We start from the raw sequence: 115,343 nt of genomic DNA, 5'->3' as shown, positions 1-115,343 counted from the left end.
AAGGTATGCCGAGATTGAACTGAAGGCAGGAGACAATCTCATTTTGCTGGAAACGACCGGTGTTGACCATGGCCGAACGCTGCAGTTGGGGATTGATTGCGATGCTTATTTCGAGGTCGTTTCTCCGTTAGGGGAGGCAGCCATTGATACGTCGCCATTTATTTCAATTGGTCCTTTTGCATCTTTTGAATGCATTGATCACCAGGAAAGCAGTGACTCCTTGCACCCATATGAAGGATTTGGGTCTTCTTCAGCGGGTGATCGAAAGGATGAATTGGATGCGGATACCTATCGCGCTTTTAATACGTATGTGGAGATTCGTAGTTTATCTACTGCTAAGGACCTGAGCCGTTATACGGATTGGATTCGCCCTTTCCCACTGGAATTGGTGAGCAGGGATTCTATCTTTGCGCTCAGTGTCTGGAAAAAAGAAGCGCTGGCGCAAGCTGTGCCTTACCCTCTGCAGCAGGTAGTTATCCCAAGTGTGAATCCTGCAATATTGCCGAGATATGAAGGGGCAGATACGGAATTTATCCTTGATTTTGGCCGTGAGTTATCTGGATTTATCCAATTCGAAGTAGATGCTTCTGAAGGAACCATACTTGATTTCTATGGCTATGAATATATGCGTGATGGTTGGCGTCAAGATACGTTTGATTTAGATAATACCCTGCGGTACACGTGTTCGGAAGGACGTCAATCGTATACCTCTTATGTGCGGAGAGGATTCCGATATTTGATGATTACGGCAAGGAATGCTGCAAGAGCAGTCAAAATGTACGGTGTTCAGCTGCAGCAAAGTAATTATCCCATAGCAGAAATTGGCAAGTTTCAAAGCTCTGATGCACTTTTGAACGATATATGGCAGATTAGTAAGCATACAACTAGACTTTGTATGGAAGATACATTCGTTGATTGTCCCGCTTATGAACAGGTTTTCTGGGTTGGGGACAGCCGCAACGAGGCTTTAGTTAATTATTACGTGTTCGGAGCTACGGAGATTGTCGAGCGTTGTTTACGATTAGTGCCTGCTTCCAGAACCCAAACACCGTTATACGTGGATCAGGTTCCTAGTGGTTGGAGCAGCGTTATCCCGAACTGGACGTTTTTTTGGGCGCTGGCCAGCTGTGAATATTACGAGCATACAGGAGACGAGGTTTTTGCGAGAGACTTATGGCCGCATATTCGTTTTACCCTTGAGCATTATGAACAAAAACTTGATGAACGTGGATTATTGTTCATAAAAGGCTGGAACTTGCTGGACTGGGCACCGATTGATCAGCCGAATAATGGGGTGGTGACCCACCAAAATATGATTCTGGTCAAAACGCTGCGAAGCGCGGCACAGTTGGCGAAAGCCGTTGGCGATGTGGGAGAAGCAGCTGAATATGAGGGGAAAGCGCTTCGTCTGAGCCAAGCAATTAACAAGCATTTATGGAATGAGGAGCGCAGTGCATACTTGGATTGTATCCATGCGAATGGCCGTGCTTCGACTGTTTTTAGTATGCAGACGCAGGTTATTGCCTACTTGTGTGGTATCGCTGAAGGAGAACGTGCTGAGCAGATGAAGACATATTTGTTTGCTCCGCCGACGGATTTTGTTCAAATCGGCAGTCCGTTTATGTCCTTCTTTTATTATGAGGCTCTCGCGAAAATGGGCCGTATGGGTATTGATCGCATGATTACAGATATGCGGAAGCATTTTGGGCAAATGATTGAATATGACGCCACGACTTGCTGGGAAATGTACCCGAATTTCGCGGAAAATAGAGCAAACCCTGACATGCTTACGCGCAGTCATTGTCATGCGTGGTCGGCAGCGCCAGGCTATTTCTTAGGCGCGCATGTACTTGGTGTCACTCCCGCCGACAAAGGCTGGCGGAAGGTCGTTGTAGCCCCGCAGCCTGCGGATTTGCAGTGGGCGAGGGGCACTGTTCCGCTGCCGCAGGAGGGACGGATCGATGTCGCTTGGCGACTCGAGGAGGAAGGACGCGTGATGCGGCTGCAGGTTTGGGCGCCGCGCAGCGTGGATGTGGAGATCCGCATCCCAGACGGCATGGACGGGATTGTGGAGCGTCACGAAGTGTGATGCAAAGAGACGCCGGCTGGTGTGGCCGGCGTCTTTGTTTGGATTTTTTATTCTAAAGCTGCTAAAAAGAGCACACATATGCTTTCCACGACTTTTTAAATCCATCTGAGAAGGCCGAAAAAGACGGTTCAGATCGCAGTGAGAGGAGTATTCGCTCGGAAATTGGGCTGAAAGGACCAAAAAAGTCTTCTCAGAGGTGAGTTAACAATTAACTCCAGCCGAGAAGGCCGAAATAGGCGTTTCAGATCCAGTGAGAGGAGTATTCGACTGGAAATTGGGCTGAAAGGACCAAAAAAGTCTTCTCAGAGGAGAGTAAACAGCTAACTCCAGCTGAGAAGACCGAAATAGACGGTTCAGATCCAGTGAGAGGAGTATTGGACCGAAAATTGGTGCTGAAAGGACCCAAAAAGTCTTCTCAGAGGAGAGTAAACAGCTAACTCCAGCGGAGAAGACCGAAAAGGACATTTCGGGTCCTAGATGGGGGGGATTAACCTGCAATTTACTGAGGTTAAACTTAGTTTTCGGCGTAACAGCCAAGGGCTAACACTTATGCATCAAGCCTTTTTCCTCCGGTACACCCGCTCCGGTCGGCCGACCACGCCGTAAGACAGGTCGGCGTATAAATCGCCGGAGCTGACTAAGTGCTCGAGGTAGCGGCGGCCGGTGGAGCGGCTGACACCGATTTCTTTGGCGATTTGATCAGCGGTCAAGCCGCCGGATGCGCTAGATATCGCCTGTACGATTTTTACCAAGGTTAGCTTATCAATCCCTTTGGGTAGGAAAGAGGTGTCCAAATTGGTTTCTTTCTTGGAAGTTCCAGACATAAGGCGATCAACATCACTCTGATTGATCATACCGCTTTGGTTCATCCGCCTCAGTTCACGATGGAAATTCAGATAGCGCACTAGCGTTTCTTGAAGCCGGTTAAAGACGAGCGGTTTGATGATATAATCAAACGCACCGCTGCGAATTGCGTCACGAATGGCGTCTATTTCTTTGGCAGCGGTGATCATAATGACGTCAGTTTCCCGGTAATGCTGCCGAATAAAGGAAAGCATTTCTAAGCCGTTGGCACCAGGCAAGTAAACATCGAGTAGGACGAGATGCGGGGTCAGTATTTCCAACTGTTCCTTGGCTTGACCCAGATCCGTGGCGATACCGACAACATGGAATCCATCTACTTTTTCGATGAATCGTCTGTTAATCTCGGCAATTTTCACATCATCTTCAACAATTAATACTTCAACGGTTTGATTCTGGTGTTCCATAGGACAGACTCCTTTCTTTGAGATCAGGGATCTTGGGAATCGCAACGGTGAAAATTGTGCCGCCTGCGGGGTTTTTATGAAAGGTAATGTACCCACTCAACTTTCCGACGGCATGTTGGACAAGTGCAAGTCCAATGCCGCGATGTTCCCCCTCTTTGGTCGAAAACCCTTTTTCAAATACAGCCATACTCGTCTCCTCAGGAATTCCTACGCCTCGATCCTCGCATTCGATAATAAGATCCTCACCAAGGTCGGTTAGAAATAATTTCACATACGGTTCTGTTTGATCACCACCAGCAAGTACTGCTTCCATGGCATTGTCAACGAGGTTACCAATGATGGTGACGAGCATATTTCGATCAATCTGAGCCGGGATGTCGCTGAATGAGCTTTCGTGATCAATTTCGAAGGTTATCTTTAATTCCTGTGCATGATTAAATTTGCCAATGAGCAGCCCGCCAATCATGGGATCTGGGATTTCCCGCATAATGAACTGTACCCAATTCTGATGCACATCGGCCTCCCGTGAGATAAGTTCGACAGCTTCTTGATACGATTCGAGTTGGATAAGCCCAGAGATGACATACAGCTTGTTCGAAAATTCATGCGTTTGTGCGCGAAGCGCCTCTGCAAAGCGTTTGACCTGAGACAGTTCTTCGGCCAATTGATACAGCTCGGATTTGCTGCGAAAGCTCGAAACTGCACCGGTCACGCCTAATTTTCGTTCAATAATCGGTACCCGATTCACAATGACCTCATGGTCGCCAATGAGCATCTCATGGTCAAATTCGGCTTTACCCGAACGAACGACTTCATACAATCTCGTATTCGGTATAATGTCCTCAATATGTCTTCCAGTAATCTTAGCCGTGACAGGCAGCTGCAGCAGCTGAAGCGCATAGCGGTTTGCCATCGTAATAATACCCTCACGATTAACTGCAATGATGCCTTCGCGAATGGACTCTAGAATTGCCTTCTTTTCGGTATATAATGCGCCGATTTCCTTGGGCTCCAAGCCATGGATGGAACGCCGGACATTATGGGCGATGAGGACAGAGCCAACAAGGCCAATGATGAGAACGATCAAAGAGATCATCTCAATTCGTGTTTGATACGCAGTCGTAATTAGTGCTATGTCCTCTGTCAGGAAGCCAACGGATACGATACCGATCACCTGGCCATTATCGCCAAATACCGGAGCTTTGCCGCGGAGTGAGGGACCCAGCGATCCAATAGCCTTGGAGATGATGGATTGCCCCGCGAGAACGGGACCATTATCTCCCCCAACCATTTCTTTGCCTATTCGGTCAGGCAGGGGATGCGAATAACGGATACCTTCGCGGTTCCCTACAACGATGTATTCCGCATCTATTTTCTCACGTACCGTCTCCGCAATGGGTTGAATCACGGCCGAGGGGTCATTTAATTGAAAGGCATGCCTTATTTCAGGCATACTAGCCACGGTTTCGGCTACCTTCAAGGCGCGTGTACCAATCTGATCTTCAAGGGCGGAAGTCATTAGATAATAGAAAATGCCGCCTAGACTAACGATGATGAAGACAAGCAGTGAACAAATAATCAAGATTAGCTTAGTTTGCAGCCTCATTCCCTAATACCCCCCCTGTTTTTGCTAGTATTGTATCATAAAGCGCTCTCATTTTGAGGGAAAACGCATTGGAGCCGTCGTGAACAATATGAACAAAATGCCCAAAACGATGTTATTATAATTAATCTTGTTAAACTTCTCAATTTTCTATTCAGGTGATATTCTGAAAGCGCTTCAAAGAAAGCGGAATCACGTATAACACCAAAAAGTTGGAGGGGTTTCATTTGATAAAAAATGTTCTAGCAGCATCTTTGAAAGTAACATCGATCAGTTTATTAGCAATCTCCTTGGCAGCATGCGGTAATGGGGCAGCTAAACCAACAGACGCAACAGGTGACAAGGCCAAAGAAACAACAGCACCAGCACAAGCGGCATCCAAATATCCTGAAAAAGCGTTGAGCATCATCGCGCCATCCGGTGCAGGCGGCGGTTGGGATATGACGGCTCGTACGATTGCCAAAGTATTGACGGAAACGAAAGCGCTTAATAAGCCGATTTCGGTTGAAAATAAGCCGGGTGGAGGCGGTGCCGTCTTCATGGCGGAATATGCAACAAAAGATGTGAAAGACAATTACAAATTGTTCGTTAGCTCACCACCGATTCTCATTAACCACCTGAAAAAAGAAGGTAACACGCCATACGGCTATGGAGACACAACACCACTTGCTCAATTGACGAAGGATTATGGCGCGGTTGCGGTTGCGGCAAACTCGAAATATAAAGATTTGAAATCACTGCTGGATGATATGAAAGCTGACCCTACGAAACTGACGGTTGCTGGCGGTTCTGCACCAGGCTCCATGGATCATCTGGTTTCCATTCTTCCAGCTTTTAAATACGGTATCGACCCGAAAAAGGTGAAATACGTATCCTATGATGGCGGCGGGGAAGCGGTAACAGCTTTGCTCGGCGGTAATGCGGATGTGCTTGGTACCGATGCTTCTTCCTTGGACCAATATGTGAAATCAGGCAAGATTAGAGTGCTTGCGGTTGCAGCTCCACAACGGCTTGGAGGCAGCATGAAAGATGTTCCAACGATGAAAGAGCAAGGTGTTGACGCTGAGTTCTTAATCTGGCGCGGCTTCTTCGGACCTAAGAATATGGACGCTGGTGCGAAAAAGTTCTGGGAAGATACGATCAAGAAAATGGTTGATTCCGATTCATGGAAAAAAGAAATGACAGGGAACAACTGGGAAACAGATTATAAAAAAGCGGATGAATTCAAAGCTTTCCTAGTGCAGCAAGAAACGCAATTGAAAGATATGCTGACAGCTTTGGGTATGCAGAAATAAGAGAGCTTAGGGATGCTGGGGGTTAGCGAATTTGCTCTCTCCCCATGCACCAAGGGCAGGAGGTTGAGAAGCAAGATGAATACCATGTTTGACCGTTATGCAGGTATCGTTTTTTTCGCTATCGGCACCGCATTTGTGATCGGCAGCAGGAGCATTTCAACAAGTGCATACGGCAGTAATGTAGGCGCAAATATATTCCCGATGATGCTGGGTTCTTTCTTAGCATTAATGAGCATTCGTCTCATTTATGAGACGTTTCGCAAGCAGCAAACGCAAAAACGTAAAGAAAATTTGGATTACAAAAGATTTGGTATCATTTTCGTTTCAGCGGTCCTGTATGCGTTATTTCTCGAAGATATCGGATTCGTCATCTCCACGTTTCTCTTTTTAATGATCGGGTTTCAATCGATGCAAAAGGGGAGAGTTTGGGTTTCGCTTTTGATCTCGGTTGCATTTTCATATGGGATGTATTCTCTATTCGTGAATGTGATGGATGGGTCACTTCCTGGATTCCCAGCTTGGTTAGGCTTCTAAGATAATGCTTACGTAGTTGAGTTTGCTAAAGCAAACTCTAAGGAGGTAATGAAATGGGCACGATTGATTATGTGCTTCATGGCTTGGGTACTGCCATGCAGTGGCACAATGTCATGTTTGTTTTTCTAGGCGTTTTGATTGGTACAGTGGTAGGTGTCCTACCCGGGATTGGACCTATGAGCGGTGTTGCTCTACTAATTCCGATTACAGCGACAATGACCGCAGGATTAGGTCCTGAAGAAGCCGCGACGAGCTCCATTATTCTACTCGCCGGCGTCTATTATGGAGCGATGTACGGAGGTTCGACGACGTCCATCCTGCTGAATACACCGGGAGAATCTTCTTCCGTCGTAACCACCCTAGACGGTTATCAAATGGCTAAACAAGGCAGAGCCGGGGCTGCGCTTGCGATATCGGCGATCGGTTCCTTTGCTGCTGGCATTATATCTCTAATTGGCCTTATCTTCCTTGCTAGGCCCTTGTCGGCTGTTGCCATCAAGTTTGGTCCTGCCGAATATTTCTCACTCATGGTTCTCGGCTTACTCGCAATCAGCGGTCTAGCTGGTAAATCGATGGTCAAGGCTTTAATGATGACCGCTTTCGGACTGCTGCTCGCAACGATCGGGATTGATAATGTATCCGGCGTTGAACGATTTACATTTAATATTCCTGAGCTCTATCAGGGCTTGGAATTCCTTACAGTGGCCGTAGGTACATTCGCTGTCGGTGAAGTGTTCAAGACCATTCTACAGCGAGAAGGAAACGATGGTGAATTGGCCAAAATCAATCGAATCCTACCGACCAAGCAGGATTTGAAAGATAGCGCGGCACCTATCGCTCGAGGCTCAGTGCTTGGATTTTTCATCGGGCTTCTACCTGGAGCCGGTGCCATTCTTGCCTCCTTTTTCGCTTACATTGTAGAAAAGAAAATCAGTAAAAATCCCGAGAAATTCGGGAAGGGCGCCATTGAGGGTGTAGCTTCTCCGGAAGCTGCGAATAATGCGGCGTCAGGCGGTGCCATGATTCCACTTTTGACACTTGGCATTCCTTCATCCGGGACAACTGCTATTCTGATGGGTGCATTCATTATGTACAATGTTCAGCCGGGTCCTTTGCTATTCCAAGATCACCCGCAGCTCGCATGGGGCGTTATTGCCAGTATGTTCGTGGGTAACTTGATGCTGCTTATTCTGAATATGCCGCTCGTCAAAGTGTTTGCCAAAGTTATTGAAACACCAACGAAATACTTGATTCCATTAATTATCGTGTTTTCCGTATTCGGTGTCTACGCAGTTCAATATTCAACGTTTGATTTGCTCCTAATTATGGGCTGCGGTCTTGTCGGGTACTTCTTATCGAAAAATGATTACCCGTTAGCGCCATTGGTACTTGGTCTTATTCTTGGACCAATGCTGGAAAATAACATGCGCAGAGCATTGACCATTTCGAATGGAGATTTCATGATTTTCTTACAAAAACCTGTCTCCCTCGTTTTCTTGATTATTGGTTTCTTATGGTTAACGATCCCTTTAATCTTGAAGATGAGAGGCAAAAATGTTCTTGTAAACGAAGAAGGATAAGCTGGACGTAAACCCCTATGATGCTGGGTGGAGCTCTGATACCAATCAACCTCTATCGGTAGATTAGGGGTTTCATTTCATGGAGTGAAATTCAGATGGACGTACTATTTCTTATCGTGCTCAATGTCATTGTACCTGTATTTTTATTAATTGGAGCAGGGGCTTTTATGCATTGTGTTTTTCATTTTGATATGCATACCCTGTCTAAGCTCAATGCCTATTTCTTACTTCCAGCCGTCTCTTTTACGAATATTTATCAAAGTAAGCTGGAGTGGAGTACGCTGCTGCAAATCGTTAGTTTTTTGCTTCTGCAAAGTATCACTCTTATCGCGTTAAGCAAAGGAACAGCAAAGCTGGCTAAATTTGATAAAAGCTTGTCCTCCAGCTTTTCGAATAGTGTAGTACTTAGCAATTCGGGTAATTTCGGCTTGCCGGTGTCACAGCTTGTGTTTCAGGGCAATCCGGTCGGCTTGTCTGTTCAAGTTATTGTAACCATCTATCAAAACCTTTTAACCAATACATATGGATTGGTTAATGCTGTTTCCGCGCAAAGCCAAGGACAAAAGATGCTGCGTGAGCTTTTGAAAAACCCCATGATTCTTGCATTTATACTTGGGTTGCTGATGCATATTCTAGCGATTCCAATACCGGCATTCTTATGGCATCCGCTCCAGAATGTATCTAATGCCTTCCTTGCAATAGCACTAGTTACACTAGGTGCACAGAGTGCTTACTTGCAGTTTAAGCAGCTTAGCGGCGCACTTATTTTCAGCCTTATCGGTAGACTTCTTGTCTCGCCGATTCTCGCACTAATCTTGATTTTACTGCTTCATTTAGAGGGGACAACCGCACAAGCCTTGCTTATCGCCAGCTCGTTTCCCACGTCAAGGAACAGTGCGGTATTTGCATTAGAATACGGGAATCACCCGGAATACGCAGCTCAAGTGGTACTGCTCTCTACTTTGTTCAGCAGTTTGACTGTTACCGTAGTCGTGTACGTATCGAAATTATTATTTTAGGCATGATGCCCGTAGAAACGAGGAGTTCACTTTGAAAGATACGATTGGCGGCAAAAGCATTATTCTGCGTGTGGAGCTGCAAACTGAAGCCGTTCATTTTGGACAATTAATCACCGTCATTACAGAAAATGGTGGAGATGTTATTGCTATTGACGTTATTCAATCAGGTCCAAATTGGACGGTTCGAGATATTACCGTTACCTCATCCGAACAGGCTCAATTGGAAGCTGTGGCCGAAGCTATCAAGCTGCTGCAGGGTGTAAAGCTTGTTCATGTATCAGATCGCACCTTTCTGCTCCACCTAGGCGGCAAGATTGAGATGAAGCCTAAGGTACCGATTCAGAATCGAGACGATCTGTCTCGCGTGTATACACCCGATGTTGCGCGAGTTTGCATGGCGATTCATGAGAAGCAGGAGAATGCGTATAAGCTTACGATTAAGCGAAATACGGTTGCTGTTGTTTCGGATGGCAGTGCGGTGCTAGGTTTGGGTAATATCGGACCCTACGCGGCTATGCCAGTCATGGAAGGTAAGGCAATGCTGTTCAAGCAGCTCGCTGATGTTGATGCCTTTCCAATCTGCTTAGACACTCAAAACACAGAAGAAATCATTGCCACGATTAAGAATTTAGCCCCTGCTTTTGGCGGGATCAATTTAGAGGATATCTCTTCGCCGCGTTGTTTTGAGATTGAGGAAAGGCTGCGCGAAGAGCTTGATATTCCTGTATTCCATGATGATCAGCACGGGACGGCAGTCGTTCTGTACGCTGGGCTCATTAATGCATTGAAAGTCGTTGGGAAATCGATTAACGAAGCAAAGGTTGTCATCTGTGGCATTGGAGCGGCCGGCATTGCTTGCTCCAACATACTACTCGCGGCAGGTGTCAAGGAATTGATTGGAGTTGATCGAGAAGGTGCTTTGGTGAGCAGCACTTCGTATAGCAATCCCATGTGGAACTGGTACGCGGAACGAACCAACCCGAATCGACTAACAGGTTCCTTGCACGAAATTATTGAAGGGGCCGATGTATTTATCGGATTATCCTCTGGTGGTGTGTTGAAACGGGTCGATGTTGAACGGATGGCGCCGCATCCCATTGTATTCGTGATGGCGAATCCGACACCGGAGATTCATCCCGATGAAATTGAAGACATTGCAGGCGTAATAGCGACGGGAAGGTCTGATTTCCCGAATCAGATTAATAATGTCCTATGCTTCCCAGGCATATTTCGAGCCGCGTTAGACTGCCAGGCTACGACAATTAATGAGGAAATGAAGCTAGCTGCTTCCGCAGCTATCGCCTCTGTTGTAGCCCCGCAAGAATTGAACAAATTGTACATTATTCCGAGTGTTTTCAATCAAGAGGTAGTTAGACGTATTCGGACAGGGGTCATTGAAGCAGCAATAAGAACCGGAGTGGCTCGAAGAATGCCGCGCGAATTCAGGTCGGGGGGATCTATATGAGTGGATTGGAGACAAGAGCGATTGTTGAAATCAACCAAGTGGCAAATCAATTTCAATCAAGCATTGTTATCAAAGTGGGCAAGCGATTCATCGATGTCAAAAGTATTCTTGGTCTAAGCATTACGCTCTTTAGCAACGAGGTGTACCACTTAGAAATTCATGGCCCCGACGAAGCTAAGGCTAAACTTGCCATGGAACAACTATTTATCAAACATGGGCTTCCGCTAAGCGGAATTTAATAGGAATGAAATGTTGCCACTAAAGGGTAACACCAAGTGATAACAGCTAGGGAACACAAGTGGCAATACCAAGGGCAATCCCCAATGGGCAACACCAATCGAACAATTCTAAAATCTGAACAAAAAACCTTCAACACCACTTTTAAAGTGGAGCTGAAGGTTTTTTTAGTGTTCACAGTAGGGGGGGGAGGTACACAAGTTGTACAGTCTACAACAATTTCCTTGATTTCTTTTTATTAAACGGAAGATGTTGTATGTTGTGCAACAATTTAGCCTTCATTCCTACTTGAGAGCAAATTTGGGCTGAAATTATTGTATTTTTTGCAACAATCGCTAGGAATTAGTGAATTTACTCACCTAATGTTGTATGAAGTACAACATCATAAGTAGCAAAAGGAACTACGATGCGTTATTTATCGAAATAACGCATCGACGTTCCCTTTCACGCAGCTTCTGTTTTGGTGAAAGGAAACCAAATCAAATTCGGCCCAGCGAATGAAGTATGTTCAAAAATTATTTCACCTTAAAATGCACAACTGCGCTGTACAGCATTTTACCAGCGTTCGGGTCGAACACGATGTGATGCTGAATCGCGAACACGTCCAGCAGTAAAGCTTTGTTGTTATCGATTTGCTCGTTGATTTGCCGTTCCAGCGTTTTCATATCATAAGCTTGAAAAAACTCAATTTTATTATCTATGCGATCCAAAAGAAAGTCCATGATCTTACTCCTCCCTAAGCTAAGTTGTAAAGTTAAGACAACTTCTCTTATTATAACGTCAATATCTGATATAGGAAGTACATATGAATAGGCGTATACTGTAAGGGGATACATGACCGCATGTTCAGATGGATCGGGAATCCCTCATTTGCTAGACAAACTTGTAGTAGGAAGTGATGTCGTTTTGAAGTCTACACGGTTATTGGTTGATTTCTTCAAAGAGAAATGGCCGTTGTACGTTGTAGCCGCATTGTCCATTTCTTTAGGTAACATTGTTCACTCGTACTACCCCAAGCTGCTAGGCATGTTTACAGATCAGCTGCAGCAAGGACTTTTGAACAAAACTCTTATTGTTGACTACAGTCTAAAGCTGCTGATGATTGGCGTTACATTCGGTGTTTTAGCAGCCATTGGTCAGTACATGATCATGCGTAACGGAAGACGCTTCGAGTTTGTTTCAAGAAACCGCTTGTTTAACCATTTCACACAACTGGGCGCAACATTTTACTCCAAGAACGGCGTTGGTAAGCTGCTGAGCTACGTGATGAATGACGTAACTGTCATTCGAGAATCGATTTCCATGGGGATTAACCACGTGGTAAACTCAGCCATTTTGATCACGGCTGTCATAGTCATGATGCTGTTCAGTTCGATCCCGCTTTATTTAATTCTCGTCTGTATATTGCCCTTATTGCTAATTCCTGTTCTAACCGTTCGATTTCAACCTATTATTAAAAAGCATTCTTTACAGGTACAAGAAGCATTAGGCAAAATGACGGAATCAGCCGAGGAGCAATTCGGAGGCATACGGGTAGCCAAGAAATTTGCAGTGGAACCGATTATGGTCCATAGGTTTAGTGAAACGGTAGATCGGATTCGGGACAACCAATTGAGGCTGGTTCGGCTATCTTCCTTATTTGAAGCACTTATTCCGTTTCTGGGCGCAATATCGCTGATCATCGCGATTGCTTTTGGGGGCTATTTGACTATTCAAGGTCGGATTACGATTGGCCATTTCGTTGAATTAACGCTATACATACGGATGATGGTAAACCCTTTACAGCAAATTGGCCGCGTCATTAACGCGATGCAGCGCTCTCGAGCTTCGCTTGAACGAATGAATGAGCTGCTCGATTTGAAATCCGAAATTGTGCAAAACGAGCTTGCGCAAATATCCGACCTCGATCATGAAGGAATTCGGATTGAACATTTGTCTTTTGCCTATCCTGATGATGAGGACGAAGTGCTTCATGACATAACGTTAACGATTGAACCTGGTAAATCCATTGGTATTATCGGGAAAACAGGCAGCGGTAAATCGACTTTGGTGAAGCTAATGCTTAGGATATACGACCCACCGGAGGGAACGGTATGGATCGGGGATACGGATATTCGCGATGTGACATTAGAAAGCCTACGTAATCAAATCGCTTACGTTCCGCAAGAGGGGTTCTTGTTTAGCACGACGATCCGCGATAACATCGCCTTTTATAAAAGAGAATCCCCCTTAGAACAGGTTGAGCGTGCTGCCAAGAAAGCACAAATCCTTTCCAGTATTACGTCATTTCCTGAGAAGTTTGAGACGAAGCTGGGTGAGCGCGGTGTCACCTTATCGGGTGGGCAGCGTCAACGAACAAGCTTAGCTAGAGGGATCATAAAGGATTCTCCTTTGATGATTCTAGACGATAGTGTAAGCGCTGTAGACTCTGTGACAGAGAAGCACATCATCGATACGATTCGGAAAGAGCGTTTGAACAAAACGACCATTTGGATCGCACATCGAATCTCTGCATTGAAGCATACGGATGAGATTATTGTACTTCACGAAGGCAGGATTGTGCAGCGCGGCACGCACCAAGAGCTAATTGCGCAGGAAGGCTTGTACGCCGAGCTTCATGCGATACAAGAGGGAGGTAGCGACGATGCCAAAAGAGAATAACAAAAGCAATGAGGAGCGGCAGAAGACGCGATCTTCCTTTCGTTCTTTATCCGTTTATGCCAAACCGCATAAGTTAACCTTTGTAGCTGTTTTATTTTGCGCGTTACTTGGGATAGCAGCCGATTTATTTCAGCCGTATCTGGTTAAGATCGCGATTGATGATAATTTGATGATCGGGAAAAATGACTATCGCTCGCTGCTGCTTATTTGTTTGTTTTATGTGGGTCTGTCCATCAGTAGTTTATTTTTCAGTTATCTGCAGAACAATTTATTGCAGTTTGCAGGTCAAAGCATCGTCGCCAAAATACGGAAGGATTTGTTCGAGCACATCTTTAAGCAGTCGATGTCTTATTACGATCGGACGCCAAGCGGCAGCCTGATTACACATGTTTCCAGTGACACTGAAACGCTGAATCAGTTTTTTACGCAGGTTCTTCTTAGTTTGGTACGCGATGGCATGACACTCGTATTCATCATTGTGTTGATGTATCATCTGGACCCACAGCTAACGCTGTACAGCATGATTGTGATTCCCATCATTGTCCTCATAGCGGTTAGCTTTCGCAGATATATGCGCAAAACCTATCAGCTCTCGAGGACGCAGCTGTCTCAAATGGTGGCGTTTGCCGCTGAGAATTTATCAGGAATGCATCTCATTCAAGCTTTTCATCAAGAGAAGGAACAGATGAATCGCTTCACTGAGCGGAATCTTGGGTATTTCCGTGCTAATTTGAGAGAAATACGTACCAATGTTTTGTTCAATCGTTCCTTTGATATTTTGGGTAATTTATCGGTAGCCTTTATTACTTGGATTGGCGGTATTGCTGTTTTCGATAAAACCATTGAATTCGGTGTTTTGTATGCTTTCATTACGTATATCCGACAGTTTTTTCAACCGATTAATAACATTACTCAGCAGTGGAATACCCTTCAATCTACGACGGTGTCTGTCAATCGAATTTGGAATATCTTCTCCATTCAACCGGAAGTAAGGGATAAGGAAGGCGTGTCGCCGCCCTCGTTGCCCGACGTGAAAGGGGACATTCATTTCAACCATGTGCATTTTGGTTATTTGAAGGATACAACTGTTATTGAGGATCTAGAGCTTCATATTGAACCCGGCGAATTGATTGGTATTGTGGGGACGACGGGTGCTGGTAAGAGCTCGCTGATTAGTCTGCTTTGCCGCTTTTATGATGTGCAGGAGGGAAGTATCCGCATTGATGGCACGGATCTTCGTGATATCCCGCAGGCCGTACTCCATCGTATGGTTGGACTTGTGCAGCAGGAACCGTACTTATACGCAGGCAGTATTCTGGACAATGTCCGGATGTTCGATGAAACCATAACGCGTGAGGAAGTTATAGAGGCATGCCGGATGGTTGGGGCAGACATTCTCATTTCACGAATGAAGGATGGTTATGAGACACGCATATCCGAGAGAGGAAGCGGGCTTTCCGCAGGAGAGAGACAGCTGATCTCGTTCGCGCGAATTATCGTATTCCAGCCGAAAGTACTAATTCTAGATGAAGCTACAGCGAATTTGGATTCACAAACGGAGCAGTTGATTCAATCCGCGCTGCAGGTCGTTGCTGAGGGAAGAACGACACTTGTTATCGCGCATCGCATCTCGACCATTATGCATGCTAACCGCATCATTGTAATGAGTCAGGGGAAAATTGTTGAAGAAGGGAACCATGCTCAATTACTTGCGCTTCGTGGCTATTACGAGCAATTATATCTGCATTCACAGGGGAATATGGATGCTGCGCAAACGATTTCATAGCAGACATGCACCGCAACTGAGGTGTGAAAATAAGCTTTGTCCGACTCCTTGTTAGGAAATCGTGACGAAGCTTTTCTTCATTTTATATGCGTGATAAAAGTCCTAGAAAGACTCTAAAAGTTTCTATCGTTGTATTGCATAAATGGATTGGTATATCTGTCTTGAGAGAGAGTTTTGATCCTATTTTACCTTTGGTTAGGGAAAATGTTAAAAAAGCAATATAGTTACAATATACTATCTTTACAAACAATACTGGAAAATTGTGTTGTTTTATTTATATTACTATACTATACTAATGTATAAAATTGTAAAGTTTTGTTGTCGATTATTGTCGAAGATGGGAATTTTCACCTACAACTTTATAATGGCAAACCTATTGAAAAATAGGGACGCAAAGCTAGAGGGACTACTGGCGGAGCAATCCACGAAAGCCGCAAGCTCAATCACCGAGCTCGTTTCCAGTACCCAAAATGACAGCATTCTTGTCATGGAGAGCATTGTTCAAGGAAATCAAGCCGTTGAACAAGGTCAAAGCTGGATTAACGATACGTATGAAAGTTTTAAAGTTATTTTTAATGGAATTTCTGTTTTCTCCAATCGGACAGACCACTTGATCCATACATTAGAGAGAGCGGAAAGATCCTTTGAGACTATTTCTAACGCCATGCAGAAAATCTCTGGAATTACTGAGGAACAATCTGCAGGCTACGAGGAAGTGGCGGCGGCGGCTCAAGAGCAAAGTGCTTCCATTCAGGAAATAACCTCAGCGATTCGCCAACTATCTGATATGGCTGTTGTACTGCAAAGTTCTGTTCAAAAGTTTAAGAATACAGATTGAATATAACGGCTTTCTTCATTCGATACTTGCCAGCCTAGTGCTGGCTTTTTTGTTATTTTAAAGTCTTGTCATCCATAGGCTAATGATCTGGTACTAGGAATAGATAGTACTTCTCAAACTGAACATCTCTAGTACAATAAGAAGTAAGCGAGAGGAGGAATATCATCATGAAATCTAAATTTGTTACGATTCAACTAGGCTATGTATTGGGAGCTAGTGCTCTACTAACCGCCATTGTATATTTTTTTGCTACGAATTGGGAGAAATTAAACCGCTGGGAGAAATTCATTCCTATCTTTGTGCTCATTATGGGCTTTTACGGCTTATCAGTATGGCTTTCTCGCCAAAATGGCAGGCAGTTTCTAAGTAAACTTAGCCTGTTTGCGAGCTGTATATCCTTCGGTGTAGGTGTTGGGCTCATTGGGCAAACCTACAATTCTCATGCTGACAGTTACAGCTTGTTCGCCGTATGGTTCATTCCGGCATTTTTACTTGCCCTATTAACTAGATGGCAGCCCTACTATGCACTGGCCTATATTTTGGGCCATCTCGCTTATGGGATTTATTTCTTTGGACGTTGGGGAGGGAGTTCAGATGCGGAAATCATCCAAATTGCCATCTGGCTCGGAATCTCCATTGCGAATGGCATCTTGTATGTTCTGACCGAGCAGGGGCTTTTGCAATCGTCTTTTCTCAAATGGATCTCTTTTCAAGTTGGGATGGCTGTTTTAGTCGTGGCTTCCAATTCACAAGAGTACGAAAAGTACGGTGTCTTTATGAACTTACCTCTCGTCCTAGTACTTGCGATAGCGATTTACTATACACACAAGACGAGGAACAAAGCTTATCTATTGTTTGCGGGTTTGTGGGTATCGATCTCGGTGACCGTCAAATATATCGAGCTTATTATCCAGCATTATAACGAGTTGTTTTTCATTGCCAGCTTGTTGTTTATTATCTTGTTCATCTTTGCGAATGTAAATTTCATGAACTTTATTCGTTCTTGGAATCCTGCATCCAAGCATTTGGATCCGGAAAATCACTCAGATCTAGAAGCTTCGGATCAAGCAAAGCCGGATGGCGATTTTACCAAATGGGTCGTCCGTGTTCTCACTGTATCAGTCATCATTATTGGTTCGATTCTGGGAAGCTTGACGATCATTGGGATCGTTACAGTTGTACTAGGATTTGATGAACCGGAGAATGTATTGATAGGTTTTGGTTTTGTCACTGTCATTGCGATGATCATAGCGAAAAAACTAAATGCATTAGTGCGATACACGATTCTCATTAGTGGACTGCTGCTTGGCGCGGGAGCGGCTGTTTTTACGGAAAATGTTCCTATTCTCTTGGTTTTCCTTGCTCTTACGGTTGCAGCTTTTATCTACATTACTGGTTTGGTACATCGCATATTCTTCTTTCTTGCTGCCGTCATAATTGCTGCGTTCGTACTAATCAATTGGATCGATAGCGGCATTATAGTCCTTACAGTGCTTACCAGCTTATTATTCCTTATGTTTGCCTTTGGTCAGGTTATAGCAAATGCGGGAGTCAGACAGCCTATTCTTTACAGCAGTTTTCCTTCATTTCTGTTAACTTTATTCGCCTTAACCTTTATAGCGGAGTCATCTTGGTATTATATAGCCAATGTGCTGTTCTTTATCGTCGTTGTTCTCGCTTTGGTCATTAGTAGACAACTGAATATCAAATGGATTTATACTTGGTCAATGGGCTTCTGGATTGCTTTCCTGGTATACAAATATTACGATCTGGCCTGGAAGCTTCTGCATAAATCGATTAGCTTCGCCATTATCGGGATTCTGATCCTTGCCTTTACGGTTTGGTATGAAAAAAGACATCGCTTGGAAGCAAGTGAACAACCAGATGTTACTTCTACTTATGCGATGAATCGCTGGATTATTGCACTTCTTGTTCTGCTGCAAGTCATGGCAATGTCCTTACAAATTGGTAAAAGTGAGTGGCTGCTCGCTCACGGACAGCTGATTAAGCTGCAGCTTGAACCGCTTGATCCACGTTCTCTTATTCAGGGTGATTATGTGCGTTTACGCTATACGATATCTGAGCCGCCTCTATTTGCAGATAAAAATGATGATGCAAATTCTAAGGGGAAAATGACAGTCGTTCTCGCTCCGAACCTGGCGACAGGTGTTTACGAATACCGCCGCGTGTATACCAAAGGGGAAACATTAGCTCCGGGAGAGGTTCGCTTGAATGGAAAGAAAAACGGTTATGAAGGTATGGAGTTCGGCATTGAGACTTATTTCATTCCGGAAGGAACAGGTCGTATTTATGAACGGGATGCCAAATTTGCTGAAGTAAAAGTTTCTGCTGGCGGCGATGCGATCCTTGTTCGATTATTGTTACAACCAAGTGTTGTCCAATAAAGATTATTGTGGTAAAATTACCCGATCTTTGCTTAAAAGAAAGGGGTACCCTGTTCTCATGTGGCTTATATTTTCAGTACTTGCAGCTGTCAGTTTCGGGCTGCGTGGTATTCTATATCATTGGACCAGTCAACAATCGCTGAATCGGAATGTGCTGCTCTGCGGCACATTTTTTATGGGGGCGCTCGTCAGCATTTGCTGCGCCCTTATTACCCAGCAAGAGTGGACGGTGTCTGCTCTGATTGGTGTTCAAATGGGATTGTTCTCCTTTGGAGCCAATGCCAGTATGTTTAAAGGCTTTGCGGTTGGCAAAGCCTCATTAGTTGCCATCCTCACCGGATTACCATCGGTCGTTGTGGTCTTCGTCGCATTTCTACTTTGGGATGAACGACTCAATTTATGGCAATTCTTTGCCTTCATTGTGATCGTTGTAGGTATCTTATTCGTCCGTTACTCGAATGATATCACATTAAAGAATCTGCAAGGAGCCGGATGGGGAGTGCTTGCTTTGTTTCTTTTTGCCGGGAATGATTTGTCTAGCAAATGGACAACCATCGTTTCTGCGCCGTTGTTTCCAACGCTATTTTTTATGTTTGTGACTGGGACATGCTGTTTCGGATTATGGTGGTTGAAGGACAGGTCAAAGGATAAAGGAAAAGAAGCTGCACCAGCCAGTTGGACCGAACGTAGAACTTTCCTGATTGGAATGGTCATCGGGATTACAAATGTCATTGGTATGGTCTTTATTATTCATGCGTTCGATCAGGGGAAAACAGGGTTAGTTTCCGCGGTCGTTGCACTTAATGTATTGATAGTCTTATTGTATACACGGTTTGTTCTGAGGGACAAATTCTCAAAAATGGAGCAATCCGGCTTAGCTTTAGCATTCATTGGCATTATGATGATGAAATTAGTTGGATCTTGACAACACATTATTATTGCTGTAATATTCAGTAAATTCTTAATTTCATAAGCAACATTGGTGAACAGGACAGTAATTCTTGTCGGACAGTCGCAGCGAGCCGGAGAAGGTGGGAACCGGTACGAATGTCAAGAGTGAAGCGGGCCTGGGAAATGGTCTTCCGATAGTACGATGTAGGGAGATTCGGCATAAGCCGTTATCGTTGGAGTGGTTAAACCAGTGGTTTAACACTTAGAGTGGTACCGCGGGAATGAACAGCTCTCGTCTCTTATTGTAGAGACGGGGGCTTTTTTGCATTTTCCTGCCAAAACATTCGCAGTTACGCACTAACCTATTAGGAGGAATATTCCATGATTCAACAGCTTCTAACGAATGAAATCAAGCTTCATGTAGATGTTTTATTTCAAGAGTACGGAATTGAACAGCCTGCGACTCTGAAAATCTTGACGGAGCACCCCGCTCATCCTGAGCACGGGGATTACAGCACGAATGTAGCTATGCTTTTAGCAAAAATAGTTCGTAAAGCTCCTTTGCAAATCGCGCAAGAGCTTCAACAGCGCATAGAAAAGAGCGGGTGTGTTCAAAGCTTATTCGCCAAAGTGGCTGCGGTGCCGCCAGGGTTTCTGAACTTTTATGTTAATTGGGACACCTGGTCTTCTGGTCATTATGGTGCTGCCAAAGGGCTTGTTGACCAAAGAAACAAAACAAAAGTTTTGATCGAGCATACGTCAATCAACCCCAATAAAGCTGCTCATGTTGGCCATTTGAGAAATTCATGTATCGGTGATTCGTTGTCACGCATGCTCTCGCAAGCAGGCTATCAGGTGGAGGTGCATAACTATATCGATGATCTGGGGAATCAATTAGCGGATACCGTGGTGGGCATTCTTCATACACAAACAGAAGAGACTTTTCATCGATTTGGCGATTTTTGTTGGGAGACCTACGCGAAGGTGAATCAGGCTTACAAAGTGCAGCCGGAGCTTGTAGAGCAGCGTTCTACAGTTCTTCATGCGCTAGAGAGCGGGCATTCTAATCTTGCATGGATGGGTGCTTTGGTGGCGGAAAGGATCGTTCGCGAGCAGTTGGATGAAATGAAGCAATTCGGCATTCACTACGATGTGCTGGTTTGGGAAAGCAGTATTGTGAGAGCGGGATTTTGGGATACAACCTTCGAGTTGTTGAGCCAAACGGATATGTTTCATAAGGTGACGGATGGGAAATTAGCAGGCTGCTGGGTACTGAAGAATCTAGAAGAAGGGGTTGTTGCAGCTGGAGAAAGCACGGATTATCAAGGGGATAAAGTGCTCGTTCGTTCCAATGGTATATTAACGTATACAGCGAAGGATATAGCCTATCATCTATGGAAATTCGGTGTGCTGTCGAATGATTTTGTATATAAAAAATGGGAGGATGGACTATGGTCCACAGCTTCCCAGGGCAGAAAGAAATCGATAGGGCAAGCAGATGTCGTCATTAATGTCATTGATTATCGTCAGCAATACCCGCAAGAGATGGTTAAGCTAGCTCTAGAAGTACTGGGCTATGAGCAGCAGGCGAGTCAGCTTAAGCACGTGAGCTATGGGGTTGTTTCCTTAAGCCCGGAAACTGCAGCAGGACTAGGTATTGATATTTCGGATGGCAAAAGCTCCTATGCGATGTCTGGGCGCCAAGGGATTGGAATTAAAGTCGCGGACCTGTTAGATCACATGGAGAGAGTCATTGACGCTAAACGTACAAGAAAAGCGGGGATTTCCAGCAGATCAATAGCTGCGGCTGCGATCCGTTATTATTTGTTGAAATATCAGCTGCAAACGGAAGTTATTTTTGACTTGGAACATGCGACGGAAATTACCGGGAACACGGGCGTCTACTTGCTTTATGCCTACACAAGAGCAAACAGTATTTTGGACAAAGCGAAGAAAGATACTCGACTGCAAAGGATGGAAGCAAAGTTCGATGGGAATCTTTTGGAAGAACAGGAATACCACCTATTGAGGCACGCTGCCTATTGGCCCGAAACACTGGAAACGGCCACTAAGCAATTGGCGCCGAGCATACTCTGTCATTATGCTTTTGAGCTAGCTTCGCTTTTTAACCATTTCTACAGTGTTTGTCCGGTTTTAAAAGGTAGTGAAGAACGCATTGCCCATCGCCTTTGGATCACGCAAGCGTATAAACAGACCATGCATCAGGTACTGGAAGTACTTGGTATGCCGACGCCAAAACGATTGTAACCGGAAAAGCGATCGCATTTACCCTATGCACTCGCCGAGACACTGTCACTCTTGCGCATACCTCGGAAGTCGGCGTTGTTCGCATTCGTCCTTAAAAATGCAACATAAGCTTTCTGATCTTGATCAAATGCGGTACAATAGGGATATTCGTGCCAATTTGAATGATTCAGGAGGCTTTAACCACAATGACAGAAAAAGATATCGACACACAAGCTCCAGTAGATAACGAACAAGATCAAGAACGCGAACAGGCTCAGATCATTATGACTTGGTTTCAGCACATTCAAGAAGTAATGAAAGAACAATTTCCCGAATATGAAGTAGATGGACAAATCGGCAATAATCCGACTTATGGTCCAATGTTTGCTTTCACACTTAAAAATGATGAAAAGTCCACATCATGCGGATTTTTCTTAAATGAAATTATGAGAAACTTCCAAACGAATCCGAATGCGGGGCTGTGGTTATCGTCCTTCTTCGTAGACTTGCTGAGAAGCCCGGAAAATCATCCGCTGCCGAATCCTCCACAATCGGAAGATGAAGCCAAAGAACTGCTGGATAAACACATTGTTCCTTATTGTGCGGCTACCGTGCGAGAAGAATTCCCTGATCAAAAGATCTATGTGGACTTGGAGCTTCATGAGGAGCATGGTCCAGTCCTAGAGGCTGGATTCGTAGCTGTTGAAGACGGCAATAATACGTGTGCGCTTCCGCTGCAATATTTAATGACGTTATATTTATTGAATCGTGACCCGGCAGAGCCTTTAATTCAAGCGATGTATCGGTTGTATGAAGAAAATAATTTAGGTCAATAAAATTTAGAACTAAACAGCCAGGAGGGCTTCCTCCTGGCTGTTTAGTTTGATTTTAGGGAGCTTATAGCGGAATAGTTACCTATCTACAAACGGCGATAATCCTCATAGCTTCTAATAATAGGAAGTGCAGAGATGGAACCAAACTTCACATATTTCATCGCGTGCGACGTGTTAAAAAGCACAACGGAATCGCTCGGACGCAGCCATCCGCTATCGCAGAGGGCGAGCAGACCTGCCCAAGTTGCCGAGCCTTCGGGGGAGGAGGAGATGCCCAATGAGCCCAAGGTATGCGTGGCTTCGGCAATTTGGCTCTTGGAGAGAGCGATGGCTGTGCCGCCGCTTTGTTCCACAATCGACAGGATGAACGCCAAGTCTGGCGGATTCGGTACGCGCATACCTGTCGGACTAGCTTCTACTCCGGCAGCTTGGGCACTTTTAGCTTGGCTGCAGGCTATGCCATCTACAATTGGCTGGCATCCCTCTTCCTGCACGCAGACGAATCTTGGCATGGGACCGTCAATCCAGTGGAGGGCTTTGAGCTCCTGGTAGGCTTTCCACATGCCAATAATACCGGAGCCGCCGCCGGTTGGATAGATGATGACGTCGGGGAACGTCCAACCAAGTTGTTCGGCGAGTTCAAGTCCCATTGTTTTCTTGCCTTCTACACGTCCGGGCTCCTTCAATGTGCCGACGTTTACCCAGCCCTGATCTTGTTTACCCGCTTCAATGATTGCTGCTGCATCATGAATGAAGCCGTCGACGAGGAAGGTGGCAGCTCCATATAACGGACATTCGTCCACGATTAATGGCGGGCAATCCATAGGGATAAAGACAGATGCCTCGATCCCCGCACGCCCTGCATAGGCGGCTAATGCGCCCGCGGCATTTCCATTGGATGGAACGGCCGCCTTAGTCGCTCCCGCTTCCTTGAGCAAGGAAACAGCGACGGAGAAGCCCCTCGACTTAAAGCTCCCCGTAGGGTTCTGCTCTTCTCTCTTGATCCATAGCCGTTTAATAGGCAGCTTCTGCTCCCATTCCTGCATGCGCAAGAGTGGCGTCCAGCCTTCGCCTAAGGTGACGATACAATCAGGGTTACTCACTGGAAGCAATTCTTTATATCTCCACATTGATGGGTAGCGTGTTTGTAATGCTTCCTTCGTTAATGTTCTAGCTATGTGCTCCAAGTCGTAATCGACCAATAAAGTACCACCGCAGTCGCATTTCATTTCTTGATAGCGGAAAGGGAGCCTTGCAGAACATCGTGAGCAATAAAGCCCCAATCGGTTCATCTCCGGGCCTCCTCAAAGTTTTCAATAGGAAAACTATCGTAGTTTTAATTTGAGTTTTGCTAATGCAAACTCTTATTTAGACTATTACCAAGAGGAGAAGAAGGAAACGGCTTGTGTCTTTTGATTTATTTTATTTTCGAACTTATTTTTCCGATTCATTTATTTGGTTTGTTTTTGTGAAATGACTTTATCTTGTGGAACATCGACTTATCCTTCAGTTTCAAAAATAGCTCAAGCATAGGAGCAAAATTAACCTCAATAATCCAAACATTTCCCTCTTTGTCAAAAGCCATATCAATCCCCATCGTACGCACCCAAGGATAGAAAGGTCCTAATTTCTGAGCGGCTTGTAAAGCAACTTTATCGAGCTGTGAGAGGAGGTCGGCAGCCGGCATCGTTTTGAGTACCGAATTTTTGAGCGCATGCTCCACCGATACAACCTTGCCGCTGCTCATACGAATATTCGTTACGATAAAGCCCTTTCCGGCCACTTTGGCTAGTTTACCGGTCACTTCCCAAGGCGAATTTAGGCGGCGCTGCACCATGACTCTGAGATCAAAGGGCCGGTCATTCACCGTGGCAAGCGGAATTCGCTCCTGAATGATGTTATTCTTGCCCGCTTTCTTTTTGATATAGGCATTTAATTGGGTATGCTCTGTAAAATTTTTCTTTGTAGCGCCATCCTGTACCTCATATGTGGAAGAATCCATCTTTTTGATCCGAATGACACCATTGCCCCCATAGCTCCCAGTCGGTTTAATGATGACCTCACCGTATTTTTTTATCATGCGCCAGAAAGAGCTCTCTCTCAGCCAGGCTGTTTCTGGAAGATTCACATGAAGTTTAGACGATTTCCGCAGCAGCTTATATTTGGTCCATTTGCTTGTGTTTAGTTTATTCATTGAATTTTGCTTCTTGCTTGAGAATAACTAGATCATGTTCTTCAACCCGGAGCAGTTGATTGCGTTCATCAACGAAAACCACTTGAGGTTTGAGGTTGTTAATTTCTGTTTCATTCATAAGTCCCATACTAAGAATAATTACGAGATCGCCTGGAGCAAAAAGATGGGCAGGGGGACCATTCAAACCGATCTTACCGCAGCCTTCCGGCGCAGGTATCGCATATGTTTTCCACCTGGTGGCGTTTCGCAGGCTTGTAACTTGAACCATTTCATAGGGTAAAATATTCGCTTTGCGCATCAATAAACCGTCTATGGTAATGCTTCCCACATAATCCAAATCGGCTTCCGTTACCGTCGCACGGTGGATCTTCCCTTTACACATTAGTCGCTGCATATGCAGTAGCTCCTTTATCATCACATAAGGTATTCATCACAAAGTATGACTAAGGTCGGCATCCTGGTGTAGGTTAAAGCCTATTTCCAACGAAAAATGGGTAAATGCCACGTTGAATTATGGCTTTGATATACTAATTAAACGATTATATGTAAACCTTGGGTAGATGGGAGTGAAAAGTTCTGCAGCCTATTCTGGTTATGAGGACAGAAGCAGAGGGTTCAACTAGTGCGGTCAATGCTGCTAGGAGCGGATATTTCCCGGGGAACCGCACAAAACGACAGGATATGAGTACAACAAGAAGCATCCGATTAAGCTTACTCGGATGCTTCTTTGTATGGATGACCGGTTCAATGGAAAATAAAAACAGAGCCTCAGCTGCGCTTCATCCTATTAATTTAATGCCGCTAATTAATATCAGACTTGCAATAATTGTGCGCAGAATATTGGTCGGTGCCTTGGTGGATAGCATGCTGCCGATAATGACGCCGGGAATGGAACCGATGAGAAGATTGAGGACGAGTGTATAATTCACATTCCCCATACTTGCGTGCAGAATACCTGCTGTTGTCGCAAGGAAGAAAGCGTGAGCGATGTCTGTTCCTACGAGCTGAGCAGGGATCATACGGAAAAAGTAAAGCATCGCAATGGCATACAGGGAGCCAGATCCAATGGATGTAAGCCCGACAACGAAACCCAGTACAGCACCAATTGTGATGGTTAGTCCTCGTTTCTCCTCCAAAGATTTGAGCTGCCAGCGATTTTCTTTGATCTTGTGGCCGAAGAAAACCTTAAACAAGGTTGCAATCGCTACTAGAATCAAGACATAACCAAGGGCATGCTTAATAATGATCTCCTGATTATGAAAGAACGAATTGAATAATTTCAAAACAATAACGGCTGCGATTACACCTGGAATACTACCCATAGCGAGCATTTTAACCAGCTTGAAATCAATCGTTTTCTGCCGCCAATGCTGAATCGTGCCAAAAAGCTTTGTAATCGAATTATAAAGTAGGTCTGTTCCAACGGCAATTGAAGGATGAATACCAATCAGGATCAAAATAGGGGTGAGCAGCGAAGCTCCGCCTACACCAGTCAATCCGACCATAAAACCAACCAATACACCCATAAATAAAACTGTTAAAGTCATGTTGTCATGTCCCCAATCGAATTACCCACTAACCTTATTGGATTAATTTTATTACATAGAAAAGCATTATGTAAAGGGAAATTTTTTAACGTGCTTTTTATTTGACTTCATCATGCTCTGAACATGCTATTCATCCATTCTTGAATCAGTTACAATATATGGATGTGAAAAAGATCAGCAGTTAGGAGGGGACATCCTTGAGAAATCGAACAACGGTTATGGTGAGTATTGTTTTGGCGGTATTAGTGTCGTCTATCGATACCACGATTGCGAATACCACCATGCCGATTATAGTGAAAGAAATTGGTGGCAATGACCTGTATGCATGGGCATTTACCTCTTATATGGTCCTTTCTACTGTACTAGCTCCACTAGCAGGCAGACTTTCTGACCTATTTGGGCGGAAACGGATCTTTGCAGCAGGTATACTTCTGTTTCTTTTCGGATCTGTTCTTTGCGGTTTATCTCAGAGCATGCTGCAGCTGATCCTGTTCAGAGCCATTCAAGGGATTGGTGCAGGGGTGATGATGCCTTTTCCTGCCATCATTGCGGGAGATATTTATCCAGTGGAGCAGCGAGGTAAAGTTCAAGCGTATTTTACCGGGATGTGGGGGTTATCTGCGATTTTAGCGCCTCTACTGGGCACGTTCTTCGTTACCTACCTGAGCTGGCGGTGGATTTTTTTCGTCAATATACCGGTATGTATCATTGCACTTCTTGCCTTGCAGCCGTATAAGGAAGTGTATCAACCGAAGAAAGCAGTGGTCGATTATGGCGGAGCTATTTTGTTTGCCTGTGGAATATCCTTATTGCTGCTTACAACAGCAGTTGAGCATTATAGCTACATCTATGGTGCGCTAGGGGGGATATTTATGATTGCTTTCTTTTTTTATGAGAAAAGACATCCTGCGCCAATTGTTCCGTTAAACCTACTTCGCAATCGTCCGGTGGCCATAATGATTGCAAGCTCCTTTCTCAGCTGCGCGGCTCTCTTTGGGACTTCTAGCTTCATTCCTCTCTTCTTGCAAAATCAAGGCTACTCGTTGTTTGTCAGTGGTATTGCTCTTCTGAGTACATCCATTGGGTGGATGGCCGTTGCTGTGCCTGGTGGAAATTGGGTGCTTCGCTATGGATATAAACGGCTTTTAGTTATAGGTAATATGATACTCGTTATTACAGCAGCCTTATTTTATTTCATACACGAAGGTACTCCATTCTGGTACACGTTTACCGCACTAACGACGCTTGGTCTTGCTTATGGAATAATTTTCACCATTACTACAATCGGTTCACAGCAGCTTGTAGAAGCGAACCAGAAGGGGATTTCCACCTCGCTTCAGCTCTTTGCACGGAATATTGGAACAGCGGTCAGCGTAACCATCATGGGGGCAATCCTTACTAAATCCAGCGTCTTTTATACGGGTATTCACGGCATGTTCGTATTTGGACTTTTGGCAAGCTTACTTTCATTGGCCATGCCGTTTGCTATTCGCTCGGTGTCCAATCTGAAAAGCCAGAAGACGGAGTAACATCCGCATTCTGGCTTTTTTCATAAAGCATTTGGACTAGCATTATCATCATGGATCATATAACTCTTTTCAAATAGCTCGGCTGTAAGTGGAACAGATAATAAGTATCCTTGTATATGTTGACAACCAACTCTCTCTAAAAAAGTGAGCTGTTCATGAGTTTCTACACCTACAGCAATGACACTCAATTTTAAACTATATGACATGGCCATAATAGCTTCAATGATAGAAGAATCAGAAATAAAGGTAGAGATGTCTTTAATGATCGATTTATCAATTTTCAAAGTATCGACTGGATACTTATGTAAATAACTTAAAGAAGAATAACCAGTTCCGAAATCATCGATGGAGATTTTAACTCCCTCACGCTTTAAAGCATAAAGCTTTTCCATACAGCTGAGGCTGTTATTCATCAATGCACTTTCGGTAATTTCAAGTTCTAAGTACTTTGCTTCCAGCTCATTTTGATGCAGAATATCAAGAATCATTGTCACCAAATCTTCTTGATGAAACTGAACAGCGGATATATTGATTGCAATAGGAACAGGCTCCATACCTGCAGCTTGCCATTTATTCATTTGTACGCAGGCCGTTTGTAATACCCATTTTCCAATTGCAATAATTTGTCCGGATTCTTCTGCAATAGGAATAAATTCCTTCGGCGAGACGCTTCCTAACTCATGGCTATCCCACCTAAGTAAAGCTTCAACGCCGATGATTGTGCCGGTAGGAATATGGAATTTGGGTTGGTACATCAGGTAAAGCTCATTTTGTTCTCTGGCTGTCCGAAGGGATTGTTCACAGGCACTTCTCCTCGAATGAATGACACTCAGTTCCTGTTCATAAAAATGATAATGGTTTCCTCCACGTTCTTTGGCCCGATACATCGCTTGATCGGCATTTTTCAGTAAAACCTCCGGATCTTCTCCATCGATAGGATACAAAGAGATACCAATACTGGTGGAAACAAAAATATTTCGCCCATCGATTTGGAAAGGAGCTTCCAATTGTTGAATGATTTTCTCCGCTTGCACAGCTGCTGACTTCCGATTTCCGAAAGGGAACAAAATCACAAATTCATCGCCACTTAGTCTGGAGACAATGCTTTGTGCAAACAAGCTTTCTGAGAGCAATGCGGAGAACTTTTGCAAAACAAGATCTCCTAAGTGATGGCCTAAGGTATCGTTGATGTGCTTAAACCGATTTACATCAAGGAAAAGTAGCGCTAAGCTTTGCTTATGTTGTTTGGCGTTGTTTAACGCATCATGGAAAAGCTGATTGAACTGGTTGCGATTCGGCAAACCTGTCAGAAGATCAAAGTAAGCTAGCTGCTGTATCATTACTTCAGATTTCTTTTTTTCAGTCAGATCGCGAAGATAAGCTGTATAGACAAGCTTTCCTTTATACGGAGTGCTCGTAATCGTTATTTCTGCCGGAAATACGCTGCCATCCGATCGAAATGCTTTCAATTCGATTCGCTTACCGATAATCGTCTCGTCTTTAGCCGTGAACAGCAGATTTAAGAAGGTTGTCTCCTGGCCATCTTTTTCAAAAAGAAAATCAATTAACGTAAGCCCTAGAGCTTCTTTGCGTTCGTATCCAAAAATGGCTTCTGCCGCAGGATTAAACGCAATGATCTTCCCACTTGAATTAAGCAACATGATACAATCGATAGCAGACTCTAAAAGGGAAGCTTTGAGTGCTGTTTGGTTAGTAAAGGATATGTAAAGAGCAGTTATTGAAATAATGAACGTTAGCAGTATGAGGTAAATAGGATAACTATCTATTAGCGTAAGATGCATGAATCAACCTCATTTCGTATAAATAAAAAAGTCCATCCCGAATGAAAGGATGAACTCCTTGACTCGGTAACCTGTCGTCCATAGCATCCAATTAGGGGTGCCTTAGGTCATGGCTTTGCGTCGCATTGTTTCCAATGGTTTGCTTTTGACGATTCTATATATGTAGTTCAAAAGGCACTAGTTAATGATGTAAAAAGCTTATATACCAGTTAATACGCCTCATTATAATTAGTTAAAAATGACGTGTCTATAGCGGTATTTACATATAATTAGCGAAAAATGTCGAATTCAACTAAAAAAAATTAATAATGCTAATTTCTTAAAATTTCTATAGTTCTAGAGATGGATAGGTGAGGTTTAATGAGTACATCAAGTCAAGTTCGAGGCATTATTTTTGATATGGATAATACACTGCTGAGGTCTAGCATTAATTTCCAAATGATGAAAAAGCAAGTGGCGGACTACCTTACAGAGAATGATTTACTGCCAGTTGGTTTCCCGATTCAAGAGCATACCACATCAACCATGATTGAGCATGTGAAAGCGAATGGGATACCTGAAGAGTCCTATAATGAAGTAATGAATATGGTCGTTCAACATGAACTAATAGGCATGGAGGGTGCAGGACTGGAATCCCATGTTTCCGAGCTTCTAAATGTTTTAATGACGGGCTATGTCCTGGTTATTGTTACAAATAATTCATACAAGGCCGCAGTACATGCGTTGGAAACGACTGGAATTCATCCATACTTTGATTTGATCATCGGAAGAGAGCAGATGAATGCCATGAAACCATCTCCCTCCGGGTACTTAGCTGCTAAGCAGCATTTTCCACAAATTCTTGAGAACGAATGGATATCGATCGGTGATTCGTGGATAGATGGCAGAGCATCCGTTGATGCAGGAGTTCCCTTTATCAGCTATGGGCCAAACGGACATCTGATGAAGGAGAAGGGAATCACCCCTATAGCGCATATTGACAGCTTGCTTAAGTTGTTAGATTATGTGTAGATAATGTAAAACGAAAGTAGTGAATAAAGATGTTAGTGAATGTGAAATCCCGACTTTACGAAATTGAAATACAAGAACTGCTGAGTTACAGCGTTTTCCCCGATCAGGAGGCGCTGCAACCTGTCATTGAGCGTTATGAAAATGATGCTAATCTATGGTTGTTTGGATATGAATCCGAAGGTATCTTGGTGGGCATCATCGGCTTTAAGCTCAGTGATAATCAGGAGATGACGATCACTCATCTGGCCGTTGAACCGGAGAGCAGAGGGGTAGGCTTTGGACGGGGAATTATCCTTGAAATTATTGAAGATATGCACCCTGTTCGAATCGTGGCTGAAACGGATGAAGAGTCAGTCCAATTTTATCGGAATATTGGGTTCGTTATTCGCAGCCTTGGGGAGAAGTATCCAGGTGTTGAGCGTTTCCTATGTACCTATGAGGTAGAAGAAGCGGAAGAGGATTAAAGCGGCAGGTATGGATAAAATTATTGCTGAGAAGCAAAGACAATTAGACGAATGGGCGAAAACGAACAAAAAATAATCATTAAATAAGGAGAGAGCTGCATTCCACGCTTTGGCGTAGGTTGCGGCTTTTTCATTCTCCGAGCAACATCGGTAAGATTACTTTTGGGCCTTGGACTAAAGTAAGTGTCATGTTAGGAGGCTTTTCGCATATATTGTGTTAGATTATTAACTTAAAAAAAAGACTGAAAGCGATTTCGTTTCGTCATTTTAAGTGACAAAATTCACAATGCTGACAAGCTCAGATCCGTTTGCTGTCGAATGTGCAAGCAAGTTTCCTAAGAAATAGGAGGGTGCAGAGATGCTGCATATAGTCGTTTGTATTAAGCAGGTACCTGACTCTAGAGAAATTCGCATTGACCCCAAAAATAATACGTTAATTCGCCAAGGTGTCCCAAGTATCGTGAACTTCTATGATATGCATGGGCTGGAAGAGGCGCTCCGTATTAAGGATGAACAGGGGGCAAGGATTACAGTAGTCACAATGGGACCTCCGCCAGCGGAGAAAGGATTAAAGGAATGCATCTCCCTCGGGGCAGACGATGCTGTGTTGGTGACGGATCGCGGCTTCGCGGGAGCGGACACGCTGGCGACATCGTACGTTGTTGCCCGAACCATCCGTAAAATTGCTGAAACGTGGGGACCGGTGGATATCGTTTTTTGCGGCAAACAAACGCTGGACGGCGACACGGGGCAAGTTGGGCCAGGCGTCGCATGCCGATTGGATTTGGAACAGCTTACTTATGTAAACAAAGTTGTTGATGTGGATGAAAAGCGGCGAAAAGTTCGTGTGCATCGGCTCTTGGAAGATGGCATAGAAGTCGTTGAGACAAGCATGCCGGTGCTGATCACGGCGCTGAAGGAACTGAATAAGGTGAGACGAGCATCGCTGCCCGGTATGATTCGGGCTGCGCGTTATAAGCCGACTGTTTGGACGACAGCTGATTTTCCGGATCTTGAAAGAGCGAAAATCGGGCTAAAAGGCTCACCAACGATCGTAGCCAAAACATGGGTGCCCGAGATAAAAGCGGTTAAAACGCACATGATCGCGTTTGATTCACCAGAAGAAGCCGCTGCTCAGCTAGCCGATCAGCTCATGACGAAAGAGATGCAGACTTTGTTAGACTGGTCTTCGTGAAAGAAAAGCAGGGGTACTACCTAAACTCTGAATCACCGTTATGGGAATGGAGGAAGATACGATGACAAATGAACAAACACACGACCAGCCTGAAGCGTCGATGCCCGATTGGTCGGCATATCGGGGGGTATTAATCGTTGTAGAGCAGCGAGATGGAGCTGCGAAGAAGGTTTCCTGGCAGCTGCTGGGCGAAGGCAAGAAGCTGGCCACGAAGCTTGACGCGCCGCTCATGGCGCTTGTGATCGGTGAGAATGTGGCTCACCTCGCCGATGAAGCCGTGCATTACGGCGCGGATAAGGTGTTCCTATGCGAAGCACCTGAGCTTCGCACCTACCGGACTCGGCCATACAGCCGTGTCTGCTTGAAACTGATCGAGGAAGCGAAGCCCGAGATCGTGCTGTTCGGCGCGACAGCGACGGGCCGCGACTTGGCAGGTGCGATAGCGACACACCTGCCGACGGGGCTGACTGCCGACACGACGCAGCTAGACGTGGAGCCGCCGCCGTCAAGGCTGCTGCTGGCCAGCCGGCCGGCTTTTTCCGAGAAGATGATGGCCACCATCCTCTGTAAGCAGTACCGGCCGCAGATGGCGACGGCGCGCGCCGGGGTGTTTCAGGCGCTGCCGAAGGACGCGACGCGCCAAGGCGAAATCATTCGCATCGAGGCGACGATGCGAGAGGAAGAGATTGCCGCGCAGGTGCTCGACTTCCTGCGCGAAACAGGCAAGCTCAATCTCGAGGATGCCGAGATTATCGTGGCAGGGGGCCGCGGACTTGGCGGGCCTGATGCTTTCGGGCTGCTCGCCGAGCTAGCGGATGCGCTCGGCGGCGTCGTTGGCGCATCGCGTGCCGCGGTCGATGCGGGCTGGATCGGGCATGAGCACCAGGTTGGTCAAACCGGTGCCACGGTCAGGCCAAAGCTATACTTCGCCATCGGCATTTCCGGTGCAGTTCAGCATACCGTAGGTATGAGCCATGCGGACGTCGTCGTCGCGATTAACAAAGACGACAAAGCGCCAATCTTCCAATTTGCACATTACGGCATAGTAGGCGATATGTTCAAAATTGTTCCTGCCATTACGAATGAGATAAGGAAGCGTCGAACTTTATTTGGCATCCAACTAGCAAGTACTGAAAGCTCCTTGCCGTCCTACGATTTGAAGACAGGGGTTAACGTGGCTCTTGAAAGGAGTGAAGCCAAGTGAACGAGAAATTTGACGCGATTGTTGTTGGCGGTGGTCCGGCGGGTGCAGCAGCCGCTTTGACGATGGCACGTGCAGGATTATCCGTTGTGTTGTTGGAGAGGGGCGAGTTCCCCGGAGCCAAAAACATTTTCGGAGGTGTCCTATACCGTAAGCAAATCGAAGAGCTTGTACCCGAATTTTGGAAAGAAAAAAACTTTCCCATGGAGCGTTACATTGTGGAGCAGCGCATCTGGATGATGGGCAAAGAATCCATGGTCACCTTCGGGCACCGCAATGAAGCTTACAAGGAGCCTTACAATTGCTTTACGGGACTGCGGGTTAAGTTCGATCAGTGGTTCGCGGACAAAGCCGTTGCTGCTGGGGCCATCCCTATTTACGAAACCGTTGCACTCGATGTAATTCGCGAAGGTAATAAGGTCGTTGGTGTTCGTACCGATCGAGATGACGGCGATTTGTACGCCGATGTTGTCGTCATTGCCGATGGGGTAAACTCCTTGCTCGGGAAGGCGATGGGCATTCACAAAGAATGGATGCCGGACGAAGTTTCATTGGCTGTGAAAGAAGTAATTGCCCTTCCTAGGGAGAAAATCGAAGATCGATTCGGACTCGAAGGTGACGAAGGCGTTACGATTGAGTTTATGGGGGAGACCACGCTAGGTATGGCGGGCATGGGTTTTCTATACACAAATAAAGAAACCATTTCACTTGGCGTAGGCGTTATGGTCAATCATTTAAGGGACAAAAAGGTGAAGCCTTATGCGGTCCTCGATGCGGTTAAGCAGCACCCTATGATTCGGAAATTGATTCAAGGGGGAGAAACGAAGGAGTACTCCGGGCACTTGATTCCCGAGGGAGGCTTTCACTCGATCCCGTCGTTGTCGGGAGATGGCTGGTGCGTCTGTGGGGATGCCGCGCAGTTAATCAACTTTGTGCACCGCGAAGGAACGAATTTAGCCATGACCTCTGGTCGACTGGCCGGCGAGGCGATTGTTGAGGCCAAAGCACAAAGTGATTTTTCAGCTGCTTCACTCAAAGCCTACGACCAAAAAATTCGCGAATCCTTTGTTCATAAAGACTTACAGAAATACAAAGGCATGCATCAATTCCTCAAAGAGCAGGACCCAGAGTTATTGTTCGACAAGCTGCCCAGAGCGCTGAATGAAGCGGCTTACAACATGTTCCTCGTGGATGGGATTACCAAAGCGGATAAGCAAAAAATGGCCATGAAGCTCATCAAAAATGCCGCAGGCGGTACGGTAAACCTGATGAAACTAGGCTACAAAGGATGGAGGGCGATGAACGGATGAGCCAAAGTGACATTTCAGATAAGCTATTTACCATTCGTTATAAATGCGATGATAAGTCGCACCTCGTAATCAAGGATACGCAGACCTGTTTAAATTGTGTAACGAAGGATTGCAATTATTTCTGTCCCTCGGACGTCTATGAATGGGAAAAGAAACTTAAAATTACAACTGTTGCGTTTGAGAATTGTATCGAATGCGGAACCTGCCGAATTGCGTGTCCATCCTACAACATTGATTGGGTCTACCCCAAAGGCGGCTATGGCATGACTTATAAATTTGGCTAAAAATGATAAATACGAAAACGGAGCTAGGGCTATTTCGAGCCTTGGCTCCTATTTCTATGCATCTAAAACTACATTCCTCCATATGTAGGTGGTAATCCTCCATAGTTTTGTTCGCGAAGGGATATGATAATAGGAGGTAGGAGGGATATCATGCGAATTACATTTGAACCAACTCAAGGATTATTTCATTTACAAAACAAGCAAATGAGCTATGTTATTCAACTAATCAATTCCGCTTACCCAGCCCATGTTTACTGGGGACGCCCCATCCGATCAGGTCAATTGGCTTCGATCCTCCAATTTCAGGAGAGATGTTCGTTCTCACCAAATCCTGTACCCGAGGATCGCAGCATTTCTTTCGATACATTACCTCAAGAGTACCCGGCATACGGTACAAGTGATTATCGGGAGCCTGCTTATCAAGTTGCTCTTCCTGATGGATCTACAATTTCTGAGCTCATCTATGACAAGCATCGAATCTACCAAGGAAAACCGGGGCTCGAGGAGCTTCCTGCGACATATGTAGAGCAAGAAGATGAAGCGGAAACCTTAGAGCTTGAACTCGTTGATTCTGTCATTGGCCTTCGGGTCATTCTTACCTATACGATATTTGAGCAGCATGCAGCGATGACTAGATCGGTACGATTCGTAAATGAAGGATCCGGAGATCTAAAGCTGCTTCGAGCGCTTAGTATGAGCCTTGATTATCAGCATAGCGATTTTGATCTTCTTCAGCTTTCAGGTAGTTGGGTTAGAGAACGACATATCGAGAGAAGACCCTTAGCGCCAGGTAAATTGACTGTAGAAAGTCGCCGCGGATCGAGTAGTCATCAGCACAATCCTTTTGTTGCACTGCTTTCCAAGGATGCTAATGAAGATCATGGCGATGTGTATGGTTTCAGCCTTGTTTATAGTGGCAATTTCGCTGCCCATGCAGAGGTTGAGCCGTATGGTTCAGCACGTGTATCCATGGGTATTAATCCATTTGATTTTGGCTGGTTGCTTGAGCCGGGACAACATTTTCAAACGCCTGAAGCTGTAATGGTTTATTCAAACGCTGGTCTAGGGGACATGTCAAGAACGTATCACAAGCTTTACCGTACTCGGCTTTGCCGCGGTGAATTCCGTGATCGGACAAGACCTGTGCTCGTGAATAACTGGGAAGCAACCTATTTTCAATTTAATGCGGATAAAATCGAAAGCATCGCCAGTGCCGGCAAAGAGCTTGGCATCGAGCTATTCGTTCTTGACGATGGTTGGTTCGGCAAAAGAGACAGCGATAACAGCTCCTTGGGAGACTGGGTCGTTGATAAAGCCAAACTGCCGGGTGGACTAGAGGACCTCGTCTCTAGAGTCAATGGGATGGGACTTGAGTTTGGGCTGTGGTTTGAACCAGAAATGGTTTCTCCAGACAGTGACTTATACCGAAAACACCCAGACTGGTGCCTACATGTACCGAACCGCAGACGCACAGAAGGTCGTCAGCAATTAATATTGGATTTTTCACGTGCAGATGTTTGTGTTGCGATCACGAGAATGATTAGTGATATCCTAAGCAGCGCGCCGATCACTTACGTCAAATGGGATATGAACCGTAATATGACCGAAATTGGCTCCGCTGCGCTGCCTCCGGAAAGACAACGAGAAACCGCTCATCGCTACATTCTTGGGTTGTACAGCGTTCTTGAAACATTAACGACCAAGTTCCCGCATATTTTGTTCGAGAGCTGCTCCGGTGGCGGTGGCCGGTTTGACCCAGGCATGCTGTATTATATGCCGCAAACGTGGACAAGCGATAACACAGATGCCATTTCCCGTTTGAAAATCCAGTATGGGACGAGCATCGTTTATCCTGTTAGTACAATGGGAGCGCACGTATCCGCCGTACCTAATCATCAAGTTCACCGTGAGACATCTCTGGAAATGCGCGGCGATGTTGCGATGTCCGGCAACTTTGGTTACGAACTCGACCTAACCAAGTTTAGCGACGAGGAAAAAGAAATCGTTAAAAAGCAAATTGCCGATTATAAACATATCCGCCCGCTCGTCCAATTCGGCGACATGTACCGCTTACTCAGTCCATTCGAAGGCAACGAAACTGCTTGGATGATCGTTTCTGAAGACAAGACTCAAGCTATGGTCGCTTACTTCCGCGTGCTCGCTGAGCCCAATGCACCTCTCAAAAGGCTGCGGCTCAAAGGACTTAACCCATCCTTCGATTACCAAATCGCAGGCTTGCAAGGTGAGTACCCTGGCGATCATCTTCTCTACGCCGGACTGCCAGTCTCTGGTCTCCATGGAGACTTCCAAAGTAAAATTTGGCTGCTCGAACACAAGCCATTATAAACCAGTAAAAAAACACTGACTTCTTAACTGAGGTCAGCGTTTTTTCGTTTCACGGAATATGGATAGATGCACATTTGGTCGGAGTTGGAGATAACTATGTACACTATCCCTTTAGCTCAGATAGCTGGAACTCTGGGGTGGTCCTGAACCACTATCCCCTTGACTCAGTTAGAAGTGAATCCAGGTTTTCCAAGACTATACTATAGGAGCGCATAGGGAACGCTCTGACCACACAATCACTTGGACTACCTACATGCTTTTTAAGCAAAATTGTAGATATCACAGAATGACATAGCTGAAAAAGTAGAAAAGGGTTGTATACCACTGAAAACTATCAGAGGTATGTCTAGCGTTTGTAGATACCACAGAAACTATGAATAGCAAAGCGTATAGTTCAATTGCGCTTTTCATTTTAAACGCTGAGCTGGCTTCTTATTTGTTTTAGTTTACGATATGATAAGGATATACATAAATTCTATTTTTTTATCACGAAGGGAGATTCATTCGATATGCTGCAGAGACCTGGTAGTGAGGAATACTCACCCTATTTTACTGGTTATATTAGTCAAGTTCCGGAAGGCGATTATTTGTCCTTCTTACACAGTCAATTAGACGCTGTTGTCGCTTTGTTTTCACCGATTAGTGATGAGCAAGGGCTTTATCGATATGAGCCGGGGAAGTGGAGCTTGAAGGAAGTTTTGGGGCATATGACAGATACGGAGCGGATTATGAGTTATCGGATGCTGCGTATTGCTCGTGGAGATACAACGAATTTACCAGGATTTGATCAGGATTTATTCATCACAAATACTAACTTCGACGAACTATCGATCGAGGATTTGGTAAACGACTTTAAAGCCGTTCGTCAAGCTACATTTTCTCTGCTAAAAACAATCTCAGAAGCAGCCTGGTCTCGTAAAGGGGTAGCTAGTAACAAGGAAATCTCTGCCCGCGCGCTTGCCTATGTGATAGCTGGTCATGCTCAGCATCATCTTGGCGTCGTCCAACAAAAATACAATTACTAAAAAAAACGAGAAGTCCTGAGGACTTCTCGTTTTTTTTAGTAAAGGGATAATGCAAGGGAGTCACGCTCATTAAAAGAATGGAGAATCGCTTCACAACCTACGATCTCAATACTAATGATAGAGTCCAAACATTTCTTAATCGTTGCTCTTCCTTTGGTCACTTTCGCTTCGAGTGCGGATTTCAACAAATTGAATTTCTTTTTATTTTTCTCATCTGAGTAGACTGGCACTGGTTTGTTGTGAATTGTAATAAACATTTTCATCATTTTTCACCATCCTAGGAATTGGATATAGGTCTAGCATATATGAATATTATTAAATTAACCTTAAAATAGTTTTACAATTTTGAAACAAAACCATATATTTCAATGTATTTTTACTTCTCATAAGCTTATACGGGTGAGAAAGAAGAAATGTTTCACTCTTAGATAGCATTTCTTGAAATATTTGTGAATTCGATCATTTTTTAATTTTGCTGAGCGTTTTGGCGAAAAAGCTTGGGGGATATCCCAAATCTATGTTTAAATGCTCGGTGAAAGTAGGGGTAGCTGCCGAAACCGCAGCTTAGGGCGATTTGTTCCAGGGACATGGAACTATCATGCATGCGTTCCACAGCACTGGATAAGCGCACTTCAAGGGCATATTGGATCATGGTTTTGCCAAAGCATTCTTTGAACAAATGAACCGCGCGGGAGACGCTGAGTCCAACATGGTTGGCAACATCATCTACTTTAAAAGTAGCAGTAGCTTGTGCTTCAATGAACCTTTTCATACGTGTCCCGGTAAATGGGCGGCCTTGTAAAGAGACGGTTTCCGTTGCTGCACGCTCTACATATAGGCAAAGTGCTTGCAGCAAATAGCCGCTAAGCTCGTGGTTCTCTTCTTCCATTCTTCGCTTCTCGAGAATAAGCTGCCGCCATAGCGAAATTAACCGAGCATCTAAGTCGATGCGCGTACAAGTTTGTTTGAGGCTGCGCTTCCACCATGCATCGATCCAAGGGCCTTTACAGAATACGTAGTAGTCTCCACTGGCGATTTTACTGCTAGGTTGATCCAACGTGTGTTCGATACGAAGTTCATAAGGTTCTCCCGGTTGAAAAAGGAGTAAATGACCAGCTTCCACTCGCTGCATATGGCCATCCACTAGAACCTCGGAAGTGCCTTCTGTTTGTAAACGGAAAAGATAAGAATTGAGACCTGATTTGGTACTCACATTAAACGGTTCCATATGAAAAGAATAGCCGCAGGTTAAGACCTCAGTTTCCATTGTTTTCACCTTTCATAGCCAAATAAGAGATGTTTTGATTATATCGTGAATGGTCATATAAGGCTATGATCCATTATACTAATTCTATCGTGTTCGATTTATCAAAATATGGATGATAAGAAAAGAGGAGAACAAATGGGACGTTTAGGAATTGGCCTGCAATTGTATACATTAAGAGATGATATGGAGAAAGATCTGGAAGGCACACTTCGTCATGTAGCGAAGTTAGGATATGAAGGCGTAGAATTTGCTGGGTATTATGGTAAGCCTGCTGCAGAGCTCAAACAGCTGCTGGATGAGCTGGGTTTGAAAGCATTCGGTAGTCACGTAAGTTTAGAGAGATTTCGTAAAGATCTGCAAGGGGAACTTGACTACTTGAAAACAATCGGTGCAAAATACGCAATCTGCCCGTATGTTGGTGCTGAGGAACGCGAGTCAGCAGATCAATGGAAAGCACTAATTGCTGAATGCCAGGCGATTGCCGTAGAAACGAATAAACAAGGTTTGCAATTCCTTTACCACAATCATGATTTCGAATTTCATTATAAAGTGAATGACGAGTTCGTCTTTGATGCGATGTTTGCCAAAACAGGTGAAGATGCAATTAACGTAGAGATGGACGTTTGTTGGGTTCAATTCGCTGGTCAAGATCCACTTGCCTACATAGCAAAATATGCAGGCCGATTACCGCTGCTTCATTTCAAAGATTTCACGAAAGATGCAGAAGGTAAATTAGTAACCCTAGAGCTGGGCTTAGGCGATGTTCCTTTGGAAAAAGTGATTAAAGCAGCTGAGCAAGCAGGCGTGGAATGGCTTGTTGTTGAGCAGGATCACTGCCAGAAGCCACCACTTACAAGTGTTGAGAATAGCTTGAACTGGGTCAAAGAGCATTACACGAATGTTCATAACTAACAATTAAAAGGAGAATTAATAAATATGAGTAAAATTAAGGTAGCCGTAGTAGGTTGCGGTTCTATAGCTAAACATAGACACATTCCGGAATATGCTTGGAATTCGAATGTTGAACTCGTTGCTTTCGTTGATCCTGTTCTGGAGAGAGCGGAGCACTTTGCACAGCTGCACGGCGGCAAAGCATACAGCAGTTATACCGAAATGTTGAAGCAGGAGAAAGTGGATGCAGTTAGTGTATGTACACCGAACTTTCTCCATGCGGAAGTATCCATTGCCGCTGCAAATGCAGGCGCTCATGTATTGGTTGAGAAGCCAATGGCGTCAACGGCAGAAGAAGCAGAGGCAATGATTGAAGCGGCAAAGAAAAATGGCGTGTTTTTGATGGTTGGTCACAACCAACGCCTGATGCCTCCACATGTCAAAGCCAAAGAAATTCTGAACTCCGGCAAATTGGGTAAAGTGCTGACATTCCGTACATCGTTCGGACATCCAGGTCCGGAAGGATGGAGCGTGGACGGACGCGAAAGCTGGTTCTTTCGTAAAGAGGAAGCAACGATGGGTGCGATGGGCGATCTTGGCGTACACAAGTCAGATTTAATTCGTTGGTTACTTGCTGATGAGGTTGCACAAGTAGCTGCTTTCGTCGGTACCCTGCATAAAGAAGGTACAGATGTTGACGATAACGCGACTTGCTTGCTACGCATGAAAAGCGGCGCAACTGGTTCACTAGTCGCTAGCTGGACTTATTATAAAGGTCAAGACAACTCAACCGTGTTATGGTGCGAGAATGGTGTCATCAAAATTGATACCGATCCGAATGACCAAGTCATCGTTGAGCTTCGTGATGGTACGGTTGAACGTTATAAAGTCGGACAAATCGCAACGAACGAGAAACAAACGCATAGTGGCGTTATTGATGAGTTCGTAACGAGCATTCTGGAAGGTCAAAAGCCGCGTATTTCCGGCGAAGAGGGACTTCGTTCCTTACAAGTCATCCTTGCAGCCTTCGAATCCGAAGCAACAGGGAAAGTTATCTCTCTGTAATAAAGGTCATAGGATAAAAGAAAGCTCATCCATTCGTGGATTGAGCTTTCTTTTATCCTTGGAGTTTGAATTCCTCATTCATATCGCTTCCTAAATTAGAAAAACCCCTTGTTCTCTTATTAGAGAAAAGGGGTCTTTGCGTCCAATTTTGCTTAACGCCCACCAATTTCGATAGGCAATGTGTTTGATTTACCAACGATAGTTTCCTTTGAATCTTTCACATTTACTTGAATGTCCCAGATTCCAGCCTTGAGTAAATGGCCTTCAACCTTGGCAGTCAGTGTATGTTCATCTTGCCATGTGCTTGGAACAGCTTTGCCATTTAAGGTAACATAGCCAAGGGCTGGGATATTGCTTCCCCTCACCGTTAGGGTTACACTTGAACGTCCAGATAGATCCTGGGTATCTGATTCGACTTTATCAAGAAGGATCGGTCCAAATCCGAGCATATACTTGGAATCTATAATGGGAATTTTATAATCCTTGTAAGCATGTCGATCGCCGAAAATGATATCATACTGCAAAGTCTCGTAATCCTTGAGGTCCTGTTCATTAATATTCATTGCCTCATAATGATCTTTCGGTGGTATGACAGGAATTTTTTTTGAAAGTTGACTTAAATAATCGGTATAAAAGCTGCCTTGTTGATTGGATAATTCAATGAGATAAGGGCCTAAGAAAGAAGGGCTAATATTTAATGTATCTTTGCGCCCTTGGTCAAAATTGTTCCATACGACGAGCGGAACGCTGTACATCTTTTTCAGGAAATCAGGATCGTCTTTGCCGCTAATATACTTAGTGTCAATGTAAGTAGCATAATCATCACCGAGTGCTGGCAAGTGGTCTCCCCAGAAAGCGATAATTGTTGGTTCACCTTTTTTCTCGTAGTATTCAACTAATTCCTTCAACATGTTATCCGCGGAATTGATACCTTGGGCAAGTGTCTCGAGCATACCTTGAGAAGAAGGGGATATATGGCCAGTAACATCAATTGTATTCTTTGGAAACTTTCCAGGGAAAAAATGGAAATGATTTTCCATTGTATTTGCAAATACAAAATCAGGTCCGTCGCTTTGGTTGGTTGCATGTATAATATTGGAAGCAACTTCGCTGTCTGCGATATAAGGACCAGAATAGTTAGGCTTGAAGTATTCGATTGGAATAAACTTGGAGAAGCCAAAGTACTTATATATTTTATTGCTGTTAAAATACCAATTGTAGAATGGACTTATCGCTGTTGATGTGTAGCCTTGTCGGGCATAAATACTCGCCAAGGAATCTACTTCATTCGTAAGGAATTGATTGTAGGCGATAGAACCTTGCGGCAGAAAACGCATGGAGTTACCTGTCAAAACCTCAAACTCGACATTGGCTGTACCCCCGCCATACTGCGGTGAAAGCATCGTGCCGCTTGTCCCCGTCTGCTGCAGCTTATGGAAGAATGGAATTGGATCACGGCTGAATTCCACACCTTTGATAACGGTTGGATCCCAGAAAGCCTCACTTAACACGACAATAACGTTTGGTTTTACAGGGTTGTTTGGATCCCCAGCTTTAATCGGCTTAGGTGAATTACTGACAATAGCTTCAACAGCTTTATCATCGTAACCTTCATGTTTATCGGTAAACATCGACTTGGTATTCAGAAACGTTGCTAATGCGTAGCCGTTCTTTTTGGTGTTCTCAACTTGGTTCCATACGGATGCTTTGATACCGCACCATTTCTGAATCGGAAGAGGTAGATCCGTGTAAACCGCAGACAACATAACAATCGCAATGACAGCTAGGATTCCTCGTTCTTTTAGTGCAACCTTTTTCGAGAATAAGGTCGTGCGGTATAATAAAAAATAACTGGCTGTGAGGAAAAGAAGAAGGATTACCAATATTTTAAAGCTTAGAATATTCTGGATATATTTCACCATATCTGACGCTTCGCCGGCCAAGACGATATCCCATGGTGTTAAAGGGACACCTAATATTTTCAATTTTACGCCGCTTATGAGTGCCAAGGTAAGAAGTATACCTGAGATGACCCAATATGCAACTCTTGTTCGGCCAATCATGGCGATGAACAACAATAACAAGCTGATGACGATCCATTCATTGAATAGCAGTTCAAGCAGATGCTTATAACTCCAAGTAATCATTTCTATATAATGCCCGCGGCTCAAAATTTCCATGATCACTACTGGAATTAAGGCAATTAATAATAGTGGCAATCGTTGCCGGGTCAGAAGCAATAAGCGATTAATGTGCTGGTTCATATATTCTCCTATGTCTTTCAAATTAAGAAATTGTAAATGACAACAGCCATCATTATACCATGGCTGAAGGTAATATTCGATGGTATTATATCTAACATTTTTTATAATAAAGTAACAAAGAAAAGTTTTAATAGGCAGGAAAAAGATGGTTTTGTCGAGAAATGTAAGAATAGAAGATAGAGAAATGGAGGGGATTGCATGGCGGAGGGACAAGTTCAATATGTGAAAAAAGCAATGCAAATGCAGCATCGAAGAATGACAAAAAGAGCTTTTCTTCGACGTAGCGTGTTTTTATTTTTAGGTGCTGTGCTTATGTCAATTGGATTGGAGATTTTCTTAGTCCCTAACAAAATTATTGATGGGGGCATCACGGGGATATCCATCATTTTATCTTATCTAACCAATATTCAAGTCGGGATATTTTTGACCTTATTAAATCTTCCATTCCTGTTTATCGGATATAAATTAATAGGAAAAACGTTTGCATTATCTACGTTTTTCGCAATTCTGGTCATGTCCACAGGAACGTATCTGCTACACCCAGTGAAAGAGCTAACCAATGATCCTTTGCTTGCAGCTGTATTCGGCGGCATTATTCTCGGTATTGGAGTAGGTATGGTGATTCGTTTCGGGGGTTCACTCGATGGTACAGAAATTGTTGCGATACTCGTTTCCAAAAAGATACCGTTCTCCGTTGGCGAGATTGTGATGTTTTTCAACCTATTCATTCTAGGCAGCGCAGGCTTTGTATACAGTTGGGATCGTGCGATGTATTCTCTTATAGCTTATTTTATTGCTTATAAATTGATTGATGTGACCATTGAAGGGTTTGATGAGTCGAAGTCCGTGTGGATCATTAGTGACAGCTTCAGACAAATAGGTGAAGCTATTCTGGACCGCTTAGGGCGCGGTGTCACTTATTTGGAAGGGGAAGGCGGCTTCACGGGAGATAACAAGAAGGTCATCTTCTGTGTAATTACACGGCTGGAGGAAGCGAAGTTGAAATCCATCGTGGATGAGCTCGATCCTGCAGCGTTTCTCGCAGTTGGCAATATCCACGATGTCAAGGGCGGACGTTTCAAGAAGCGGGACATCCATTAGTCCCCTTTGCCGTCTTCGCCCGTTTTATTTCCTCGTTCAAACAATCCTAAGTCTCTGATTTTCTTTGCGGCATCTTTGCTGCTCGGACTACCTAGTTTCTTCAAGATATGCCCCACATGAATTTTGACGGTTCGCAAAGATATGAAAAAGCGGCTTGCAATTTCCGTTTGCGTATGTCCTTGATCAATCATTTCCAGAACCTGAAGCTCTGTAGGCGTGATTAGATCGCTGACTTCTTTGACTTTGAATTGGTGCTCTAACCGTTTGAGCCTGCGGAATTCCTCTCGCATCTGTTCAGCTACTGCCGCGTTAATCGAAGATTGACGTGCATGTACGGCTCGAATGATGGTGGGAAGCTCTTCGAATCGGGATTTGATCTGGTAGTCAATAGCGCCGGCTTGAAAGGAACGGAAGATGAAATCTTTCTCCTCCATCGAGGTAAGCATAATCACTTTGACTCCCCATGATAAGAGCGCTTGTTCAGCAAGTCCAATGCCCGCGGGCTCATCTTGCAGCATGATATCCATAAGAACGACATCGGCTCCTGGTTCCGCATTAGCAAATAGTTCCCTTGCTTCTTCTGCTGTTGATACGGTGGCCACCACTCTCAAATCTGGCTGACGATTCAAATAGGCTTTGAGGCCGCGAAGCCAGTCAAGGTCATCCTCAACAATCAAAATACGAATTGGTTCCAAGTAGGAATCCCCCTTTATTTCTTTAGTCGGTTGCCGGGGAATGTTAGAAATACACTCGTGCCTTTCCCTGGCGAACTGCTTAATTCCAAGGCCCCCCCATGTTTCTTCATAACACTATAGCAGTAGGCGAGTCCGAGTCCAAAGTTGCTATGACTGCCACTTTTGGTCGTATAAAACGGTTCTAATACTTGTTTCAGTACGGATTTCTCCATACCTATTCCGTTATCTCTTATTTCCAAAAATAATGTTCTTTTTAGCATGAAACGATTTAATTATAAGCTCGCCGCCTTTGGGCATAGCTTCTACCGCATTCATGAGTACATTAGTTAACGTTTCACTAATTTGCATGGGATCAATTTGAAGAATTAAGTTTTCAGGGATGCTCTGGTTCACCTGAACTTTACTTAGGTAAGGTCCAAGAGGAAGAAGGACTTCATTAATAAGCTCCGCTAAATCGACTGCAGATACCCGAAGAGGGAGCTCCTGTGTTTGTTCGTGTACGCGGCTAATCATGTCACGGATATGCATGGAAGCCCCCATAACGACATCGATGTCCAGCATAAGTTCTGGCTGATTCGTTTCCTCGGCATGTTGTTTCATTTTCTCGAGGAACAAACGCATTTTCCCAACATCATTCTTAATCGAATGGTTTAAAATCGCGGTTCCTGATGTGATGGCGCGGAGTGTCGAGTCCAGCTTGCGACGTTCGATGAGCAGACGCATTCCGAGAAAACCGTATTTGAAAAAGGTGAACACGAAAAAAGGCACAACGAAAGCAAGAATCCATACGTGATAGACCCACATACGGTAAAAACCGAAGCTTGGCATAACGTAATTAAGTATGCCTACACAAAGAATAGGCGGAAGGAGGGCTAAGCAGGTGAACAAATGCGTTCGCTTCATAGCCGGAAGCCGTTCTGTTTTGATTACAATGAGTACAGCACCAATGAAAATATAAGGAACAGCCCAGGAGGCTACGATGGGGAAGGTAATGGGCATTTCCTCCGTATAACTGGGTGTGAAAAGTATACAGGCAATAGGAGGAATGAGTAGGCCAATTGGCAGCCACGTCTGAATGGTTGGTTTCTGCCAGGACGCGTTATAACGCAAAGAAAGCATGGCAAATGAATATGGCAAGCCATAGTAAGATATCAGTGAGCTAATGCCCATGATGCGATAAAGTAGAGCACTAATGGATGGGTTGGGTACTGTTTGCTGGACATAGGGGATAAAGGTTTCAGACAAAACAGCAGCAAGACCGCCAAAGCCACCGGTAAAAGCAATAGCGCTCATCCAACGCATTGTACTGGATCGTGGATCAACCATGACAAGCCCCAACGCGATGATCCAGAGTGCAAATAGAACAAAAAGCATGTTTCCTCCGTCAAATGAATCAGATGTTTCTTCTATTGTGGCATGGAGCCAACATTTGCACAAGAGCATCCTTTCCTTCGTGAGTTGGCAGGAAATAGGCGATTATTCTCGAATAAGTGGTTTAGAAGGGAGTGGAACCTTATCGAGGTAAAGAAGCGAAAGTCCTTATCCATTCTGACGATTGTGGGTAAAGTACTATTGACCCTCGTTTTCATTGTTGTGATTACCGTGCTATTATCAATTACAGCCGCGGTTGTAGCGATTCTGAGGCATCCTGCTCTTGATATTAGTATGGCAGGAGTTGCTGGGGATCCATTCTTTATAAAGGCAGCTTTATGGGCGCAAATTATCGGTTTTATTAGCGGGGTTGTTCTTTCGTATGCCATTTTCGAAAGACGTAAAGGTTGGGCACTTGGACTTCACTCTCACTTGCTTGGCAGAAGATTCGGAGAAGGCTTCGCTGCAGGCGCTTTACTTATTACGATCAGCAGTGCAGGGATTTGGCTGCTGGGTGGGATTAAAATCGTGTCGTTTCAATGGACTGGAACGCTCGGGTTCGAACTGGCGTGGGGTTTTTTACTTTTCGTAGGGGTTGCTGTTAATGAAGAGTTATTCGCACGCGGCTATTTACAAGGGCTGGTGAAGGAACGGTTTGGCGCCATTTCTGGTATAACGGTTTCAACAGTTGTATTTGCCTTTTTGCATACATTTAATCCTGGTATGTGGAGTTCGCCGCTTCCAATCCTAAATTTACTGCTTGCAGGTTTATTGTTCGCCATAAGTCGAGAGTACTCGGGCGGTTTGTGGATGCCGATAGGAATGCACTTGTCTTGGAATTTTTTTCAGGGCTGTATCCTCGGATTTGAAGTATCTGGTACACCGATGTCGTCGCTTATTAAGACCGAGATACAGGGAGCTTCACTTATTTCAGGAGGGGATTTTGGAGCTGAAGGCAGCTTGGTCACCACCTTAATCCTTATACTTGGAATTGTTTTGATATCTACATACTATCAAAGACGTGCTAGGCAAATGCAAATGAATTAAGTAATGCTTAAGAAAACAAGAACGTTATGCTTATGCTTCTGAAGCGAGAATTGCTAATGTAAGACACTAAGGAGGATTCATTATGAGTCAGTACGAGATTATTAACAGCGAGTGGGACGGGGAGTCGACCCTTCGCCTAGTCGACCATCATGCCCAGGCCGAGGCCGAAATCATCCCGGCCGTCGGATTGCATTTGTTCCGCTTCGATGTGCGGAACCATGCCTACATCGCGAAGCCAGGCAGCTTGGCTGAGCTTCGCGTCAAGTCTTCTCGCTACGGCGTGCCCATTCTGTTCCCGCCGGGGCGCGTCAAGCTTGCGGCGCTTCTCCTTTGAAGGCCGCGAGTATAGGCTCCCCGCGAATAGGGAGCCGGACCACGCCCACGGCGAGCTGCGCGAGCGGCCGTGGAAGGTCATTGCCAGCGGCGCGGATGCCGCTGGCGGGGCTTATGTCTCCGCGGAGTTCAACTTCGCGGAGCATCCGGACATGCTGGCGTATTTTCCACACACCGCATGCTTTCGCTTCACGTACCGTCTGAAGGACGGTACGCTGTCGCTCAGCGGTGAAATCGCCAACCATAGCGGCCAAACGATGCCGCTATCTCTTGGCTTTCACCCGTACTTCGCGTTCGCGAAGGGCGAAGCCAGCCGCGTGCGGGTCGTGATCCCCGCGGCAGCGGAGTGGCCGCTCAGCGCGGATGGCTACGCGGCGGCGGAGCCCGCGCCTTCGCCGCTCACTGCGGCGCTGCAGGAAGGCACGCTCGTCACGGAGCTGCCGAATTACCCAGGCGGCTCGCAGATGCTAAGCATCGAGCCGGGCCCGCAAACCTGCGAGCTTCAGTATGAAGCTCGGGGGACTAAGCTCGTGTATGATATGGGAGACAAGTTTCCCATTCATGTGTTATTCACAGCGCCGTGGGCCGAAGCTGTATCGCTTGAACCTTATACAAGTATCATGAACGTGTTCAACGAGCCCTTTTCACCAGAAATTTCAGGTGCCCAAGGCTTAGCAGCCGGAGAATCATTCAAATTCAATTGGTCTATCCATATTGAACCATTGCAGTAACACTCAAAAAAGAGTCAAGGGAAGGCGCTTCAGCCTTTATACTTGACTCTTTTACTTTTCCATTTCAAGATGACTCACCAAGGCTCATAGCTCATACCAACAGATGAATAACCAGTGTAACTGTGCTGGTGCAGCTCCTGAATAAGACCTTCAATTTGCTTAGATTTGACCAGTGCACCTCCACGCGAGGTGTTGTAAGCGTTCAGCTCAACAGTGCCATCAAGTAAATGAAAGTGAGTTCCATCCTGGAGTGGAATGGCAGGCCCTGTCGTACCATAATAGGCATGATAATGGCCATATCGGATGCCGGAAATGCCTTGGTATTGATGTACGTGATTGTCGTAAGCCGTACCGTTTACATTAAACGTATATAGTCGCAATAAATGATGATGTTTTAATTCTTCTGAAGTTATTATTTCGAAGAAATGAACATGAGCAGGTGGGATACGTGGGTGCATGAAAAACCCCCTCGGCTACAGGATATGCTTCATCCTATTCGAGGGGGGCTAGAGTCATGACTAGGGGAGCGGATAAAGGTTAGATTGGCCGATCTTCATCTTTTTATCATCATGAATACGCACTTCAACTTTATGAGATTTTCCGGCCTCTAAAGGTGGGTTCTCCGACAGATCGACATAAAGCGTATCATCACCATCAAAATTGGATTTAAACATTACTCCATCAATATAAACATTACAGGAAGAATAAAATGGCTTACCAACTACCTGAAGTTTGTTTTCACTTCGATTCACTTTTGTTATAACGGGATCGCCGTACCCCAAAGTATATCCAGGTTGTACAATCGTGTTTTTAATGCCCTTGGCTTCGTACCCATAACGGCCTCCGAATAAGTTGTCGTATTGGAGCTTCATGTAGCCAGAGAGATCACTTTCTTTGATTTGATACTTGTCCCACATCTCATTTGGCGGAATGACTGGCATTTTTTGTGACAAATCGTAGAGATAGTCTGTGTAGTAACTGCCCTGAACACCAGCCATTTGAAGAACCTTAGGGCCTAGAAAGGAAGGGCTCATTTTTAGATCCGTTTTTTCTTGATCTGCAGGCAGGAAATTGTTCCAAATCAAGAAAGGCGTGTAGTGTGTCTTCGTATACAAATCTGGATCATCAGGAAGGACATATTTAGCATCACGGTAAACCTTATAATTTTCCTCGAAAAAAGGTAAATGATCTCCGAAAAAGAGAATGATCGTCGGCTCTGATTTTTTTGAGTAATAGTCCACTAGTGACTGAAGCGCTCTGTCAGTACCCGAAATACCCTGGGCGTATGTTTCCAAAATACCTTTGGATTCAGGTGTAATATCTCCTTTAACCTCAATCGTGTTTTTGATGAATTTCCCTGGTTTGAAGGGATGATGATTCTCCATCGTGTTCGCAAAAATGAAATCAGGCCCTTGGCTTTTCTCCGTTTCCTCAATAATCTTCTTTACAACAGCTCGGTCCGCATAGTTCGGTCCTTCAAAATCATTTGGAAAAAACTCACTAGCTATGAAACGTGAAAACCCAAAATGCTTATACACCTTCCTGCTATCGAAGAAATAGCTGAAGAACGGGTTAATTGAGGTGGCCGTATAGCCCTGCCTCGTTGTTATACTGGCTAAAGAGTCAACGCCATGATTCATATACTGGATGTAAGGTAATATTTTATCCGGTGATTTCCCAAAGAATCGCATGGAATTACCCGATAAAACTTCAAATTCAACATTTGCAGTGCTGCCTCCGAATTGTGGAGATAACATCCAACCACTGGTGAATGTTTTTTGCAGCTGATGCAAATTGGGTATAGGATCTCGACTAAATGTGATATTCTTCATGATTGTGGGATCCCAAAAAGCTTCTCCAAGTACCACAATGATGTTTGGCTTTTTGTCACTTGCTGGTTTTTTCTCAGGAATCTGCTCCATTATGGATGTGATTGCTTTTTTACTGTATCCTTCTGGTTTAGCGACCTTCAGAAAACCTAACATTTGTACAGAGGAATACAAGTATCCATTCTCGTCGTAGGTGATTGTTTGATCCCATGGCACCGTGTAAATGCCATATAATTTCATGAAAGGAATAGGCTTGTCCGAATAAAGACTAGTCGCCATGATGATGGCAATAACGGCATAAATACTACGTTCAATCCAAGTGAATTGGATACGTCGATGCAGGAAAACCAAATGAAATAATAAAGCAATTATCACGAGGGAGATCACAACTGTGCCCAATATTCTAACATTAAGATACCCTTGCAAAAATGCCTTGTACGCAACGATTTGATTTTTAAATACGAGGTCCCATGGATAATAAGGGGCTCCAATGGCTTTTAATTTACTGCCGCTAATTGCTCCTAGAGGAAGCAAAATTGCACAAAGCATCCAAAAGGATAACCGGCTTCGACCCGTTAATGCAATAAGGAACAAATACATCGTACCAACAACAAAGTAGGCAAGAACCATGGTAAGTGGGTGAGACATGACCCATTTATGAAGTTCTTCATAGGAGCCTCTTTCCAAGTATTCAACCATGCCCATCAGTAGAAAAGGTAATACAATAATCAAAATGCGAGAGGGTACATGCTTAAGTGTTTGAAGTAAATTAGTCATTCGTTGAACTCCTGTTCTAATTGAGCCAGTTACATTCGTCCATTATCTTATATTTTCGAAAAAGATGAAAGATAACCCTTGACAGACCTAACTATAATATTTATCATTACAGTTAATTGTTATTAAAAATATTACAGTTAGTTGATTGTAATTGTTTTTTTCAGTCAATATAAGAAACCCTTATAATAAGATGGCTGGAGACATAGAAAATGGAGGTGGAAACCATGCAGCATGTTGCTACAGCAACAGACATGACACAAGAAAAGGTTATAGATGCCAAGAAGGCTGTGCCATGGATTATTTTTCTTATTTTTTTCGCGGTGTTGAACGAAACCGTTTTTAACGTTTCCACGCCAGCGATCGCCAAGCAATACGCGATTACCCCGACAGGTGTGAGTTGGGTACTCACCACATTTATTATTTTCTTTGGGATAGGCTCGGTTATTTATGGCCGGTTATCCGATATTTTTAGCTTGAAAAAGCTAATTGTTGCAGGAATCGTCATCTATAGTGTAGGTTCCGCTCTGGGCTTTCTTCTTCAAGCTTGGTATCCAGCCGTCATTTTTGCCCGCGCGGTTCAGGGTGCAGGCGCATCGGCTATTCCGGCATTAATCATGGTCGTGGTTGCTCGATACTTTTCTCCTACGGATCGTGGGAAAATATTCGGAATTTTAACATCTACCGTATCATTTGCTATTGCAGTAGGCCCTGTTATTGGCGGATTTGTCTCATCAACCTTGCATTGGACTTATCTATTTATCATTCCACTATTTACACTGATTTCAATTCCTTTCTTCAGACAGATATTACCTGAGGAGAAGCGAAAAGAAGGAAGTGTCGACATTCTTGGTGCGGTCCTCGTTGCCTTTTCCGTTGCGGGTATCACGGTATATTTGTCATTCCCTCATTGGTACTACTTGGCCGCGAGTGTGGTTTTATTCATTTGGTTTGTTACACATATTCGCCGAGCTAAAGAGCCTTTCATAGAGCCTGCCTTGTTCCGTAACAAACTGCTTCGTGGCGGTTTGATCGTTGGCTTTCTCATTTTCTGTACAGTGATGGGCATTATGTTTGTTATTCCATTGATGCTGGCGACAGTAAATGACTTGAGTACAAGTATGATCGGTCTCATTCTGTTCCCTGGTGCCATTTGCGCTGTTGTGTTTGGAACAATAGGCGGTAATTTAGCAGACAAGAAAGGAAATAACTTCGTTGTGTACATTGGAATGGGGCTTCTATTTGTAAGTCTCGCGGCTATTGCCCTCACGATAGGTCATTCACCTTGGCTCATTTCAGCAGCACTGCTTCCTACTTATGTTGGTTTTTCCTTTATTCAGACTGCTTTAGCTAATCGTGTTTCCTTGACGTTGGAGGTGCATGAGACGGGGGTAGGGATGGGATTGTTCAACCTCATTACGTTTATCTCAGGCGCGGTAGGAACGGCACTTGTTGCCAAACTGTTAGATGGCGGCATGATGGAGTTTTACAAGAATCCGATTTTGAATACAATGAAAGCTGTGCCGTACAGCAATCTTCTCCTTATATTTGCTGCTGTAGTGATTATAAGTGCACTGTTCTATAAGCAAATATTTGGGAAAAAGCTATACACAGCTTAATCCCTTCGTGTTATCAAACAAAAACCGACTACTTCTCAATAATGAGAGAGTCGGTTTTTGTTTTGTTTTAAACGTCTTCTTCCGTTTGCTACTCACTAATTTGCTGCAGGGCTTGCAGGAAGGTGGCCGAAGGCTGAGCGCCAGTAAGTGCATATTTACGATTGATGACGAAAAAGGGAACCCCCGAAACGCCAGCTTGTCTGGCAAAATCAAGATCAACTTCGACCTGCTCTAACCCTTCTTTTGCACTTAAACGAGTGGAGGTTTGTTCCCGATCCATGCCGATTTTCTCAGCAAAATCAAGCAAAACATCCGCATTCCCAATATCTTTTCCATCTTCAAAGTAAGCTTTAAACAAATCGTCAACCAGATCTTTTTTATGATCTTCCGGTGCGATAGCGATGAGCTGATGCGCCTTTAATGTATTAGGCATCTTCTCAACTTTGGAGAAATCGAAATGTAATCCCGATGCTTGACCAGCCTGTGTAACCTGCTGCACCATGCCGTTCAGCTTAGATTCATCCGCCTGGACCTTTTGGAGCATAGTAGCACGGAACGGTGAACCCTCCGTAGGTGTTGAAGGGTCGAGCTGGTAAGCACGATAGTGGATTTCAACAGGCTCTGATGTAAAATTGGCTAACGCATCAGTTAAATTCTTTTTGCCGATACGGCACCATGGACAAACAATATCTTGAAATATTTCAATAATCATAGATTAGACTCCTTTGATGAATAAATAGTTACTATATTTTTATTATAGCACACTAATTCATTTGCCTGAAACGCTCGGGTGTGAGTCCGACATGCTTGCGAAAACTCGCGACAAAGTGACTTGTATCTCGGAAACCTACTTGCGCAGCCACATCCTTGACAGTCTGATTCTGCTGTTTCAATAGCATCTCTTTGGATTTGCGAAGACGCAGCATAATTAAATAGGAATAAGGGGATAGCCCGAAGGCATGCTGAAACAATGTATTCATGTGTCTAGGTGTAATCACTAGGATGCCAGCCATTTCTTCAAGTCCGATATCAGGGTTATCGTAGTGACTTTCAAGCCAATTCAATAATGGCTGTAGTTGGACCATCTGATTGCGAATAGAGGCGCGGTTATTGATTTGTCCATGCTTTTTTAGCTGCATTAGAAAATGATATAAATCCGCAGAGGCTTCATACCCCGAGTATTCAAGAGCTGCATCCATATTAGCTAAAATTCGTCCTATTTCCACTTGCAATGGACCTTCCTCATCCCACCGAAAAATAGCAGACTCCATCAAATCAAAAGAACGAAGAATGGCATCTGCACAAGTCCCTCCGAATGTGACATATTGCGTGCACCATTGTTCAGTCACAGCCCAATAAGAATGAGGTACATCTGGAAGCAACAATACCCCAGAACCTTTTGTTAAGCGGAATTTTTTCCCATCCATAGTGAATTCCCCTTCACCTGAATAAGTTTGCAGCCAATGGTAACTAGGAAACCCCTCAGGTCTTAATAACTTTTCTTGATCCTCATGGTGACCAATGCTTTCAATAAATAATGGAAACGGTTGCGCAGTTGAAGGCATTAACTCATATCTTTTATGCATTTTTCACGGTCCTGTTCCATTTTATTATATAAGTGCGTAAGAATATTATATTTTAAGCCTGATAATAATCCAATACAATGTATTTATTCTTATACTAATAATCAAAATAAAAAGAGGTGCAGAACTTGATAAACAAGAAACTTCCCAAAATTTGGTATGGCGGAGACTACAACCCAGAACAATGGGACAAAGAGATTATGAATGAAGATTTACGGATGTTTAATCTTTCAGGGATTGATGTTGCGACCTTAAATGTTTTTTCGTGGGCGCTCTCACAGCCTAATGAAGATACCTACGATTTTGCATGGCTGGATGAAATTATCGACCGTCTTTATGAGAATGGAACCTATGTATGTTTAGCAACAAGTACAGGAGCTCATCCTGCATGGATGGCACGTAAATACCCAGATGTATTACGAGTTGATTTCGAGGGGCGGAAACGAAAATTTGGAGGACGACATAATTCTTGTCCAAACAGCCCAACCTACCGAAAATATTCAGAGCGGATTGCAGAAAAGCTTGCTGAACATTACAAGGAACACCCAGCAGTACTAATCTGGCATGTTTCTAATGAATACGGAGGATATTGTTACTGTGACCATTGCGCGGACGGCTTTCGAAATTGGCTCCAAGAGCGATATACAACACTAGAAACCTTGAATAAAGCGTGGAATACAGGTTTCTGGGGTCATACCTTCTATGAATGGGAAGAGATTGTTCCACCAAATGCCCTTTCCGAAGAATGGGGAGTGGATAATACCAACTTCCAAGGAATTTCACTCGATTACCGCCGTTTTATGTCAGATAGTTTGCTAGAGTGTTACAAGCTAGAATATAATGCCATCAAAAAAAACACACCTGACCTACCCGTAACAACGAATTTAATGGGTCTTTATAAACAATTGGACTATTTCAAATGGGCTAAGCATTTAGATGTTGTCTCTTGGGATAATTATCCTTCCCTAGATACACCTATTAGTTTGACTGCGATGACCCATGACCTCATGCGCGGCTTGAAGCAAGGACAGCCATTCATGCTTATGGAACAAACCCCAAGCCAACAAAATTGGCAGCCCTACAATTCACTCAAACGGCCTGGTGTTATGAAGCTTTGGAGCTATCAGGCTGTGGCTCATGGAGCGGATACCGTGATGTTTTTCCAGCTTCGACGATCCGTAGGTGCATGCGAAAAATATCACGGAGCTGTCATCGAGCACGTTGGTCATGAACATACACGAGTGTTCCGCGAATGCGCGGAGTTAGGTTCTGAATTGCAAAAACTCTCCGACAGTCTACTGGACACTAGAATCAACGCTCGGGTCGCCATCGTTTTCGATTGGGAGAATCGCTGGGCCATTGAGCTGTCCAGTGGCCCAACCGTTGCACTCAAATATGTGGATGAAGTCCACAAATATTATGACGCTCTATTTCAACAAAATATCCAAGCCGATCTAATAGGTACAGACACAGATCTATCAGACTATGATATCGTTATTGCGCCTGTACTTTACATGGTGAAGGAAGGCTACGCGAAGCGGGTGGAGGACTTCGTCCGTTCAGGAGGAACCTTTCTGACGACATTCTTTAGCGGAATAGTAAATGAGAACGATATCGTCTCACTTGGCGGTTACCCCGGTGAATTGCGCGAGGTGCTCGGAATATGGGCAGAAGAAATCGATGCGCTTTTCCCTGATCAAAGCAACCAAATCGTGCTAAATGAACAATGGGGAGCACTCAGCGGTGAGTACCAATGTGGACTTCTATGTGACTTAATCCATTCTGAAGGAGCCGAGATAAAAGCGGTCTATGGCAGCGATTTCTATCAGGGAATGCCAGCACTAACCGTAAATAAATTCGGGGCAGGTCAAGCTTGGTATGTAGCCACTAGTCCTGAGCCATCCTTTTTGCAGGGGTTTCTAGCTAATTTATGCAAAGAAAAAGGAATAACAGCACCTATCCCCCCAGTTTCTGGTGTTGAGATTTCACAAAGAACCAATGAGAGTGAAACATACCTGTTTATCCTGAATCACAATGATCAACCCGTTAACGTAGATTTAGGAACCGTAAAGGGAATGGATTTAATAGCAGGTCAACCAGTAACCAATACCGCTACACTTTCTGCAAAAGGTGTTCTTATTCTTTCAATATATTGATCATATGCTTATATAAGTTTTCGGAAAATAACCTCCGTCTCATGACAGAGGTTATTTTCATTTATGTAAAAATTCAAATATTGCAGTAAAACGCAACATCGATCTCGTCATGAACGTGATCAATACTATTAAAATCGCCTTGAAATGGTAAATCAACAAATTTTTATTATATTTTGATAGTAGTTATGACACTTTCAGTTACCGTGAGGAAAAGTCAGTCCCAGACTACTTGTCAACAAAACGTATATTCTGTGGTATCTACAATGAGTGAAAACGAGGAAACTTTAAATTAACTAGAAGTCAACAGCCAACAGCCAACAGTCAACAGCCAACAGCCAACAGCCAACAGCCAACAGTCAACAGCCAACAGCCAACAGTCAACAGCCAACAGCCAACAGCCAACAGCCAACAGCCAACACCTAACACCTAACACCCAATACCCAATACCCAATTCCCAATACCCAATACCCAATACCCAATACTAAACAACTAATAACCAATAATAACTGCTAACAATTGCTGACTACAAATTCAAATTTAAAGTAATTCCACCTATCTGAAATATTTGATGTTGCCTAGGAAAGAAAATCCACGAGACTTACCAAACAACTGCCACCGAAGAGCTTTCATACTAAACAGAATTAAACCAACAAGAACTAATCGAACCAAGTAAGATTGTCAAAAACTCCAACAAATATTAAATTCGTTTCAAGTTAATCTATGAAATATTTCTAATTTTGAAAATGTGTTTAAATGGCATTTTTGTATATAACTCAGAATTTCATTTCTACCAAATATATAAGCTAACTCATATAGCTTGAAAACACGAGTGTGTAGATATAACAGAATTCCTCACTTTATAATGAGAGTTCTTTTAATAAAAACACTTCACATGGGAACGTTTGTTTGGTATAATGTTAATGAGAACAAGTGTTTGAAAATGAAGAGGGTGAGGATATGGAACTACAATTTACCGATGTGCAATCTCATACGTTTCTTACAGAAGAAGAATGTGAGAATTTCTTAATGAAGATACGCTGGTCTAATGGGTTTTGTTGTCCTCGCTGTGATTATCATGAAGCTTTTAACATTCACGCACGAAGATTATTAGAGTGCAAGGAATGCAGAATGCAGGTCTCCATAACTGCTGGGACGATTATGCATAAATCTAAGCTTTCATTACTTCATTGGTTCCGTGCCATCCAACTGTTATTGCAAGAAGGCAAAGAGTATACTGCGAGTTCTTTATCACATATCCTTGAAATTAATTATAGAAGTGCTCAATTGATGCTTCAGAAAATTCATTATGCAAATTTGATTAAGGAAAATAGGCTTAATTTGTTTCAGAAATTAAGAAAACCAGCCTCTGATGCTCCAATATATAATGATCAGGAATATTATGAAGAAACGCCTCAAACCGATTTAAACCAAAACTTCCCTAACGAGTTGAATTTGCGCTCATACTTAGAATCCAAAATAAATAGACTCAATTCCAAATTGAGGATACGGAATATTTTGCCTAAAGATCACCAAGGATATTTGCATAATAAGAATAGATCGGGGTTTACGTTTATTAATTGGATCAAGACGTTTATTTCTGTCTATTTATATCCTACTTTTCTTAAATGTTTTCAACTCTCTGCTTAGCAATAAGGCTTGAATTGACTCTGTCCTTTTTTTCAGGCATGATGGATGAGCAGCATGTTTTGAAAAACAATGGAGTAGGGGGAGAGGCTCGGTTGAAAAAGACGTTACAGGTGCCTATTCATTTCTACCGGAAGTTTATTTCTCCGTTGAAACCGCCTACTTGCCGATTCTATCCCACTTGTTCGCAATATGCATTAGAAGCAATTGAAGTTCACGGTGCGTTGAAGGGATCATGGTTGTCGGTGAAACGAATTTGTAAATGCCATCCTTTTCATCCGGGTGGTATTGATCATGTACCGGCACGAGTGGAAAATTTATCTCATAATGATCAGTCTGCTTGACAGGCAGCTCATTTTTTCGATATATTTGCCTTAAGTTGTATATATCGTTTCGATGAACGGATAAGTACAGACGGATGCCTATAAACAGAGAGCCGGGTTAGGTGAAAGCCGGTATAGGAGTAAGTTTGGAATATGGTCCCGGAGAATAGGCTTTCGAGCTGCCCAGATTTCATTTGTGAAGCAAATGGCAAAATGGGAGTAAGCTGGCCTCGTGTCCCAGCGTTAATGGGCAAGTCGTAATCGACTTACTGAGCCCCGAGCTTGTGAAAGGCGGGGGAACCTGGGTGGTACCGCGTGAGTTCAACTCTCGTCCCAAGATGGATGAGGGTTTTTTGTGTTTTCTACTATTTGCTAGGAGGAACGAATGATGTCAACGGAATCGAAAACATTTTACATTACAACACCAATTTATTACCCGAGTGATAAGCTGCACATTGGTCACGCTTATTCTACGGTAGCCGGTGACGCTATGGCACGTTACAAGAGACTGCGCGGCTATGATGTCAGGTATTTGACAGGTACCGATGAACATGGTCAGAAGATCGAGCGCAAGGCTCAGGAGAAAGGGACGACGCCTCAGCAATTTGTAGATCATATTGTTTCAGGAATCAAAGAGCTTTGGGCAAAGCTAGATATTTCATATGATGATTTTATTCGAACAACCGAAGATCGTCATAAAGATGCCGTTGGTAAGATTTTTCAAAGATTACTGGATCAAGGGGATATTTATTTAGGTGAGTATGAGGGCTGGTACTGTATTCCCGATGAATCTTTTTTCCCGGAGAGCAAGCTGGTAGATGGGAAATGTCCAGATTGTGGGCGACCTGTGGAGAAAATGAAGGAGCAAACTTATTTCTTCCGGATGAGCAAGTACGCTGATCGCTTAGTGCAGTATTATGAGGATAATCCAGATTTCATCCACCCCGAATCTCGTAAAAATGAAATGCTGAATAACTTCATTAATCCAGGTCTTGAGGATTTGGCTGTGTCCAGAACGACGTTTGACTGGGGGATTAAAGTTCCAGGGGATCCGAAGCATGTCATTTATGTCTGGATCGATGCGCTTTCCAACTACATTACTGCGCTGGGCTATGGTTCAGAAGATGAAAGTAACTTCAAGAAATATTGGCCTGCGGATGTTCATTTAATGAGCAAGGAGATAGTCCGATTCCACACGATTTATTGGCCGATTATGTTGATGGCACTTGACTTACCTTTGCCGAAAAAGGTGTTTGCGCACGGCTGGCTGCTCATGAAGGACGGCAAAATGTCAAAGTCCAAAGGGAATGTTGTCGATCCGGTTACGTTGATCGACCGTTATGGATTAGATGCGCTGCGTTACTATCTCATGCGCGAAGTGCCTTTTGGGGCGGATGGAACATTTACGCCGGAAAGTTTTGTTGAGCGAGTCAATCATGACCTCGCCAATGATCTCGGGAATCTTTTGAACCGTACGATCGTGATGATCGATAAGTACTTTGCCGGCAAGATTCCCGCCTATGTTGCGGGGGCTACCGAATTTGACGAAAGTCTCTTGGAGACTGTTCGTTCTACGGTAGCGAAGTACGAGGAAGCGATGGAAAAGATGGAATTTTCCATTGCGCTTTCAGCTGTGTGGCAACTTATCAGCCGCACGAATAAATATATCGACGAGACGCAGCCGTGGTCGATGGTGAAGGATGAAGCCAAACGCGAGATACTTGGCTCCGTGATGTATGTGCTGGCAGAATCCCAGCGCATTTCATCTGTGTTGTTGCGTCCGTTTTTGACCAAGACGCCGCAACTGATTTGGCAGCAGCTCGGCTTGGCTGCCGAGGACCTACCACGTTTGACGGCGTGGGAGAGCGTGCAGACCTTCGGGCATCTCCCTGCTGGCACAAAAGTGCAGAAGGGAGAGCCTATGTTCCCTCGACTGGATGTGGAGGCAGAAGTCGCCTACATCGTCGAGGCCATGGGAGGCGGCGCTGCATCTGTCGCCGGCGAATCTACCGCGGCAGCACCTGCGGCTGCTGCCAACGCAAAGCCCGCGCCAGAGACAAAGGACGAAATCGCGATTGATGATTTCGCCAAAGTGGAGCTGCGCGTAGCACAGGTGTTATCGGCGGAGCCTGTAAAAGGCGCCGATAAGCTTCTCAAGCTGCAGCTCGACCTTGGATACGAGCAGCGCCAGGTTGTTTCGGGCATCGCGAAGTTTTACTCGCCCGAAGAGCTTGCTGGACGCAAAGTGATTTGCGTCACGAATTTAAAGCCCGTCAAGCTGCGCGGCGAGCTGTCACAAGGGATGATTCTCGCCGCTTCACATGGCGACCAGCTGACACTTGCTACAGTCCCTGATTCGATGCCTAATGGAGCAATTGTGAAATAATAGGAACTCAACGAATAAACACCTCATCCCTTATTTTTCAGGGGTGGGGTGTTTGTGTTAGTATGGGTGTTTTTAATGTGAGTGGGGCATGATAAAGGAAACTAACCACGGAGTGAGGCATATGAGCATTCGGTTTCTTGTGAAATTAATGGGTATAACAGGGATGGTCATTCTTGTATCGGCTTGTACGATTTTCGGTGGCGACTCGGATAATAAGAAGGATGATGCCAAAAAGGATCAATCGAAATCTAAAACACAGAGTACAAAGGGGAAAGAAAGTATTATTGATCAAGAGTTGAAAAAGCAATACGAGATGTATAATGAGATTATTCAATATAAGATTGATCAGGATAAAAAGCTTATTAAACAATCAGAAGAACGTTATAAAAAGTTAAAAGAGGAAAGTGAAAAACCATCCGATTCAAAGGAAAGTGAAGATAAAAGTAAAAAGGATTCAGGTGGGTCAGAGGCAGGTAATTCGAAATCAGAAGGTGGTGGAGGTCAATCTAAATAACCACCACGAAACCAATAACTTACTATAGATGGGGCCATGCTGTGAACTCGACAGCTGGCTTTTTTGGTTTTTACTCTTCGATGTATTGACTTCAATTAAGGGGACTCGTATAATCAATTCGTTAATAAAAATTATTACGATTTAGAAATGGGTGGTTAATTATGATGGTAAGAAATAAGAGAGTTCTTTACATAGTCTTGTTGGCTATTTTAACTGTTGTCATGGCTGGTTGTGGAAGTACGGCTAGTTCGAAAGCTAAGATGGTCCAAGGCAAAGTCAATGTAGTGACCAGTTTTTATCCCCTTTATGAATTTACCCGCAATATTGGCGGGGAGTATGTGAATGCGATCAATTTGGTCCCAGCTGGCGTAGAACCGCATGATTGGTCGCCAAAGAGCAGAGATATCAAAAATATGACCCAAGCCCAGATTTTTGTGTATCAAGGAGCAGGATTTGAAGGTTGGGTAGAGGACTTCCTCGGTAGTTTGTCAGCAGACTCGACTTTAAAGGTAGTTGAGGCTAGTAAAGGGGCAGATTTAATAAAAACGACGGAAAATAAAGAGGAATTTGACCCTCATGCTTGGTTAAGCCCGTTAAACGCTATGAAAATGGCTAATAATATTAAAATAGCTCTGATTGAAGCGGATCCTGCACACAAGGATGTTTTTGAGCAGAATTATACGAAATATGCAGCGAAATTGACCGATCTGGATGCGCGATACAAAAAGGAAATTGCTCGAACTTCGAAGAGAGAAATTGCGGTTTCTCATCAAGCTTTTGCTTATTTATGTAGGGATTATGGTTTGACACAAATGTCCATAATGGGATTATCACCGGATGCGGAGCCGACTGCTCAGGATTTGAAAAAAATGAATGAGTTTTTGAAAGAGCATGGTTTGAAATATATTTTCTTTGAAGAACTGGTATCAGATAAATTAGCCAAAACGTTAGCGAAAGATGCTAAAGTGGACACAATGGTACTTAACCCGATTGAGGGATTAACGGATGAACAAATGAAAGCAGGCAAAGATTATATCTCGGTCATGGACGAAAATTTGAAAAACCTAGTAATTGCCTTACAATAAGGTAAGAGTAGTTCCATTCTTAATTGAGTCAGGAGTAAGAAGATGGAGAATAACAGTAAAAACTTTTGCCATCGGAGCATAGTATCTATTGATAACCTTTCATTCTCCTATGATAATAAGAAAGTGATAGAGAAGCTTCATTTTGATGTTCTTGAACGTGATTTTGTGGGTGTCATTGGTTCCAATGGTGCAGGGAAAACCACACTGCTTAAAATGCTTGTAGGTCTGTTAAAACCAACAGTTGGGGAGATCAGGCTGTTTGATCGCCCGCTGAGCCAATTCAAAGATTGGGAACGTATCGGTTATGTTCCTCAAAAAAATGCGTTCAACCCCTTATTCCCAGCTACAGTCAGGGAAATTGTTTTATCTGGCATGTATAGCAAGAAGCGGGTCTATCGCCGGTTGACCAAAGCCGACCTTCAGAAGGCCGAAGACGCGATGCTTGCTATGCGCATCGAGGATTTGGCTGACCGGCGCATCGGTCAGCTTTCAGGCGGACAGCAGCAGCGTGCTTTCCTCGCACGCGCGATCGTAAACAACCCTGAGCTGCTCATTCTCGATGAGCCGACGGTTGGCATTGATGCTGAAACGCAGGTCGGATTTTTTCGAATGATCCGCCATATGCACCAGCATCATCATATGACCTTCATTATGGTATCCCATGATATGGACATGATGCAGTCATATCTAGGTACAGAGCCGCAGAAAGTAAGTGGCGGCATCAAGTTTTATGTAAAGCATACCCATGATCCGGAGGATTGCCGTGAGACGAATTTGACACACTCAATCGGCCAGATTCGTGAGATGATCGGAGTTCAATAAAGAGGAGAGACTTTGTTCTCTGAGCAAAGATCCCTATATTAGGAGCGGGCATTTTGGACATATTTACGGAATACTTTTTTCAACGTGCATTAATTGGTGGCATTCTGATTGGGCTTGCAGCGCCTTTAATGGGCGTTTTTCTTGTCCTTCGAAGGTTGTCAATGATTGGGGATACACTTGCGCATGTTTCAATTGCAGGTGTTGCTCTTGGTTTTCTCATTAACGTGTACCCTTTGGGTGTTGGCCTCGTGTTCGCTTTGCTTGCATCGTTTGCCATTGAACGTTTGCGCAAAGCCTACAAGACTTACGCTGAGCTTTCCATAGCCATTATTATGTCAGGCGGGGTTGCACTGGCGACTCTCCTTTTTACCATTGGCAAAGGCTTTAATATGAACGTCATGAGTTATTTGTTCGGCAGTATTTACACATTGGATTCAACCGATTTATGGGTTGTTTTTGGTGTTTGTGTACTCGTTGTTGGCGTAATTGCGGCCCATTTCAAAGAGTTCTTTCTTATGTTCTTTGATGAAGATGCAGCGAGTGTAAGTGGACTTCCGCTTAAATATTATAATATGATGATTACAATGCTAACCGCTCTTGTGATCTCAGTCGCTATCAAAATTGTCGGCGCACTGCTAGTTTCCTCGTTATTAACGATACCGGTAGCGTGCAGTTTATTAATCGCTCGGAGCTTTAAGCACTCGGTCTTTTTAGCGATACTATTTTCTGAAATTGCTGTTGTTACTGGACTTGTCGTTGCGGGTGTATGGGATCTTGCTCCGGGTGGGACGGTTGTACTTACTCTCATAGCTATACTGATCGGGATCATTTTGAAAAGAGGATTGAGGATTTAATATGGATTCTGTAAATTTGTGGATTGCTTTATGGGCGGGAATTGCTTCCTTTATCTCACCTTGTTGTTTGCCATTATATCCTTCTTACTTATCGTACATAACGGGAATTTCAGTTAGTGAATTGAAATCAGGGGAATCTTCTTCCGCAGTTCGGCGTCAAACGATGCTTCATACATTAAGTTTTATCGTTGGGTTTTCGATCATTTTTTATGCGTTAGGCTTAACAGCGGGTTTCCTAGGCAATTTTTTTATTGATTATCGTGATTTGCTACGACAAATAGCCGCATTATTAATTTTCATCATGGGATTGTTCCTGCTTGGCATTTTCCAACCTCAATGGTTAATGAAGGAACGTAAATTACAAATCAAATTTCGTCCTGCCGGTTATATTGGTTCTGTTCTTGTTGGAATGGGGTTTGCAGCAGGGTGGTCCCCTTGTGTTGGACCGATTCTGTCCGCCATCCTTGCGCTGGCTACAACCGAACCTGGTACATGGTTTCAATTAACGACCGCCTATTCCCTAGGCTTTGCGATTCCGTTTTTTGTACTATCTTTTTTTATTGGATCTACGAAATGGATACTGCGCTATTCAAACCTGATCATGAAAATAGGAGGGGGCTTGATGATCGTCATTGCGGTTTTGCTCTATACAGGCAAAATGACGCAAATCACGCTTTGGTTAAACTCCATAACCCCCGATTGGTTAAAGTTTTAGTTACGTGAAATATTCGATCTTCGCATCAGGGAATTTAGCAAAGATTTGCTCTGTGATAAATTCCCTAAGTGCGTTTGCTTGTTCATCTTTGTAGACGTATTTCCCTTTTCCATATTTTCCCCACTTGTACTTTCGTTTTTCTTCGTCCATTTCTAGTTTCGTTTTTGGATATCTTTTTTCGATAATATTCTTTGCTGTTCTCGTGAAACGATGCTGTATCATTTCAAAGGTTAAATCTTTTGTTGCCTCAACAGGTAGTTCTTTATAAAGACGTTCAAGCAAAGTAGCATAGCCTTCTTCCCATCCTTCATGCCAAATGATTGGCGCAATAATAAAGCCTAGCGGATAGCCTGCATGGGCTACTTTTCCTGCGGCTTCGATTCGTTCTTGGAACTTGGAAGTCCCAGGTTCGAAGTTTTTAATGACATAGTCTGCATTCACACTAAAACGAAACCGGGTATGTTTGTTATGTTTGGCATCTAACAAAGGTTCTACATGATGATATTTGGTTACAAAACGTAGACGACCGTTCTTCTGCTGCCCCATAAACTCAATTAATTGCTTTAATGAGCCTGAGATATGCTCCAGTCCGACGGGGTCAGACGTACAAGCGGCTTCAAAGCGGGTGATTTCCGGTTCTCTCTCCTCGATATACTGTTTAGCGGCACCTAGGATATCGTCCATATTCACATAGATACGTAAATAAGGCTTTGCTCCCATTGTCGTTTGGAGATAACAGTAGTGGCAATGTCCCATGCAGCCTGTAGCAATGGGAATTGCATACTCCGCAGATGGTTTGGAAGTTTCGAACTTGAGTGTTTTTCGAATACCAACGACAAGTGTACGTTTCGCAATTCGATACTTATCGAGTTCCGAATCACCTGGCAAATCACGAATTTGATTATGAGAGGTCGTCATATGAATGTCCAATCCTTGTTGTTTGGCCCATTCATATATACGTTGTCCTTTAGGATAATTCATTGCATCAGGTTCAAAATAAACAAGTTCCGGCACGAAAACAGCTGAGCTTGGCACGGGTCTGGTGAGCAATTTAGTAGACATGCTATGCTCCTTTCACTAATATTTACTCGATTCTTTGTTGTACATTAGTGTGCCAACGCTATAACTTAATGAACCATGGGATATTTGACCGCATCTGGGTTGATGCATTATGATAGTTAAGCAGCAGGCAGGAAATAAAGGAAAAGCAGGGGGAAATAAAGCAATGGCAACGCCAAGCATGGAAGACTATTTGGAGAGAATATACAAGCTTATCGACGAGAAAGGTTACGCTCGTGTCTCCGACATTGCTGAAGGGCTTGAGGTGCACCCCTCTTCTGTAACTAAAATGATTCAAAAGCTGGATAAAGATAATTACTTGATCTATGAAAAATATCGCGGACTCATGTTAACTCCCAAAGGGAAGAAAATGGGGAAGCGTTTAGTGGAGCGTCATCAACTTCTTGAAAATTTCTTAACGACTATTGGTGTCCAAGAGGACAATATATATAAGGATGTAGAAGGAATTGAGCATCATTTAAGCTGGGATTCCATTACTTGTATTGAAACGTTATTAGAATATTTTCGAAGAGAACCGAATCGAATGGATGATCTAATGAATGTTCGTAAAGAATTAGAAGCTGAAAGCTAAGCAGAGACCGCTATTCGCGGTGCTCTGTCTTTTTTTTGGGTATATAAACATACTGCCTCCGCATACATAACTATGGAAGCCCTATAGTCGATATACTAGGAGGGGTGTCGATTTGAAGATCAATGGAGTGTTTGAAGGCGGAGGCGTAAAGGGGATAGCACTGGCTGGTGGTGTAAGCGCGGCGATGAAGCAGGGGCATGTCTTCAATGAAGTCGCAGGTACAAGCTCAGGGGCTATTGTAGCGGCTCTTTTGGCTGCAGGTTATACAGGAGAAGACATGAAAGAAATGATCCTGAGAGCACCTTTCAGATCGTTTATGCAGCGATCTCCCATTTTTAATACTAAAATTATTGGTCCAGCCGCGCGGCTGGTTCTCAAAAAAGGATTGTATTCTGGAGCAGCGTTAGAGGATTGGGTTAGTCAACAATTGGCAGCCAAAGGAATCTGTACATTTGGTGACTTGAGACACAATCAGCTGCGCGTTATTGCATCCGATATTACACAAGGTAAGCTCTTGATATTACCTGATGATATTGCGCAATATGGGATCGATCCACGCAAATTTTCTATCGCCAAAGCCGTTCGGATGAGCACAAGCATTCCTTATTTCTTCGATCCTGTCATGATTCGGCGCAAATTAAAAAGCTCTGCAAAGGCAGCGCCTTTCGCAGAGCAATTTTATTATATTGTAGATGGTGGCTTGTTAAGCAACTATCCACTTTGGGTCTTCGACCAAGAAACGGATCGTGAGGATATCATACCTGTTATTGGTTTCCAATTGGTCGGTAAAAGCGATATGCCCAGACATAAAATTAAAGGACCGATAACGATGTTGGAAGCGTTATTTGGAACAATGCTAAGCGCTCATGATGAGCGTTATATTGAGCAAAAGAACCGGTTCCGTACGGTCAAAATCCCTACGTTAGGTGTGGGAAATACACAGTTTGATTTATCGAAGGAGCTTAGTATGTCTTTATACGACTCAGGATTTAAAGCTTCCAATGATTACTTCAACAATTGGTCCGCTGAAACATATGAGCAGAATTACGAAAAGTTAGTATTGCGACGCCAATAACGCTTAGTGGTATTAATGATGCTTGGGTAAATCATCCGAATCAGAATCTTTACTTCCATTGATTACACGGAACTTGGCGTTTTTTCTTTTCCCTTTGGCTGGCCCCCGACCCAACGAATTCTTTCTCCAACGAGAAGGTGGGAATTTGTATAGAAGAAAAATAATCCCTAACACGAGAATAGGAATGAATAAAGTTCGCAAACTTACCAGCAAACCAATCGCAATCAAAATCGCAATGGCGACCTCGATCGGGGAAAATTTTCTTCTCATGCCCGTCCCTCCAAAATTCGTTGTTCTGCTTCACGCATGCGGTTGAAAGAAGCAATCGACACCTCAACTTGACTGTCTTCAGGTTCCTTGGTCGTAAGCAGTTGAAGCCATAGTCCAGGATAGCCTAAGTAACGAAGGACAGGAACTTCACGAAGCGAATTGGTGAATCGTAACACCTCGTAAGAAACACCGATGACTACAGGCAGCAATATTAAACGCTGCACGATGCGTTCGACATATCCGTCATAGTGGAGAAATGAGTAAATAACGACCCCGATCAATACGGTGAAAACGATGAAGCTGCTGCCACAACGATAATGAAGCGTGTTGAATTTCTGTACGTTACTTACCGTAAGCTCTACGCCAGCCTCATATGCACTAATAACCTTGTGCTCAGCACCATGATATTGAAACAATCTGCGGATCATAGGTGTCAAAGAGATGAAGTAAATATATCCGACAAGTAAAATAATCTTAATAACACCTTCTATAAGATTATGAAGAAATTGATTGCTAAATACATTTTGAAACAAAAACTGTTCAATGACAGCTGGAACCAGGGTGAATACAAATTTCCCAAAAAGAAATGAAATCACACCCACAACGGCTACGCCAAGAATCATCGAAATATTAGAAAAGAAGCCTGGTTTTTCTTCTTTCTTGGCAATTTCAGCATCCTCGCCTTCTTGTTCAGCGAAGGATTCAGCTGAGAAATTCAAATGTTGCGCGCCTTTAGCGCTTGATTCAATGATTCCTACAATACCGCGTATAAACGGAATTTTCTTGAGTGCTTGGACCCAAGGGATCACTTTCTTCGGTACTTCTAAGTAATCAAGGGAACCGTCTTTTTTGCGCACAGCGGTTACATGCACATTTTTTCCTGCGAACATGACGCCTTCAATGACGGCCTGTCCTCCGTATATACTGTTTTGTTCTGCCACAAGATCCACCTTCTTATCTTTCTCAAATTCAGTTATTTGTACTTTCTTATTGTAACGGATTCGTAGATTGAATGCTACCGATAGCGGTAGAACATACTATTCTTACCTAAGGAGAGACAAGTAACATTTGTAGAGAAAGGAAGACAATGGATGACAAGTGATAAAAAGGAAGAAAAAATACTGACGAATCGTTGGGTATTTGCCCTTTACATCGGTTTTTTCGCCGGATTCATATGGGGAGCAATCAAAATTGTTGAGCATTATTTAAAGTTCACCAAGATTGTAATCGGTTTTCTTGTGGAGCCTTTTTTCAAGCATGATTTTCTGCATACTTGGCAGGGAACGCTCGTTGGTTGGGGTTTCTTCACCTTATTTTCAATCGTTGCTGCGTTCATTTATATGGTCACGATGTGGAAGCTTCAGGGGCCTTGGTGGGGGCTAGGGTATGGTGCTCTATGGTGGGCAGCCATATATTTACTCATAGGCCCCTTATCAGGGATGACCTATTGGATTCAGGATCTGGATATAGATACCGTTCTTAGTGATTTTTGTTTGTTCCTGCTATGGGGAATGTTTATTGGTTATTCCATTTCTATTGAATACACCGATGTAAGAACAATACGACCTATACACAAGACATGAAAGTTATGGTAAAATATCAAGGTTAAATAGGCTTGTAGAGCCCATTTTTCAATGAAAAATGCTTGGGAGTGATTTCCTGTTGAAAAAGGTTCTAGTCATTAATGGTCCGAACTTAAATATGCTCGGCGTACGTGAACCTGGCGTGTACGGAACGGTTTCGCTTTCAACGATTATTCAAGGTTTGAATGAATTAGCTGAGACGCTGTCCATTGAGCTCGAGAGCTTTCAATCGAATCATGAGGGCGATATTATTGATAAAATTCATGAAGCGTTCGGCACAAAAGATGGTATTGTGATCAACCCAGGAGCATTCACGCATTATAGTTACGCCATTCGTGATGCACTTTCCACAGTTCAATTGCCAACTGTAGAAGTTCACATTTCGAATATTCATAAGCGCGAGGAGTTTCGTCATCATTCGGTTACTGCGCCTGTCGTTATCGGTCAAATCAGTGGATTCGGTGCACAAAGCTATGAACTTGGTTTAAGAGCATTAGTACCCCATATGCAAGGTTAAACAACTCCATCATTCCTCAGGGTCGAGTGCGTTTGTCAATTGATGCGAAGCGAAAGTATAAAAACTTATACTTTCTTTATCAATTAAGAAAGATTGGTGATCTCAATGCAGGAGAAACGTATTGAACGTCTTCGCAAGGTTATGCAGCAGCAAGATTTACCGGCAATACTCATCACGAACGCATATAACCGTACATATGTATCTGGTTTCACTGGTTCTTCTGGCTATGTCCTTATAACGCTAGACCGTGCTTTATTGTTAACTGATTTTCGTTATATGACGCAAGCTCCTCAGCAAGCTAAACGATTTGAAGTTGTTGAGCATAAAGCTAAAGCAATCGAAACAGTGAAAGAACTCTTGCAGCAGCAAGGGATCACGAAGCTTGGCTTCGAGCAAGTGGATGTATCCTACGGTGATTTCTTAAGCTACCAAGAAGGATTAGCGGGAATTGAATTGGTGCCTACATCGCGCGTTGTTGAGTTGATTCGAATGGTTAAAGATGAAGCGGAATTACAGATTATGCAAGAAGCCGCTGATCTAGCTGATCAAACTTTCTCACACATTCTGTCTTTCATCAAGCCAGGTGTGCAGGAGAAGGACATTGCCCTTGAGATCGAGATGTTTATCCGCAAAAATGGGGGGACTTCTACATCGTTTGAAACGATTGTAGCCTCTGGAGAACGATCTGCGCTTCCTCATGGCAAAGCAAGTGATCGCGTGCTCCAAATAAACGAATTTGTCAAATTGGATTTTGGAGCGTATTATAAAGGGTATTGCTCAGATATCACAAGAACGGTTATGCTAGGTAAGCCGACAGACAAACATAAAGAAATTTATGACATTGTACTGGAAGCCCAATTAAACTGTTTAGCCAATCTCAAACCAGGTATCACTGGCAGAGAGGGCGATGCTTTTGCGCGTGATGTTATCGTAAAGCATGGCTATGGCGATTACTTCGGTCATGGTACTGGACATGGTTTAGGCATGGAGGTTCATGAATCTCCACGTTTGTCGAAAACCGAAGATATGATTTTAACACCTGGTATGGTGGTTACGGTTGAACCCGGCATTTATCTCCCCAACTTTGGCGGAGTTCGAATTGAGGATGATGCAGTAATTACTGACACCGGCATTAAAATACTTACACATTCTACCAAAGATTTTCTTATTATTGACTAGCGGAGGGATTTACAAGTGATATCAGTTAACGATTTCAAAACAGGTCTTACGATTGTAGTTGAGCATGATATTTTCACCGTTCTGGATTTCCAACACGTTAAACCAGGTAAAGGCGCGGCATTCGTGCGCTCCAAACTTAAGAATCTACGTAACGGCAATACCGTTGAACGTACATTCCGTGCGGGTGAGAACGTTGGACGAGCGCACATCGAAAACCGTGAAATGCAATACTTGTACGCAGCTGGCGACGAGTACACATTCATGGATACAGAGACGTATGATCAGATTTCCCTTTCCCACGAACAATTGAAATGGGAATTGAACTTTCTGAAAGAAAACATGAACATCAAAATCATGAGCTATCAAGGTGAAATTCTTGGGATTAACCTTCCGAAGAGCGTTGACTTGAAAGTTATCGAAACCGATGCAAGCGTTAAAGGAAACACAGCTCAAGGTGCTTTGAAAAATGCGAAAGTGGAAACAGGTCTTAATGTGATGGTGCCACTTTTCATCAACGAAGGCGATATTCTTTCCGTTGATACAGATGATGGAAAATACCTTTCACGCGCGAGCAACTAATGACTAAAGCCTTTCAGACTCTTTGGAGTCCAAAAGGCTTTTTTCATTTCATGTGGATTTCTTACCACAGCAAGGTGTTTATATGCTATAATATTGAATTGTTATGCACTAGTATGCGTTGGGAGTGGGTCAGCTTTGTCTCTTATAGTGATGAAATTTGGCGGAAGCTCTGTCGGTGATGCAGAGCGAATGAAGCGTGTTGCAAAAAGAATCGTTGAACGAAAACAAGCAGGACATAGCTGCGTTGTTGTCGTATCGGCGATGGGAGATACAACGGATGATTTGATCGACCTGTCTAAGCAAATTTACGATGGAGCCCCTCCGGCTCGTGAAATGGATATGCTGTTAACGACAGGAGAGCAGGTATCGGTAGCTCTCTTATCGATGGCGATACATAATTTGGGTGAGCAGGCGGTTTCTTATACCGGTTGGCAAAGTGGTATTTATACCGAACCGGTTCATGGGAAGGCAAGAATTACGGATATTCAGCCACATCGTGTACAGAAAGCTCTCGAACAAGGCAATGTCGTCATCGTAGCCGGCTTCCAAGGGATGACCGAAGCGGGTGAGATTACAACACTAGGCCGCGGCGGGTCAGATACAACGGCTGTAGCGCTTGCTGCTGCTATTAAAGCAGATCTATGTGAGATTTATACCGATGTAGATGGTATTTATTCGACAGATCCGCGCATCGTGAAAGTAGCGAGAAAGTTAAATGAGATTTCCTATGATGAGATGCTGGAGCTTGCTAATTTAGGGGCTGCTGTTCTGCATCCAAGAGCTGTAGAATATGCCAAAAATTATAACGTTACCTTAGTGGTACGTTCCAGCTTTACTTACAATGAAGGTACCAACGTGAAGGAGGAAGCAGTGATGGAGCAAGGAATCGTCGTTCGAGGCATCGCTTACGATAAGAATGTGGCAAGAATTAGTATTCTGGGTGTACCCGAGAAACCGGGACAGCTGGCGAAAGTATTTATTGCGCTTGCCGAAGAGCAAATTGATGTCGACATCATCGTACAAAGCGGTGTGATCAGCGGTTCGGCTGATTTCTCTTTCACAACGACCCTAGCAGATCGTGAAAAAGCATTGACCGTCATTGAACAAATTCGTGGTGACATCGGATACCGTGAAGTCACTTCGGAAGTGAACCTTGTGAAAGTGTCCATTGTTGGCGCTGGTATGGTAAGTACACCAGGCGTTGCTGCAACGATGTTCAAAGTGATCTCTGATCTTGGTATCTCTATTTCATTAGTTAGTACATCCGAGATTAAAATGTCGTGCGTTGTTGACAACACGAACCTAACCGAAGTTATCCGTGCTCTGCATACTGCATACGGCTTGGACACTACGGAGCATGCGTTTGTTGGTGGACCAGAAGATCGCAGATAATCGAATTTTCAAGGCATTTTATCCGAAATAAAATAAGCTAGCTTTAATAAAAAAGCCGTTATTCCGGCTGCCATTAAAGGGCCAACCGGAATGCCGCGCATAAATATAATGCCAAATATAGAACCAATCACAAGACCCACAATTAATTGTGGGTCTATTTTTAGCAGTTCCAACCCTTTTCCATTCATATAAGTAGCAATAGCTCCGCCAAGTAGTGCGATGATTCCAGGCCAAGTGGTGAATACCGATAGGATATCCTTCATAGAAATGCGCTCGCTGGCAAAGGGGACCAGGACCCCTATCGTCAAGAACAGCAACCCAAGTTCCAATCCTCTGCGCTCCATCGTGGGGAAAAAACGATCTAAACCAATAAGTTTAATCGCAAGTAAAATGCAAGCCGCGGTCGTAATGATGGGTGATCGTCCAATGAGTCCAATAATAATGAGAATAACTAAGAGCAAATCGCCATTCATAATCAAAACCCCTCGTCCTCATAACTTCAATCTTAGTTTATGAGAAGGGCTTGTATTTAGAACGCAGGCGTGTCTGTCAAAGATGCATCAGTACCATCTGATCTCGTTCCAATATGGGAACTTGATCTGTGGTATTCGGTTTGGCGCACACAATCAAATCTGCCCGGAAACCAGACTTATTCATTTTCTTTCCATTACTGCAGGCTAATATGGTCTCAAACAACGTATCCTTTGATTGCAAATAACATCCCCGCATAGCCATGCCGAAATCATTGACTGCCATATTTTTGTCACCGAGCAGAAAGGATAATTCCTCAAGGATAAGACCTGCGCAAAGCCCATCTTCCAATGAAAAAACATCTTGGGTTCCTGCACACAAAATAACGGTGTCCCGTTTGAAATCGACCGCGGCCCTTGCACAGGCTCTGCTATTTAATAGGGCTCCCGCTAACACGTGATCGGCTTTCATCGCTTTCTGAATACCTCTTGTTCCATTTGTGGTTGTAAGAATAATTCGCTTGCCTTGGATAGCTGCTTTTGTGTATTCCAGTGGCGAATTACCGAAATCGAAACCAGGAATCTTTTTGCAAAAACGCTCACCTCCAAGCAAGTCACCCTCACGAAATAACTCTTTGGCTTTCAGAACTGTTTCCACAGGAACAATGGCTTTGCAACCGTTAATCAGTGCGGTGATGATCGTGCTAGTTGCACGTAAAACATCAACGACAATGACGGTTTTGTGAAGAAATTCGTCACTTCTAGCTTCGCCAATGTTGGCGACAACCTCGATATGCATCTTTTAATCCTTTCTGGTACCTAAAGACAGCGTATCAGAACGGAGTCCTCTCCGTAACGCTTCTAACGCCATCAACTCATCCGGTGAAATATTACCCAAGTGGATGTCTGGGCCTAGCATGCTAATTAAATGCACCTGCTGACTTTTGAGCGGTGCTTCCCATAAGAGCTGCTGCCCAGGAATTGCGGAAAGTACTCGTTGCAGTTCGTCGTCCTTACATTTTCCGTTATTATCAAAGATCCCAACGCCCATGCCCGATTCTCGAGCTTCTATGGTTACCAATTTAGCCCCGAGTTCCGTGTCGATTAAGACCGTTTCAATTAATTCCTCCAACTCAATAGAGGAACCCCAGCCTTTCTTACCATATTCGGTAATGACCTCGAAACCTTCTTCCAATCCTCTGGCAATAAGCTCATTTCGAAGTTTGCGCTCCATCTCAATCGTCCCGTCGGAAATTTCAACACCATTAAAACCAAGTGCGATGAGCATGTCAAAAAAAGAGCTTACTGCATTCTGTCTGATGGCAACCTCCAGAAAGGTACCACCCGGGTAAATACATATACCGCTTTCTTTTGCTGAGTTTATCTTACTTTTAAGCACGTGCTGAGGATAAAGCGGCGAGGTACCGAAGCCAATTTTGATCATATCCAGATGGCTGCTTGACGTGCTGAGTAAATCTTGGAAGGCGTTCAAGCCTAATCCTTTATCCATCACCATCGTTTTACCCAGCGTCCTTGGTTTAGCCTGCCTTTGTCCTGTGGGGTCGGCTAGAACGGGGTTCCATTTCAAATGAGAGGTCACTTCCATCTGTAATTCTCCTCACTGTCCTTTGAAGGTTCAATTCTGTGTTCAGCATATGCATCTTCACAAATGGTGGTGCCCAGCATGCCTAAAATCAGACGAGCTTGCATAAGGTAGGGTAAAAAGCTTTGACCCTACCTTATGCGTTCTGTCGAATAACGGTCGCTCCGCGAATTTATAAAAACCTCCAGGACTCCATTGTAAAGCTGTTCCTTTAAATGGATGGAGTTGGTAGGAACAGCTTTACAAAAGTCGCTCTTCCGGCCTTTTATAAATCCGCTCCGCTAAATATTCGACGACACATAAAACTCAAACATTTTTACGAGGAGGAGTAGAAAGAAATGAACAAAATTGTCCTAACGATGGCTTCGCTGAGGATGATGTCAGGGAGTATTGAGATTATTGCAGCCATCGTGATGCTGAGGTTGGCGACGGTGGAGAAAGCGCTGCTGGTGAACTCAGGACTGGCTCTAGTAGGTCCTCTAGTACTTCTAGCAACAACGACGATTGGATTAGTAGGTATAGCAGAGAAACTATCATATGGCAAAATGCTCTGGGTGATTGCGGGAGTAAGTTGTCTCTTTATTGGTATTTTAAAAAAGTAATCGGTCATATTTCTTTCTATTAAGCATAGAAATGAGTATAGAAGACTGGACAACTTGGAGGGATGTCTCCCTATGCTCGATTCGATTGCGTACTTACTGCCTCAAACTTTCCGATTTCTCTTAGCAGGACTGCCGCCGGACGTACAAGCTAGTGTTGAAGAAATAAGGGTGAGAGAGTCACGGCCCCTTGAGATTATCTGGGGTGATCGTTATACCTTTGTGGGAGAACGGGGGGGAATGGTGACTCAGGAAACGAAGGCATACAAGCCAACACAGCAGGACTGTCTTACGTTGCTAGAGATGCTCACGAATCATTCCTTGTATACCTTCGAGGAAGAACTGCGTAGAGGCTATATCACGATTGCTGGTGGTCATCGAGTAGGACTAGCAGGGCGAACTGTTTTGGACCAGGGACATGTCAAGCAAATACGTGATGTGAGTTCATTCAACATAAGGATTGCCCGAGAGATCAAGGGTGTCGGCCAAGAGGTTTTACCACAGCTATTCGATCCTTTACTAAGAAGCATCCATCATACGCTCATTATTTCACCTCCACAGCACGGAAAAACAACACTGATCCGTGATCTGGCAAGATTGATTAGTCGGGGAGAGTGGGGGGCGAATAACGTATCGACGGCTGGTAAGAAAGTGGGAGTCGTGGATGAACGATCAGAATTGGCTGCTTGTGTCAAAGGGGTGCCTAGATTCGATCTGGGGCCACGAACAGACGTTATGGATGGTTGTCCGAAGGCGGAAGGCATGATGATGATGATTCGCTCGTTATCACCAGATGTTCTGATTGTGGATGAGATTGGGCGTCCAGAAGATGCGAACGCCATCCATGAGGCTGTTCACACCGGGATTCGCGTCGTAGCCACTGCGCATGGTGCTGATTATGAGGATGTACGCAGGAGGCCGGTTCTGAAGCAGCTGTTGGACGAGGGGGTATTCACGAGGTATGTCATCCTGCATAGAAGAAAAGGAGCATCGGCTTCTTACCGCATCTTGGATTGTCAGGGCAAGCCCTTGGAACTCTACCCTGTGCGTAAAGGATGATGTTAGATGCTGAAATTTGTCGGTGGGGTTCTTATTATCGGTGCTGCTACATTGTTTGGTTTCCTAAAGGCTGCGCACTATGTAAGGCGTCCCAAACAAATCCGTGTCCTTATCAGTGCATTAGGGAGAATGGAGACGGAAATCATGTACGCACTCACACCGCTGCCTGAAGCCTTCGCCTCACTTAGCAAGCAGGTCGCAGAACCGCTTTCTTCCTTATTTCGAATAACTTCAGAGCGTTTATTGAAAAGTGACGGTAAATCCACCCGCGAGATTTGGCAATGGAGTGTCAATGATGTATGGACAAGAACTTCGATGAAGCAAGCGGAACAAGAAGTGGTGCTGCAGCTGGGAACCGTTCTTGGACTCACAGATCGAAGTGATCAAATCAAACATTTACGGCTCGCTATTAGCCAACTTCAAACGGAAGAAACCGATTCTAGGGAAGAGCAGAGGCGCTACGAGAAAATGTGGAAAAGCCTCGGTGTCTTAATCGGAGCATTGATCGTGATATTGATGTATTAATGGAAGCAAGGGATACTTGGCCGTACAAGTGAGTTCCTTGTCAACAGAGTGAGGTGCCTGGAATGAACGTAGATGTGAATGCCATTTTCCAGATCGCCGGCATCGGCATCATCATCGCGATGATCCATTCGGTGCTCAAACAGATGGGCAAAGAGGATATGGCACACTGGGTCACGGTCATTGGCTTCGTGGTCGTGCTCTTTATGGTCGTCAGTATGCTCGATCATTTATTTAAAGAAATCAAAACGATCTTCCTATTCCAATGAGGTGGGCCTGATGGAAATCATCCAGATCGTAGGTTTAGGACTCATCGTTACGATATTAACACTCATCATCAAAGAGCAGAAGCCAATGTTCGCTTTCTTGTTGGCAGCATTTACAGGCATCATGATTTTCTTGTTCCTGATCGGTAAAATTTCTTCTGTTATCCAGGTGCTCGAGGACTTAGCTCAAAAATCAAGTATCAATATGGTTTTTCTCAAAACGATTCTGAAAATCATTGGTGTTGCTTACATCGCTGAATTCGGTGCTCAAATCGTGCGAGATGCCGGTCAAGAATCCATTGCCTCCAAGATCGAGCTTTCTGGGAAAGTGCTCATTATGGTGATGGCTATTCCAATTATTAGCGTCATCATAGAGACCGTCGTTAAACTGCTCCCTGCTTAGATGATCCATGAGGAGTGACCTATATGAATCTACTTTATTCGCACCAGAAGCTGAACAACCGCTGGATCATTTTGTTCATAATGACAATGGGCTTATGGCTTGGATTGACGGGCACTATGGCCGCTGAATCGCCTACGGATGTCATTATCAAGGAGCAGGCCAACCATCTGAATACGGAACCTGTTGAGCAATATTGGGATAAGCTCATGAAGGATTACGGCGGTTACTTCCCCGAAAGTAAGACACCAACCTTCATGGAATTGCTGCTTGGGACCAAAGGCATTAGCATGAAGAGCATTTTCAAAGGGCTGCTAAGCTATGTGTTCCACGAAATCATCATTAATGGAAAGCTGCTTGCTTCGATCGTTATACTGACGATTTTCAGTATGATTCTCGAAACGCTGCAAAGCTCCTTTGAAAGAAACACGGTCAGCAAGCTAGGTTATTCAATTACCTATATGGTTCTGATTATTATAGCTATCAACAGCTTCAGCATAGCAATCGGTTATGCCAAAACAGCCATCTCTTCCATGATGCAATTCATGATTGCCATTGTTCCTTTGATGTTAACGCTTCTAGCTTCCATGGGCAATGTCACATCTGTGGCGATATTACACCCTCTGATTGTGTTCATGATCCATTCAGTTGGCACAGCGATATATGTGTTTGTATTCCCGTTGTTGTTCTTTTCGGCTGTTCTGCACATCGTAAGCTCCCTTAGCGAGAAATACAAAGTCACCCAGCTAGCGAACCTGCTGCGCACAATAAGTTTAGGTATGCTCGGGGTATTCGTCACTGTTTTCCTTGGTGTTATATCGATTCAAGGGACTGCGGGAGCGGTTAGAGATGGCGTTGGGATTCGAACGGTAAAATACATTACCGGAAACTTTGTCCCCGTTGTAGGACGGTTATTCTCGGATGCAACTGAGACAGTGATTGGAGCATCGCTGCTTGTAAAAAATGCAATCGGACTCGTTGGGGTTGTCATTCTAATCTTGTTGTGTGCGTTTCCGGCAATCAAAATTTTAACGCTAGCTTTCATCTATAACTTATCCGCAGCGATCATGCAGCCCTTGGGAGATAGTCCGATTATAGCTTGCTTACAAACGATAGGTAAGAGCTTGATTTATGTGTTTGCGGCACTGGCAGCAGTCAGCTTAATGTTCTTTCTGGCACTAACGATCATGATTACAATCAGTAATGTCTCCGTGATGATGCGGTGAAAGGAGGCAGCTATGGATTGGTTAGCGGGATGGCTAAAAAGCGTCATTATGGTCATTATGTTGGCTACATTTGTTGATCTATTACTTCCCAGCAATACGATGCAGCGATATGTCAAAACGGTTATGAGTTTGTTCATCTTGCTCACGCTGTTATCTCCAGTACTTCAATTGTTTCAAAAGGATTGGGATATCGATCAATTGATCGGTCAAGCGGAACAGCGGCAAAACGAGAAAACAATGCTTGCGAGCAGCGGCGGCGGAAATCCATATATGAAATCGCTCGATGTGATTACGAAGGATGCCCAAAAGCTTCAAGAAGCAGGACAAAAACAATCACAGCAAATGATTCAAAATCAACTGGCTGAGCTGATGAAAGAGGATTTACAGAAGCAAACAGAGCTGATCATCCAAGACGTTCAGGTGCTGGCGCAAATCGACAATAACGGGAAACCTGCTATAACGAAAGTCAGGGTAACCCTTGATGATATAGAAACGACGAAACAGGTTAAATCAACATCAGCCTCCAGAAGCATAGCTGTCATGGAGCCAGTCAAGCCAATTGATCCGATACGGATCGAACCAACAACGAAGCTGCAGGGAAGTAACCTAAGTGACAAAGAAGCAGCTGCTCTGCCTAAGTTATCGTCACGAATGGAGCAAGAGGTTGACCATCTCAAGCAAAAAATCGTGCGTGATTGGATCGTGGAGCCTGCACAGATTGATATCCAATTGAAACAACGGAATGAAAGGATTGCGAGGTGAATGGATGGGAACATTGCTGCAATGGATGGAGCACAAATTCGGCGGAGGTCCGGGAGGACCCAAACGCAAGAACACGCTCTTGTGGGTCGTTATGATTGGACTCTTGGGAGCTGCGCTGATGATTATGAATGCATTTATGACTGTAAAAGATGTTGATCCCATCAATACGGGCAGGGCCTCTCCGCAACCCAGCAAAGAAACATTTCTCAACAGTACATCCAAAGAAAATTCTGCCTTTCATGATTATGAAGCGGCCTATCAAACACAGTTAAAGGAGATTCTGCAAAAAATTGTTGGTGTTGGCGATGTTGAAGTGCTCGTTACAATTGAGTCGACGGAAGAAATGACGGTCGACAAAAATTACAATGACAATCAGCAAATGACGACAGAACGCGACAATGGTGGAGCGACACGGAATATATCCCAGGTAACGCGGAGTGGTGAAGTGGTTGTCTATCAAGTTTCCGGTGACCAGAAACCGCTTGTGCTCAAATACATTAAACCGAAAATCAGAGGCGTCATCGTTGTCGCCAAAGGCGCTGAGAATCTCACAGTGAAAAAAATGATTACTGAAGCTGTAGAGCGAGGACTTGATGTGCAAGCGAGTAGGATCTCTATTTTACCCCGCAAAACAGGGGGATGAATGTAGGTAGCAAATCAAAATTGAGGAGGAATTTCAATGAATGCGAAAAGACAAACAATTTGGCTCGTTTCTATGCTTAGTTTAATGGTGGTGCTTTCCGCCTATTATCTGTTCACAGAGGATGTCAATAAGCTTGATTTAGCCACAACGGAAACGATCAATAAAACACAAGAAGTGAAGATTGATATGAGTCAGGTTGACCCTGCGAATGCTGCGAAAACTGATGTGAAAGCGACAACTGGTGGAGATGCGAAAGTCGACACGAAAGCTGTAACACCGCAAAATTCAACAAAAACAGACGCGAAAACAGATGTTAAAACCGATGCTAAAACAACGACGACACAAGATGCTTCCAATGCGACTAAACCAGATACGGCCAAAACGGATGATCAAGTTCTGAAGATTGTTGAAGAGCAAGCGAGAACGACATCAGCTAGCGATTATTTCACGAATGAGCAAATGAAACAAAGAGATTATTTCAGCAAAACATCCTCTGATTTAATGGAAATCATTATCGATTCGAAAAAGACACCTGAAGCTGTAGCCAAAGCGACAAATGACTTAGCGAAACTGACAGATATTCAAGAAAAAGTAGAAAATTTACAAGATGTACTTATGAAAGACTTCCCGCAAGCCATCATTAATCAAGATGGAAACAAGTGGAAAGTGACAGTTCAAAGCGATAAATTGGAGAAAAGCCAAGGTGTAACAATCGTTGATATGGTGATGAAAGAGCTTGGTACAGGTCCGGAAAATATTAAGATTCAATATGTTCGTCCTTAGTAAAAAGAGATGAGATTAGCCTATTAGGGATGGCAATGGAAAGGGTCCGGACAAACTGGACTCTTTCCATTTCTTGCGTTTATGGGTATAATACATACGTTGCGGCTATGAAACCGCATTTTTTACTGGTTCACCAACCTTGAAGGAGTGACATGAATGTTCAAATTGAGTGAAATCAAAGAGTTGATCAAACTCGTCGATCAATCCTCTTTACAAGAGCTTGAAATCGAAAATGAAGGTGCACGCCTTTCTATTCGCAAGCCGAATAAAACGGAGTCTGTCTATGTAACGGCCCCCGTTCAACACACGTATGCTCCGATCGGTCAAGCAAACATGGGTAACACAGCACCTGCTGCCGCTCTCGAAGCTTCTATCCCTGCGACTACTGGACATGCTAAGCAAGAGGACTCATCTTTACATAAGATAGTTTCACCGATGGTAGGAACCTTCTATCAATCTGCTTCTCCTGGCTCTGCTCCTTTCGTAAGTGTTGGCTCCAAAGTAGGTGACAAAAACGTTGTCTGTATTGTGGAAGCTATGAAATTGATGAATGAAATCGAAGCTGAAATTAAAGGTGAAATCGTTGAAGTGCTCGTAGATAACGGTCAGCTTGTAGAGTACGGACAACCTTTATTTTTAGTTAGACCAGAGTAAGCGATTAGTAAGCTTAGGCTTATGGCGCAGTTTTGCTTGAGCAAAACGCAGTACACGCTTATGATGCAAGTTTTCCTAACGGAAAACTCTTAGGAGGAAAAATAATGAAATTTCATAAAATCCTAATAGCGAACCGCGGAGAAATTGCTGTTCGTATTATCCGAGCTTGTCGTGAGCTTGGCATTTATACAGTGGCTGTTTATTCGGAAGCTGATCGTGATGCGCTTCATGTGCGTCTAGCCGACGAAGCCTATTGTATTGGGCCGACTGCCTCCAAGGACAGCTATTTGAACTTCACCAACTTGATGAGTGTTGCTACGCTAACAGAATGTGATGCGATCCATCCAGGATATGGCTTCTTAGCAGAAAATGCGGACTTCGCAGAAATTTGCGAGAGCTGCAATATTACATTTATCGGTCCTTCCCCAGATGCGATAAGCCGAATGGGTGATAAAGCGGTTGCCAAGCAAACGATGAAAGAAGCGAGAGTACCGATCATTCCAGGTTCAGACGGTTTGGTTGAGAACATTGACGACGCGATCGTCATTGCTCGAGATATCGGTTACCCGATCATCATTAAAGCGACAGCAGGCGGCGGCGGTAAAGGTATACGTATTGCCGAGAACGAGGAAACACTCGTACAGCAGATTACGGCAGCGCAGCAAGAAGCACAAAATGCTTTTGGCAACGCAGGTATATATTTGGAGAAATACTTGACAGGCATGAAGCATGTTGAGATTCAAATTTTAGCTGATAAACACGGTAATGTTGTTCACTTAGGTGAGCGTGACTGTTCCGTACAGCGCCGTAGACAGAAGCTTGTTGAGGAAGCTCCTTGCCCGATTCTGACAGCTGAAACACGCACAGCGATGGGGCAAGCGGCCGTTCGTGCAGCGAAAGCCGTTAATTATTCCGGTGCAGGAACCCTTGAGTTCCTACTCGGTCCCGATGGTAATTTCTACTTCATGGAAATGAACACGAGAATCCAGGTTGAGCATCCCGTAACCGAAATGATTACAGGAATCGATATCATCCAAGAGATGATTCATGTAGCAGAAGGCAATCCATTATCTTTTGCACAAGAAGATGTCCGCATCAATGGATGGGCTATCGAGTGTCGTGTGAATGCGGAGGATCCGAATCGGAACTTCATGCCTTCACCGGGCCAAGTGAAGTTTTACTTGCCGCCAGGTGGTTTTGGTGTTCGTGTTGACAGTGCGGTATATCCGGGCTACACAATCCCGCCACACTATGATTCTATGATCGCTAAGCTTATTGTTTGGGGAAATACGCGAGAAGAAGCGATTGCCCGCATGAAAAGAGCACTCACTGAGTTTGCGGTGGAAGGTGTGAACACAACGATTCCCTTCCATTTGAAGCTGCTTGAGCACAAGAAATTTATCAAGGGTGACCATGATATTAAGTTCTTGGAAGAGCATGATGTCAATGATCCAGAATCGTAGACAAACATTTGTCATATTTTTGACGAAATGGTATACTAATAAATTAAGATGGCTTATCCAAACAATGGATCAAGCAAAGAAATTCACATGAAACAAGTTTGTTTCACAAATACAGTTATGCTTACGACGCCAGTTTTGCTGGCGCAAAACTCTAAGGAGGTGCCACAATGAGCACAATCGCTCCGGATTACGTCAAAACAGACATGGGCAGCATCCAAATTGCCCCCGAGGTTATCGAAATCATTGCCGGTTTGGCAACGGTGGAAGTGCAAGGAGTAGCGGGGATGAGTGGCGGATTAGCTGGCGGCATTGCTGAATTGCTTGGACGTAAGAATTTGTCCAAAGGCGTAAAGGTAGAAGTCGGACAACGTGAAGCAGCCATTGACGTCTCCATCATTATTGAATATGGCAATCGAATTCCTGAAGTTGCAAGCGACATTCAACAAAATGTGAAGCAGGCAATTGAATCGATGACAGGCTTAAATGTTGTTGAAGTCAACGTGCATATTCATGATGTTCATTTTAAATTGGCAGATAAACCGGTTGAAGAAGAAACAGCAGCTGCCCATCGTGTGAAATAGGCGGAATTGCTGCATCCATATGGATCAATTGAAACCCCCTACAGGTTGCAGGGGGTTTCCTCTAACTATAGGAAGGGGACAAGCTTACGTGGCTAAAATTGTGGACAGGCTCTTGCTACTTCTCTATAGCCTAATTATTCTAATTGCTTCTATCGTTGTTTTGTTCACAGCTTCGAGTTGGATCCCGTTAGAACAAGCAGGTCAAATGTTAAGTAATTTTTATTTCGAAAAAAGCTTTGCATACCCAGCGATTATCATCAGCTTGGTCATGCTGTTGATCTCTGTTCGTTTCCTCATTTTAACGCTGCGCCGCGGTCGTTCTCAAGCGCCATCCATCGACCAACGAACGGATTTCGGAGATATTCGCATCTCGATAGAAACGGTTGAGAATTTATCTTTGAAAGCCGCTGGTCGTACCAAAGGTGCCAAAGATTTACGTGCCCGTGTAAGGGTGAATCAATCAGGTCTAGAAATTACGATCAGAACCATTGTGGATGGGGAAAGTTCGATTCCTGAACTTACAGAAGAGATGCAAAGTACTGTGAAAAGTTACATCGAGGATATTACTGGCATTCCTGTAGCTTCCGTAACCGTATTCGTAGCGAACATCGTGCAATCAGCCCCAACTTTTAAAAGCCGAGTCGAATAGAGGTGAACCCACTCATGTGGAATGAACTGTGGGAGTCCCATAGGGGCAAAGTAATCGGAGTGGCAGCAGGCATTTTCTTCGGCTTCATTTATTTGTTTTTTGGTTTTTGGGATATGTTGATCTTTGGATTCATTGTTCTGCTCGGTTTTTATGTCGGGAACAAACTGGATCGGAAAGAAAGTTTCGTCATTCTTGAAGACATTTGGCGCTATCTCACGCAAAAATGGAGAATGTTTCGCTAAAATCCCTGGTTCTACCATGGATTTTTTTGTTTGGATTCATTCCAATATGACGTATACTAGTAAAAAGAGTTTTTTAGGACGAGTTACATCCATGATTGCTTAAGAAGTCAGTTTTCTGGCGAAAACTTTTAGGAGGACCATAATGAAACGCAGAGTTGCACGAGAAATTGCCGTACAAAGCCTTTACCAAATCCAGATGAATGAGGCTACACCTCAGGAAGCTGTCCAAATTGCGATTCATGAAGCAGAGCATGACAATGAAACAGAGTTGAATTTTTCTGGAGATAAAATTGACCCTCTATACATTATTGAACTTGTTGAGGGTACATACAGTAACAAAGTTAGAATTGATGAACTGCTTGAAGAGTATTTAAAAGGTTGGGCGATGGACAGGCTCTCACGGATTGATCGTGAAGTGTTGCGTTTGGCTGTATATGAAATGCTGTACAGAGATGATGTTCCACCTAAAGTTGTCGTCAATGAGGCGATTGATTTGGCCAAGCATTATGGCACGGAGGAGTCAGGTAAGTTCGTTAACGGTGTACTTGGTAAAATGATTAAAGAAGTTGAAGATTTAAAGGGCAAAGTAACTCCGTCCTAATTAACAATGATTATTCAACCATTTATATATAGCCATTGCAAACACGAAGCTAATGCTTACGAAGCAAGTTTTCTAAGAAAACTCTAAGCTGCTGCTTACGAAGAACGTTTTTCACAAAACTCTTAGGGGGAAATAACATGTCTGCACAAGTTATTAATGGGAAAGAACTCGTGAGTTCCATCCGTGAGGAGATCAGGTCGGATGCTGCCGCGCTTACTGCGCAAGGCAACCAGCCTGGTCTTGTCGTTGTTATTGTGGGAGAAGATGCGGCTTCACAGGTTTATGTAAGAAACAAAGCGAAAGCCTGTGATGATGTAGGGATTTATTCCGAAGTACATCGTTTACCGGAAAATACAACGCAACAAGAGTTAATTGCACTTATTCATAAATTTAATAGCGATAGCCGAATTAACGGTATTCTTGTTCAATCACCGCTGCCTAAGCATATAAATGAAGAAGCAGTTGTTGATGAAATTGATCCGCTTAAGGACGTGGATTGCTTCCACCCCATGAATGTCGGTAACTTGATGATTGGCAAAGATGGTATGAAGCCATGTACACCGCATGGTGTTATCGAAATTCTAAAACGCACAGGAGTCGATATAGCTGGTAAGCACGCTGTTGTTGTAGGAAGAAGCAACATCGTAGGCAAACCAATGGCTATGCTGCTTCTGCGCGAGCACGCCACGGTATCCGTCGTTCACTCTCGTACTCCGAATATGGAGGAAATTACAAAACAAGCGGATATTCTTGTTGTTGCTGTTGGTAAAGCAAATTTGATTAAAGCACATCACGTGAAGCCTGGTGCTGTCGTTATCGATGTGGGGATGAATCGTCCTGCAGACGGTAAACTGACAGGGGATGTTGATTTCGAAGCGGTTAAAGAGGTTGCAAGTGCAATCACACCCGTACCCGGTTGCGTAGGTCCAATGACGATTACCATGCTGCTTCGCAACACCGTTGATGCAGCAAGTCGCGCAGCTAAAGCGAATGTGAGCGTTTAATAAGCAGTATGGCGAGAAACGAGACGAAGATCTTATCTGTCAAGGATTTGAACCGGTATATTAAACTCATGCTAGAGGGCGATTCCCGTCTGCAGGATGTTTGGGTTCGTGGGGAAATCTCTAATTTCACTCACCATTCCAGCGGCCATATGTATTTTACGATTAAAGATGCGGATGGCAGGCTAAAAAGCATCATGTTTGCTTCGCATAACCAGAAGCTCGGTTTTATTCCGAAAGAAGGAACGAAAGTGATCGCTCGCGGTAATATTTCCGTATATGAAAGAGACGGAGCGTATCAGTTCTATGTCACGGCGATGCAGCCGGATGGCATCGGCAGTTTGTATATGGCCTTCGAGCAGCTTAAGAAGAAGCTCGAAGGGGAAGGACTGTTCGCGGCGGAGCGCAAGAAACCGATTCCTCGGTTTCCGCGCGCAATCGGCGTGATCACGTCTCCGACAGGAGCCGCTGTGCGTGATGTCATCATCACACTGCAGCGCCGCTATCCGTCGGTCCAGATTCTTCTGTACCCGGTACTGGTACAGGGAGCGCAAGCAGGCCCTTCGATCGTCAAGGCGATCGAAGCGATGAACCGGCTCGGTGAAGCCGACGTGCTCATCGTGGGCCGCGGCGGCGGCTCGCTCGAAGAGCTCTGGGCATTCAACGAGGAAGCCGTTGCGCGGAGCATTGCAGCTTCCGCGATTCCCGTCATCTCGGCCGTCGGTCACGAGACGGACTTCACGATCGCGGACTTCGTCGCCGATCTAAGAGCGCCGACGCCTACGGCGGCGGCCGAGCTCGCGGTGCCGAATCACCTCGAGCTGAAGCAGCAGCTGTCGCAGCAAGCGCAGCGGCTGCACTACGGGCTGCTCCAGCAGCTGCGCCGCAAGCAGGAACGGCTGGAGCGCGCGAAGCGCTCTCCGTTCCTAACGAACCCCCGCAGGCAGCTGCTGATGCAGCCTGCGGAGCGACTCGACCGGCTGGCGGAGCAGCTCGGTTACCGCATGCGCCAGCGCCTAACGCTGTTGGCGGAACGGCGATTGAAGCTGGAGCGCCGCTTATCCAGCTTCAATCCCAAAGAGCAGGCCGTGTCCGCAAGGCGGCGCTTGGATACTTCCAAGCGGCAGATGCTCACGGCCATGCAGACCCTCCTGCGTACGAAGAAGCAGGAGTGGCAGTCTGGCGTCCGTCATTTGGACGCCCTCAGCCCGCTGAAGGTCATGCAGCGGGGCTACAGCTTGGCGTACGACGAACAAGAGCATGAGCTCATTCGTTCAGTCTCCCAAGTGAAGGTTGGAGATTTCGTTAAGATTCGTCTCAAGGACGGAAGGTTGAATTGTCAGGTATCGGGGATGGAGGAGAACAAAGATGTCTACGAGTGAAACGGAAGTTAGCTTTGAACTGGCCATTGAACAGTTGGAGCGCATAGTTGCCCAATTGGAAAGCGGCGATGTTCCTTTGGAGAAAGCGATTGAGCTATATCAGGAAGGCGTTCGGCTCTCCCATCTGTGCGGTGTGAAGCTTGAACAAGTGGAGAAGAAAATTGAGATGTTGGTTGAAGGTGAATCGGGCACTGTGAGCAGGAAGCCCTTCCAACCTGTCTTGGAAGATAAGGGGAATTAGGTTGAATAAGACGTCTACCATTCATGAATATATAGCTTCCCATGCAGACATGGTCGAAGCGGCTTTAATCCAAGCGCTGCCTGCAGCATGGGACGTTCCTGGTTCTCTACGTGAGTCCATGAACTACTCCTTAATGGCTGGTGGCAAGCGCTTGCGCCCCATTCTGGTGCTAGCAGCAGCTGAAGTACTAGGGGGTTCCCTAGAGGCAGCAATGCCTGTAGCTTTAGCCATTGAGATGGTTCATACTTACTCCCTGGTTCATGACGATTTGCCAGCAATGGATAATGATGATTATCGCCGAGGCAAGTTGACGAATCATAAGGTATACGGTGAGGCCATGGCCATACTAGCTGGCGATGCATTGCTGACGCAAGCATTCTTCAGCATTACGCAGGCACATAAAGGACATGGCATTCCAGCAGAACGTGTGTTGGCCATCACAGAAGAACTTGCCATTTATGCAGGAGCGAGAGGAATGGTTGGCGGTCAAGCCGCTGATATGCTCGGAGAGCAAGGCATTACAAAGCTTGAAGAATTAGCTTTCATTCATACCCATAAGACGAGTGATCTCATTGTTTTCTCCTTACGTGCAGGCGGTCATATTGCCGGCGCAACGGAAGCGCAACTTCGTGCCCTTAGTGAATTCGGCAATGCCATTGGTCTTGCTTTTCAAATTCAGGATGATATTTTGGATATCATCGGTGATGAGAAGAAGTTAGGTAAGCCTGTGAAGAGCGATGAGAAGCAGCAGAAGGTAACGTATCCCTTTTTTATCGGGATCGAAGCTTCGGAGCAGAAGGTCAAGGATTTAACGAGTCAAGCCAAAGAAGCACTGCTTCGTGCACAGATTGCGCACCCTGAGAGGCTTCTCCAACTGGCGGATTACTTAATGAAGAGGGATCATTAATCCTTTATTGCGTGTATGATTCCCCCTGCTTTTATGTGGTTTTACACGAAATACCCAATTTATGATATAATGATGAAATCGATCTCAGTATTTTCACATTGAAAGTGAGGAAACAAGCGTGCTGCTCGAACAAATCAATCGGCCTGAGGACTTAAAGCGTTTATCCTTGACGGAGCTTGAGACATTGGCTGGTGAAATCCGTCAATTTCTGATTGAGAAGCTGTCTGTTACAGGTGGACACTTGTCCTCCAATTTAGGTGTGGTTGAGCTCACCATTGCTTTACATACCTTGTTCCACAGCCCGTATGATAAATTTATTTTTGATGTGGGTCATCAAGCTTACGTACACAAAATTTTAACCGGTCGCAAAGATAAATTCGATACCCTGCGCAAGTACAAGGGACTTTGTGGATTCGTGAAACGTTCTGAAAGTGAACATGACGTCTGGGAAGCCGGGCATAGCAGTACTTCGCTGTCAGCCGCAATGGGAATGGCGATGGCCCGTGATCTAAAAGGTGAACATAATAAAGTTGTTGCCGTTATTGGTGATGGGGCGATTACCGGTGGTATGGCGTTAGAAGCAATGAACCACATTGGTCATGAGAAGAAAAATATTATGGTCATTCTGAATGACAATGAAATGTCGATTGCGCCCAATGTCGGGGCTATTCATAATTATTTGAGCAAAATTCGTTCGGATCGTCATTATTTGAAGGCCAAAGAAGAAGTTGAACATTTACTTAAGAAAATTCCTGCCATCGGCGGCACCTTGGCCAAAACCGCGGAAAAGCTGAAGGACAGTCTCAAATATTTTGTGTTAAACGGTGTTTGGTTTGAGGAATTAGGGTTCACTTATATTGGGCCTGTAGACGGACATAATTTACCGGTATTACTCGATACGCTTAAACAGGCAGAGAAGATCAATGGTCCTGTGCTCGTTCATGTCGTAACGACCAAAGGTAAAGGGTATACACCAGCTGAGCAGGATTCGCACAGTTGGCATGGTCCAGGACCTTACAAGATCGAATCAGGACAGGTGCTTAAATCCGTAGGGCCTCCCATGTATACAGAAATTTTTGGAAATACGTTAATCGAGCTCGCTGAGAAGGATTCCAGAATTGTTGCTGTTACTCCAGCTATGCCTGGAGGCTCTGGGTTACTGAAGTTCGCGAAGCAGTTCCCCAATCGGATGATTGACGTTGGGATTGCGGAGCAGCATGCGGCAACACTATGTGCAGGTCTTGCAAGTGAAGGCTTGAAACCCGTATTTGCGGTATATTCCACTTTTCTACAGCGAGCTTACGATCAAGTCGTTCATGATATTTGCCGTCCCAAGCTGAATGTTACGTTTGCTATTGACCGTGCAGGGTTTGTGGGTCCAGATGGCGAGACCCATCATGGTGCTTACGATATTTCGTTTCTACGTTCGCTGCCGAACATGGTGCTTATGATGCCTAAGGACGAACGTGAATTAAGAGATATGATGCAGACTGCTCTTGAGTACAATGATGGACCTATCGCATACCGCTATCCAAGAAACAGCGGAACGGGATCCAGTATCGTTGAAGCGCCAAAAGCGATTCCAATCGGTACATGGGAGACATTGCGTGACGGAGATTATGCTGCTGTACTTGCAGTCGGACCAATGGTGCAGATTGCCGAAGAGGCAGCCGAACAATTAGCTAAAGAAGGCTTCAACCTTCGCGTTGTCAATGCACGTTTCATTAAACCGCTTGATGAAGCTTACTTACTCCAGCTAGCAAGTGAGTCCATTCCAATCATTACGATGGAAGAAGGTTCTATCCAAGGCGGACTTGGCAGCAGTGTAGTAGAATTCTACGCAGCCAAAGGTGTCGTAGGATTACACGTGCAAATAATGGGTATCCCGGATTACTTCGTTGAGCATGGAAGCGTGAAGGAACAGCGAGAAGAAGTTGGACTTACCACACAAAACTTAATCACTGAAGTGAAGAAGCTAGTGCCACGTAAACGACAACGAGCTTAGGCTATGGATGATAAGAATAGGAGTAACATAAACACAATGTCATCAGATAAAGAACGATTGGATCTATTGCTTCTTGAACAAGGCTATTTTGAAAGCAGAGAAAAGGCAAAGGCCGCCATTATGGCAGGCCTTGTTTTTGCTGATGAAGAACCTGTAGATAAAGCGGGTATGAAGATCAGCAGGAAGGCTGTTTTGAAAGTGAAAGGTGCGCTTCATCCTTATGTGAGTAGAGGCGGTCTTAAGCTAGAGAAGGCATTGAAGCAATTTGATATCGATTTAAATGGAGCAGTTATGCTTGATATTGGAGCCTCGACAGGCGGATTTACAGACTGTGCTCTGCAAAATGGCGCCTCTTCTGTGTACGCTGTCGATGTTGGCTATAATCAATTGGACTGGTCGCTTCGTAATGACGAACGTGTTCATGTTATGGAGAGAACGAATTTTCGCTATACAAAAATGGAGGATTTGAACGGACCACGTCCTACATTTGCAAGCATTGATGTTTCTTTCATTTCGCTGCGTATTATTTTACCGCCACTGAAAGAGATCTTGTTAGATCAGGGACGAGTGGTTGCCCTCATTAAACCTCAGTTCGAGGCGGGTAGAGAGAAAGTTGGCAAATCCGGTGTTGTTCGCGACCCTGATGTGCATGTGGATGTGTTGACCATTGTGTTAACTTTTGCAGAAGAGTTAGGGTTTCGCTTGAAAGGGCTGACCTACTCACCAATCACAGGAGGGGAAGGGAATATTGAATTCCTTGCCTATTGGTCTAGTGATGCGGCTGAGGATACCTCTCTTGCTGAAGCTTCTTCTCTGAAAGATTTGATTGCAGTGACAGTCAAAGAAGCACAAAAATTGCATGGCAAATAAACTCATCTTTGAGAACGCCTTTTTGCGGCCCAGAGATGGGTTTTTTCAGTAGATAGGAAAGTATCAGGTTCATACTTTTGCTTTGCATCTACCTTGACAAACGCACTCGTCCCTAAGGGACGATGGAATCGTTTATCCTTACTTCATAAAAAAGGATTTTCCAGGTAAATCCGCGAATACTATGGCGAGGTGAAGGACATGGAACAAGGCGATGTTAAAGTCATTTTGTTAATCCTGATCATAGTTGTAGGCATTATCTTTTGGCGATTCAAAAGGTGGCTAGACGGACCGAATAAGAAGCGAAGAAGGATTCCTAGACACTCCGAAATACCACAGGATGAAGTCGTGGAGCTGCTTGAAGGAGCTGGCTTCGATGTGCTTGCCGGTAAAACCAGAATTCCCATCAGCATGATGATTAATGAAAGAGAACAGCTGGAAAGCCGATTATTCATCGACTATTTTGCCCAGAAAGATGAACAAATTTACCTCGTGAAAGTAGCGAAGGAACGTAAACCGCTAGAAATGACAGGAAGCGCTGTTCGCGATATGCTGCTAGCCTATAGTCTGATATATCCAGAAGCTGACGGCGTGCTATATGTGGATATGGCTCTAAACAAAATTAAAAAAATCACATTTCATATAGAGGTGTAAGGATGAAAGGTCAAAGGCATGTAAAAATCAGAGAGATTATCACGAACCACGAGATTGAGACACAGGATGAATTGGTGGAGACTCTTCGGGCTGCTGGCTTTCATGTGACACAGGCTACAGTCTCACGCGATATCAAAGAGCTTCATCTGATTAAGGTTCCCTTGGATGATGGCCGATATAAGTACTCCATGCCGGCCGATCAGCGATTTAATCCGATGCAAAGACTGCGTAGAGCATTGAGTGACCATTTTGTTAGCATTGACCATACCGACAATCTTGTCGTGATGAAATGTTTGCCAGGTACGGCAAACACGATTTGCGCACTTATTGATAATCTAGAATGGAGCGGTGTCATGGGGACGATTTGCGGAGATGATACCATTCTTGTGATTTGCCGCGGCAAAGAGAACAGCCTTACTTTTGTAAATGAAGTCATGTCATTACTATCTTAATTTCAGGAGGAGCACATGCTTACAGAACTTTCGATTCGTAATTTGGCTGTTATTGAACATGTACATATTCGTTTCAAAGCTGGTTTTCATGTCCTAACAGGCGAAACAGGTGCAGGTAAATCGATCATCATCGATGCTTTAACTCTCATTGTTGGCGGCAGAGGATCTTCGGAGTTTGGTACGTTACGGTGCAGACAAAGCAGAGATAGAAGCAATGTTTGAATTACCATCCTCGCATCCGGTTTGGCATACGCTTACAGAACTCGGTATAAGTGCAGATGCCAGTGAGCATTTGCTCATTCGTAGAGAAATCACCGCAACGGGTAAAAGCTCCAGCCGAATTAATGGTCAGCTTGTCAACTTGACAATGCTTCGTAAAACGGGAGAGTGGCTGGTTAATATTCATGGTCAGCATGAGCATCAATCCCTGCTGAATGTAGATGAACATATTCATTCTCTTGATTTATTCGGTGATTCTGAAGTTGAGGCTGCGAAAAAAAACTATCAAGCTAGCTATGATCAATATATAAAGCTGCAAAAAGAGCTGCGAGAGCTTCAAGAAACAAGCAAACAGGCGCTTCAAATGCTAGATTTATATCGTTTTCAAATCGATGAAATTTCGGCTGCAAAGCTCAAAATGGGGGAAGATGAGACCTTAATCGAAGAGAAGAGAAAATTGGCTAACGCGGAAAAATTATTTCAAAGCTCTTCCGAGGCTTATGATTTCCTCTATGCCACGAACCGTGGCTTAGATGCGGCCGGAAAGGCAGTTTCCAGACTTCAGGATATCGTTCAACTCGATCCAACGAAGCTAAGTCCTCTTCTTGAGCAGGCGCAATCCGCTTATTATCAGATGGAAGACGCAGCTTATCAACTGCGCGACTATCGAGATGGCATCGAGTTTAACCCTTCACGTTTGGATTTTATTGAACAAAGATTAGATATGATCACGTCTCTTAGGCGAAAATATGGAGAGAATATTAAAGAAATACTCGTTTATTTGGATAAAATAAAAAGCGAAGTCGATACCATTGAAAATAAAGATGAGCATATTCGCAAATTAGAGGACAAGCTTGCGGCCGAAGAAAAGCAGTTGGGCGTGGCGGCTTTGGATCTTTCCAATTTGCGCAAAGGAATTGCTGAACAGCTTGCAGGTCAAATTGAGCATGAACTTCGTGATCTACAGATGGAACGCACGCAGTTCCGTGTACAAGTGGAACAAACACTTGACGAACGAGGCATTCTTGTTGAAGGTAACAAAGTACGGTACTCACGGCAAGGAATCGATCAAATTGAGTTTCTCATGGCACCCAATCCTGGAGAGCCTTTACGCGGTCTTAGTAAAATTGCTTCTGGCGGGGAGCTCTCTCGTATTATGCTCGCGATGAAAACAATATTTGCACGTATTGATCAAATTCCTGTACTTGTTTTCGACGAAGTGGATACAGGTGTAAGTGGCCGCGCGGCGCAAGCTATTGCAGAAAAAATATCTACTTTGTCGACAAACTGCCAAGTTTTCTCGATTACACATTTACCACAAGTGGCTAGTTTCGCTGATGTTCATTTCTATATTCGGAAAGAAGTGGATCAAGAACGAACGTTTACACGTGTTCAAGATATGCCTGATTCTGGACGAATTGAGGAATTAGCGAGAATGCTTGGCGGTGTCGAAGTGACGGAAACCACACTGCATCATGCAGGGGAAATGCTTGCCATGGCAAGAAATAAGAAAGCAAGGGCATGAAAGTATAGATAGTCAGCATTTTCAGTTATAAAACGGGGAGAGTGGGGTTAACTTAAAGGTACGCATTTGACGACGACAATCGTCAGGGCTCAAGGAAGTGTGAAGGAGCGTGAAGATATTGCAATCCAGCAAAAGAAAAAGATTGTTCGGACTCCTGCTCGTCTTCTTCGTTTGTATGGTAAGTTTGTCTCCGCCTTTTCAAAGCTTTGCCTCCTTCCCTCAGGAACTTCGCTTATTCAGCGGTCAGGGGAAGCAGCTCCAATTAACAATGCCGGTCAACGCCCAAGTCACGGTAAAAGATACGGATATTGTAAAGGTAAACGGCAATGCCAAGCACTCATTTCAAGTTAATTTGAAAGAACCCATCTCGTTGCAATCCGATCACTCTGGGCAAACAGAAATGAAGCTCAAGCTATTCGGTGCAATCCCCATCAAGACAGTTAAGGTCAATGTAGTGCCGGATTTGAAAGTCATCCCAGGTGGTCAAACGATCGGTGTGAAAATTAAGTCTGCCGGTATTTTGGTCGTAGGTCATCATTTAGTAACTGTTGCCCAAGACCAAAAAGTTTCACCTGGTGAAGAAGCGAAAATTCAAGTAGGTGATTTAATTACTAAGATCAATGGCAAAGATTCCAAGGATGTTAGTAAAGTTGCTGATCTTGTTGCCAAATCCGGAGAAAACAAAACACCGCTGGAGCTAAAAATCCTTCGTAACAATGAAGAAATTATTGTGAAGCTGCAGCCCGTCTATGACGTCGTAGATAAGTCCTATCGCTTAGGTCTGTACATTCGGGATTCAGCTGCGGGTGTTGGTACTCTAACCTTCTACGCACCAGATCAAGGCGTATACGGGGCATTGGGACATGTTATCACGGATATGGATACCCAAACGCCAATCATCGTTGGTGACGGCGATATTGTGTATTCTAATGTCACCTCTATTTCTAAGAGTCATAACGGAGATCCAGGTGAGAAACATGCTACCTTGTACAAAGATAGTAAAGTGATTGGTAATATCGAAAGAAACACGGCATTTGGTATTTTTGGAAAAATGTATGCTGCTCCTGACCATAGTTTGGATAAAGAAGCCATACCTGTTGCTTTCGCTGAAGAAGTGAAAGAAGGCCCTGCTCAAATTTATACGGTTGTGGAAGGACAGAAGGTCGAGAAATTTGACATTCAAGTTGTCCATGTATCCAAACAAGACATACCAGGGACAAAAGGTATGGTGATTAAAATCACGGATCCGCGATTATTAGATAAAACAGGCGGTATTGTTCAAGGGATGAGTGGCAGCCCTATTATCCAGAATGGCAAGTTAATCGGAGCCGTTACACATGTATTTGTAAATGATCCTACAAGTGGTTACGGTTGTTTCATAGAATGGATGCTTCAGGACTCAGGTATTATCCTTAGACCTTCTTCAGGAGCCTCTCACAAAGAATCAAAGGCGAGCTAGAAGCCTTTGATTCTTTATGTTATTTTAACCTCATTCTACAAGGAAAAACACGACTTTATGTGAATATGTCGAAAAATGTTGGAAACAGAAGATAAATATATTATTATATAAGAAAGTGAATTAAAAGAAAAGAAAAATAATATTCGACAGAAGGAATTTAAGTTGGGGTGTCGAATACCTTTACTTAAGAGAGAAATACCAACTTGTATGAGTAGCTAAAGGAGGATTTTAAGTTGCAAAAAATTCAAGTGTTACTAGCAGATGACAATCGTGAGTTTACCCATTTATTATCAGAGTTCATTGGTGAGCAAGAGGATATGGAAATTGTAGGAGTGGCGTACAACGGTAACGAGGTTCTTCGTTTTCTTGAACAACAACGTGATTTGCCGGATGTACTCATTTTAGATATTATTATGCCTCACTTGGATGGTCTGGGTGTACTTGAGAAAATGCGTGAGATGAATCTTCCCACACAACCGAAAATCATCATGCTAACCGCTTTTGGACAAGAAAATATCACTCAAAAAGCTGTGCAACTTGGAGCCTCTTACTACATTCTCAAGCCTTTTGATATGGATACGCTAACGAACCGAATTCGCCAGCTTGTTGGTAACAATCAAGCTTCCGCAACGACTTCAACAACACGAGCAAATATTGTACATATGCCTAAAGGTAAAAACTTAGATGCTAATATCACCAGCATCATACATGAAATTGGCGTTCCTGCGCATATTAAAGGATATCAATATCTTCGCGAAGCGATCACGATGGTATACAACAATATCGAAATCCTTGGTGCGATCACCAAAACTTTGTACCCAGCTATTGCTGAGAAGTACAAGACTACACCAAGCCGCGTTGAGCGCGCCATTCGTCATGCGATTGAAGTTGCTTGGACGCGCGGCAACATCGATTCCATCTCGTTTATTTTCGGATATACGATTAACATCTCGAAGTCCAAACCGACAAATTCGGAGTTCATCGCGATGGTGGCAGATAAGCTTCGCATCGAGCATAAGGTTTCTTGAGAGGGTTAGAATCTTTGTAGTGTCTTGGAGGTCATCAGAATGAAATATGAGCTCGGTCGTTGCCTGCTTAGTGAGCGATTAATTGAATCCAACATGACTGCCTTTGAACTCGCTCGAACTTTGCTATACAAGCCAGAGCGGATTACCGACTTTGTTGAAAACAAAAGAATCATGCCGCTTAAGTCTGCTATATCTATCGCTGACACCTTGGGGTGTGACGTGAATGATTTGTATGAATTGGTCACGATTGAGTCTAACGTTTTGAATGGATGACCGTACTACTATATATCAAAAAGGGGCGCTCTTATCCAGAGCGTTCTTTTTAGTTTATTAAAAACTTACAATGAACAATTCTTTGATATCATTGACATTGACGGAAGAGGGGAATGTCAGAAGGACTACCTATGATGATTGGTAGTCCTTCTGTATTTGCTTTCTAAATTACCAAACAAAAGCGCTAGTGATGATAACCAGTAAAATGAATAGTACCAAGATTGCTGCTGAAGAAGTATAACCTACGCCAGTTCCACAACTCATCCGAATCAACCTCCAACTGAAAGTGGTTTGTGTTTCGAGATAGCTTATGACTATTTTTGAGGAATGTTTGGGCGAATCGACTGATTGTGCTATTGTCCCTAATCTTGAAAAAAAATGTGACTTTCTAGCCGATTAAGGAGCATTGCCCATGCTTGGAATTAGGGTTGTTAATCAAATCTTGGAACCATACGATGTGGATTTACGTTAATACATCTAGTCATAAAAGACTATTCCAATACGTTTAAGCATGGAGGCAGAGAAGTTGTTACTTATATTGACGAGTATCGTAGTGGGAATTATGTGCGTTATTGTACTTTTTATGAATGTTTATCCTGTTTTTGGTCGGAAACCATCGAAGGAGAAGGCTCGCGTATTCTCTCGATCCTCTCAGTATTTGAATGGGAAATTCGAAAACCCTGTTCCTACCATGATGAATATGGGCTTCAGGAATACGGTGGGGATCTTGCTTGATTTTTCGAAAAGCAGTCCTAATCGACGTCCAAAGACGCAATTTGCGATGGAAAACCCTAATTTGACCAAGGATCTGGAAACAAAAGTGACTTGGTTTGGTCATTCGGCTTCCTTGTTAACGATTGATGGCAAAGCCCTATTATTAGATCCCATGTTCGGGAAAGCTCCTTCGCCGTTTCCATGGTTCGGGAAGGGAAGATATAGCGGTGGATTGCCTTTTGAAATAGCGCAGCTGCCCGTGATTGATGCTGTTATTTTGTCACACGATCATTATGATCATTTGGATTATGGAACGATAATGAAAATAAAGCATAAAGTGAACAAGTTTTTTGTCCCGCTTGGGGTTGCCGATCATCTGATCAGATGGGGGGTGCTGCCTGAGAAGATCGAAGAGTATGATTGGTGGGAAGAGTTTACGTTTGAAGGTCTAACGTTGGCCTGTACGCCAGCTATACACTTTTCGGGGAGAAGTATGACGGATCGCGGTGCTACCTTATGGTGCTCGTGGGTGATCAAAGGAAAGCAGGCGGGCATCTTCTTCAGTGGCGATAGTGGGTATTCCCCTCATTTCAAAGAAATTGGGCTTAAGTATGGTCCGTTCGATCTTACTCTGATGGAGTGCGGTCAATACGATGATCGCTGGTCTGATATTCATATGATGCCGGAAGAAACGGTTCAAGCCCATATGGATGTGAAAGGGAAGCTGATGATACCGATACATTGGGGAGCATTCACGCTGGCCTTACATGACTGGACAGATCCGGTAGAGCGTGCTACAAGGGCAGCGCATGCTAGTAAAGTGTCAATTGTCACACCGAAAATAGGTCAAACTGTTATTGTGAATGCCGCGGATTATCCGATAGAAACTTGGTGGAAGTAGAGGATTCAATGCCAACAATACGACAGGAGTTACTTATTCATGCACCTATTGAAGTGTGTTTTGATTTGGCAAGGAGTATAGATATCCATGCAGAATCAACCTCTCATACGAAGGAACGAGCGATAGCAGGCAGGATACAGGGGTTGATTGAGCATGGAGAAACAGTGACTTGGGAAGCTTATCATTTAGGTATTAAGCAGCAATTGACTGCCCAGATTACAGAGATGGTGAAGCCGTATTACTTTGTAGATGAAATGGTTAGAGGGGCGTTCAAGCGATTTCGTCATACACATGAATTTGTACCTGTAGAGCAAGGCACTTTGATGGTGGATACGTTTGATTACACTTCACCTCTTGGAGGATTGGGGAGGCTTGCCGATCACTTGTTTTTAGCAAAATATATGACTCGATTTCTTGAAAAGCGCAATAACTACGTGAAGAAGATTGCCGAAGAGACTGCGAACTCTGCAAGCTCTGCAAGGTAAGAACTGGATACTAAAGCGGCCACATGGTATTATGGATAAGGCTGGTAGATCGAAGTGATCAGGAGAGAAGAAGAATCTATGGTTGAACAAAAAAGTGAACGGAAATTTCATTTTCTGGGTGTACTGCTTGGTATAGCGGTTGATAACTTGGGGACTTTAATATCGACTGCGTTAATTGGCGGTATATATTTTGCTAATCGCCCGGTGGATGAGCAGAATGTAAGTGTTATATATTCGAATGTAGGCCTATTACTTTTGCTTTTGGTAGTTGGTTTGTTCTGGTCGTTTCTTGGCGGATACATCGCCGCAAAGGTTGCGAAGCGCGCCGAATATTTCAATGCAGCCATTATTGGTGTCATCGGCGCTGCAATCGGATTTGATTCCATGTTAACCAATGATAGCATTCCGTTATGGTACGAATTGATTGGTTTTGTCGTCATCGTACCGGTTTCACTATTCGGCGGTTTCGTGGCCTTGAAGAGGAAAAAAGCCCCATTAAAATGAATGTTGGATCGTAAAAAAAGAGACTCGGTGATGTTGATCACCGGGTCTCTTGGCGTTATAAGCACACTTAACTTGTTGTAGTTTGCATGTGAGCGAGCATGGTTGCCTTCACCTTGTCGATCGATTCTTGTAAATTCATATTCTCAAAAACATACTCACAATCCTTGCGGTAGGAGACTTCCTCTATGTAGTGGTTCATGTAGTGGTCAATGACGTCAGTAGGCGTATTTCGAGCAAGCATGCGTTCCATGATCGTTTGTTTGTTGACATAGATGAACAAGCGGATAGCTCTATCTCCAAATGTATACTTGAAACGATTAGCTGCATAACGATTCACAATGACATAGATAAGTCCGTCTTTGCGAAGCGCTTCATCGATGTCCGCTTTCTTGATCCCATAGAAATTCCCGTCAATTTCAACAGTTTGAAAAAATTCACCTGCAATGTCACTATCGATGAACACTTTGCGTGAGATGAAATTATAATCCTTCCCGTTGATTTCTTTGGGTCTAGGTATTCGAGTTGTGTAGGAGACGACAGATGAGAAACCAAGCTCTTTGGCAATGTGATGGGCAATTGTTTTACGACCAGAACCGCTAGTGCCAGTAAAGACAAACACCAATCCATTCGTTTCATGACTGCTCATATCAATTCCTCCTTCATAGAATGAAAGCGATATCTTGATAGATTCATTATAGTACGAAAATTCTGAAAATTAAAGAAATACTTTCTCGTTTTGATAGGAATCAAAGGGTTAAAATACGCTATAATAGATAGCATCACATCGTTTAAATGGAAAGGGATCTAACTATGCCTAAATATGCGAGTTTGAGTGCGGAAGCAACGGAATTTTTACGTCAAAAAACCGGAACCAATCACTTAGAGTGCTATACCTATATTGACCCGGAGCGTGGGGAGGATAGTTTTTTTATTGTTAAAACGATCAACAAGGTCATTCATGTTTCTTTTGCCGAGATGACCTTTGAACCAAGCAGTTACCAGAGTTTGATGGAAGGACTCTACCAGGCCATCTATGAATAAATACGTGACAACCCAATCGATAGATGGTTAGGATGATCGTAATTGCATATCAAAGGAATTAGGTGCCATAGATCCATTCGGGTGTATGGTTAAAAGGGAAGACCGGTGAAATACCGGCACGGACCCGCCACTGTAAAAATCGCCGTTTATTACGGAAACTGCTTGCAACATGCCACTGGGTAACAACCTGGGAAGGTGCAAGGGGATGATTAAGTCAGGAGACCTGCCTAATTCAACAACACAATTACCCTACGTGGAATTAGGGAGTGTTAGAGAGCGGTTACTTCTGGTTTTATTAACTGTAGTAATTTACCAAGCGTTTCTAACATGACTTATGTTAGGGATGCTTTTTTTGTTTGTGTAATTACGGGGAAGGGTGATGCAAATTGTCAGGAAAATTGCTCATTATTGGCTTTGGGCCGGGGAGTTTTGAACATATTACGAAGCGTGCAAGGGAAGCGATTCAGGAAAGTGAAGTTATCATCGGATATAACACCTATGTGGATCTTATCTCAGGTCTGTTAACCGAACAGCAAGTAGTTCGAACAGGCATGACGGAAGAAGTGAGTCGTGCGCAAGAGGCTGTGCGGCAAGCCAAGCAGGGGAAGAAGGTTGCCGTTATTTCCAGTGGAGATGCCGGGGTATATGGGATGGCCGGTCTTGTCTATGAGGTATTGATGGAACAAGGCTGGACCCGTGAGGATGGCGTTCAAGTAGAAGTGATTCCTGGCATTTCAGCTGTTCATTCGGCTGGATCTCTGCTAGGCGCTCCAATTATGCATGATTCTTGCACGATTAGCTTAAGTGATCATCTTACACCATGGGAGCTGATAGCGAAGCGGGTTGATGCAGCAGGGATGGCTGATTTCGTTATTGCCCTCTATAACCCGCGAAGCGGTAGACGGACCAGACAAATCGTTGAGACTCAGCGCATTCTCCTTAAGTATCGTTCTCCTTTAACACCTGTTGGGATTGTCAAAAGCGCGTATCGAGATCGCGAGCATGTTGTTGTGACGACATTGGCTGATATGCTGAATCATGATATTGGCATGTTAACGACCATTATTATTGGTAATTCCGCAACCAAGCTGTATGACGGTCTCATGATTACACCGCGCGGTTATCAGCGGAAATACACATTAGGGGCCGAAACACAGCCGCTTAAACCACATCAAAGGTTGAAATCCGAGGCTGAGCCTTGGGCTTTGGAACAATTGGATGAGCAGGATTGGGATGAATCCATGGGGGAGTTCGACGATGAAGATGAACTCTTGGATGATAAGATTACTGAAAATAGAGATCTTTCACAGCTGAAGTCATCACCGATTTTGTCACCTAGTAATTCCTTACAGCTTGCAATAGAAGCCTTGCAGCTAGTATCCAAAGGGAATGAAGAGTTGCCTTTTGAATTTGACAATAAGCTGAATGCGACCCAATCTATCTTTGAGTTTGCAGTAAGCCCCGGAATCGCGAATAAAAAGTTAACAGCAGCCCAACTGTGTGCGTTAGGCGAGATTGTTGGGGATCGTGGAGATATTGAATACTCACCGCATCATCAACTGATTGTTCGTGTGCAAACCGATAACCCTAAGCAGATTACATCCGAGCTAAGTGCACTTGGTTTATTGTTGTCTCCGATTGGCGATGTTGCGCAAATCAAAGCATGCGACTTTTGTAATTTGGAAAAAGGTGAATCTATTCCTTATGCGGAAGCCATCCATCACCGAATTGGCCATCTAGAAGTACCTAAAGAGTTGAAAATTGGGTTCAATGGGTGTGGAATGGCTTGTTATGGGGCTGTTCAGCAAGATATCGGCATCGTCTACCGTAAAGAGAAATTTGATCTATTTCTTGGCGGAAAAACGGTAGGTCGAAATGCGCATGCGGCTCAGCCCGTTGCAGAAGGAATTGACCCTGGGGAGCTTGTCGAATTAGTTGGCAGGATTGTAGAACGTTACCAAAAAGAAGGACATCCGAATGAACGGTTTCATAAATTTTTCAAGCGTGTTAAAGAAATTGAAGGCTACCGCCATCAAGAAATGGTAGGTTTCGTTATCGAAAATGCCATTTGCGGCGATTAGAATTAGGGGGAAATAAAGGATGAATGCTGTTTTATTTGTGGGTCATGGGAGTCGGGAAGAAGGCGGGAACGAGGAAGTTCGCCTCTTTGTTTCGGAAATAGCGAGTAAGATGAAAGAGCAAATTGTAGAGACCTGTTTCCTAGAATTTGTTCAACCAACGATCATGCAAGGAATTGATCGCTGTGTAGAAATAGGGGCTACTCATATCGTGGTCATTCCGATTATCTTATTTGCGGCCGGGCATGCGAAAATTCATATCCCATCTTCTATTGATGATGCGAAATTAAAATATCCTTTTGTGAAATTTACATACGGCAGACCTATTGGGGTACACGAACAAATTCTCGATATTTTATCCTCCAGGGTAGAAGATCTCGGAGTTCAAGTGAAAGAGGACTTAGGTGAAACAGCTTTACTTATTGTTGGGCGTGGAAGCAGTGATGCAGACGCGAATAGCGATCTGTTTAAAATCTCTCGCTTATTCTGGGAGAAGCTTCAGGTAAAATGGGTGGAAACAGCCTTTATTGGAGTTACAGCACCTCTGATGGATGATGGGATTGAGCGCTGTTTGCTGCTCGGTGCGAAGAAGGTAATCATTTTGCCTTATTTCCTGTTCACAGGCGTTTTGATTCAACGTATGGATCAAATGGTTCAAGGATATCGGGAGACATATCCAGATAAACAATTCCAGATGGCTCCTTATTTTGGCTTCCATCCACTGCTGCAAGAGATTCTGATTGGACGAGCGCAGGAAGCGCTTCAGGATGAAGTGAAGATGAACTGCGACATGTGCCAATATCGTCTAGAGGCGATGAAGCATATCGATCATCATCACCATCATGACGATCATCACCATCACGACCATCACGACCATGATCACAAACACGAGCATGACCACGATCACGATCATCATGACCATGTTCATGCTCATTCAAGAGGTGACAGACGATGATTCTCGTTCTTGCAGGTACGAGTGACGCTAGGGAGCTGGCGTTAGGAATTCGCGCAGAAGGATATGCTGTTCTCACAACAGTTGTGACCGAAAGCGCAGCGAAGAGCATGGAGGCGGAAGGGCTTCCAGTACTCACAGGTCGCCTGACCGCGGAAGATATGAACCAGCTAATTCAAGATAAAGGCTTACGCGTGGTTGTTGATGCGACCCATCCGTTTGCTGAGGAAGCGTCGAAGAATGCGATGGCGGCTGCTAAACTGGCTGCTGTACCTTATGTGCGTTTCGAACGTCAAAGCTTGTCCATCGAGCAGGGAACGCTCATCACGACGGTTGATGATTATAAACAGGCTGCAGAGTTAGCGGCTGAAAAGCGCGGCAGCATTATGCTGACTACCGGCAGCAAAACGTTGAAGATTTTTGCTGATCGTCTGATTGGGCTTCCCGATACGAAGCTCATTGCGCGGATGCTTCCTCGCCAAGATAATATGGAGAAATGTGAAGAACTGGGTATTGAGCAGAAAAATATTGTGGCTATGCAAGGCCCTTTTTCCAAAGAGTTAAATAAAGCTCTTTATGACCATTACAAAGTTACCTTGATGATAACGAAAGAAAGCGGGAAAGTCGGAGCGGTGGATGAGAAGCTTGAAGCAGCGCTGGAAATGGGTATTCCGAGTATTGTGATAGGCAGACCTGAACTTGAATATGGGACGCTCTATTCTGACTTTCAAGGCGTTATACAATTTATAAACGATAGCATTCATAAGGAGGGCTAAATAGGATGGATTTTCATACGGATTTTAAACCATTAACGGTACAACCACAAGAAATTGAAGAGAAAAGCTTTGAGATGATTACAGAAGAATTAGGCGAGCATACGTTTACTCCGGAGCAATATCCAGTTGTACAGCGTGTGATTCATGCTTCAGCGGATTTTGAATTAGGACGCAGTCTTGTTTTTCACCCGAGAGCAATCGAAGCAGGTATTGCAGCCATTCGGGCTGGTAAAATCGTTGTGGCTGACGTTCAGATGGTACAAGTCGGCATTAGTAAGCCGCGTATTGAGCAATTCGGCGGCGATGTCAGAGTGTATATCTCGGATAAGGATGTCATGGAGGAAGCCAAGCGTCTGAACACGACACGGGCGATTATTTCAATTCGCAAAGCGATTAAGGAAGCAGATGGAGCTATTTATGCCATCGGGAACGCACCGACAGCCCTGCTGGAGCTGATTCGACTCGTCAAAGAAGGAATTGCGAAGCCGGGGCTCATCGTCGGTGTGCCTGTTGGATTCGTTTCCGCAGCGGAATCGAAGGATGAACTAGCCAAGCTGGACATTCCGTTCATCACGAACGTTGGCCGTAAAGGCGGCAGTCCCGTTGCCGTTGCAGCAGTCAACGCGCTGTCGATTATGGCGACGCGTAAGGAGTAGCGCCGATGGTGGAAGAACCGGGCAAGCCCCTGCGCCACGGCTACACCACCGGCTCCTGCGCAACCGCAGGAGCCAAAGCAGCACTAGTGGCGCTCATCGAGCAAGCGCCACAAACGCACGTGCATATCCGTATCCCGATCGGGGAGACGGTTGAATTTGCCCTGCACAGCTGCACGTTCACACAGCTGTGGGGCGAAGCCGCCGTCATTAAGGACGGCGGCGATGATCCCGATGCGACGCACGGTGCGGAGATCATCGTGCGCGTAAGCTTCCGTGCCGAGCCTGGCGTCGGCATCGATGGCGGCATTGGCGTCGGGCGCGTGACGAAGCCCGGCCTGCCGGTTGAGATCGGTCAAGCGGCGATCAACCCGGTCCCGCGGAAAATGATCCGCGAAACCGTGCAGGAAGTGCTTGACCATTACGAGATCGCGCACGGTGTAGACGTGCTCGTATCTGTGCCCGCCGGCGAAGAAATCGCCAAGAAGACGCTGAACGGGCGTCTTGGCATCCTCGGCGGCATCTCGATTCTCGGTACCCGTGGCACGGTGGTGCCATTCTCGAGTGCGGCCTACAAGGCCAGTGTTGCACAGGCGATTCGCGTAGCCGTGAAATGCGGCTGCAAGCATCTCGTGCTCTCGACCGGCGGCCGGACGGAAGTATTCGGGATTAGCATGTATCCCGAGCTTCCGGAGGAGGCATTTATCGAGATGGGCGATTTCGTGGGGTTTGCTCTGATACAAGCCCAAAGACAAGGCATTCGTAAGGTGACGTTGGTGGGCATGATGGGCAAGTTCTCTAAGGTGGCACAAGGTGTGATGATGGTGCATTCGAAGAGCGCTCCGGTTGATTTTGGGTTTCTTGCGCAGGTCGCGATCGAATCGGAAGCGTCCGATGCGCTTGTTGAAGAAATCAGAGGTGCCAACACAGCTTCACAGGTTGGAGATTTAATGGCTTCTACGGGGAAATTGCGATATTTTGAGCGGCTATGTGAGCGCTGCAACTTAGCTGGACTAGAAGAGGTTGCGAGAGACGGGTTTGATTTCATAGAAACAGTGATCATTTCGATGAAAGCCGAACTCTTAGGGAAATCGGCGATGGTGAAGCGAAGCGAGAATGGAGAGTTGACATACGAATGAGTAGAAGCGTGAAAGTGATAGGTATCGGCGATAACGGACAAGGGAGCCTGCTCCCTTTATATATCAACTGGATTAATGAAAGTGAATTGCTTGTTGGCGGAGAGCGGAATCTTGCCTTTTTTCCTGAATATAAAGGCGAGAAGATCGTCATAAAAGGCAGCTTGCCAGAGCTCATGAGAAAACTTCAGAAAGAAGAATGTTCCGTTGTCATCTTGGCTTCGGGCGACCCGCTTTTTTATGGGATTGGCGGTTATATAGAGAAGAAGCTGGAAGGTGTGCACATTTATCCGGCTGTTAGCTCGATTCAACTGGCTTTTGCCCGGATGGGGGAAAGCTGGCACGATGCTTATATCACAAGCGTTCATGGACGGAGTATCAAGGGCTTGGCGCAGCGAATAGACGGGAAGGAAAAAGTGGCCCTGCTCACGGATGAATCGAATTCACCGAGTGCGATTGCGGCTTATTTGCTTTCTTTTGGCATGACCGAGTATCGTGCCTTTGTGGCAGAGAATTTGGACGGAGCCGAAGAACGCTATGGTTGGTACGATTTGGACCAGCTGGCCACGGAAACATTTGCACCGCTCAATGTGGTTATTTTGAAAAAACAAGGCCCAGGTCCTGTTTGGCCGCTTGGCATTGAAGATGATCAGTTCGCCCAACGCAAACCGGATAAAGGACTAATAACCAAAAAAGAAATTCGCGTATTAAGTATCAGTCAATTAGCTCTACAAGTGGATAGTGTCGTATGGGATATTGGAACTTGTACAGGATCAATAGCCATTGAGGCGGCACGCATAGCTCGTGAGGGTGCCGTATTTGCCATTGAGAAAAACGAAGACGATCTCCAAAATTGCCTGGAAAACAGCGCCAAGTTTCGTGTTGATCTTACGGCTGTCCATGGCAGAGCACCAAAGGGTCTCGATACCTTTGCAGATCCGGATGCCATCTTTATTGGCGGAAGCGGTGGAGAGATGCAAGAGCTGCTAGAAATTTGTGCTGCTAGACTGAAACCGAATGGCAGGATTGTGTTGAATGCAGCGACGATAGAGACGCTATACGAGGCCGATAAGACGTTTGCGAAAGTCGGTTTCATTACGCAGATATCGCTTGTACAAGTATCGCGCAGCAAGCCTATCCTTCATATGAAACGATTCGACGCACTGAATCCGATCTACATTATCACAGCGCAGCGCAAGCAGACAGATATTGAGGGAGGAACAGGCGATGAATAATCTCGGCACGCTGTATGGTTTGGGTGTTGGCCCAGGTGATCCGGAATTAATTACGGTCAAGGCTTTTCGATTGTTAAAAGAATGTCCGGTCATTGCTTATCCAAGAAAGAAGCGTGGAGCGAAGAGCTATGCGCTAGCGATTACGGAGCTGTATGTGAATACGGAGCAAAAAGAAATGATGGGGCTCACTTTTCCCATGACAAGGGATAAAGAAGCGCTTGAAATGCAGTGGACGAAGACTGTTGAAAGTGTTTGGGCACATTTGGTGCAAGGGAAAGATGTTGCCTTCGTGACGGAGGGCGACCCGATGATTTACAGCACCTATATTCACTTGATGCGGCTTATGAACGAACGGCATCCTGAAGTAAAGGCTGTCTCCATTCCAGGGATTTCTTCCATTAACGCGTCTGCTTCCCGTTTGGGCATCCCCTTAGCGGATGGTGATGAGCAAATTGCCATCGTCCCGGCTATGGACGACTACGACAAGATGCGCAAAGCCATCGAAGAACATGATTGTGTCGTGTTCATCAAGGTTGCTAAAGTGATAGATTTGATGTTATCCGTACTTCACGATCTCGGACTCGTGAATAAAGCATCCGTTTTAACCAAAGTCACTTCCTCAGAGGAAGAAATTTGGCGTAATGTGGAAGAGCTGCAAGGACGAGAATTAGAATATTTAACCTTGATGGTGGTGAGAAAAATAGATGAAACTCTATATTATTGGTGCGGGACCGGGAGATCCGGATTTGATCACTGTGAAAGGCCTAAAACTTCTTCAACAAGCAGATGTTGTGATGTATACAGACTCTCTTGTGAATGAAGAGTTGATCGCTAAGGCGAAGCCTGAAGCTGAAGTGCTGAAAAGCTCCGGCATGGAATTGGTGGAAATGGTTGGCATCATAGTCGACCGCCTTAAACAGGGGAAGATGGTCGTGCGCGTGCATACCGGAGATCCGGCTATGTTCGGTGCAACGATGGAACAAATCGCTTTGCTGCGTAAAGAAAACATTGGCTATGAAATTGTTCCAGGCGTAAGCTCTGTTTTTGCTTCAGCCGCGGCTGTTGGCGCAGAGCTCACGATTCCAGATCTTACCCAAACGGTTATTCTAACTCGAGCAGAAGGTAGAACGCCAGTGCCGGAGCTTGAGAAATTGCGCGATCTTGCCGCACATCATTGTACAATCGCTTTGTTCCTGAGTGCAACTTTAATCAAGAAAGTTGTTAGCGAGTTTATAGAGGCGGGGTGGAGCGAGGAGACACCTGTTGCGGTCGTTCAGCGTGCTACTTGGCCAGATCAGTTAATAGTTCGTACAACAGTAGGAAAGCTTGAAGAGGATATGCGGAGCCTTGGTATCCGTTCGCATGCGATGATTCTGGCAGGCTGGGCGCTGGATCCGGAAATTCATGGCAAAGAGGAGTATCGCTCCAAGTTATACGATAAATCATTTACACACCGCTTCCGCAGAGGTATTAAGCCATGACGATTAGTCTTCAAGAGGGAGTCATTCCTGTTATACGACAGCAAAATGACTATGCAATCGTAGCTATTACGAAGCATGGTGTCGAGATTGCACGTAAGCTGAATGAGCAAATGAGCGGCACGGATGTCTATTACATGAGCAAGTTCGTCAAAGGTGATGAAGAGCAGCGCTCGATACAAATGTTCGAGGGTAGTGTTCGTTTATTATTTCCTGCACTTTTTCCCGCCTACCAAGGACTTATAATCATAATTTCCCTAGGTGCCGTTGTTCGTATGATTGCTCCATTATTGAAAGATAAGAAGAAAGATCCTGGTGTTGTTGTTATTGATGATAATGGGGAGCATGTCATCAGCATGCTTTCTGGGCATTTGGGTGGTGCGAATGAGCTAACTCATGAGGTTGCAGCTGCTATTGATGCAAGGGCTGTGATTACGACGGCATCGGATGTTCAGAAAACGATTCCTGTCGATCTCTTCGGCCGTCGTTTCGGCTGGGTTTGGGACTCGGCAGATAAACTGACCCCGGTCAGCGCTGCTGTCGTTAATGAAGAGCGAATTGCTGTTATTCAGGAATCGGGTGAACCGAATTGGTGGACGCATGAGCGACCTATACCCGCTAATATTAGGCGATTCACATCGATTTCGGATGGTCGAGCAAGCGAGCCGAATGCCGTCCTGCTCATCACGCATCGACTTCTGGGGCTAGAGGAGGAAAGCATTCTAACTAATGGTGTACTGTACAGGCCGAAAGTTATCATTCTCGGAATAGGCTGTAACCGCGGAACTCCAGCTGATGAAATTGAACAAGTCATACAAGTAGCACTTGAAGAGCTTTCATTTTCCATACGAAGCGTGAAAGCCGTTTGCACGATCGATTTGAAGAAGGACGAAGTAGGCTTGCTTGAGGTTACGCGTAATCACGGCTGGGAGTTCATCACCTATACACCTGAAGAGTTGAATACAGTGACCATCGAGGAACCTTCTGAGACTGTGTATCAGTTTACAGGAGCGTATGCAGTAAGTGAGCCGGCTGTTAAGCTTTACACGGGCCAAGACAAACTAACTTTAATTAAGAAAAAATCAGGAAATGTCACAATTTCTGTGGGATTACTCGACTTTACTGATTCTGCTTCATTCGAACGAGGTGGCTTGTGATGGATCGGCGGATTGTGATTGCAGGCACAGGAAGTGGTGTAGGGAAGACCACTTTGACCATCGGTATTATGGCTGCGTTACAGAAACGAGGAATTACGGTTCAGGGATTTAAGTGTGGTCCCGATTATATCGATCCAACCTATCATTCGGCTGTGACGGGAAGGCCTTCACGCAACTTGGATTCATGGATGACTGGGCGTGAAGCGGTGAAGGAAATATTTGACCGCGGAAGTCAAGCTTCAGATATATCGATTATCGAAGGTGTTATGGGGATGTTCGATGGCAAAAACCCACTCACTGATGAAGGCAGTACAGCGGATATAGGACGCATACTAGGTGCTCCGATCGTGTTAATTGTCAACATTGCGAGTATGGCAAGAAGTGCCGCTGCGATCGTGAAAGGCTATCAGCAGTTTGGTCAAGGCGATAACATTGTAGGTGTCATTGCCAATCGAGCAGGCAGCGAAGGGCATTATAAGTTGGTTAAGCAAGCTATCGAGCAGGAATGCGGTGTTCCTGTCCTTGGTTATTTGCCTCGTGACACGAACATTGAACTTCCTGAAAGGCACTTAGGTCTGGTTCCATCGATTGAGCGAGGCGAGCTCCGACCTTTTTTTGAGCTTTTGGCTGAAAAAGTGACGTCACATATAGATTTGGACCTTTTATTGGATTTAGCCAAAGCTGAGCCAATAGAGTGCAAGCCCGTTTTATTTACTAGCAATGATCAATTTGAGGCACCTAAACGAGTTAAAATCGCGATTGCGAAAGATGCCGCATTTCACTTTTATTATCCGGAAAATCTGGAACTGTTAGAGGCAGGAGGTGCGGAATGTGTATTCTTTTCGCCGCTTGCAGGTGAAGAGGTTCCTGTTGATGCAGATGGACTTTATATTGGTGGAGGGTTTCCCGAGGAATTCGCCGAGCGATTAGCTGCCGAAGAAGGGGTTAAGGCCTCTGTCCGCTGCCGAATTGAGGAAGGTATTCCGACACTCGCTGAATGCGGTGGATTTATGTTCCTCACGGAACAAATTGTAGATACGACAGGAATTGAATTTCCAATGGTTGGCTTGATCCCCGGAAAAGTCACGATGCAGACAAAGTTAGCAGCTTTAGGTTACCGCGAGGCTACAGGTGTAGAAGAGAACTTCTTGCTACCTGCAGGTGAAGAGGCTCGCGGCCATGAATTTCATTATTCAACTTTTCAAGTGAATGAGGGTGCGGATGTGAAAGCTGCCTTTCTATCGAAGGGCCGGCTTGGAACCAAAGCAGATGGGTATCTCAACGGGAATCTTGTTGCCGGTTATACACATTTGCATTTCGCATCAAATCCGAGCATGGTGAAGGAATGGATTCATGCGTGTAAGCAGTATCAACAAAGTCGTAACTAACAATGAAACCCCTTAGCCGAGTTAGCTAGGGGGTTTCGTCATGCCGTTATTTTATGAAGGTTAGAGCTTGATCCGCAATGGAATATTTATAGCGGTCAAGACAGTTGCAAAGGTAATCTTTGCGGCAAATCGGGCAAGGTTCTTTCATCAATCTATTCAAATCAGTCACTTTGCCGATACCGGTTTCGGAATCTCTTTCGAAGAAAAGACGGCATTTGTTGCGGTCTTTCAGTGAGACAACGACTTCGAAAAGACCATTTTTTTTATTATCACTAACTATTGTTGCATCTACTACTTGCGGATCGTATGCCATTGTAATTCCTCCTAAGAGTTTTGCTTTAGCAAAACTTTCTACGTAAGCTTAAAGCATAAACTAGCATTGTCGTTAGGGATCATTGATCGGAGATCAAAGTCTCACCTCGTTGTTTAGCTTGTGCGCATTAGTATATTATATAAATAAAAAAGATTTAATTCAATAGGAGGACCTACACGCGTGATTATGGACTATTGTGAGCAGGAAATGACTGAAGGGAAGGTACAGCTCCACATCGGCCTTCAGTTTGAAGATGAACCTGATTCCTTATATGTAGCGGAGTTAGAGCTGGGAGATAACGGCGTTGTGAAGGAGTGGAAGCTGTTCTTTAACGGGTTTGACTGTAACTATACGTTTCGTCGTGCGGAAAGAGAAGCGTTAGTCCGTTATGCAGCCGAACAAGGAATCACAATCAAAGAGATAAATGAAGCATGAAAAAAGGAATCGTCCCCATGCGAATGGTTCAAATTCCTTGTTTTGTGTTTATGATTTTGTTTAGTTAGTAATTGTTTCAGTGTAGGCGTCGTTCTGGATACGGGGTTGACTCCATGCCAGTGCAGTCGATTGATAGCAGGATCGAGCTTGCCTTCGCGTAAACTTCGTTGTCGATTTTTTTGTGCTTGGGTTCGGGACATTGGGATTCCTCTTTTCCTCTTACAAATTTGATTGTTGCTCTTGTTAATTGTAAGTAATCAGTTGCCTAGCTGCAATGGAAAGTTTTCTTTTCAATTATATATTATTTATTCACTTCATTTAGAAAAGGGTGAGGGCTTGCGTATTCAAATTCAACTAGCTGTGTCGGGCGAAATGGTTAAGCAGGATGTACTTGAAATAGCGGAATATAAACTTGGTGAAATGACGGATGAAGAAATTGAAAGTGCGATTGAAATAAAAATCCGTACATGGGTAGATCGCATGGTGCAAGTTGAATGGGAAGTTATTGAATAACGAAGCAAGGAACGTTGATCAATTAGAGCTCCGAAGAGGATGAATCCCCTTCGGAGCTCTTTGTGTGCAATCCTATGTATGTTTAGTGAATGATGTTGCCCACTCCTGTCTTTTGTAAGGCGTGCTCCCAGCTAGGGTAGTAATACAGGGCGTTTTTCATAAGATCAGGATGCAGCTTCTTCACATTTTTTTTGGCTAGCGACTCTCCGGTGTTGTGAAGCTGTACAATGTGGCCTAACACTTCGTCTGCGCTCATGTTTAGCTCCATGGATGGTTCATCTCCTTTCAATAAGAATATAACCCAATACTTGCCATTGGATGGGTAAAATATACATAGAATATAGTGGCAAAGGGCAAAATAAGCAGGCCAAGAGACGAAAGGAAAGTCGGTGTCTATCATGAATTGGCCCTCGTTGTCATTGTTTTCTTCGAAGCCGCTGCCGCTCTGCAAAGGGAAGATTAGCGTAGGAGTGATTACGAAAGTATTGCTGCGTGATTTGCCTCCAGGCCGAATCGTTGTTCTTAAGCACCGTGACCTGGATGAAGTCATTGCACAGGAACTCATCGATCGTAAAGTCAAAGCGATCATTAATTGCCATCAAACGATGAGTGGTACCTATCCGACCCAAGGCCCTCTGCTGCTGCTGCAGCAGCATATACCGATTTGGGAAGTGGAGTCTTCGGCGTTCGAAGCCTTTGAATCAAATAAGGATATTGCGATTTATGAGGATAGGATCATCGTCGAAGATCAGCATATCTCCTGTACCGCATTTACACGTGAGAATTGGATAAGCTTACAGCAGCTTGCGAATGATCAATCCTCAAGGCTATTAGAGCAATTTATTGAAAATACATTAACCTATGCTATTCGGGAGAAGCAAGCTGTTATGGAGCCACTGCCCTCACTCCCCCTAAGGGTAAATTGCGAGGGTAGGCATGTGTTGGTTGTTTCCAGAAGGAATGGGTATAAGAAAGATTTACTAGCCGCAAAAGCATTTATCTCAAAGGTCAAGCCGATTCTGATTGGGGTAGACGGGGGAGCCGATGCACTGCTCGAGTGCGGTTATCAACCGC

General features: G+C 44.4%; 117 protein-coding genes, 2 pseudogenes, 3 riboswitches and 1 other annotated feature (2 of these 123 only partly in view). Of the genes and pseudogenes, 91 read left to right on the top strand and 28 right to left on the bottom strand.

Features of this window, described 5'->3' with window-relative positions:
- On the top strand, positions 1-2,089 hold the 3' portion of the coding sequence (locus QFZ78_RS10310; RefSeq protein WP_307547175.1) for a family 78 glycoside hydrolase catalytic domain. Its footprint begins 884 nt before the window's first position; only the last 2,089 of its 2,973 coding nucleotides appear in the window; the start codon falls outside the window, past its left edge; it ends in the stop codon at positions 2,087-2,089.
- Between the two features lie 554 nt (positions 2,090-2,643).
- Here QFZ78_RS10310 and QFZ78_RS10305 read toward each other — a convergent pair.
- Together QFZ78_RS10305 and QFZ78_RS10300 are read right to left on the bottom strand one after the other, a co-directional pair.
- Entirely contained in the window at positions 2,644-3,357 is a 714-nt protein-coding gene (locus tag QFZ78_RS10305) for a DUF977 family protein (RefSeq protein WP_307547173.1), read from the bottom strand.
- Positions 3,332-4,963 carry an ATP-binding protein gene (locus QFZ78_RS10300; protein WP_307547172.1) on the bottom strand — a complete coding sequence of 544 codons (1,632 nt, stop codon included), beginning with the start codon at positions 4,961-4,963 and terminating at the stop codon, positions 3,332-3,334. The genes QFZ78_RS10305 and QFZ78_RS10300 overlap by 26 nt, the downstream gene beginning before the upstream one ends.
- A gap of 227 nt (positions 4,964-5,190) precedes the next feature.
- Here QFZ78_RS10300 and QFZ78_RS10295 point away from each other — a divergent pair, with 227 nt between their 5' ends.
- The 6 genes from QFZ78_RS10295 to QFZ78_RS10270 all read left to right on the top strand — a co-directional run bounded on the left by QFZ78_RS10295 (position 5,191) and on the right by QFZ78_RS10270 (position 11,092).
- Positions 5,191-6,255, top strand: coding sequence for a Bug family tripartite tricarboxylate transporter substrate binding protein (locus tag QFZ78_RS10295; protein WP_373460388.1), 1,065 nt, complete (start codon positions 5,191-5,193; stop codon positions 6,253-6,255).
- Positions 6,256-6,330: 75 nt separating this feature from the next.
- Positions 6,331-6,789 (top strand): tripartite tricarboxylate transporter TctB family protein, encoded by a 459-nt coding sequence (locus QFZ78_RS10290; RefSeq protein WP_307547168.1) that lies wholly within the window; start codon positions 6,331-6,333, stop codon positions 6,787-6,789.
- Positions 6,790-6,842: 53 nt separating this feature from the next.
- Entirely contained in the window at positions 6,843-8,369 is a 1,527-nt protein-coding gene (locus tag QFZ78_RS10285; protein ID WP_307547167.1) for a tripartite tricarboxylate transporter permease, read from the top strand.
- Between the two features lie 95 nt (positions 8,370-8,464).
- Positions 8,465-9,388, top strand: coding sequence for an AEC family transporter (locus QFZ78_RS10280; RefSeq protein WP_307547165.1), 924 nt, complete (start codon positions 8,465-8,467; stop codon positions 9,386-9,388).
- A gap of 31 nt (positions 9,389-9,419) precedes the next feature.
- On the top strand, positions 9,420-10,853 hold the full coding sequence (locus QFZ78_RS10275) for an NAD-dependent malic enzyme (protein WP_307547163.1): 1,434 nt from the start codon (positions 9,420-9,422) through the stop codon (positions 10,851-10,853).
- On the top strand, positions 10,850-11,092 hold the full coding sequence (locus QFZ78_RS10270; RefSeq protein WP_307547161.1) for an HPr family phosphocarrier protein: 243 nt from the start codon (positions 10,850-10,852) through the stop codon (positions 11,090-11,092). The genes QFZ78_RS10275 and QFZ78_RS10270 overlap by 4 nt, the downstream gene beginning before the upstream one ends.
- Before the next feature lie 513 nt (positions 11,093-11,605).
- On the opposite strand, the gene QFZ78_RS10265 is transcribed toward QFZ78_RS10270, so the two are convergent.
- Complete coding sequence (locus tag QFZ78_RS10265) at positions 11,606-11,812, bottom strand: YrzA family protein (RefSeq protein WP_057306477.1); 207 nt, start codon at positions 11,810-11,812, stop codon at positions 11,606-11,608.
- Positions 11,813-11,996: 184 nt separating this feature from the next.
- On the opposite strand from QFZ78_RS10265, the gene QFZ78_RS10260 reads away from it, so the two are divergent.
- From QFZ78_RS10260 to QFZ78_RS10230, 7 genes are all read left to right on the top strand, one after another.
- Complete coding sequence (locus QFZ78_RS10260) at positions 11,997-13,751, top strand: ABC transporter ATP-binding protein (RefSeq protein WP_307547158.1); 1,755 nt, start codon at positions 11,997-11,999, stop codon at positions 13,749-13,751.
- Positions 13,735-15,537, top strand: a complete 1,803-nt coding sequence (locus tag QFZ78_RS10255; RefSeq protein WP_307547156.1) for an ABC transporter ATP-binding protein — start codon at positions 13,735-13,737, stop codon at positions 15,535-15,537. Before QFZ78_RS10260 ends, QFZ78_RS10255 begins: the two co-directional genes overlap by 17 nt.
- Before the next feature lie 356 nt (positions 15,538-15,893).
- A riboswitch (cyclic di-GMP riboswitch) is annotated at positions 15,894-15,988 on the top strand.
- 36 nt (positions 15,989-16,024) lie between these two features.
- Positions 16,025-16,375, top strand: a complete 351-nt coding sequence (locus QFZ78_RS10250) for a hypothetical protein (RefSeq protein WP_307547154.1) — start codon at positions 16,025-16,027, stop codon at positions 16,373-16,375.
- A gap of 167 nt (positions 16,376-16,542) precedes the next feature.
- Positions 16,543-18,780, top strand: coding sequence for a GDYXXLXY domain-containing protein (locus QFZ78_RS10245; RefSeq protein ID WP_307547152.1), 2,238 nt, complete (start codon positions 16,543-16,545; stop codon positions 18,778-18,780).
- Positions 18,781-18,838: 58 nt separating this feature from the next.
- Positions 18,839-19,705 (top strand): EamA family transporter, encoded by an 867-nt coding sequence (locus QFZ78_RS10240; RefSeq protein ID WP_307547151.1) that lies wholly within the window; start codon positions 18,839-18,841, stop codon positions 19,703-19,705.
- 48 nt (positions 19,706-19,753) lie between these two features.
- Positions 19,754-19,974, top strand: a binding site (T-box leader).
- Between the two features lie 78 nt (positions 19,975-20,052).
- Positions 20,053-21,939, top strand: a complete 1,887-nt coding sequence (locus QFZ78_RS10235) for an arginine--tRNA ligase (RefSeq protein ID WP_307547149.1) — start codon at positions 20,053-20,055, stop codon at positions 21,937-21,939.
- Positions 21,940-22,124: 185 nt separating this feature from the next.
- Positions 22,125-22,754, top strand: coding sequence for a hypothetical protein (locus tag QFZ78_RS10230; RefSeq protein WP_057306470.1), 630 nt, complete (start codon positions 22,125-22,127; stop codon positions 22,752-22,754).
- 83 nt (positions 22,755-22,837) lie between these two features.
- Here QFZ78_RS10230 and QFZ78_RS10225 read toward each other — a convergent pair whose 3' ends face one another.
- The 4 genes from QFZ78_RS10225 to QFZ78_RS10210 all read right to left on the bottom strand — a co-directional run bounded on the left by QFZ78_RS10225 (position 22,838) and on the right by QFZ78_RS10210 (position 26,492).
- Positions 22,838-24,043: a threonine synthase gene (locus QFZ78_RS10225; RefSeq protein WP_307547147.1), complete on the bottom strand. Its 1,206-nt coding sequence runs from the start codon at positions 24,041-24,043 to the stop codon at positions 22,838-22,840.
- 155 nt (positions 24,044-24,198) lie between these two features.
- Complete coding sequence (locus QFZ78_RS10220) at positions 24,199-24,945, bottom strand: YheC/YheD family protein (protein ID WP_307547145.1); 747 nt, start codon at positions 24,943-24,945, stop codon at positions 24,199-24,201.
- Complete coding sequence (gene panD / locus QFZ78_RS10215) at positions 24,938-25,339, bottom strand: aspartate 1-decarboxylase (protein ID WP_307547144.1); 402 nt, start codon at positions 25,337-25,339, stop codon at positions 24,938-24,940. Before panD ends, QFZ78_RS10220 begins: the two co-directional genes overlap by 8 nt.
- Positions 25,340-25,724: 385 nt before the next feature.
- Entirely contained in the window at positions 25,725-26,492 is a 768-nt protein-coding gene (locus QFZ78_RS10210; protein WP_307547142.1) for a sulfite exporter TauE/SafE family protein, read from the bottom strand.
- A gap of 197 nt (positions 26,493-26,689) precedes the next feature.
- Here QFZ78_RS10210 and QFZ78_RS10205 point away from each other — a divergent pair, with 197 nt between their 5' ends.
- Positions 26,690-28,021, top strand: a complete 1,332-nt coding sequence (locus QFZ78_RS10205) for an MFS transporter (protein WP_307547140.1) — start codon at positions 26,690-26,692, stop codon at positions 28,019-28,021.
- Positions 28,022-28,041: 20 nt separating this feature from the next.
- Here the strand turns inward: QFZ78_RS10205 and QFZ78_RS10200 are convergent, their stop codons facing one another.
- Positions 28,042-29,823: a putative bifunctional diguanylate cyclase/phosphodiesterase gene (locus QFZ78_RS10200; protein ID WP_307547139.1), complete on the bottom strand. Its 1,782-nt coding sequence runs from the start codon at positions 29,821-29,823 to the stop codon at positions 28,042-28,044.
- A gap of 62 nt (positions 29,824-29,885) precedes the next feature.
- A riboswitch (cyclic di-GMP riboswitch) is annotated at positions 29,886-29,977 on the bottom strand.
- Between the two features lie 206 nt (positions 29,978-30,183).
- Here QFZ78_RS10200 and QFZ78_RS10195 point away from each other — a divergent pair.
- The 9 genes from QFZ78_RS10195 to QFZ78_RS10160 all read left to right on the top strand — a co-directional run bounded on the left by QFZ78_RS10195 (position 30,184) and on the right by QFZ78_RS10160 (position 38,659).
- The gene (locus QFZ78_RS10195) at positions 30,184-30,834 is read left to right on the top strand and encodes an HAD family hydrolase (RefSeq protein WP_307547136.1); all 651 of its coding nucleotides are present in this window, start codon (positions 30,184-30,186) and stop codon (positions 30,832-30,834) included.
- Between the two features lie 41 nt (positions 30,835-30,875).
- Positions 30,876-31,298: a GNAT family N-acetyltransferase gene (locus QFZ78_RS10190; protein ID WP_307547135.1), complete on the top strand. Its 423-nt coding sequence runs from the start codon at positions 30,876-30,878 to the stop codon at positions 31,296-31,298.
- A 10-nt stretch (positions 31,299-31,308) separates the two neighbouring features.
- Positions 31,309-31,374: a DUF3502 domain-containing protein gene (locus QFZ78_RS38490; protein ID WP_373460389.1), complete on the top strand. Its 66-nt coding sequence runs from the start codon at positions 31,309-31,311 to the stop codon at positions 31,372-31,374.
- Between the two features lie 282 nt (positions 31,375-31,656).
- A complete protein-coding gene (locus QFZ78_RS10185) occupies positions 31,657-32,493 on the top strand; it encodes an electron transfer flavoprotein subunit beta/FixA family protein (RefSeq protein ID WP_307547134.1) in 837 nt (278 codons plus the stop codon).
- Between the two features lie 61 nt (positions 32,494-32,554).
- Complete coding sequence (locus QFZ78_RS10180) at positions 32,555-33,697, top strand: electron transfer flavoprotein subunit alpha/FixB family protein (RefSeq protein WP_307547133.1); 1,143 nt, start codon at positions 32,555-32,557, stop codon at positions 33,695-33,697.
- Positions 33,694-35,004 (top strand): FAD-dependent oxidoreductase, encoded by a 1,311-nt coding sequence (locus QFZ78_RS10175; protein WP_307547131.1) that lies wholly within the window; start codon positions 33,694-33,696, stop codon positions 35,002-35,004. The genes QFZ78_RS10180 and QFZ78_RS10175 overlap by 4 nt, the downstream gene beginning before the upstream one ends.
- Positions 35,001-35,288 carry a ferredoxin family protein gene (locus QFZ78_RS10170; RefSeq protein ID WP_036634482.1) on the top strand — a complete coding sequence of 96 codons (288 nt, stop codon included), beginning with the start codon at positions 35,001-35,003 and terminating at the stop codon, positions 35,286-35,288. The genes QFZ78_RS10175 and QFZ78_RS10170 overlap by 4 nt, the downstream gene beginning before the upstream one ends.
- Positions 35,289-35,438: 150 nt before the next feature.
- On the top strand, positions 35,439-37,634 hold the full coding sequence (locus QFZ78_RS10165; RefSeq protein ID WP_307547129.1) for an alpha-galactosidase: 2,196 nt from the start codon (positions 35,439-35,441) through the stop codon (positions 37,632-37,634).
- Between the two features lie 509 nt (positions 37,635-38,143).
- Positions 38,144-38,659: a DinB family protein gene (locus QFZ78_RS10160; RefSeq protein WP_307547126.1), complete on the top strand. Its 516-nt coding sequence runs from the start codon at positions 38,144-38,146 to the stop codon at positions 38,657-38,659.
- A 35-nt stretch (positions 38,660-38,694) separates the two neighbouring features.
- On the opposite strand, the gene QFZ78_RS10155 is transcribed toward QFZ78_RS10160, so the two are convergent.
- Together QFZ78_RS10155 and QFZ78_RS10150 are read right to left on the bottom strand one after the other, a co-directional pair.
- Positions 38,695-38,922 (bottom strand): hypothetical protein, encoded by a 228-nt coding sequence (locus QFZ78_RS10155; protein WP_029198041.1) that lies wholly within the window; start codon positions 38,920-38,922, stop codon positions 38,695-38,697.
- A gap of 203 nt (positions 38,923-39,125) precedes the next feature.
- Positions 39,126-39,926 (bottom strand): AraC family transcriptional regulator, encoded by an 801-nt coding sequence (locus QFZ78_RS10150; protein ID WP_307547124.1) that lies wholly within the window; start codon positions 39,924-39,926, stop codon positions 39,126-39,128.
- Positions 39,927-40,061: 135 nt separating this feature from the next.
- Between QFZ78_RS10150 and QFZ78_RS10145 the strand changes: the two genes are divergently transcribed.
- A complete protein-coding gene (locus QFZ78_RS10145; protein WP_047673902.1) occupies positions 40,062-40,838 on the top strand; it encodes a sugar phosphate isomerase/epimerase family protein in 777 nt (258 codons plus the stop codon).
- 24 nt (positions 40,839-40,862) lie between these two features.
- Positions 40,863-41,882 carry a Gfo/Idh/MocA family protein gene (locus QFZ78_RS10140; RefSeq protein WP_307547123.1) on the top strand — a complete coding sequence of 340 codons (1,020 nt, stop codon included), beginning with the start codon at positions 40,863-40,865 and terminating at the stop codon, positions 41,880-41,882.
- Positions 41,883-42,034: 152 nt separating this feature from the next.
- Here QFZ78_RS10140 and QFZ78_RS10135 read toward each other — a convergent pair whose 3' ends face one another.
- Entirely contained in the window at positions 42,035-44,146 is a 2,112-nt protein-coding gene (locus tag QFZ78_RS10135) for an LTA synthase family protein (protein ID WP_307547121.1), read from the bottom strand.
- Positions 44,147-44,380: 234 nt separating this feature from the next.
- Here QFZ78_RS10135 and QFZ78_RS10130 point away from each other — a divergent pair, with 234 nt between their 5' ends.
- Positions 44,381-45,247 carry a YitT family protein gene (locus QFZ78_RS10130; RefSeq protein ID WP_307555612.1) on the top strand — a complete coding sequence of 289 codons (867 nt, stop codon included), beginning with the start codon at positions 44,381-44,383 and terminating at the stop codon, positions 45,245-45,247.
- Here QFZ78_RS10130 and QFZ78_RS10125 read toward each other — a convergent pair.
- Genes QFZ78_RS10125 through QFZ78_RS10120 form a run of 3 tightly spaced genes read right to left on the bottom strand, consistent with a single transcriptional unit; the run spans position 45,244 to position 47,316 of the window.
- Complete coding sequence (locus QFZ78_RS10125; RefSeq protein ID WP_307547120.1) at positions 45,244-45,942, bottom strand: response regulator transcription factor; 699 nt, start codon at positions 45,940-45,942, stop codon at positions 45,244-45,246. The two genes, QFZ78_RS10130 and QFZ78_RS10125, sit on opposite strands and share 4 nt — an antisense overlap.
- Positions 45,943-45,956: 14 nt before the next feature.
- Complete coding sequence (locus QFZ78_RS38485) at positions 45,957-46,154, bottom strand: ATP-binding protein (RefSeq protein ID WP_373461015.1); 198 nt, start codon at positions 46,152-46,154, stop codon at positions 45,957-45,959.
- A 10-nt stretch (positions 46,155-46,164) separates the two neighbouring features.
- Positions 46,165-47,316, bottom strand: a complete 1,152-nt coding sequence (locus QFZ78_RS10120) for a sensor histidine kinase (protein ID WP_307547118.1) — start codon at positions 47,314-47,316, stop codon at positions 46,165-46,167.
- Between the two features lie 42 nt (positions 47,317-47,358).
- Here QFZ78_RS10120 and QFZ78_RS10115 point away from each other — a divergent pair, with 42 nt between their 5' ends.
- From QFZ78_RS10115 to QFZ78_RS10105, 3 genes are all read left to right on the top strand, one after another.
- Complete coding sequence (locus tag QFZ78_RS10115) at positions 47,359-48,360, top strand: CPBP family intramembrane glutamic endopeptidase (RefSeq protein WP_307547116.1); 1,002 nt, start codon at positions 47,359-47,361, stop codon at positions 48,358-48,360.
- Between the two features lie 82 nt (positions 48,361-48,442).
- Positions 48,443-48,694, top strand: coding sequence for a hypothetical protein (locus tag QFZ78_RS10110; RefSeq protein ID WP_307556125.1), 252 nt, complete (start codon positions 48,443-48,445; stop codon positions 48,692-48,694).
- Positions 48,579-49,424 (top strand): aldose 1-epimerase, encoded by an 846-nt coding sequence (locus tag QFZ78_RS10105; RefSeq protein WP_307547114.1) that lies wholly within the window; start codon positions 48,579-48,581, stop codon positions 49,422-49,424. Before QFZ78_RS10110 ends, QFZ78_RS10105 begins: the two co-directional genes overlap by 116 nt.
- 74 nt (positions 49,425-49,498) lie before the next feature.
- Here the strand turns inward: QFZ78_RS10105 and QFZ78_RS10100 are convergent, their stop codons facing one another.
- Positions 49,499-49,882 (bottom strand): YmaF family protein, encoded by a 384-nt coding sequence (locus tag QFZ78_RS10100; protein WP_307547112.1) that lies wholly within the window; start codon positions 49,880-49,882, stop codon positions 49,499-49,501.
- A gap of 60 nt (positions 49,883-49,942) precedes the next feature.
- Positions 49,943-52,030 carry an LTA synthase family protein gene (locus tag QFZ78_RS10095; RefSeq protein WP_307547110.1) on the bottom strand — a complete coding sequence of 696 codons (2,088 nt, stop codon included), beginning with the start codon at positions 52,028-52,030 and terminating at the stop codon, positions 49,943-49,945.
- A 224-nt stretch (positions 52,031-52,254) separates the two neighbouring features.
- Between QFZ78_RS10095 and QFZ78_RS10090 the strand changes: the two genes are divergently transcribed.
- The gene (locus QFZ78_RS10090; RefSeq protein WP_307547108.1) at positions 52,255-53,646 is read left to right on the top strand and encodes an MFS transporter; all 1,392 of its coding nucleotides are present in this window, start codon (positions 52,255-52,257) and stop codon (positions 53,644-53,646) included.
- 88 nt (positions 53,647-53,734) lie between these two features.
- On the opposite strand, the gene QFZ78_RS10085 is transcribed toward QFZ78_RS10090, so the two are convergent.
- Positions 53,735-54,358, bottom strand: coding sequence for a DsbA family oxidoreductase (locus tag QFZ78_RS10085; RefSeq protein ID WP_307547106.1), 624 nt, complete (start codon positions 54,356-54,358; stop codon positions 53,735-53,737).
- A 52-nt stretch (positions 54,359-54,410) separates the two neighbouring features.
- On the bottom strand, positions 54,411-55,211 hold the full coding sequence (locus QFZ78_RS10080) for an AraC family transcriptional regulator (RefSeq protein ID WP_307555610.1): 801 nt from the start codon (positions 55,209-55,211) through the stop codon (positions 54,411-54,413).
- A 146-nt stretch (positions 55,212-55,357) separates the two neighbouring features.
- Here QFZ78_RS10080 and QFZ78_RS10075 point away from each other — a divergent pair, with 146 nt between their 5' ends.
- From QFZ78_RS10075 to QFZ78_RS10035, 9 genes are all read left to right on the top strand, one after another.
- On the top strand, positions 55,358-57,385 hold the full coding sequence (locus tag QFZ78_RS10075; protein ID WP_307547104.1) for a beta-galactosidase: 2,028 nt from the start codon (positions 55,358-55,360) through the stop codon (positions 57,383-57,385).
- Between the two features lie 957 nt (positions 57,386-58,342).
- Positions 58,343-59,032, top strand: a complete 690-nt coding sequence (locus QFZ78_RS10070) for an IS1595 family transposase (RefSeq protein WP_307547102.1) — start codon at positions 58,343-58,345, stop codon at positions 59,030-59,032.
- Between the two features lie 41 nt (positions 59,033-59,073).
- A complete protein-coding gene (yidD, locus tag QFZ78_RS10065; RefSeq protein ID WP_307555608.1) occupies positions 59,074-59,373 on the top strand; it encodes a membrane protein insertion efficiency factor YidD in 300 nt (99 codons plus the stop codon).
- Between the two features lie 367 nt (positions 59,374-59,740).
- Entirely contained in the window at positions 59,741-61,738 is a 1,998-nt protein-coding gene (metG, locus tag QFZ78_RS10060) for a methionine--tRNA ligase (protein ID WP_307555606.1), read from the top strand.
- Positions 61,739-61,859: 121 nt separating this feature from the next.
- On the top strand, positions 61,860-62,252 hold the full coding sequence (locus QFZ78_RS10055; protein WP_307547100.1) for a hypothetical protein: 393 nt from the start codon (positions 61,860-61,862) through the stop codon (positions 62,250-62,252).
- A 161-nt stretch (positions 62,253-62,413) separates the two neighbouring features.
- Positions 62,414-63,337, top strand: a complete 924-nt coding sequence (locus QFZ78_RS10050) for a metal ABC transporter substrate-binding protein (RefSeq protein ID WP_307547098.1) — start codon at positions 62,414-62,416, stop codon at positions 63,335-63,337.
- Positions 63,338-63,379: 42 nt separating this feature from the next.
- The gene (locus QFZ78_RS10045) at positions 63,380-64,159 is read left to right on the top strand and encodes a metal ABC transporter ATP-binding protein (RefSeq protein WP_307547097.1); all 780 of its coding nucleotides are present in this window, start codon (positions 63,380-63,382) and stop codon (positions 64,157-64,159) included.
- A 53-nt stretch (positions 64,160-64,212) separates the two neighbouring features.
- The gene (locus tag QFZ78_RS10040) at positions 64,213-65,013 is read left to right on the top strand and encodes a metal ABC transporter permease (protein ID WP_307547096.1); all 801 of its coding nucleotides are present in this window, start codon (positions 64,213-64,215) and stop codon (positions 65,011-65,013) included.
- 1 nt (position 65,014) lies between these two features.
- Positions 65,015-65,728, top strand: a complete 714-nt coding sequence (locus tag QFZ78_RS10035; RefSeq protein WP_057306439.1) for a cytochrome c biogenesis CcdA family protein — start codon at positions 65,015-65,017, stop codon at positions 65,726-65,728.
- Here QFZ78_RS10035 and splB read toward each other — a convergent pair whose 3' ends face one another.
- Entirely contained in the window at positions 65,729-66,790 is a 1,062-nt protein-coding gene (splB, locus tag QFZ78_RS10030; protein WP_307547095.1) for a spore photoproduct lyase, read from the bottom strand.
- 163 nt (positions 66,791-66,953) lie between these two features.
- Between splB and mntR the strand changes: the two genes are divergently transcribed.
- Positions 66,954-67,379 carry a transcriptional regulator MntR gene (gene mntR, locus QFZ78_RS10025; protein ID WP_029197173.1) on the top strand — a complete coding sequence of 142 codons (426 nt, stop codon included), beginning with the start codon at positions 66,954-66,956 and terminating at the stop codon, positions 67,377-67,379.
- Between the two features lie 112 nt (positions 67,380-67,491).
- Complete coding sequence (locus QFZ78_RS10020; RefSeq protein WP_307547094.1) at positions 67,492-68,454, top strand: patatin-like phospholipase family protein; 963 nt, start codon at positions 67,492-67,494, stop codon at positions 68,452-68,454.
- Between the two features lie 12 nt (positions 68,455-68,466).
- On the opposite strand, the gene QFZ78_RS10015 is transcribed toward QFZ78_RS10020, so the two are convergent.
- Both QFZ78_RS10015 and QFZ78_RS10010 read right to left on the bottom strand, forming a co-directional pair.
- Positions 68,467-68,724 (bottom strand): hypothetical protein, encoded by a 258-nt coding sequence (locus QFZ78_RS10015; RefSeq protein WP_307547093.1) that lies wholly within the window; start codon positions 68,722-68,724, stop codon positions 68,467-68,469.
- Entirely contained in the window at positions 68,721-69,614 is an 894-nt protein-coding gene (locus QFZ78_RS10010; RefSeq protein WP_307555602.1) for a DUF1385 domain-containing protein, read from the bottom strand. The genes QFZ78_RS10015 and QFZ78_RS10010 overlap by 4 nt, the downstream gene beginning before the upstream one ends.
- A 201-nt stretch (positions 69,615-69,815) precedes the next feature.
- Between QFZ78_RS10010 and QFZ78_RS10005 the strand changes: the two genes are divergently transcribed.
- The 5 genes from QFZ78_RS10005 (at position 69,816) to QFZ78_RS09985 (ending at position 73,974) form a co-directional block, all read left to right on the top strand.
- A complete protein-coding gene (locus QFZ78_RS10005) occupies positions 69,816-70,307 on the top strand; it encodes a YqhR family membrane protein (RefSeq protein WP_307547092.1) in 492 nt (163 codons plus the stop codon).
- Positions 70,308-70,386: 79 nt separating this feature from the next.
- On the top strand, positions 70,387-70,824 hold the full coding sequence (aroQ, locus tag QFZ78_RS10000) for a type II 3-dehydroquinate dehydratase (RefSeq protein WP_307547091.1): 438 nt from the start codon (positions 70,387-70,389) through the stop codon (positions 70,822-70,824).
- 105 nt (positions 70,825-70,929) lie between these two features.
- Positions 70,930-72,003 carry a M24 family metallopeptidase gene (locus tag QFZ78_RS09995; protein ID WP_307547090.1) on the top strand — a complete coding sequence of 358 codons (1,074 nt, stop codon included), beginning with the start codon at positions 70,930-70,932 and terminating at the stop codon, positions 72,001-72,003.
- Positions 72,004-72,018: 15 nt separating this feature from the next.
- Entirely contained in the window at positions 72,019-72,582 is a 564-nt protein-coding gene (efp, locus tag QFZ78_RS09990) for an elongation factor P (RefSeq protein WP_307547089.1), read from the top strand.
- Between the two features lie 135 nt (positions 72,583-72,717).
- Positions 72,718-73,974 carry an aspartate kinase gene (locus QFZ78_RS09985; protein WP_307547088.1) on the top strand — a complete coding sequence of 419 codons (1,257 nt, stop codon included), beginning with the start codon at positions 72,718-72,720 and terminating at the stop codon, positions 73,972-73,974.
- Between the two features lie 8 nt (positions 73,975-73,982).
- On the opposite strand, the gene QFZ78_RS09980 is transcribed toward QFZ78_RS09985, so the two are convergent.
- The 3 genes from QFZ78_RS09980 to comA all read right to left on the bottom strand — a co-directional run bounded on the left by QFZ78_RS09980 (position 73,983) and on the right by comA (position 76,050).
- Positions 73,983-74,447, bottom strand: a complete 465-nt coding sequence (locus tag QFZ78_RS09980; protein WP_307547087.1) for a DUF441 domain-containing protein — start codon at positions 74,445-74,447, stop codon at positions 73,983-73,985.
- A gap of 76 nt (positions 74,448-74,523) precedes the next feature.
- Positions 74,524-75,243, bottom strand: coding sequence for a 2-phosphosulfolactate phosphatase (locus QFZ78_RS09975; protein ID WP_307547086.1), 720 nt, complete (start codon positions 75,241-75,243; stop codon positions 74,524-74,526).
- A gap of 3 nt (positions 75,244-75,246) precedes the next feature.
- Complete coding sequence (gene comA, locus QFZ78_RS09970) at positions 75,247-76,050, bottom strand: phosphosulfolactate synthase (protein WP_307547085.1); 804 nt, start codon at positions 76,048-76,050, stop codon at positions 75,247-75,249.
- A 335-nt stretch (positions 76,051-76,385) separates the two neighbouring features.
- Here comA and QFZ78_RS09965 point away from each other — a divergent pair, with 335 nt between their 5' ends.
- The 27 genes and pseudogenes from QFZ78_RS09965 (at position 76,386) to QFZ78_RS09835 (ending at position 98,510) form a co-directional block, all read left to right on the top strand.
- Positions 76,386-76,649, top strand: a complete 264-nt coding sequence (locus QFZ78_RS09965) for a YqhV family protein (protein ID WP_057306427.1) — start codon at positions 76,386-76,388, stop codon at positions 76,647-76,649.
- A 72-nt stretch (positions 76,650-76,721) separates the two neighbouring features.
- On the top strand, positions 76,722-77,705 hold the full coding sequence (gene spoIIIAA / locus QFZ78_RS09960; protein WP_307547084.1) for a stage III sporulation protein AA: 984 nt from the start codon (positions 76,722-76,724) through the stop codon (positions 77,703-77,705).
- A gap of 6 nt (positions 77,706-77,711) precedes the next feature.
- The gene (gene spoIIIAB / locus QFZ78_RS09955; protein WP_307547083.1) at positions 77,712-78,230 is read left to right on the top strand and encodes a stage III sporulation protein SpoIIIAB; all 519 of its coding nucleotides are present in this window, start codon (positions 77,712-77,714) and stop codon (positions 78,228-78,230) included.
- 62 nt (positions 78,231-78,292) lie between these two features.
- The gene (gene spoIIIAC / locus QFZ78_RS09950; protein WP_029197158.1) at positions 78,293-78,496 is read left to right on the top strand and encodes a stage III sporulation protein AC; all 204 of its coding nucleotides are present in this window, start codon (positions 78,293-78,295) and stop codon (positions 78,494-78,496) included.
- Positions 78,497-78,506: 10 nt separating this feature from the next.
- Entirely contained in the window at positions 78,507-78,896 is a 390-nt protein-coding gene (spoIIIAD, locus tag QFZ78_RS09945; RefSeq protein WP_056837867.1) for a stage III sporulation protein AD, read from the top strand.
- A gap of 23 nt (positions 78,897-78,919) precedes the next feature.
- Positions 78,920-80,119: a stage III sporulation protein AE gene (spoIIIAE, locus tag QFZ78_RS09940; protein ID WP_373460042.1), complete on the top strand. Its 1,200-nt coding sequence runs from the start codon at positions 78,920-78,922 to the stop codon at positions 80,117-80,119.
- Between the two features lie 12 nt (positions 80,120-80,131).
- Positions 80,132-80,881 (top strand): stage III sporulation protein AF, encoded by a 750-nt coding sequence (gene spoIIIAF, locus QFZ78_RS09935; RefSeq protein WP_307547082.1) that lies wholly within the window; start codon positions 80,132-80,134, stop codon positions 80,879-80,881.
- Positions 80,882-80,885: 4 nt separating this feature from the next.
- Complete coding sequence (gene spoIIIAG / locus QFZ78_RS09930) at positions 80,886-81,524, top strand: stage III sporulation protein AG (protein ID WP_307547081.1); 639 nt, start codon at positions 80,886-80,888, stop codon at positions 81,522-81,524.
- A 36-nt stretch (positions 81,525-81,560) separates the two neighbouring features.
- Positions 81,561-82,307, top strand: a complete 747-nt coding sequence (locus tag QFZ78_RS09925; protein ID WP_307547080.1) for a SpoIIIAH-like family protein — start codon at positions 81,561-81,563, stop codon at positions 82,305-82,307.
- Between the two features lie 156 nt (positions 82,308-82,463).
- Positions 82,464-82,961, top strand: coding sequence for an acetyl-CoA carboxylase biotin carboxyl carrier protein (accB, locus tag QFZ78_RS09920; protein WP_307547079.1), 498 nt, complete (start codon positions 82,464-82,466; stop codon positions 82,959-82,961).
- A 104-nt stretch (positions 82,962-83,065) separates the two neighbouring features.
- Positions 83,066-84,424 carry an acetyl-CoA carboxylase biotin carboxylase subunit gene (accC, locus tag QFZ78_RS09915; RefSeq protein WP_307547078.1) on the top strand — a complete coding sequence of 453 codons (1,359 nt, stop codon included), beginning with the start codon at positions 83,066-83,068 and terminating at the stop codon, positions 84,422-84,424.
- 167 nt (positions 84,425-84,591) lie between these two features.
- Positions 84,592-85,005, top strand: a complete 414-nt coding sequence (locus QFZ78_RS09910) for an Asp23/Gls24 family envelope stress response protein (protein WP_171643488.1) — start codon at positions 84,592-84,594, stop codon at positions 85,003-85,005.
- A gap of 88 nt (positions 85,006-85,093) precedes the next feature.
- Positions 85,094-85,654: an alkaline shock response membrane anchor protein AmaP gene (gene amaP, locus QFZ78_RS09905; RefSeq protein ID WP_307547077.1), complete on the top strand. Its 561-nt coding sequence runs from the start codon at positions 85,094-85,096 to the stop codon at positions 85,652-85,654.
- A gap of 14 nt (positions 85,655-85,668) precedes the next feature.
- On the top strand, positions 85,669-85,896 hold the full coding sequence (locus QFZ78_RS09900; protein WP_307547076.1) for a DUF2273 domain-containing protein: 228 nt from the start codon (positions 85,669-85,671) through the stop codon (positions 85,894-85,896).
- 142 nt (positions 85,897-86,038) lie between these two features.
- Positions 86,039-86,497 (top strand): transcription antitermination factor NusB, encoded by a 459-nt coding sequence (gene nusB / locus QFZ78_RS09895; protein WP_047673943.1) that lies wholly within the window; start codon positions 86,039-86,041, stop codon positions 86,495-86,497.
- A gap of 137 nt (positions 86,498-86,634) precedes the next feature.
- Positions 86,635-87,501, top strand: a complete 867-nt coding sequence (gene folD / locus QFZ78_RS09890) for a bifunctional methylenetetrahydrofolate dehydrogenase/methenyltetrahydrofolate cyclohydrolase FolD (RefSeq protein ID WP_307547075.1) — start codon at positions 86,635-86,637, stop codon at positions 87,499-87,501.
- Positions 87,502-87,509: 8 nt separating this feature from the next.
- On the top strand, positions 87,510-88,880 hold the full coding sequence (xseA, locus tag QFZ78_RS09885; RefSeq protein ID WP_307547074.1) for an exodeoxyribonuclease VII large subunit: 1,371 nt from the start codon (positions 87,510-87,512) through the stop codon (positions 88,878-88,880).
- Positions 88,867-89,121: an exodeoxyribonuclease VII small subunit gene (xseB, locus tag QFZ78_RS09880; protein ID WP_057306412.1), complete on the top strand. Its 255-nt coding sequence runs from the start codon at positions 88,867-88,869 to the stop codon at positions 89,119-89,121. Before xseA ends, xseB begins: the two co-directional genes overlap by 14 nt.
- A 49-nt stretch (positions 89,122-89,170) precedes the next feature.
- Complete coding sequence (locus QFZ78_RS09875) at positions 89,171-90,028, top strand: polyprenyl synthetase family protein (RefSeq protein ID WP_373461111.1); 858 nt, start codon at positions 89,171-89,173, stop codon at positions 90,026-90,028.
- A gap of 118 nt (positions 90,029-90,146) precedes the next feature.
- Entirely contained in the window at positions 90,147-92,033 is a 1,887-nt protein-coding gene (gene dxs, locus QFZ78_RS09870; RefSeq protein WP_307547073.1) for a 1-deoxy-D-xylulose-5-phosphate synthase, read from the top strand.
- A 36-nt stretch (positions 92,034-92,069) separates the two neighbouring features.
- Positions 92,070-92,903, top strand: a complete 834-nt coding sequence (locus QFZ78_RS09865; RefSeq protein ID WP_307547072.1) for a TlyA family RNA methyltransferase — start codon at positions 92,070-92,072, stop codon at positions 92,901-92,903.
- Between the two features lie 198 nt (positions 92,904-93,101).
- Positions 93,102-93,554 carry a hypothetical protein gene (locus QFZ78_RS09860; RefSeq protein WP_307547071.1) on the top strand — a complete coding sequence of 151 codons (453 nt, stop codon included), beginning with the start codon at positions 93,102-93,104 and terminating at the stop codon, positions 93,552-93,554.
- A gap of 2 nt (positions 93,555-93,556) precedes the next feature.
- Entirely contained in the window at positions 93,557-94,006 is a 450-nt protein-coding gene (gene ahrC / locus QFZ78_RS09855) for a transcriptional regulator AhrC/ArgR (protein ID WP_307547070.1), read from the top strand.
- A 15-nt stretch (positions 94,007-94,021) separates the two neighbouring features.
- Positions 94,022-95,750 (top strand): annotated as a pseudogene (recN, locus tag QFZ78_RS09850) (DNA repair protein RecN).
- A 118-nt stretch (positions 95,751-95,868) separates the two neighbouring features.
- Positions 95,869-97,209, top strand: a complete 1,341-nt coding sequence (gene spoIVB / locus QFZ78_RS09845) for a SpoIVB peptidase (protein WP_307555596.1) — start codon at positions 95,869-95,871, stop codon at positions 97,207-97,209.
- 233 nt (positions 97,210-97,442) lie between these two features.
- The gene (gene spo0A, locus QFZ78_RS09840) at positions 97,443-98,237 is read left to right on the top strand and encodes a sporulation transcription factor Spo0A (RefSeq protein WP_307547069.1); all 795 of its coding nucleotides are present in this window, start codon (positions 97,443-97,445) and stop codon (positions 98,235-98,237) included.
- 39 nt (positions 98,238-98,276) lie between these two features.
- On the top strand, positions 98,277-98,510 hold the full coding sequence (locus QFZ78_RS09835) for a helix-turn-helix domain-containing protein (RefSeq protein WP_307547068.1): 234 nt from the start codon (positions 98,277-98,279) through the stop codon (positions 98,508-98,510).
- A gap of 168 nt (positions 98,511-98,678) precedes the next feature.
- Here QFZ78_RS09835 and QFZ78_RS09830 read toward each other — a convergent pair whose 3' ends face one another.
- Positions 98,679-98,774 (bottom strand): YjcZ family sporulation protein, encoded by a 96-nt coding sequence (locus QFZ78_RS09830; RefSeq protein ID WP_082615175.1) that lies wholly within the window; start codon positions 98,772-98,774, stop codon positions 98,679-98,681.
- Between the two features lie 271 nt (positions 98,775-99,045).
- On the opposite strand from QFZ78_RS09830, the gene QFZ78_RS09825 reads away from it, so the two are divergent.
- The 3 genes from QFZ78_RS09825 to QFZ78_RS09815 all read left to right on the top strand — a co-directional run bounded on the left by QFZ78_RS09825 (position 99,046) and on the right by QFZ78_RS09815 (position 101,114).
- On the top strand, positions 99,046-100,125 hold the full coding sequence (locus tag QFZ78_RS09825; RefSeq protein WP_373461110.1) for an MBL fold metallo-hydrolase: 1,080 nt from the start codon (positions 99,046-99,048) through the stop codon (positions 100,123-100,125).
- 8 nt (positions 100,126-100,133) lie between these two features.
- Positions 100,134-100,610: an SRPBCC family protein gene (locus QFZ78_RS09820; protein ID WP_307547066.1), complete on the top strand. Its 477-nt coding sequence runs from the start codon at positions 100,134-100,136 to the stop codon at positions 100,608-100,610.
- A 78-nt stretch (positions 100,611-100,688) separates the two neighbouring features.
- On the top strand, positions 100,689-101,114 hold the full coding sequence (locus QFZ78_RS09815; protein WP_307547065.1) for a hypothetical protein: 426 nt from the start codon (positions 100,689-100,691) through the stop codon (positions 101,112-101,114).
- 67 nt (positions 101,115-101,181) lie between these two features.
- Here QFZ78_RS09815 and QFZ78_RS09810 read toward each other — a convergent pair whose 3' ends face one another.
- Entirely contained in the window at positions 101,182-101,760 is a 579-nt protein-coding gene (locus QFZ78_RS09810) for a guanylate kinase (protein ID WP_307547064.1), read from the bottom strand.
- A gap of 164 nt (positions 101,761-101,924) precedes the next feature.
- Between QFZ78_RS09810 and QFZ78_RS09805 the strand changes: the two genes are divergently transcribed.
- From QFZ78_RS09805 to QFZ78_RS09755, 11 genes and pseudogenes are all read left to right on the top strand, one after another.
- Positions 101,925-102,155, top strand: coding sequence for a hypothetical protein (locus QFZ78_RS09805; RefSeq protein ID WP_307547063.1), 231 nt, complete (start codon positions 101,925-101,927; stop codon positions 102,153-102,155).
- 43 nt (positions 102,156-102,198) lie between these two features.
- A riboswitch (cobalamin riboswitch) is annotated at positions 102,199-102,400 on the top strand.
- A 141-nt stretch (positions 102,401-102,541) separates the two neighbouring features.
- A complete protein-coding gene (gene cobJ, locus QFZ78_RS09800) occupies positions 102,542-104,236 on the top strand; it encodes a precorrin-3B C(17)-methyltransferase (RefSeq protein ID WP_307547062.1) in 1,695 nt (564 codons plus the stop codon).
- A gap of 19 nt (positions 104,237-104,255) precedes the next feature.
- Positions 104,256-105,188, top strand: a complete 933-nt coding sequence (locus tag QFZ78_RS09795) for a sirohydrochlorin chelatase (protein WP_307547061.1) — start codon at positions 104,256-104,258, stop codon at positions 105,186-105,188.
- Positions 105,185-105,961, top strand: coding sequence for a precorrin-6A reductase (gene cobK, locus QFZ78_RS09790; RefSeq protein WP_307547059.1), 777 nt, complete (start codon positions 105,185-105,187; stop codon positions 105,959-105,961). The genes QFZ78_RS09795 and cobK overlap by 4 nt, the downstream gene beginning before the upstream one ends.
- 5 nt (positions 105,962-105,966) lie before the next feature.
- Complete coding sequence (locus tag QFZ78_RS09785; protein ID WP_307547057.1) at positions 105,967-106,617, top strand: precorrin-8X methylmutase; 651 nt, start codon at positions 105,967-105,969, stop codon at positions 106,615-106,617.
- A gap of 5 nt (positions 106,618-106,622) precedes the next feature.
- Positions 106,623-107,753 (top strand): cobalt-precorrin-5B (C(1))-methyltransferase, encoded by a 1,131-nt coding sequence (locus QFZ78_RS09780; RefSeq protein WP_307547055.1) that lies wholly within the window; start codon positions 106,623-106,625, stop codon positions 107,751-107,753.
- Complete coding sequence (gene cbiE / locus QFZ78_RS09775) at positions 107,750-108,985, top strand: precorrin-6y C5,15-methyltransferase (decarboxylating) subunit CbiE (RefSeq protein ID WP_307547053.1); 1,236 nt, start codon at positions 107,750-107,752, stop codon at positions 108,983-108,985. Before QFZ78_RS09780 ends, cbiE begins: the two co-directional genes overlap by 4 nt.
- A pseudogene (gene cobI, locus QFZ78_RS09770) lies at positions 108,978-109,685 on the top strand (precorrin-2 C(20)-methyltransferase); the annotation flags it as partial. The gene cbiE and the pseudogene cobI, both read left to right, overlap by 8 nt.
- 4 nt (positions 109,686-109,689) lie before the next feature.
- Positions 109,690-110,466 (top strand): precorrin-4 C(11)-methyltransferase, encoded by a 777-nt coding sequence (cobM, locus tag QFZ78_RS09765; protein ID WP_307547050.1) that lies wholly within the window; start codon positions 109,690-109,692, stop codon positions 110,464-110,466.
- The gene (locus QFZ78_RS09760) at positions 110,463-111,620 is read left to right on the top strand and encodes a cobalt-precorrin 5A hydrolase (RefSeq protein WP_307547049.1); all 1,158 of its coding nucleotides are present in this window, start codon (positions 110,463-110,465) and stop codon (positions 111,618-111,620) included. The genes cobM and QFZ78_RS09760 overlap by 4 nt, the downstream gene beginning before the upstream one ends.
- Entirely contained in the window at positions 111,620-113,008 is a 1,389-nt protein-coding gene (locus QFZ78_RS09755) for a cobyrinic acid a,c-diamide synthase CobB (protein WP_307547048.1), read from the top strand. Before QFZ78_RS09760 ends, QFZ78_RS09755 begins: the two co-directional genes overlap by 1 nt.
- A gap of 46 nt (positions 113,009-113,054) precedes the next feature.
- Here QFZ78_RS09755 and QFZ78_RS09750 read toward each other — a convergent pair whose 3' ends face one another.
- Positions 113,055-113,321: a hypothetical protein gene (locus QFZ78_RS09750; protein ID WP_029192924.1), complete on the bottom strand. Its 267-nt coding sequence runs from the start codon at positions 113,319-113,321 to the stop codon at positions 113,055-113,057.
- 180 nt (positions 113,322-113,501) lie between these two features.
- On the opposite strand from QFZ78_RS09750, the gene QFZ78_RS09745 reads away from it, so the two are divergent.
- Together QFZ78_RS09745 and QFZ78_RS09740 are read left to right on the top strand one after the other, a co-directional pair.
- A complete protein-coding gene (locus QFZ78_RS09745) occupies positions 113,502-113,756 on the top strand; it encodes a hypothetical protein (protein ID WP_307547047.1) in 255 nt (84 codons plus the stop codon).
- 336 nt (positions 113,757-114,092) lie between these two features.
- Entirely contained in the window at positions 114,093-114,269 is a 177-nt protein-coding gene (locus QFZ78_RS09740; protein WP_164826760.1) for a hypothetical protein, read from the top strand.
- 82 nt (positions 114,270-114,351) lie between these two features.
- Here QFZ78_RS09740 and QFZ78_RS09735 read toward each other — a convergent pair whose 3' ends face one another.
- Positions 114,352-114,537: a hypothetical protein gene (locus tag QFZ78_RS09735; protein ID WP_171643455.1), complete on the bottom strand. Its 186-nt coding sequence runs from the start codon at positions 114,535-114,537 to the stop codon at positions 114,352-114,354.
- Between the two features lie 130 nt (positions 114,538-114,667).
- On the opposite strand from QFZ78_RS09735, the gene steA reads away from it, so the two are divergent.
- Positions 114,668-115,343: the 5' portion of a putative cytokinetic ring protein SteA gene (gene steA, locus QFZ78_RS09730; RefSeq protein ID WP_307547045.1), read on the top strand. The gene runs 479 nt beyond the window's last position; the window shows 676 of its 1,155 coding nt (coding positions 1-676); its start codon is at positions 114,668-114,670; its stop codon lies beyond the right edge, outside the window.

The organism is Paenibacillus sp. V4I5 (assembly GCF_030817255.1).
Lineage (GTDB): Bacteria > Bacillota > Bacilli > Paenibacillales > NBRC-103111 > Paenibacillus_E.
The sequence above is the reverse complement of the archived record's forward strand: the minus strand, read 5'-3'. Positions and strand labels throughout refer to the sequence as shown.

Excerpts from the sequence above, each read along its gene's own strand:
- QFZ78_RS10305 (WP_307547173.1), bottom strand. The coding sequence starts at position 3,357 with ATGGAACACCAGAATCAAACCGTTGAAGTATTAATTGTTGAAGATGAT.
- QFZ78_RS10300 (WP_307547172.1), bottom strand. The coding sequence starts at position 4,963 with ATGAGGCTGCAAACTAAGCTAATCTTGATTATTTGTTCACTGCTTGTC.
- QFZ78_RS10290 (WP_307547168.1), top strand. The coding sequence starts at position 6,331 with ATGAATACCATGTTTGACCGTTATGCAGGTATCGTTTTTTTCGCTATC.
- QFZ78_RS10285 (WP_307547167.1), top strand. The coding sequence starts at position 6,843 with ATGGGCACGATTGATTATGTGCTTCATGGCTTGGGTACTGCCATGCAG.
- QFZ78_RS10280 (WP_307547165.1), top strand. The coding sequence starts at position 8,465 with ATGGACGTACTATTTCTTATCGTGCTCAATGTCATTGTACCTGTATTT.
- QFZ78_RS10270 (WP_307547161.1), top strand. The coding sequence starts at position 10,850 with ATGAGTGGATTGGAGACAAGAGCGATTGTTGAAATCAACCAAGTGGCA.
- QFZ78_RS10265 (WP_057306477.1), bottom strand. The coding sequence starts at position 11,812 with ATGGACTTTCTTTTGGATCGCATAGATAATAAAATTGAGTTTTTTCAA.
- QFZ78_RS10255 (WP_307547156.1), top strand. The coding sequence starts at position 13,735 with ATGCCAAAAGAGAATAACAAAAGCAATGAGGAGCGGCAGAAGACGCGA.
- QFZ78_RS10250 (WP_307547154.1), top strand. The coding sequence starts at position 16,025 with ATGGAGAGCATTGTTCAAGGAAATCAAGCCGTTGAACAAGGTCAAAGC.
- QFZ78_RS10245 (WP_307547152.1), top strand. The coding sequence starts at position 16,543 with ATGAAATCTAAATTTGTTACGATTCAACTAGGCTATGTATTGGGAGCT.
- QFZ78_RS10240 (WP_307547151.1), top strand. The coding sequence starts at position 18,839 with ATGTGGCTTATATTTTCAGTACTTGCAGCTGTCAGTTTCGGGCTGCGT.
- QFZ78_RS10235 (WP_307547149.1), top strand. The coding sequence starts at position 20,053 with ATGATTCAACAGCTTCTAACGAATGAAATCAAGCTTCATGTAGATGTT.
- QFZ78_RS10230 (WP_057306470.1), top strand. The coding sequence starts at position 22,125 with ATGACAGAAAAAGATATCGACACACAAGCTCCAGTAGATAACGAACAA.
- QFZ78_RS10225 (WP_307547147.1), bottom strand. The coding sequence starts at position 24,043 with ATGAACCGATTGGGGCTTTATTGCTCACGATGTTCTGCAAGGCTCCCT.
- QFZ78_RS10220 (WP_307547145.1), bottom strand. The coding sequence starts at position 24,945 with ATGAATAAACTAAACACAAGCAAATGGACCAAATATAAGCTGCTGCGG.
- panD (WP_307547144.1), bottom strand. The coding sequence starts at position 25,339 with ATGCAGCGACTAATGTGTAAAGGGAAGATCCACCGTGCGACGGTAACG.
- QFZ78_RS10210 (WP_307547142.1), bottom strand. The coding sequence starts at position 26,492 with ATGACTTTAACAGTTTTATTTATGGGTGTATTGGTTGGTTTTATGGTC.
- QFZ78_RS10200 (WP_307547139.1), bottom strand. The coding sequence starts at position 29,823 with ATGCATCTTACGCTAATAGATAGTTATCCTATTTACCTCATACTGCTA.
- QFZ78_RS10195 (WP_307547136.1), top strand. The coding sequence starts at position 30,184 with ATGAGTACATCAAGTCAAGTTCGAGGCATTATTTTTGATATGGATAAT.
- QFZ78_RS10185 (WP_307547134.1), top strand. The coding sequence starts at position 31,657 with ATGCTGCATATAGTCGTTTGTATTAAGCAGGTACCTGACTCTAGAGAA.
- QFZ78_RS10180 (WP_307547133.1), top strand. The coding sequence starts at position 32,555 with ATGACAAATGAACAAACACACGACCAGCCTGAAGCGTCGATGCCCGAT.
- QFZ78_RS10170 (WP_036634482.1), top strand. The coding sequence starts at position 35,001 with ATGAGCCAAAGTGACATTTCAGATAAGCTATTTACCATTCGTTATAAA.
- QFZ78_RS10165 (WP_307547129.1), top strand. The coding sequence starts at position 35,439 with ATGCGAATTACATTTGAACCAACTCAAGGATTATTTCATTTACAAAAC.
- QFZ78_RS10160 (WP_307547126.1), top strand. The coding sequence starts at position 38,144 with ATGCTGCAGAGACCTGGTAGTGAGGAATACTCACCCTATTTTACTGGT.
- QFZ78_RS10155 (WP_029198041.1), bottom strand. The coding sequence starts at position 38,922 with ATGAAAATGTTTATTACAATTCACAACAAACCAGTGCCAGTCTACTCA.
- QFZ78_RS10150 (WP_307547124.1), bottom strand. The coding sequence starts at position 39,926 with ATGGAAACTGAGGTCTTAACCTGCGGCTATTCTTTTCATATGGAACCG.
- QFZ78_RS10145 (WP_047673902.1), top strand. The coding sequence starts at position 40,062 with ATGGGACGTTTAGGAATTGGCCTGCAATTGTATACATTAAGAGATGAT.
- QFZ78_RS10140 (WP_307547123.1), top strand. The coding sequence starts at position 40,863 with ATGAGTAAAATTAAGGTAGCCGTAGTAGGTTGCGGTTCTATAGCTAAA.
- QFZ78_RS10135 (WP_307547121.1), bottom strand. The coding sequence starts at position 44,146 with ATGAACCAGCACATTAATCGCTTATTGCTTCTGACCCGGCAACGATTG.
- QFZ78_RS10130 (WP_307555612.1), top strand. The coding sequence starts at position 44,381 with ATGCAAATGCAGCATCGAAGAATGACAAAAAGAGCTTTTCTTCGACGT.
- QFZ78_RS38485 (WP_373461015.1), bottom strand. The coding sequence starts at position 46,154 with ATGGAGAAATCCGTACTGAAACAAGTATTAGAACCGTTTTATACGACC.
- QFZ78_RS10120 (WP_307547118.1), bottom strand. The coding sequence starts at position 47,316 with ATGCTTTTTGTTCTATTTGCACTCTGGATCATCGCGTTGGGGCTTGTC.
- QFZ78_RS10115 (WP_307547116.1), top strand. The coding sequence starts at position 47,359 with ATGGAGCCAACATTTGCACAAGAGCATCCTTTCCTTCGTGAGTTGGCA.
- QFZ78_RS10110 (WP_307556125.1), top strand. The coding sequence starts at position 48,443 with ATGAGTCAGTACGAGATTATTAACAGCGAGTGGGACGGGGAGTCGACC.
- QFZ78_RS10105 (WP_307547114.1), top strand. The coding sequence starts at position 48,579 with ATGCCTACATCGCGAAGCCAGGCAGCTTGGCTGAGCTTCGCGTCAAGT.
- QFZ78_RS10100 (WP_307547112.1), bottom strand. The coding sequence starts at position 49,882 with ATGCACCCACGTATCCCACCTGCTCATGTTCATTTCTTCGAAATAATA.
- QFZ78_RS10095 (WP_307547110.1), bottom strand. The coding sequence starts at position 52,030 with ATGACTAATTTACTTCAAACACTTAAGCATGTACCCTCTCGCATTTTG.
- QFZ78_RS10090 (WP_307547108.1), top strand. The coding sequence starts at position 52,255 with ATGCAGCATGTTGCTACAGCAACAGACATGACACAAGAAAAGGTTATA.
- QFZ78_RS10085 (WP_307547106.1), bottom strand. The coding sequence starts at position 54,358 with ATGATTATTGAAATATTTCAAGATATTGTTTGTCCATGGTGCCGTATC.
- QFZ78_RS10080 (WP_307555610.1), bottom strand. The coding sequence starts at position 55,211 with ATGCCTTCAACTGCGCAACCGTTTCCATTATTTATTGAAAGCATTGGT.
- QFZ78_RS10070 (WP_307547102.1), top strand. The coding sequence starts at position 58,343 with ATGGAACTACAATTTACCGATGTGCAATCTCATACGTTTCTTACAGAA.
- yidD (WP_307555608.1), top strand. The coding sequence starts at position 59,074 with ATGGATGAGCAGCATGTTTTGAAAAACAATGGAGTAGGGGGAGAGGCT.
- metG (WP_307555606.1), top strand. The coding sequence starts at position 59,741 with ATGTCAACGGAATCGAAAACATTTTACATTACAACACCAATTTATTAC.
- QFZ78_RS10055 (WP_307547100.1), top strand. The coding sequence starts at position 61,860 with ATGAGCATTCGGTTTCTTGTGAAATTAATGGGTATAACAGGGATGGTC.
- QFZ78_RS10050 (WP_307547098.1), top strand. The coding sequence starts at position 62,414 with ATGATGGTAAGAAATAAGAGAGTTCTTTACATAGTCTTGTTGGCTATT.
- QFZ78_RS10045 (WP_307547097.1), top strand. The coding sequence starts at position 63,380 with ATGGAGAATAACAGTAAAAACTTTTGCCATCGGAGCATAGTATCTATT.
- QFZ78_RS10035 (WP_057306439.1), top strand. The coding sequence starts at position 65,015 with ATGGATTCTGTAAATTTGTGGATTGCTTTATGGGCGGGAATTGCTTCC.
- splB (WP_307547095.1), bottom strand. The coding sequence starts at position 66,790 with ATGTCTACTAAATTGCTCACCAGACCCGTGCCAAGCTCAGCTGTTTTC.
- mntR (WP_029197173.1), top strand. The coding sequence starts at position 66,954 with ATGGCAACGCCAAGCATGGAAGACTATTTGGAGAGAATATACAAGCTT.
- QFZ78_RS10015 (WP_307547093.1), bottom strand. The coding sequence starts at position 68,724 with ATGAGAAGAAAATTTTCCCCGATCGAGGTCGCCATTGCGATTTTGATT.
- QFZ78_RS10010 (WP_307555602.1), bottom strand. The coding sequence starts at position 69,614 with ATGTTCGCAGGAAAAAATGTGCATGTAACCGCTGTGCGCAAAAAAGAC.
- QFZ78_RS10005 (WP_307547092.1), top strand. The coding sequence starts at position 69,816 with ATGACAAGTGATAAAAAGGAAGAAAAAATACTGACGAATCGTTGGGTA.
- QFZ78_RS09995 (WP_307547090.1), top strand. The coding sequence starts at position 70,930 with ATGCAGGAGAAACGTATTGAACGTCTTCGCAAGGTTATGCAGCAGCAA.
- QFZ78_RS09980 (WP_307547087.1), bottom strand. The coding sequence starts at position 74,447 with ATGAATGGCGATTTGCTCTTAGTTATTCTCATTATTATTGGACTCATT.
- QFZ78_RS09975 (WP_307547086.1), bottom strand. The coding sequence starts at position 75,243 with ATGCATATCGAGGTTGTCGCCAACATTGGCGAAGCTAGAAGTGACGAA.
- comA (WP_307547085.1), bottom strand. The coding sequence starts at position 76,050 with ATGGAAGTGACCTCTCATTTGAAATGGAACCCCGTTCTAGCCGACCCC.
- QFZ78_RS09965 (WP_057306427.1), top strand. The coding sequence starts at position 76,386 with ATGAACAAAATTGTCCTAACGATGGCTTCGCTGAGGATGATGTCAGGG.
- spoIIIAA (WP_307547084.1), top strand. The coding sequence starts at position 76,722 with ATGCTCGATTCGATTGCGTACTTACTGCCTCAAACTTTCCGATTTCTC.
- spoIIIAB (WP_307547083.1), top strand. The coding sequence starts at position 77,712 with ATGCTGAAATTTGTCGGTGGGGTTCTTATTATCGGTGCTGCTACATTG.
- spoIIIAC (WP_029197158.1), top strand. The coding sequence starts at position 78,293 with ATGAACGTAGATGTGAATGCCATTTTCCAGATCGCCGGCATCGGCATC.
- spoIIIAD (WP_056837867.1), top strand. The coding sequence starts at position 78,507 with ATGGAAATCATCCAGATCGTAGGTTTAGGACTCATCGTTACGATATTA.
- spoIIIAE (WP_373460042.1), top strand. The coding sequence starts at position 78,920 with ATGAATCTACTTTATTCGCACCAGAAGCTGAACAACCGCTGGATCATT.
- spoIIIAF (WP_307547082.1), top strand. The coding sequence starts at position 80,132 with ATGGATTGGTTAGCGGGATGGCTAAAAAGCGTCATTATGGTCATTATG.
- spoIIIAG (WP_307547081.1), top strand. The coding sequence starts at position 80,886 with ATGGGAACATTGCTGCAATGGATGGAGCACAAATTCGGCGGAGGTCCG.
- QFZ78_RS09925 (WP_307547080.1), top strand. The coding sequence starts at position 81,561 with ATGAATGCGAAAAGACAAACAATTTGGCTCGTTTCTATGCTTAGTTTA.
- accB (WP_307547079.1), top strand. The coding sequence starts at position 82,464 with ATGTTCAAATTGAGTGAAATCAAAGAGTTGATCAAACTCGTCGATCAA.
- accC (WP_307547078.1), top strand. The coding sequence starts at position 83,066 with ATGAAATTTCATAAAATCCTAATAGCGAACCGCGGAGAAATTGCTGTT.
- QFZ78_RS09910 (WP_171643488.1), top strand. The coding sequence starts at position 84,592 with ATGAGCACAATCGCTCCGGATTACGTCAAAACAGACATGGGCAGCATC.
- QFZ78_RS09900 (WP_307547076.1), top strand. The coding sequence starts at position 85,669 with ATGTGGAATGAACTGTGGGAGTCCCATAGGGGCAAAGTAATCGGAGTG.
- nusB (WP_047673943.1), top strand. The coding sequence starts at position 86,039 with ATGAAACGCAGAGTTGCACGAGAAATTGCCGTACAAAGCCTTTACCAA.
- folD (WP_307547075.1), top strand. The coding sequence starts at position 86,635 with ATGTCTGCACAAGTTATTAATGGGAAAGAACTCGTGAGTTCCATCCGT.
- xseA (WP_307547074.1), top strand. The coding sequence starts at position 87,510 with ATGGCGAGAAACGAGACGAAGATCTTATCTGTCAAGGATTTGAACCGG.
- xseB (WP_057306412.1), top strand. The coding sequence starts at position 88,867 with ATGTCTACGAGTGAAACGGAAGTTAGCTTTGAACTGGCCATTGAACAG.
- QFZ78_RS09875 (WP_373461111.1), top strand. The coding sequence starts at position 89,171 with ATGGTCGAAGCGGCTTTAATCCAAGCGCTGCCTGCAGCATGGGACGTT.
- QFZ78_RS09865 (WP_307547072.1), top strand. The coding sequence starts at position 92,070 with ATGTCATCAGATAAAGAACGATTGGATCTATTGCTTCTTGAACAAGGC.
- QFZ78_RS09860 (WP_307547071.1), top strand. The coding sequence starts at position 93,102 with ATGGAACAAGGCGATGTTAAAGTCATTTTGTTAATCCTGATCATAGTT.
- ahrC (WP_307547070.1), top strand. The coding sequence starts at position 93,557 with ATGAAAGGTCAAAGGCATGTAAAAATCAGAGAGATTATCACGAACCAC.
- QFZ78_RS09835 (WP_307547068.1), top strand. The coding sequence starts at position 98,277 with ATGAAATATGAGCTCGGTCGTTGCCTGCTTAGTGAGCGATTAATTGAA.
- QFZ78_RS09830 (WP_082615175.1), bottom strand. The coding sequence starts at position 98,774 with ATGAGTTGTGGAACTGGCGTAGGTTATACTTCTTCAGCAGCAATCTTG.
- QFZ78_RS09820 (WP_307547066.1), top strand. The coding sequence starts at position 100,134 with ATGCCAACAATACGACAGGAGTTACTTATTCATGCACCTATTGAAGTG.
- QFZ78_RS09815 (WP_307547065.1), top strand. The coding sequence starts at position 100,689 with ATGGTTGAACAAAAAAGTGAACGGAAATTTCATTTTCTGGGTGTACTG.
- QFZ78_RS09810 (WP_307547064.1), bottom strand. The coding sequence starts at position 101,760 with ATGAGCAGTCATGAAACGAATGGATTGGTGTTTGTCTTTACTGGCACT.
- QFZ78_RS09805 (WP_307547063.1), top strand. The coding sequence starts at position 101,925 with ATGCCTAAATATGCGAGTTTGAGTGCGGAAGCAACGGAATTTTTACGT.
- QFZ78_RS09795 (WP_307547061.1), top strand. The coding sequence starts at position 104,256 with ATGAATGCTGTTTTATTTGTGGGTCATGGGAGTCGGGAAGAAGGCGGG.
- cobK (WP_307547059.1), top strand. The coding sequence starts at position 105,185 with ATGATTCTCGTTCTTGCAGGTACGAGTGACGCTAGGGAGCTGGCGTTA.
- QFZ78_RS09785 (WP_307547057.1), top strand. The coding sequence starts at position 105,967 with ATGGATTTTCATACGGATTTTAAACCATTAACGGTACAACCACAAGAA.
- QFZ78_RS09780 (WP_307547055.1), top strand. The coding sequence starts at position 106,623 with ATGGTGGAAGAACCGGGCAAGCCCCTGCGCCACGGCTACACCACCGGC.
- cbiE (WP_307547053.1), top strand. The coding sequence starts at position 107,750 with ATGAGTAGAAGCGTGAAAGTGATAGGTATCGGCGATAACGGACAAGGG.
- cobM (WP_307547050.1), top strand. The coding sequence starts at position 109,690 with ATGAAACTCTATATTATTGGTGCGGGACCGGGAGATCCGGATTTGATC.
- QFZ78_RS09760 (WP_307547049.1), top strand. The coding sequence starts at position 110,463 with ATGACGATTAGTCTTCAAGAGGGAGTCATTCCTGTTATACGACAGCAA.
- QFZ78_RS09755 (WP_307547048.1), top strand. The coding sequence starts at position 111,620 with ATGGATCGGCGGATTGTGATTGCAGGCACAGGAAGTGGTGTAGGGAAG.
- QFZ78_RS09750 (WP_029192924.1), bottom strand. The coding sequence starts at position 113,321 with ATGGCATACGATCCGCAAGTAGTAGATGCAACAATAGTTAGTGATAAT.
- QFZ78_RS09735 (WP_171643455.1), bottom strand. The coding sequence starts at position 114,537 with ATGGAGCTAAACATGAGCGCAGACGAAGTGTTAGGCCACATTGTACAG.